This window comes from Nocardia sp. CA-129566 (genome assembly GCF_050956075.1).
GTDB lineage: Bacteria > Actinomycetota > Actinomycetes > Mycobacteriales > Mycobacteriaceae > Nocardia.
The window spans coordinates 3,098,297-3,213,639 of record NZ_CP192085.1 but is presented as its reverse complement, the minus strand read 5'-3'; the positions used below and the strand labels follow the sequence as shown (position 1 = coordinate 3,213,639).

At 66.1% G+C, this 115,343-nt stretch carries 49 protein-coding genes and 4 pseudogenes (2 of these 53 running past the window's edge); 23 read left to right on the top strand and 30 right to left on the bottom strand.

From position 1 onward, the window contains the following. A protein-coding gene (locus ACQP0C_RS13810) for a benzaldehyde dehydrogenase (protein WP_433733317.1) crosses the window boundary here: on the top strand, nt 1–390 show its 3' end. The gene continues 1,074 nt to the left of window position 1, outside the view; 390 of the gene's 1,464 nt are visible here — the last part of the coding sequence; its start codon lies off the left edge, out of view; its stop codon occupies nt 388–390. 21 nt (nt 391–411) lie between these two features. Here the strand turns inward: ACQP0C_RS13810 and ACQP0C_RS13805 are convergent, their stop codons facing one another. The 6 genes and pseudogenes from ACQP0C_RS13805 to ACQP0C_RS13780 all read right to left on the bottom strand — a co-directional run. Beyond that, nucleotides 412–2,061, bottom strand: a complete 1,650-nt coding sequence (locus ACQP0C_RS13805; protein WP_433733316.1) for a thiamine pyrophosphate-binding protein — start codon at nt 2,059–2,061, stop codon at nt 412–414. Further along, complete coding sequence (locus ACQP0C_RS13800; protein ID WP_433733315.1) at nt 2,058–3,080, bottom strand: alpha/beta fold hydrolase; 1,023 nt, start codon at nt 3,078–3,080, stop codon at nt 2,058–2,060. Before ACQP0C_RS13800 ends, ACQP0C_RS13805 begins: the two co-directional genes overlap by 4 nt. A gap of 107 nt (nt 3,081–3,187) precedes the next feature. Then, entirely contained in the window at nt 3,188–3,964 is a 777-nt protein-coding gene (locus tag ACQP0C_RS13795) for a thioesterase II family protein (RefSeq protein ID WP_433733314.1), read from the bottom strand. 63 nt (nt 3,965–4,027) lie between these two features. After that, a pseudogene (locus tag ACQP0C_RS13790) lies at nt 4,028–25,042 on the bottom strand (type I polyketide synthase); the annotation flags it as partial. Between the two features lie 24 nt (nt 25,043–25,066). Next, the gene (locus ACQP0C_RS13785) at nt 25,067–46,288 is read right to left on the bottom strand and encodes a type I polyketide synthase (protein WP_433733313.1); all 21,222 of its coding nucleotides are present in this window, start codon (nt 46,286–46,288) and stop codon (nt 25,067–25,069) included. Nucleotides 46,289–46,605: 317 nt separating this feature from the next. After that, nucleotides 46,606–69,750 (bottom strand): annotated as a pseudogene (locus ACQP0C_RS13780) (type I polyketide synthase); the annotation flags it as partial. A gap of 670 nt (nt 69,751–70,420) precedes the next feature. Between ACQP0C_RS13780 and dpgA the strand changes: the two are divergent. The 10 genes from dpgA to ACQP0C_RS13730 all read left to right on the top strand — a co-directional run bounded on the left by dpgA (nt 70,421) and on the right by ACQP0C_RS13730 (nt 79,974). Beyond that, complete coding sequence (dpgA, locus tag ACQP0C_RS13775) at nt 70,421–71,509, top strand: 3,5-dihydroxyphenylacetyl-CoA synthase DpgA (RefSeq protein ID WP_433733312.1); 1,089 nt, start codon at nt 70,421–70,423, stop codon at nt 71,507–71,509. A gap of 15 nt (nt 71,510–71,524) precedes the next feature. Then, nucleotides 71,525–72,283 (top strand): enoyl-CoA-hydratase DpgB, encoded by a 759-nt coding sequence (dpgB, locus tag ACQP0C_RS13770; RefSeq protein ID WP_433733311.1) that lies wholly within the window; start codon nt 71,525–71,527, stop codon nt 72,281–72,283. 76 nt (nt 72,284–72,359) lie between these two features. Then, on the top strand, nt 72,360–73,649 hold the full coding sequence (dpgC, locus tag ACQP0C_RS13765) for a (3,5-dihydroxyphenyl)acetyl-CoA 1,2-dioxygenase DpgC (protein ID WP_433733310.1): 1,290 nt from the start codon (nt 72,360–72,362) through the stop codon (nt 73,647–73,649). Next, nucleotides 73,646–74,446 carry an enoyl-CoA-hydratase DpgD gene (gene dpgD, locus ACQP0C_RS13760; protein WP_433733309.1) on the top strand — a complete coding sequence of 267 codons (801 nt, stop codon included), beginning with the start codon at nt 73,646–73,648 and terminating at the stop codon, nt 74,444–74,446. The genes dpgC and dpgD overlap by 4 nt, the downstream gene beginning before the upstream one ends. A gap of 5 nt (nt 74,447–74,451) precedes the next feature. Beyond that, nucleotides 74,452–75,306 (top strand): 3-hydroxyacyl-CoA dehydrogenase family protein, encoded by an 855-nt coding sequence (locus ACQP0C_RS13755; RefSeq protein ID WP_433733308.1) that lies wholly within the window; start codon nt 74,452–74,454, stop codon nt 75,304–75,306. After that, nucleotides 75,303–75,593 carry an acyl carrier protein gene (locus ACQP0C_RS13750; RefSeq protein WP_433733307.1) on the top strand — a complete coding sequence of 97 codons (291 nt, stop codon included), beginning with the start codon at nt 75,303–75,305 and terminating at the stop codon, nt 75,591–75,593. The genes ACQP0C_RS13755 and ACQP0C_RS13750 overlap by 4 nt, the downstream gene beginning before the upstream one ends. Continuing rightward, nucleotides 75,586–76,713 carry an acyl-CoA dehydrogenase family protein gene (locus tag ACQP0C_RS13745; protein WP_433733306.1) on the top strand — a complete coding sequence of 376 codons (1,128 nt, stop codon included), beginning with the start codon at nt 75,586–75,588 and terminating at the stop codon, nt 76,711–76,713. The genes ACQP0C_RS13750 and ACQP0C_RS13745 overlap by 8 nt, the downstream gene beginning before the upstream one ends. Further along, nucleotides 76,713–77,795 (top strand): HAD-IIIC family phosphatase, encoded by a 1,083-nt coding sequence (locus ACQP0C_RS13740; protein ID WP_433733305.1) that lies wholly within the window; start codon nt 76,713–76,715, stop codon nt 77,793–77,795. The genes ACQP0C_RS13745 and ACQP0C_RS13740 overlap by 1 nt, the downstream gene beginning before the upstream one ends. A 10-nt stretch (nt 77,796–77,805) precedes the next feature. Continuing rightward, the gene (locus ACQP0C_RS13735) at nt 77,806–78,669 is read left to right on the top strand and encodes a transposase (protein WP_433733304.1); all 864 of its coding nucleotides are present in this window, start codon (nt 77,806–77,808) and stop codon (nt 78,667–78,669) included. Between the two features lie 351 nt (nt 78,670–79,020). Then, complete coding sequence (locus ACQP0C_RS13730) at nt 79,021–79,974, top strand: NAD(P)-dependent alcohol dehydrogenase (RefSeq protein ID WP_433733303.1); 954 nt, start codon at nt 79,021–79,023, stop codon at nt 79,972–79,974. A 151-nt stretch (nt 79,975–80,125) separates the two neighbouring features. Here ACQP0C_RS13730 and ACQP0C_RS13725 read toward each other — a convergent pair whose 3' ends face one another. Continuing rightward, a complete protein-coding gene (locus ACQP0C_RS13725) occupies nt 80,126–81,139 on the bottom strand; it encodes an NADPH:quinone reductase (protein ID WP_433733302.1) in 1,014 nt (337 codons plus the stop codon). Then, nucleotides 81,136–82,077, bottom strand: coding sequence for an aldo/keto reductase (locus tag ACQP0C_RS13720; RefSeq protein ID WP_433733301.1), 942 nt, complete (start codon nt 82,075–82,077; stop codon nt 81,136–81,138). Before ACQP0C_RS13720 ends, ACQP0C_RS13725 begins: the two co-directional genes overlap by 4 nt. A 121-nt stretch (nt 82,078–82,198) precedes the next feature. Between ACQP0C_RS13720 and ACQP0C_RS13715 the strand changes: the two genes are divergently transcribed. The 3 genes from ACQP0C_RS13715 (at nt 82,199) to ACQP0C_RS13705 (ending at nt 84,212) form a co-directional block, all read left to right on the top strand. Further along, complete coding sequence (locus ACQP0C_RS13715; RefSeq protein ID WP_433733300.1) at nt 82,199–82,786, top strand: TetR family transcriptional regulator; 588 nt, start codon at nt 82,199–82,201, stop codon at nt 82,784–82,786. Between the two features lie 404 nt (nt 82,787–83,190). After that, on the top strand, nt 83,191–83,853 hold the full coding sequence (locus tag ACQP0C_RS13710; protein ID WP_433733299.1) for a tetratricopeptide repeat protein: 663 nt from the start codon (nt 83,191–83,193) through the stop codon (nt 83,851–83,853). A 47-nt stretch (nt 83,854–83,900) separates the two neighbouring features. Beyond that, complete coding sequence (locus tag ACQP0C_RS13705) at nt 83,901–84,212, top strand: hypothetical protein (RefSeq protein ID WP_433733298.1); 312 nt, start codon at nt 83,901–83,903, stop codon at nt 84,210–84,212. Between the two features lie 263 nt (nt 84,213–84,475). On the opposite strand, the gene ACQP0C_RS13700 is transcribed toward ACQP0C_RS13705, so the two are convergent. Next, nucleotides 84,476–85,381 (bottom strand): alpha/beta fold hydrolase, encoded by a 906-nt coding sequence (locus ACQP0C_RS13700; protein WP_433733297.1) that lies wholly within the window; start codon nt 85,379–85,381, stop codon nt 84,476–84,478. 832 nt (nt 85,382–86,213) lie between these two features. Between ACQP0C_RS13700 and ACQP0C_RS13695 the strand changes: the two genes are divergently transcribed. Then, on the top strand, nt 86,214–87,173 hold the full coding sequence (locus ACQP0C_RS13695) for a reverse transcriptase/maturase family protein (RefSeq protein ID WP_433733296.1): 960 nt from the start codon (nt 86,214–86,216) through the stop codon (nt 87,171–87,173). A 63-nt stretch (nt 87,174–87,236) separates the two neighbouring features. On the opposite strand, the gene ACQP0C_RS13690 is transcribed toward ACQP0C_RS13695, so the two are convergent. The 3 genes from ACQP0C_RS13690 to ACQP0C_RS13680 are packed head-to-tail and all read right to left on the bottom strand — an operon-like array spanning nt 87,237 to nt 90,057. Further along, nucleotides 87,237–88,226: a tyrosine-type recombinase/integrase gene (locus ACQP0C_RS13690; protein WP_433722439.1), complete on the bottom strand. Its 990-nt coding sequence runs from the start codon at nt 88,224–88,226 to the stop codon at nt 87,237–87,239. Continuing rightward, complete coding sequence (locus ACQP0C_RS13685) at nt 88,226–89,155, bottom strand: tyrosine-type recombinase/integrase (protein ID WP_433722437.1); 930 nt, start codon at nt 89,153–89,155, stop codon at nt 88,226–88,228. The genes ACQP0C_RS13690 and ACQP0C_RS13685 overlap by 1 nt, the downstream gene beginning before the upstream one ends. Next, nucleotides 89,152–90,057, bottom strand: coding sequence for a site-specific integrase (locus ACQP0C_RS13680; protein WP_433722436.1), 906 nt, complete (start codon nt 90,055–90,057; stop codon nt 89,152–89,154). The genes ACQP0C_RS13685 and ACQP0C_RS13680 overlap by 4 nt, the downstream gene beginning before the upstream one ends. A gap of 233 nt (nt 90,058–90,290) precedes the next feature. Between ACQP0C_RS13680 and ACQP0C_RS13675 the strand changes: the two genes are divergently transcribed. Then, nucleotides 90,291–91,097 (top strand): group II intron reverse transcriptase/maturase, encoded by an 807-nt coding sequence (locus ACQP0C_RS13675; RefSeq protein ID WP_433733295.1) that lies wholly within the window; start codon nt 90,291–90,293, stop codon nt 91,095–91,097. 264 nt (nt 91,098–91,361) lie between these two features. On the opposite strand, the gene ACQP0C_RS13670 is transcribed toward ACQP0C_RS13675, so the two are convergent. From ACQP0C_RS13670 to ACQP0C_RS13660, 3 genes are all read right to left on the bottom strand, one after another. Further along, on the bottom strand, nt 91,362–91,799 hold the full coding sequence (locus ACQP0C_RS13670) for a YdeI/OmpD-associated family protein (protein WP_433733294.1): 438 nt from the start codon (nt 91,797–91,799) through the stop codon (nt 91,362–91,364). A gap of 110 nt (nt 91,800–91,909) precedes the next feature. Then, on the bottom strand, nt 91,910–92,539 hold the full coding sequence (locus tag ACQP0C_RS13665; protein WP_433733293.1) for a glyoxalase: 630 nt from the start codon (nt 92,537–92,539) through the stop codon (nt 91,910–91,912). Nucleotides 92,540–93,021: 482 nt separating this feature from the next. Then, entirely contained in the window at nt 93,022–93,300 is a 279-nt protein-coding gene (locus ACQP0C_RS13660; protein ID WP_433733292.1) for a hypothetical protein, read from the bottom strand. A 327-nt stretch (nt 93,301–93,627) separates the two neighbouring features. Between ACQP0C_RS13660 and ACQP0C_RS13655 the strand changes: the two genes are divergently transcribed. Continuing rightward, nucleotides 93,628–94,089, top strand: coding sequence for a hypothetical protein (locus tag ACQP0C_RS13655; protein WP_433733291.1), 462 nt, complete (start codon nt 93,628–93,630; stop codon nt 94,087–94,089). 127 nt (nt 94,090–94,216) lie between these two features. On the opposite strand, the gene ACQP0C_RS13650 is transcribed toward ACQP0C_RS13655, so the two are convergent. The 8 genes from ACQP0C_RS13650 to ACQP0C_RS13615 form a co-directional block, all read right to left on the bottom strand. Beyond that, nucleotides 94,217–94,795, bottom strand: coding sequence for a CBS domain-containing protein (locus tag ACQP0C_RS13650; protein ID WP_433733290.1), 579 nt, complete (start codon nt 94,793–94,795; stop codon nt 94,217–94,219). A 15-nt stretch (nt 94,796–94,810) separates the two neighbouring features. Continuing rightward, complete coding sequence (locus tag ACQP0C_RS13645) at nt 94,811–95,335, bottom strand: GreA/GreB family elongation factor (protein WP_433733289.1); 525 nt, start codon at nt 95,333–95,335, stop codon at nt 94,811–94,813. Nucleotides 95,336–95,703: 368 nt separating this feature from the next. Continuing rightward, nucleotides 95,704–97,227, bottom strand: coding sequence for a PucR family transcriptional regulator (locus ACQP0C_RS13640; RefSeq protein ID WP_433733288.1), 1,524 nt, complete (start codon nt 97,225–97,227; stop codon nt 95,704–95,706). Nucleotides 97,228–97,481: 254 nt separating this feature from the next. Further along, nucleotides 97,482–97,865, bottom strand: a complete 384-nt coding sequence (locus ACQP0C_RS13635) for a DUF488 domain-containing protein (RefSeq protein ID WP_433733287.1) — start codon at nt 97,863–97,865, stop codon at nt 97,482–97,484. Nucleotides 97,866–97,880: 15 nt separating this feature from the next. Then, the gene (tal, locus tag ACQP0C_RS13630) at nt 97,881–98,993 is read right to left on the bottom strand and encodes a transaldolase (RefSeq protein ID WP_433733286.1); all 1,113 of its coding nucleotides are present in this window, start codon (nt 98,991–98,993) and stop codon (nt 97,881–97,883) included. Further along, a complete protein-coding gene (locus ACQP0C_RS13625) occupies nt 98,990–99,271 on the bottom strand; it encodes a hypothetical protein (RefSeq protein ID WP_433733285.1) in 282 nt (93 codons plus the stop codon). The genes tal and ACQP0C_RS13625 overlap by 4 nt, the downstream gene beginning before the upstream one ends. Before the next feature lie 673 nt (nt 99,272–99,944). Further along, complete coding sequence (locus ACQP0C_RS13620; protein WP_433733284.1) at nt 99,945–102,368, bottom strand: protein kinase domain-containing protein; 2,424 nt, start codon at nt 102,366–102,368, stop codon at nt 99,945–99,947. 597 nt (nt 102,369–102,965) lie between these two features. Continuing rightward, the gene (locus tag ACQP0C_RS13615; RefSeq protein ID WP_433733283.1) at nt 102,966–103,247 is read right to left on the bottom strand and encodes a hypothetical protein; all 282 of its coding nucleotides are present in this window, start codon (nt 103,245–103,247) and stop codon (nt 102,966–102,968) included. A 426-nt stretch (nt 103,248–103,673) separates the two neighbouring features. Between ACQP0C_RS13615 and ACQP0C_RS13610 the strand changes: the two genes are divergently transcribed. Continuing rightward, nucleotides 103,674–104,147 (top strand): hypothetical protein, encoded by a 474-nt coding sequence (locus ACQP0C_RS13610; RefSeq protein WP_433733282.1) that lies wholly within the window; start codon nt 103,674–103,676, stop codon nt 104,145–104,147. A gap of 265 nt (nt 104,148–104,412) precedes the next feature. On the opposite strand, the gene ACQP0C_RS13605 is transcribed toward ACQP0C_RS13610, so the two are convergent. Continuing rightward, complete coding sequence (locus tag ACQP0C_RS13605) at nt 104,413–104,874, bottom strand: hypothetical protein (protein ID WP_433733281.1); 462 nt, start codon at nt 104,872–104,874, stop codon at nt 104,413–104,415. Between ACQP0C_RS13605 and ACQP0C_RS13600 the strand changes: the two are divergent. The 3 genes and pseudogenes from ACQP0C_RS13600 to ACQP0C_RS13590 all read left to right on the top strand — a co-directional run. Continuing rightward, nucleotides 104,793–105,974 (top strand): annotated as a pseudogene (locus tag ACQP0C_RS13600) (Mu transposase domain-containing protein); the annotation flags it as partial. The gene ACQP0C_RS13605 and the pseudogene ACQP0C_RS13600 sit on opposite strands and share 82 nt — an antisense overlap. A gap of 1,051 nt (nt 105,975–107,025) precedes the next feature. Beyond that, nucleotides 107,026–107,802 carry an SDR family NAD(P)-dependent oxidoreductase gene (locus tag ACQP0C_RS13595; RefSeq protein WP_433733280.1) on the top strand — a complete coding sequence of 259 codons (777 nt, stop codon included), beginning with the start codon at nt 107,026–107,028 and terminating at the stop codon, nt 107,800–107,802. Nucleotides 107,803–107,866: 64 nt separating this feature from the next. Further along, a complete protein-coding gene (locus ACQP0C_RS13590) occupies nt 107,867–108,895 on the top strand; it encodes a GAF domain-containing protein (protein WP_433733279.1) in 1,029 nt (342 codons plus the stop codon). Between the two features lie 528 nt (nt 108,896–109,423). On the opposite strand, the gene ACQP0C_RS13585 is transcribed toward ACQP0C_RS13590, so the two are convergent. Continuing rightward, the gene (locus ACQP0C_RS13585; RefSeq protein ID WP_433733278.1) at nt 109,424–109,816 is read right to left on the bottom strand and encodes a recombinase family protein; all 393 of its coding nucleotides are present in this window, start codon (nt 109,814–109,816) and stop codon (nt 109,424–109,426) included. A 164-nt stretch (nt 109,817–109,980) separates the two neighbouring features. Beyond that, nucleotides 109,981–110,280 (bottom strand): hypothetical protein, encoded by a 300-nt coding sequence (locus ACQP0C_RS13580; RefSeq protein WP_433733277.1) that lies wholly within the window; start codon nt 110,278–110,280, stop codon nt 109,981–109,983. A 379-nt stretch (nt 110,281–110,659) separates the two neighbouring features. Here ACQP0C_RS13580 and ACQP0C_RS13575 point away from each other — a divergent pair. After that, nucleotides 110,660–111,043 (top strand): annotated as a pseudogene (locus ACQP0C_RS13575) (transposase domain-containing protein); the annotation flags it as partial. Nucleotides 111,044–111,075: 32 nt separating this feature from the next. On the opposite strand, the gene ACQP0C_RS13570 reads toward ACQP0C_RS13575, so the two are convergent. The 3 genes from ACQP0C_RS13570 to ACQP0C_RS13560 are packed head-to-tail and all read right to left on the bottom strand — an operon-like array spanning nt 111,076 to nt 113,758. After that, nucleotides 111,076–111,624, bottom strand: a complete 549-nt coding sequence (locus ACQP0C_RS13570) for a 3-isopropylmalate dehydratase (RefSeq protein WP_433734535.1) — start codon at nt 111,622–111,624, stop codon at nt 111,076–111,078. Between the two features lie 8 nt (nt 111,625–111,632). Beyond that, on the bottom strand, nt 111,633–112,880 hold the full coding sequence (locus ACQP0C_RS13565; RefSeq protein WP_433733276.1) for a 3-isopropylmalate dehydratase large subunit: 1,248 nt from the start codon (nt 112,878–112,880) through the stop codon (nt 111,633–111,635). Next, complete coding sequence (locus ACQP0C_RS13560) at nt 112,865–113,758, bottom strand: isocitrate lyase/PEP mutase family protein (RefSeq protein ID WP_433733275.1); 894 nt, start codon at nt 113,756–113,758, stop codon at nt 112,865–112,867. The genes ACQP0C_RS13565 and ACQP0C_RS13560 overlap by 16 nt, the downstream gene beginning before the upstream one ends. A 345-nt stretch (nt 113,759–114,103) precedes the next feature. Between ACQP0C_RS13560 and ACQP0C_RS13555 the strand changes: the two genes are divergently transcribed. Then, nucleotides 114,104–114,550, top strand: a complete 447-nt coding sequence (locus ACQP0C_RS13555) for a GlcG/HbpS family heme-binding protein (RefSeq protein WP_433733274.1) — start codon at nt 114,104–114,106, stop codon at nt 114,548–114,550. Nucleotides 114,551–115,030: 480 nt separating this feature from the next. On the opposite strand, the gene ACQP0C_RS13550 is transcribed toward ACQP0C_RS13555, so the two are convergent. After that, nucleotides 115,031–115,343: the final stretch of an FAD-dependent monooxygenase gene (locus ACQP0C_RS13550; RefSeq protein WP_433733273.1), read on the bottom strand. The gene runs 1,940 nt beyond the window's last position; only the last 313 of its 2,253 coding nucleotides appear in the window; the start codon falls outside the window, past its right edge; it ends in the stop codon at nt 115,031–115,033.

Sequence of the window (115,343 nt, the reverse complement as noted above, 5' to 3'; positions counted from 1 at the left end):
GACGGACTGTTCTACCGTCCCACGGTGCTCGCGGATGTGCCGCTCACCGCGCCCGTCTATTGCGAGGAGATCTTCGGCCCGGTCGCCCCGGTGGTGTCTTTCGACGACCTCGACCAGGCCGCGTCCTTGGCTTGCGACACTGCGTACGGACTGTCGCTCGGCATCATGTCCCGCGATGTGGCCAGGGCCATGACCCTGGCCGACCGCATTCCCAGCGGACTGGTCCACATCAACGACCAAACCGTGAACGACGAGCCCACGATCCCGTTCGGTGGTGTCGGCGATTCCGGCAACGGCTCCCGCCACGGCGGTCATTCGGCCAACCTCGAAGCCTTCACCGAGTCGCAGTGGGTCACCGTTCGAGGCGAGCTGCCGCAGTACCCCTTCTGAATCGACCGACCCTGCGCGGACCTAATCGACCTCGACCTGCAGAAGCACCGGCTGTCGGCATCCGCGCAGGGTCGGCACAATCTCGTTCAGCACGCGCGCCAGCTCGTCATGGGTTCGAATGGTCAGCGACGTGCAACCGAGACCTTTGGCGACACCGGCGACATCGACCGCCTCGAATGCCGGCCAGCAGCCGGCGCCGCCACGGGCGCGCGCCAGCTCGTCCATCACCGCGTAACGGCCGTTGGCCATCACGATCAGCAGCACACCGAGGTCGTAATGGGCCGCGGTCCACAATGCCTGGATCGTGTACATAGCCGAGCCGTCTCCCAGTACGGCCACGACCGGCCGATCGGGCAGCGCGAACCGCAGCCCGATCGCACCGGTCAAGCCGAATCCAAGTCCGCCGCCGCCGTTGGCGACAAACCCCAGTGGCGTACGGGCGGGCAGGTGGGCGAGTAGCTCCGGTCGACTGGATGGGGCCTCCTCCACCAGCACCACGTCATCGGGCAGCCGCGAGGCCAGCTCGGCGAACACCTGCCCTACCCGCAATGCGTCGGCAGGGCCGCTCACCTCGGGCACAGCGATCGGAGCGCGGGATGGAACCGACCCCTTGGCTCGGGCGGGCAGGCTCCGTGCCAGTGCCCCGCAGGCTTGCGCGACCGGAGCCACAACGGCCAACCGACAGGGGCTGCGATGCGCCTCGGCCGGATCCTCGGTGAGCACGGCGACCACAGTGCCCGGCTCCAGCAGGGCTATCTCCTCATCGAACAGGTAGGTGCGCAGTGCGCTGGTACCTACCGCCAGCACCAGATCATGTCCGGCCAAAGCCTCCCGCATCGCACGCCGCTTCCACGGCAGATGCCCCGCGAACAGCCTGTGGTCGTGCGGGAAGCCGGGGCGGCTGAAGAAGGGCTCCTGCCAGACCGGGCATTGCACCCGCTCGACCAACTCGATCAGCGCCTCCCATGCCTCGGGATTCGCCGTACCCGCCCCTACCACGATCGCGGGAGCCGACGACAAGACGAGCAATTCCGCCAGCGGGGCCAACTCCTCGGCGGCGATCGCCCTTGGGCGAACCACGACCTCGGGTGCACCAGCGGCCAGGCCATCGGCAGGCTCGTCCCAATCTCCCATCGGAGCCACGACCAACGCGGGGCCACGCCCGCCGCGGGCCTCGTGATAGGCACGCGCGATGGCACCCGGCAGATCTTGGGCTCGCGCCGGGAAATTCGCCCAGACCAGATAGTCCTCGGCCATTCGCTCCAGCCCGCGCCCGGCGAGGAAGGGCTCGAACGCGAGCTGACGGCGATCCTGCTGACCGACCACTATCACCAGCGGCACTCGACAGTCCCTGGCATTGGCGATCGCATTGACCGCATTGCCCAGACCGGCCGCGGTATGCAGATTCACCAGCGCGGGCTCGCCCCGGCCCATGGCATAGCCGGTCGCGATCCCCACCACCGATCCCTCGTGCAGGGCCAGTACATAGCGAAAATTGTCCGGAAAGTCGGTCAATAGCGGCACCTCGGTCGACCCCGGGTTGCCGAAGATCGTCGTGATGCCCAGCCGCCGCAATACCGCGAAAGTCGCGTCCCGGACCGTCGTGCGGTTCGCATCCGGCGGAGGTTCTTTCTCAGCCGAGAAAGAACCTCCGCCGGACCTGGTCGTCATGGATTGCACCCCACGGGTAGGCCCGCGACGGCAGGGCCTCCGAAGAACTGGCCCGCGCAGTCGGCCAGGAAACGCGGAGCCTCTTCCGGGACGAAGTGCCCCGCGTCGGGCGCGGCGGCTCCGCGGACATCGGCCGCGACACCGCGCCACAGGCCCGGCAAGTCGATGTTCTCGATTCCGTGATCGCCCGCCATGACCAGCACCGGAATCTTCAACTGCTTCGCGGCGGCATTGGCTTTATTGTCGGCCGCGTCGGCCGGGAACGCGCGGGTGTATTCGTAGCCCGCATGGCGTCGCTCCGGATCCTGGTAGGCATTTATGAAGTATTTCTTGTCCACGGCTTCGGGGTGCCAGGCGCCGCCTTCGAGAACCCATCCGTTGTAATATTCGGCGCTGTCATCGTTTATAATTTTCTCGGTCAATGGCGCCGGCATGCTGTTCAGCTGGGTAGGCCACATCATTCCCAAGGTCTGTTCCATACCGAAGCCCGGCAAAGGCATTTCGATGACGGTCATCCTGGTCACTTCGCTCGGAAAGTCGCGGGCATAGTCGTAAGCCACCGCGGCACCGAGATCATGCCCCATGATCTGCACCTGCTGATAGCCCAGTTTGCTAACGGCCTGGTGCACTCGCCGTGCCGTGGTGGCTTTGTCGTAGCCGTCCTTCGGCACGGTCGAGTCACCGAATCCGGGAAGGTCGATGGCGATTACGGTATGCGTTTTCGCCAGGTCGGGCATTACTTTGTGCCAGGTCCACCAGGTCTGCGGCCAGCCGTGCAGCAGCACAAGCGGCGCACCCGAGCCGCCTTTGACATAGTGGAGGACGGCGCCGTCCACGTCGACTTTTCCATGCGTGAAATTCTTATCGAATACCGCCGTCCCCTCGGTGGGCTCCGTCTCAGCACTGGCATCGGCACCACACCCGGCGGTGGTCATCAACAGGGCGACGGTACCGATTACGGCGCAGCCGACTTTTCCAATCTTTTTTCCAAGCGATCTTCTCATGCTCAGAGACAACATCTAGGAGTTATTCCTTCCCGTTTCCACGGCATTTCCGAAATTTGGGCATAATTCAATCGAACGCAGGAGATCCAACCATCCGTACCAGTGCGTTTTCGTTGCCGATTTCAGCAGCCGGAATCGGTCGTTTCGACGGCACGGTCGAGTATGTCCACAATGGCCTGGGTGAGCTCGGCGGCACGCGTGTTGAGATAGAAATGCCCGCCCGGGTGGGTACGCAAGCTGAACGGTCCGGTCGTGTGATTCGCCCAGTCTCGGACTTCGTCGATCGTCGCTTTGGGGTCACTGTCACCGACGTGGGCGTGGATCGGAGTTCGCAAGAGCGGTCCCGGAGTGTATCGATAGGTCTCGGCGGCCGTGTAGTCGATCCGTAACGCGGGCAAGATCATTCGCAGCAGTTCCTCGTCTCCGAAGAACTTCTCATCCGTGCCGCTGAGCGCTTTCACGGCGGCGAGCAGCCCATCGTCGTCTTCGAGGTGTGCGGTCTCGTCCCGCGTGCGGGTCGGCCCCACGCGACCGGAGACCACCAACGCCGTCGGGAAGACGCCGCCGCGTTCCAGTCGACGAACAACCTCGAAACCGAGCGTCGCTCCCATGCTGTGACCGAACACCACGGTCGGCCGGTCCAGCGATGACCGCAGCACGCTGGTCACCGCGTCGGCGAGCTCGGGAATGTTGTCGATTCCCTTTTCGGTCCTGCGGTCCTGGCGCCCCGGGTACTGGATCGCGAGGACCTCGGACTTCCCGGCGAGCGCCCGGGACAACGGGACGAAGTAGCTGGCCGCGCCACCCGCGTGCGGGAAACAGACAACTCGACTGGGAGCCGCGTCCCAGGGTTGGAATCGTCGAATCCACAGTCCGGTGTCGACGTCGTTTCGGGTCAACGAAAACCTCATTTCTCAGTCGTGTCAATGAATTCAGCGCAGATTCTCGAGCCACTCGCCGACGGCCCGCGCGGTCGTGTCCGCGTGGTCTTCCATCATGGTGAAGTGGTCGCCCGGCACATCCACCGCCGAAATCTCGCTGGAGAAAGGCCAGGAAATCTTCGCTTCCTCCGCGAAAGGCACGCCGGCCATGGACTCGCGGGACCGGACTACCAAGGTGGGAACGGAGGTCTTCGCCATCCGCCACCAGTCCAACGCCACGTAGTGCGCCATCGCGGTGAGCCAGGCATCGCCGGTGAATCCGAAAGCCCGGTTCCGGGCCAACACTCCTCGGAGCATGCTGGTCCGCGCCTCGCCGACAATGTCGGCATCGGCGTGGGTATAGGTGTCGATCAAAACGACCCCGGCCGGAGCTGGTCCGGCCTTCTCCAGTTGGGCAGCCACCGCGTGCGCCACCAGGCCACCCGAGGAATACCCGAGAAGCACATACGGCGCGCCGTCGGCGACGTTGCGCACGGCCTCCGCGTGCGCGCCGACCAGCGCGTCGATCGTCGCGGCCAACGGCTCCCGCTCGTCGAATCCTGGGGCGGTGATCACGGACAGATCGCGCATACCGCGGAAGCCACCGGCAAACCGGGTGTACTGGTGCGGTCCGGGCCGCCCCGCAAGGGAGGCGAAGCAGATCACCTTCGGCTCCCGGGCTCCGCGGGAAATGGAGACCGGATCCGGGATGTCCGCGAGCTCGGCCGCCCCGTCGAAGACCGGCCGGAACGGAACCAGGTTCTCGACCAGGGCCATGATCTCGTCGACTCGATCGCTATCGAGAGCGTGCTCCAGCATCTCCACAAGGGAAGACTGGTCTCGGGCCGCGGCCGCCGGAGCGGCCAGCGTCCACCGTTCCCGGCGGTCGTCGCGAGGCGACGCAACCGATCCGGACAGCTCCGAGCGCAGGTACCGCGCCATCGCTTCGGCCGTGTCGTGGTCGAAGACCGACGAAACCTCCAGCCGCACCGAGGTAGCGGCGGTGAGCCGGTTCCGCAGTTCGACAGCTGTCACCGAGTCGAATCCGAGCTCGAGGAAACTAGCCCCTGCCTCGACAGTGTCGGCCGATGTGTGCCCGAGAACGACGGCCACGTGACGCCGGACCAGATCCGTCAGGATCTCGTCCTGTTCCGCCGCCGAAAGCCCGGCGAGTCGCCGCACCAACTCCGAAGAACCCGAATCTGCTTCGTGGACCTGCCCAACGGCCAGGACTTCCCGCACCTCGGGTAGGTCGCTCAGCAGCGGGCTGGGCCGCGCCGCGGTGAACGCCGGCACGAACCGCGCCCAGTCCACATCGGCCACCACGGCCGACGCCGCACCACCGGCCGCCAACTCGCGCAACGCGGCCACCGCCGACTCCGGCGCCATCGGACGGACACCGCGACGACGCAGCTGGGCTCCGTTGTCACCTTCACCCATGCCCCCGCCGGCCCATAGTCCCCAGGCGATCGAGGTCGCGGCGAGACCACGGGCCCGCCGCTGCCTCGCCAATGCGTCCATGAAGGCGTTCGCCGCCGCGTAACCGCCCAGGCTGCCACCGCCCCAGACCGCCGCACTCGACGAGAACAGCACGAAGGCGTCCAGGTCCAGGCCACGGGTGAGCTCGTCCAGATGTGCGGCCGCAACCGCTTTGGCGGCCAGCATCGGGCCGATCCGCTCGGCGGTCAGGCTGTCGATCATCCCGTTGTCCAGCACGCCGGCGGCATGGACGATGGCGGTCAGCGCCGGCCCGTCCGCGGCGATTCGCGCCAGCAGGGCGGCCACCGCTCCCCGATCGACGACATCGCAGGCGGCGATGGTCACCCGGGCCCCGAGCTGCCCCAATTCGGCCGCGAGCTCGCGCGCCCCCGGGGCCTGCGGGCCGCGACGGCTGGTCAGCACCACATGCTCTGCTCCGTTGCCGGCAAGCCAGCGGGCCACGTGGGCCCCCAGCGCACCGGTACCGCCGGTGACCAGCACGGTGCCCCGCGGAGTCCACCCCGGGCCTTCCGAATCGGTCGCACGGGCCAGCCGACGGGCGTACACGCCGCCGGTCCGGATCGCCACCTGGTCCTCACCTCCGAGGGCGAGGACCCCGCACATCTGGGACCGGGCAGTCTCGTCGAGGACTGCGGGCAGGTCGATCAGACCGCCCCAGCGGGCGGGCAGTTCCAGACCCGCCGCCTGACCGAGGCCCCATACCGTTGCCTGTGCGGCGCTGGCCAGTTGGTCCTCAGGTCCGGTGGACACCGCGCCCCGAGTGGCCACCCATAGCCGTGCGGCCAGGTCCAGGTCGCCCAGAACCTGTGCCAGCACCAGCGTGCCGACCAGCCCCGCTGACGCCGCTGGCTCGGACGTGATCGGCGCATCGTTCAGTGCCAGCAACGACAGCACACCCGCGACGGAGTCCGCGGCCGACTCGTGCAGAGCGGTGCGCAGCCGGTCCGCGAGGACCTGCCGATCGAGGTCCGCGACGGCTACCTCGACCACCACGACCCGCGCACCGTGCTCGGCCAGAGCCTGCCGGCACTCGGCCACCGGACCGTGCTCGACCGGGGCGATGAGCAACCACGTCTCGGCCAGACGTGGGGTGTCCTCGACTGTGGCCGGCTTCCAGACAACCTGATACCGGCAGCCCTGGACGGCGGCCTTCTCCTGCTCTCGCCGACGCCACGAGGACAGCACCGGCAGAACGGATTCCAGTGGGGTGTGCGGCTCGATCTCGAGTGCCGCCGCCACAGCGGTGACATCGCCCTCATCGACCGCGGACCAGAAACGTGTCTCTGCGACGGAGCCCGCTGCGACGTGTGTGGTTGTGGGTTGTGGCCAGAATTTCTGGCGTTGGAAGGCATACGTTGGGAGGTCGACCTGCCGACCACCCCCGAGTTGCCGTTCCCAGGACACGGGTGTACCGCGGACGAATGCCCCACCCAGACCGATGGCCAGCGACTGTGGCTCGTCATGGTCGTTCGGTAGTAGTGGGATGAACACTGCTGGACGGTGTTCGGGCACGCAGCCTGGTCCCATCGCCGAGAGTGCCGCGCCCGGGCCAACCTCCACAAACACCCCACCACCATCAACGGCCAGGGTCGTTACCGCGTCATGGAAGCGCACCGCACCCCGCGCCTGATCCACCCAATACCGGGCATCACAGCCGGTAACAGGATTACCGGTCGCCGTCGAGATCCACGGGATCACCGGCTCGGCGAACGAAAGCCGTTCGGCCACCTCACCCAACTCGTCCAACACCGGATCCATCAACGGCGAATGGAACGCATGCGAAACCCGCAACCGCCGCACCCGACGACCACGACCCCGCCACACCTCAACAACCTCATCGATCTCTACCGACCGACCCGAAACCACCACCGCCGCAGGACCATTCACCCCAGCAACCACCACACCCGAAGCCGAATCCACCAGCCACGCCAACATCTCCGATTCCGATGCCTCGATCGCGGCCATACCCCCACCCACCGGCAGCGCCTGCATCACCCGCCCCCGAGCCGCCACCAGACGCACACCATCCCCCAGAGACAACACCCCCGCGGTCACCGCCGCAGCGATCTCACCCACCGAATGACCAGCCACCGCATCAGGGATCACACCCCACGACTCCAACAACCGCACCAACGCGATCTCCACCGCGAACAAACCCACCTGCGCATACAGGGTCTGATCCACCAAACCCGGATCAGCCAAACCCTCCCGCACCGGCAAACCCAGCTCAGCCTCCAACAGATCACACACCTCGGCGAACGCCTCAGCGAACACCGGGAACCCCGCACACAACTGCAGCCCCATACCGGCATACTGCGAACCCTGACCCGGAAACACGAACACAGTCCCCGAAGACCCCGAATCCGCAACACCCTGCACCACAACAGAACTCGGCTCACCAGCCGCAAGCGCCGCCAAACCAGCCAGCAACTGCTCACGGTCGCCGCCTACAACGACCGCACGGTGCTCGAACAGTGTCCGCGACGACACCAGGGAATGCCCGACATCCACCAGATCGAAATCGACCTTCGCAGTCGCGAATTCGCGCAACCGAGACGCCTGCGCCCGCAACCCGGCCACCGACTTCCCCGACACCACCCACGACACCACCGGTGACGCGGCGGCAGGCACGGCCGGGTCGACCCCCGGCTCCTCTTCCGAAGCCCCGCTACTCGACACGGGCGCTTCCTCGATGATGACGTGCGCATTGGTACCGCTGACACCGAAGGAGGACACACCCGCCCGACGCGGATGATCACCGGTCTCCCACGACATCGGCTCGGTCGCCAACCGCACCGCGCCCACCGACCAGTCCACATGCGGTGTCGGCTGATCGACATGCAATGTCGCGGGCAGCACCCGGTGCCGCATCGCCAGGATCATCTTCATGACACCGGCCACACCAGCAGCGGCCTGCGTATGCCCGATATTCGACTTGATCGAACCCAACCACAACGGACGATCCTCATCACGACCCTGCCCATAAGTAGCCAGCAGAGCCTGCGCCTCGATCGGATCACCCAACGTGGTACCCGTACCGTGCGCCTCCACCACATCAACACCAGTGGCAGCCACCCCGGCATTGGCCAGCGCCGCACGGATAACCCGCTGCTGCGACGGACCATTCGGCGCGGTCAACCCATTACTCGCACCATCCTGATTAACAGCACTACCACGAATCACCGCCAACACTTCATGACCATTGCGCCGCGCATCGGAAAGCCGTTCCAACACAAGCATTCCCGCACCCTCGGCCATACCAGTGCCGTCGGCCGCTGCCGCGAAAGCTTTGCATCGCCCGTCGGCGGCGAGGCCGCCGAGTTGGGAGAACCCGGCGAACGCCGCCGGAGTCGACATCACGGTGACACCACCCGCGAGCGCCATGGTGCACTCACCGGAGCGCAGCGCCTGCGATGCCAAATGCATGGCGACCAACGAGGACGAGCAGGCCGTATCCACCGTCACCGCCGGACCCTCGAACCCGAACACATAAGACAGGCGGCCCGACATCACGCTCAGCGCCGCACCGGTCAGGGAATACCCTTCGGCGCCCTCCATCAGACCATCGGCATACCCCTGCGGAGTGGTGCCCACGAAGACACCGGTCTGGCTGCCTCGCAACTCCGACGGATTCAGCCCCGCCCGCTCCAACGCTTCCCAGGACACCTCCAACAGCAACCGCTGCTGCGGGTCCATCGCCAGCGCCTCACGCGGACTGATCCCGAAGAACCCCGCGTCGAACATATCGGCATCGTGCAGGAACGCGGCCTCGGTCGGAACATTCCCGGATCTGAAGAGCCGATCGACATCCCAGCCGCGACCCGTGGGAAAGGCGGAAAGCGCGTCGACGCCATCGGCCAGCAGCGACCACAGCGCCTCCGGGCTGTCGGCACCACCGGGGAACCGGCAACCGATACCGACCACGGCGATCGGCTCGCCCGTCGCCTGGACGGCGATCGGGGTGAGTTCCCGTTCGTCATCGGCGCCGAGGATCTGCTCCCGGAGGTACCCGGCCAGCCGCCGGGGCGTCGGGTAGTCGAAGGCGAGGGTCGCGGGCAAGCGCAGACCGCTGGCCTGCCCGAGACGATCCCGTAGCTCGATCGAGGTGAGGGAGTCGAATCCCAGGTCGCGCAGGGCGCGTCCGGCGTCGACCTCCTGCGCCGAGTCGTGCCGCAGGACGGCTGCGATATGGCCGCAGACCAGGTCCAGCAGGAGTTCGTCCTGCTCCGCGGTGGACTTGCCGACGAGCTGCTGGGCCAGCGCCGAAGACTGATCGGCCTCAGCGGTCACGATGGCGCGCACCTCGGGTAGGTCGCCGATCAGCGGGCTCGGCCGCGTCATGGTGAGGGTGGGCGTGAACAGTTCCCAGTCGAAGTCGGCGATCACCGCATGCGCGGTCGGCAGGCCGCTCAGCTCGCGCAAGGCCGCGACCGCCGATTCGGGAATCATCAGCCGCAATCCGTGGCGACGGGCCCGCTCCTCCACGACCGCGTCCCGAGCCATACCGCCGCCGGCCCACGGACCCCACGAGACCGACAGACCCGCCAGACCACGATCTCGTCGCTGCCGCGCGAGCGCGTCCAGGAAGGCGTTCGCGGCCGCATAGTTGCCCTGCCCCAGGTTGCCGAGCACACCCGCCAGCGAGGAGAACAGCACGAAGGCGTCGAGCTCCAGGTCGCGGGTCAACTCATCGAGGTAGGCGGCCCCGGCCGCCTTGGCCGCCAGAACTCCGGCCAAACGCTGCGGCGTCATTGTGTCAAGCACACCGTCGTCGAGGAATCCGGCGGCGTGCACCACCGCGGTCAGCGGCGGCCCGTCGGCCGCGATCCGGTCCAGCAACTCACTCAGGGCAGCTCTGTCGGCAGTGTCGCAGGCCACGACCGTGACCTTGGCTCCATCGGCGTCCAATTCGGCGACGAGGTCGGCCGCTCCCGGGGCCAGCGGGCCGCGGCGGCTGGTCAGCACGACGTGCTCGGCGCCGTTGCGGGCAACCCAGCGGGCCACGTGCGCTCCCAAGGCGCCGGTGCCACCGGTGATCAATATGGTGCCCCTCGGAGTCCAGCCAGGGCCGCCGGCCGTGCCACCGGCACGGCCCAGCCGACGGGCGAATACACCGTCGGCCCGGATCGCGACCTGATCGTTGCCGCCCCTGTCGACCCTGCCGGCCAGCACCCCGCTCAGCCTCTCCTGGGCGCGCTCGTCCAGCACATCGGGAAGGTCGATCAGGCCGCCCCAGCGCGGCGACAACTCCAAACTCGCGACTTGGCCCAGGCCCCACGCCTGGGCCTGCACGGTGCTGAGCAGCTTCTCCTCGGGCCTGGTCGACACCGCGCCCCGAGTGGCCACCCACAGCGGCGCGCCCACCCCGAGGTCGCCGAGCGCCTGGGTCGCCACGGCGGTCAATGCCAGTCCCGTGGCGACCTCCGCATGGTCCGGCAGCGGGGTCTCCTCCAGCGCCAGCAAGGACAGCACACCGGCAACGGAATTCACGGTGGACGCGTCGAGGGCCTCGCTGATCCGCGCCCCGAGGGCCGACCGATCGGCCTGCGGCGCACCGACTTCCGCGATCACGACCTCGGCACCGTGCGCGGCGAGTGCCCGCACACAGCCGAGGACCAAGCCTTCTTCGGCTCTTCCCGCCGGGATCAGGACAAGCCAAGGTCCGTTCAGCGTGGCGCCACGGCCGGTCACGGGAGCCCAGGTGATCTCGTAGTGCCAGTCCTGGACGGCGGTGCGGTCGCGTTCCCGGGTCCGCCAGGAGGACAGCATCGGCAGCACCTCCGCGAGGGGAGAACGTGCTTGCTCGCCGAGGTCGAGGACGGCTGCCAGGCCGGTGAGGTCCTGCTCGTCGACCGCGCTCCAGAACCGCGCCTCCGCTCCGGACACGGCCACCGTCGCCTGGGTCCCGGCCGTGGGCTCGGGCCAGAACCGCTGGCGCTGGAAGGCATACGTCGGTAGCTCGACCCGTCTGCCGACGGCCAGCAGTCCGGCCCAGTCCACCGGCACTCCGTGGACGTGCACCTGCGCCAGCGACTCCTGCCAGCGGCGGCGATCTCCCTCCTCGCGCCGCAGCGTTCCGGCGACCACGACCGGGGTGTCCACCGACAGGTTGTCGATGGTTTCCCTGATCGCGGTCGTCAGCACGGGATGTGCGGAGACCTCGAGGAAGGTGCGGTGTCCCGCCTGGACGAGGTGTTCGAGGGCTTCTCGGAACCGGACGGTCTGCCGCAAGTTGGTGTACCAGTATTCGGCTCCCACAGCGGACCCGTCGACGAGACCGGGCTCCACCGTGGAGCACAACGGGATTCGGCCGACTCGGGGTGCGACAGGGGCCAGGACAGTGCGGAGTTCATCGCGCAACAACTCGACCTCCGCGGAGTGCGAGGCATAGTCCACGGCTATCCGCTGGACCCGAATACCCTGCGCCTCACATACCTGTTCCAGTTCGGTCAGTGCATCGACATCACCCGATACCACCGTCGCCGACGGACCATTCACCGCCGCCACCGACACCCGATCCCCGAACCGCCCCACGAGTCCACGAACCTGCTCCGCCGCAGCAGCCACCGACGTCATGCCACCACGACCCGCCACAGTGGCAATCGCCCGACTACGCAAAGCAACAACCCGAGCACCATCCTCGAGCGACAACGCCCCCGCCACCACCGCCGCAGCGATCTCACCCTGCGAATGACCCACCACCGCAGCAGGACTCACACCCACCGACTCCCACAACGCGGCCAGCGACACCATCACAGCCCACAACACCGGCTGAACAACATCAACCCGATCCAGACCCGGGGCATCGGACTCACCACGCACCACCGAAGACAACGACCACTCCACAAACGGCGCCAACGCTAGCTCACACGCGGCCATCGACTCCGCGAACACCGGCGAGGAATCCCACAACTCGGCACCCATGCCCAGCCACTGCGAACCCTGACCCGGAAACACGAACACCACACCGGATACATCACCCGTGGCCACACCCTCCACCGCACCGGCAGCAGGCTCCCCCGACGCGACCGCCGCCAGACCGGCCAGCAACTCCTCGCGATCGGATCCGGTCACGACCGCACGATGGTCGAACAGCGTCCGCGACGCCACCAGCGACGACCCGATATCGACCGGGGTCCGCGTCGGATCGCCGACGGCGAATTCATGTAGCCGCGCGGCCTGTTCCCGTAGCGCACCTTCGGATTTCGCGGACAGCACCCAGGAGACCACGCTCGCGGGCCCTTCGCGATCGTCCGAGGCCTGCGTCGTTACGGCCGGGGCCTCCTCGAGGATCGCATGGGCGTTGGTGCCGCTGATGCCGAAGGAGGACACGCCCGCGCGCCGCGGATGCCGTCCGTTCTCCCATGGCAGCTGCTCGGTCAGCAGCCGAACCGCTCCAGCGGACCAGTCCACGTGCGGCGTCGGCTCGTCCACGTGCAGCGTCGCGGGCATCATCCGATGCCCAAGGGAGAGAACCATTTTCATCACACCGGCCACCCCGGCCGCGGCCAAGGAGTGTCCGATGTTCGACTTCACCGACCCCAACCACAGTGGACGCTCGGGATCTCGGTCTCGGCCGTATGTCGCGAGCACCGCCTGCGCCTCGATCGGATCACCCAGGGTGGTGCCCGTGCCGTGCGCTTCCACCACATCCACCTGATCGGCCGCGACCCCGGCATTGGCCAGCGCCGCGCGGATAACCCGCTGCTGCGACGGACCATTCGGCGCGGTCAACCCATTACTCGCACCATCCTGATTAACAGCACTACCACGCACCACCGCCAACACCGGATGCCCCAACCGCTGCGCATCGGAAAGCCGTTCCAACACAAGCATTCCCGCACCCTCGGCGATTCCGAAGCCATCCGCTGTCGCCGCGAAGGCCTTGCACCGCCCATCGCGTGCCAAGCCGCGCAGTCGCGAGAACTCCACGAACGAAGCGGGCGAGGCCAGGATCGCGACGCCGCCGGCGAGCGCCATGGTGCACTCACCGGAGCGCAGCGCCTGCGACGCCAAATGCAAGGCGACCAACGAGGACGAGCAGGCCGTATCCACCGTCACCGCCGGACCCTCCAGCCCGAACACGTACGACAGCCGGCCCGACAGCACACTGGTGGACGAGCCCGTCACGGCGTATCCGTCCGCGCTACCGGCAACGTCGCCGAGGAGCGCGTCGAAGCCCTGATGTGAGGCTCCGACGAAGATGCCGGTTTGGCTGCCGCGCAGCGTGGTCGGGTCGATCCCGGCCCGCTCCAATGCCTCCCACGAGGTCTCCAGCAGCAACCGCTGCTGCGGGTCCATCGCCAATGCCTCGCGCGGGCTGATTCCGAAGAAGGTCGCGTCGAACAGGTCCGCATCGTGTACGAAACCACCGGTACGGACGTAGGACTTGCCTGGTTGGTCGGGGTTGGGGTCGTACAGCGCCTCGATATCCCAGCCTCGACCGGCCGGCCAGCCGGTCACCGCATCCTCGCCGCCCGACAGCATCGCCCACAGTGCTTCGGGGCTGTCCACTCCGCCCGGGAATCGGCAGCCCATCGCGACGATCGCGATCGGGTCGTCGACCGACACCGCGACCGGCGCCATCGCCACATCGTCGGCGGATCCCGAGCCCAGCAGCTCACCGGTCACGAATGCGGCCAGCTGCTCCGCGTTGGGGTAGTCGAACGCCAGTGTTGTCGGCAGTCGCAGCCCGGTCGCCGCATTGAGCCGGTTGCGCAACTCGACTGCGGTCAGCGAGTCGAATCCCATGTCTCGCAACGCTCGAGTCGGCTCCACCTCCTGGGCTGTGGCATGCCCCAGCACGGCCGCGATGTGGCCGCGCACCAGGTCCAGCATTGCCCGCGTCCGGTCCTGCGCCGACAGCCCGGCCAACCGTCGCGTCAGACCGGCATCGCCCTGCGCGCCCGCCCGCGCACTCGGCCGGGCCGGGCCGCGCACCAGACCACGCATCAGCGGCGGCACCTCACCCTGCGCCCCCAGACCCGTCAGCTCCAGCTGGGCAGGCACCAGATACGCCTCCGGCCGCCGCAGCACCGCATCGAACAGCGCCAAGCCCTCGGCAGTGGACATGGCGGTCAACCCGGCTCGGCCGAAACGGCCGAGGTCGGTCTGGTCGAGATGGCCGGTGAGACCGCTGGCATCGGCCCACAGACCCCACGCCAACGACACCGCCGCAAGACCCTCGGACTGACGATGCTGCGCCAACGCATCCATGAACGCGTTGGCCGCCGCATAGTTCGCTTGACCTGGACCACCGAAAGTCGCTGAGGCGCTGGAGAACAGCACGAACGCCGACAAATCCAACGCTCGGGTCAGCTCATGCAGATGCCATGCCGCATCGGCCTTCGGACGCATGACGGCGTCTACCCGCTCGGGCGACAGCGACCCGATCACACCATCATCGAGCACACCCGCCGCATGCACCACCGCCGTCAAACCCGTACCACGGTCACCAACCCGAGTCAGCAACCGGGCCACGGCATCTCGGTCAGCGATATCACAACGTTCGACCGCCACCGACACACCGACGGCCGCCAACTCCGCGACCAACTCCACCGCACCCGGAGCCTCCATGCCCCGGCGACTGGTCAACACCAAATGCCGAACACCATGCTCAGCAACCAGATGCCGCGCCAACAGACCACCCAAAGTGCCTGTCCCACCAGTAATCAACACAGTGCCATCCGGGTCAATCGAGCGCGGGATTCGCAACACGATCTTGCCGACATGCCGGGCCTGACTCATGAACCGGAACACCTCCGGAGCACGACGCACATCCCGCACCAACACCGGAGACTCCGCCAACACACCCTGATCCAGCAAGCCGACCACCTCGGCCAGCATCTCACCGATCCGTTCCGGCCCGGCCTCGGGCAAGTCGAACGCTCGGTAGGCCACGCCTGGGTACGTCCGGGCGATCTGTTCGGCGTCGCGGATGTCGGTCTTGCCCATCTCGATAAACCGGCCACCACGCGGCAACAACCGCAGGGACGCATCCACCAGATCACCGGCCAGACTGTCCAACACGATGTCCACACCCGCACCGCCGGTCGTGTTCAAAACGTGCTGCTCGAACTCCGCCGACCGAGAGGAGGCGATGTGATCGGCATCGAGCCCCATCCCCGAAAGCGCCGAATGCTTACCAGGCGAGGCGGTTCCGAACACCTCCAAACCCAAATACCGGGCAATAGCCACAGCCGCCATACCCACACCACCAGCCGCGGAATGAATCAACACCCGCTCACCCGGCTGCGCATCGGCCAAGTCGACCAGCGCGAACCACGCCGTCGCGAACGCCACCGGCACCGCCGCCGCCCGAGTAAATGACCAACCCACCGGCATTCGAACGAGATAGCGGTGATCCGAGACCGCGACCGGTCCGAATCCGCCTTCGAGCATGCCCATCACCCGGTCTCCGACGGCCAAACCCTCGACCCCGGAACCGATCTCCAGCACGGTCCCCGCACCCTCGATGCCCATCGCCAGGGTGCTGCTGGGAACAACATTCAGCGCGATCAGGACGTCCCGGAAGTTCAACCCGGTCGCGTGCACGGCCACCCGCACCTGGTGCGGCTCCAATGGAGCCGTTCCCTCCGGGTTGTCCACCAGTGCGAGATTCTCGAGCGTGCCGGTGCCGGCAGTGCCCAGCCGCCACGCGTCATTCTCGGCAGGAACAACCAGCGCGCCGGTAGCCGGACGCGTCAACCGCCGCCCCAGCATCCGGCCCGACCGCATCGCCAACTCCACCTCGCCGGCCGCGCCGGCCATGGCGATGAGATGCGCGTCGGCCACGGTCGACTCATCGACGTCGACCAGAACGATCCGGCCCGGATTCTCCGACTGCGCCGACCGCATCAAACCCCACACCGCGGCGGCGGCGAGATCCCGCACATCCTCGTCCGGCCCGGTCGCGACCGCACCCCGGGTCACCACCACCAACCGGGATTCCGCGAGATGCTCTTCGGCCAGCCACTGCTGTACCGAACGCAGTACGGCATTGGTCACGCCTCGGGCATGGGCGCCCTGATCATCGGTCTCTGGCGTCGCACAGCACACAGCGACCGCATCCGGAGTCGGTGCGCCGTTCGCCACGGCTGCCACCAGCGCTGCCATATCGGCATACCTGGACTCCGCCGGGCACTCGATCGAATTCGAAGCGTCGGCGCCGACCAGTACCCACGACATATTTCCGGCCGCTTCGGCGGGATCGGGCAATACGGTCCAGTCCACCGTGAACAGTGACTGCTGTCCGCTCCGAGAACCGTCGAGCTGGCCGGCCGACATAGGCCGCAGCACAAGAGAATCGACGGTGACCACCGGCGCACCGGTCTCATCGGCGGCCGTCAGGGTCAACGCGCCATCACCGGTCCGCCGCAACCGAACTCGCAGCGCGCGAGCACCGGCGGCGTGCATCGCCACACCGTTCCAGGCGAACGGAAGCAGCCCCCGGCCATCGCCGTCCGGTGCGGCGAACCCGCTGGCCTGCACCGCCGCGTCGAGCAACGCGGGATGCAATACGAATTCGCCGGCCTGCTCGGCCGCCTGCTCCGGCAGCCGGACCTCGGCGAATACCTCGTCACCGCGCCGCCAGACCGCCTGTAGACCTTGGAACACCGGGCCGTATTCGTAGCCGTGTTCGGCGAATCCGCTGTAGAGGCCGTCGATTTCGATGGGTTCCGCATCGACTGGTGGCCACGCGACAAACCCTGAGACATCCACGGACGACGGGTCGTCCAGAGCGACGGTACCGCTCGCGTTGCGAGTCCAGACCTGCTCGGTGTCCGCGGCTTCCGGCCGTGAGTACACGGTGATCGCTCGGCGCCCGGACTCGTCCGAACCGCCGACGGACACCTGCAGCAGCAGCGCACCGCGTTCGGGCAGCAGCAAGGGCTGTTCCAGTGCCAGGTCCTCGACTCGGCCACACCCCACCTGGTCCCCGGCCCGCACCGCAAGCTCCGCGAATGCCGTCCCGGGAACCAGCACCGTGCCCCGCACCGCGTGATCGGCCAGCCAAGGATGCGACCGCACGGACAAACGACTGGTGAACAGGAATCCCGCACCGTCGGCCAGCTCCACCGCCGCCCCCAGCAGCGGATGGCCGGCCGCGATCAAGCCCGCCGCCCCCACATCGCCGCGCACCAGCGAGGCCTGCGGCCAGAATCGTTGGTGTTGGAAGGCATACGTCGGCAATTCGATTCGGCGGCCACCGGCGAGCATCCCCGCCCAGTCCACCGAAACACCTTGCGCGAATACCTCAGCCGCTGAGAGCAGCCACCGGTGCAGACCACCCTCATCGCGGCGCAGCGTGCCCGCCGCAATCGCGCCCACGCCACCGTTTTCGACGGTTTCCTGGACCGCGGCAGTCAACACCGGATGCGCCGACACCTCCACGAACACCCGATAACCGGCATCGACCAAACCCTCCACGGCTTCCCGGAACCGCACCTCCCGCCGCAAATTCGCATACCAATAGGCGGCATCCATCCCGGAACCATCGATGAAGCCGGACTCGACAGTGGAAAACACCGGAACACGCCCAGCCTGAGTCGTGATCGGTGCCAGCGCATCCAGGATCTGGGGCCGGATCTGTTCCACCGCCGGCGAATGCGACGCGTAGTCCACCGGAATCCGCCGAGCCCGAACACCTTCGACCTCACACGCCCGTTCCAGCTCTGCCAACGCATCAACATCACCCGACACCACCACGGCGGACGGTCCGTTCACCGCCGCCACCGCAATCTCACCACCACAACGCGCCACCAACTCACGGACCCGCTCCGCCGCAGCAGCCACCGACGTCATGCCACCACGACCCGCCACAGTGGCAATCGCCCGACTACGCAAAGCAACAACCCGAGCACCATCCTCGAGCGACAACGCCCCCGACACCACCGCCGCAGCGATCTCACCCTGCGAATGACCCACCACCGCAGCAGGACTCACACCCACCGACTCCCACAACGCGGCCAGCGACACCATCACAGCCCACAACACCGGCTGAACAACATCAACCCGATCCAGACCCGGCGCATCGGACTCACCACGCACCACCGAAGACAACGACCACTCCACAAACGGCGCCAACGCTAGCTCACACGCGGCCATCGACTCCGCGAACACCGGCGAGGAATCCCACAACTCGGCACCCATGCCCAGCCACTGCGAACCCTGACCCGGAAACACGAACACCACATCCGAAGACCCGGGATCCACAACACCCTGTGCCACAACAGAACTCGGCTCACCCGCAGCCAACGCCGCCAAACCAGCCAGCAACTGCTCACGATCGGATCCCACGACAACCGCGCGATGCTCGAACAGCGTCCGCGACGACACCAACGACAACCCGACATCCACCGAGTCGAGATCCACACTGGCAGTAGCGAACTCGTACATCCTGTCCGCCTGCGCCCGCAACCCGGCCTCCGACTTCGCAGACACAACCCACGGCACCACAGGCGAACTCGCGCCCTCCGGCTCCCCGTCTGACACTTCGCTGTCGACCGCAGAAGCTTCCTCGACGATCACATGCGCATTCGTCCCACTGACACCGAAGGAGGACACACCCGCACGCCTCGGATGCCCGTTCGCTTCCCACGCCATCGGCTCGGTCAACAGCTTCACCGCACCCGTGGACCAATCCACATGCGGCGAGGGCTCATCCACATGCAACGTCGCCGGAAGCGTCCCATGCCGCATCGCCAGGATCATCTTCATCACCCCGGCCACACCAGCAGCAGCCTGCGTATGCCCGATATTCGACTTGATCGACCCCAACCACAACGGACGATCCTCGGGCCGATCCTGCCCATAAGTCGCAATCAGCGCCTGCGCCTCGATCGGATCACCCAACGTGGTACCCGTACCGTGCGCCTCGACCACATCGACCTCGCCCACCGATACCCCGGCATTGGCCAAGGCGGTCCGGATAACCCGCTGCTGCGACGGACCATTCGGCGCGGTCAACCCATTACTCGCACCATCCTGGTTCACCGCACTACCGCGAATCACCGCGAGCACACGATGACCGTGCCGCTGCGCATCGGAAAGCCGCTCCAGCACCAACATTCCGGCGCCCTCGGCCATACCGAAGCCATCAGCGGCAGCGGCAAAAGGTTTACACCGACCGTCGACGGAGAGCCCGCGTGCCCGGGAGTACGCGATGAACGCCGCGGGAGTCGACATCACCGTGACCCCGCCGGCCAGCGCCATAGAACATTCGCCGCCGCGCAGCGCCTGCACCGCGAGATGCAGGGCGACCAACGACGACGAGCACGCGGTGTCCACCGTCACCGCGGGGCCTTCCAACCCGAACACGTACGACAACCGACCCGACAGTACGCTCGGCGAGGCGCCCGTGAGGGCGAACCCCTCCGAGTTCTCGCCGAGATCCGCGCCGTAACCCTGGGGAGTAGCTCCGACGAACACACCAGTACTGCTGTTGGCCAGCCCGGCCGGGTCTATTCCGGCTCGCTCCAACGCCTCCCACGAGGTTTCCAACAACAAACGCTGCTGCGGATCCATTGCCAACGCCTCACGCGGACTGATCCCGAAGAATCCCGCGTCGAAGCCGGCCACATCCCGCATGAACCCACCCGCATCGGTGTAAGAGGTACCCGCGTGGGCCGGATCCGGATCGAACAGCCTGTCCAAGTCCCAGCCTCGGTCCTCGGGGAACTCCGATACCGCATCCGCACCGTTTGCGAGCAGCTCCCACAACGCTTCCGGGTCGTCCACCCCGCCGGGGAAGCGGCAGCCCATTCCGACCACCGCGATCGGTTCGTCGGTAGCCCGCATTGTCGCGACGGCCGCGTTGTCCCGCTCGTCGGCGTCCGCACCGAGCACCTCGGCGCGCAGGTATCTGGCCAGCGCCACCGGTGTCGGGTAGTCGAAAACCATTGTCGAGGGCAGCTGCAGGCCGGTGGCCGAACCGAGCCGGTTTCGCAGCTCGACCGCCGTCATGGAGTCCAGACCCAGTTTGGCGAAGGCCCGGGTCGGCTCGATGTCCTGAGCGGAGGCATGCCCGAGCACCGCAGCGACGTGCGCCCGGACCAGGTCCAGCAGCATCTTCTGCCCGTCGGCGGCGGAACGCCCGGCGAGTTGCTCGGCCAAGGCGGGCGTGCGCTCACGTGCGGCAAGGGCCGCCGCGACCTCCGGCAGATCGCCGAGCAGCGGGCTGGGCCGCGCAACGGTGAACGTGTCGGCGAACACGGACCAGTCGATATCGGCGATCACCGCGTGGGGATCGCCGGCGCCGACGATCCGGCGCATCGCGGCCACGGCGAGGTCCGGTGCGATCATGCGCACGCCACCGCGCCGAATCCGCTGCTCTACGAAGGCTTCTCGCCGCTGCCCCGCCCAGGGGCCCCATGCGATCGAGGTCGCGACCAGACCTTGTGCCCGCCGCTGCTGAGCCAAGGCGTCGAGGAAGGCGTCCGCCATCGCGTTGTTCGCCTGTCCCGCACCGGCGCCCCATACGCTCGCCGGCGAGGAGCACAGTACGAACGCGTCGAGGTCCAGATCGCGCGTCAGCTCATCCAGATTGGTGGCGGCCGTGGACTTCGCGGCGAGCACGCTTGCCACCCGATCGACGGTCAAGGCATCCAGTACGCCCTCATCCAGCACCCCGGCCGCGTGCACCACAGCAGTGAGCGCGGGCCCGTCCTCGGCGATCCGCGCCAGCAGCCGCACGACCGAATCCCGGTCGGCGATATCGCACGCGACGACCAGGACAGCGGCCCCGGCGGCTTCCAATTCGGCCGAAAGCTCCGCTGCCCCAGGCGCATCCGCGCCACGGCGGCTCGCCACGACCACCCGTTCGGCTCCCCGCGCCGCCAGCCACCGGGCCACATGTCCGCCGATGCTGCCGGTACCGCCGGTGACCAGCACGGTGCCCCGGGGTTCCCAAACCTCCCCGGGTTCGACGGCTTTCCGGATCAGCCGCCGGGTGAACAACCCGCCGGACCGGATCGCCACTTGGTCGTCGCCGCCAACCGCGGCCAACACCGCACGGACATGCGCGTGAGTCTGCTCGTCCATAACCTCGGGGAGATCGATCAGACCACCCCACCGTCCCGGCAGTTCCAGACCGGCCACCTGACCGAATCCCCAAACTTGGGCTTGCGCGAGACTGCGCACTTCATCGGTGGGTTCGGTGGATACCGCTCCCTTGGTCACCACCCACAACGGCGCGGCAATGCCCGCATCGCCCAGCGCCTGCGCCAGCATGAGGGTCGCCGCCAGCCCGGTCGGCACCTGCGGGTGTTGCGCGAGGGGTGTCTCGTCGAATGCGAGCAGCGACAGCACGCCGCTGAGGGGCTCGTCCGGCTGATCGGCAAGGACGGAGCCGAGGCGCTCGGCGATCGTCTCCCGACCGAGATATCCTGCCGCAGAGTCGATTACGACCATCCGCGCACTTTCCTTGGGAAGTGCGCTCAGCCAGCCCGTCACCGCTTCGCTGTCTTGCCAGCCCGTAGGAACGATCAGGAGCCAATGGCCGGTGAGGGTTGCGTCGGTCTTCGGAGGGGCGAGCTTCCATTTGATGCCGTACTGCCAATCCTGGACAGCCGCCCGCTCTCGTTCCCGTCGCCGCCAGGTCGACAGCGCGGGCAGCAATGCGTCCAGCGATTCCCGCTCAACCGCCAATTCGGCGGCCAGCAAAGCCGGATCGCCGCTGTCGACAGCGGCCCACAGCTTCGCCTCGGCTCCGGAGACGACGCCCTGCCGCGGCACGATCGACTCCGGCCAGAATCGTTGGCGCTGAAAGGCATACGTCGGCACATCGACCGGTCGGCCACCGGCGAGCATTCCCGCCCAGTCCACCGGAACGCCTTGCACGAACACCTCGGCCAGCGACAGCAGCCACCGGCTCGGACCCCCGTCGTCACGGCGCAGGGTGCCGGTTACCACCAATGTTTCGGCGAGCCCATCGATTTCGGCTCGGGTTCGCGACTGGAGTTCGGCGGTTTCCTGGACCGCGGCAGTCAACACCGGATGCGCCGACACCTCCACGAACACCCGATAACCGGCATCGACCAAACCCTCCACGGCTTCCCGGAACCGCACCTCCTGCCGCAAATTCGCATACCAGTAGGCGGCATCCATCCCGGAACCATCAACGAAGCCGGACTCGACAGTGGAAAACACCGGAACACGACCAACACGAGCCGAAACCGGCGCCAACGCCCCAAGAATGCGGTCTTCGATCTCTTCGACCGCCACCGAATGCGAGGCGTAATCAACTGGAATCCGCCGCGCCCGAATACCTTTCGCCTCGCACGCCTGTTCCAGTTCGGTCAACGCATCGACATCACCCGATACCACCGTCGCCGACGGACCATTCACCGCCGCCACCGACACCCGATCCCCGAACCGCCCCACGAGTCCACGAACCTGCTCCGCCGCAGCAGCCACCGACGTCATGCCACCACGACCCGCCACAGTGGCAATCGCCCGACTACGCAAAGCAACAACCCGAGCACCATCCTCGAGCGACAACGCCCCCGCCACCACCGCCGCAGCGATCTCACCCTGCGAATGACCCACCACCGCAGCAGGACTCACACCCACCGACTCCCACAACGCGGCCAGCGACACCATCACAGCCCACAAGACCGGCTGGACAACGTCGACCTGGTCAAGGCCCGGGGCATCGGACTCACCACGCACCACCGAAGACAACGACCACTCCACAAACGGCGCCAACGCTAGCTCACACGCGGCCATCGACTCCGCGAACACCGGCGAGGTCTCGAGCAGTTCCCGGCCCATACCGATCCACTGCGAACCCTGACCCGGAAACACGAACACCACACCCGACGACCCGGAATCCGCAACACCCTGCACCACAACCGAACTCGGCTCACCAGCCGCAAGCGCCGCCAAACCAGCCAGCAACTGCTCGCGGTCGGATCCCACGACAACCGCGCGATGCTCGAACAGTGTCCGCGACGACACCAACGACAACCCGACATCCACCGAGTCGAGACACACACTGGCAGTGGCGAATTCATGCAACCGAGCCGCCTGCGCCCGCAACCCGGCCACAGACTTCCCCGACACCACCCACGGCACCACCGCTGTCACTGGATCGAGATCGACATTCGCGGTGGCGAACTCACGCAACCGCGCAGCCTGCCCCCGCACAGGAGTCAAGGACTCGTTGTCGGGCTCTCCCTCCAGTACCTCGTCGTTGACCGTGGGAGCTTCCTCGACGATCACATGCGCATTCGTCCCACTGATCCCGAACGAGGACACACCCGCCCGACGCGGGCGCCCGTTCGCCTCCCACGCCACCGGCTCGGTCAACAGCTTCACCGCACCCGTGGACCAATCCACATGCGGCGAGGGCTCATCCACATGCAACGTCGCCGGAAGCGTCCCATGCCGCATCGCCAGGATCATCTTCATCACGCCCGCCACACCAGCAGCAGCCTGCGTATGCCCGATATTCGACTTGATCGACCCCAACCACAACGGACGATCCTCGGGCCGATCCTGCCCATAAGTCGCAATCAGCGCCTGCGCCTCGATCGGATCACCGAGCGCCGTCCCGGTGCCGTGCGCCTCCACAACATCTACCTGATCGAACGCAACCCGGGCATTGGCCAACGCCGCACGGATAACCCGCTGCTGCGACGGACCATTCGGCGCGGTCAACCCATTACTCGCACCATCCTGGTTGGTCGCACTACCGCGAATCACCGCCAACACGTGATGGCCCTGCCGTTGCGCGTCGGATAGCCGCTCGAGCACCAGGATTCCGACGCCTTCACCCCACCCGGTGCCATCGGCCGAAGCAGCGAACGCCTTACACCGACCATCAGCGGCAAGACCACCCTGCTGGGCGAATTCCCCGAATACGGCCGGTGTCGACATCACCGTCACACCACCGGCGAGCGCCATCGAGCACTCCCCGGAACGCAGCGCCTGCGCCGCGAGATGCAACGCCACCAACGACGAAGAACACGCGGTATCCACCGTCACCGCCGGACCCTCGAACCCGAACACATACGACACCCGACCCGATACCACGCTCGCGGCGTCGCCCGTCAAGCCGTAACCGTCGGTGCTGTCTGCCAGCCCCAGGGCGTAGTGCTGCCCGGCGGTGCCGACGAAGACGCCGGTGGAGCTCCCGTGCAGAGCCGATGGATCCAACCCCGCCCGCTCCAGCGCCTCCCACGAGACCTCCAGTAGCAATCGCTGCTGCGGATCCATCGCCAATGCCTCACGCGGACTGATCCCGAAGAACCCCGCGTCGAACTCCGCCACATCGCGAACGAAACCGCCTGTGCGTGAATAGGAATCCGCGCCCGCGTCGTGCGTGCTCCAGCCGCGGTCATCGGGGAATCCCGAAATGGCGTCCACCCCCCCGGCGAGCATTGCCCACAGCTCCTCGGGGCTGGTCACACCGCCGGGGTAACGGCAGCCCATGCCGACGACAGCGATCGGCTCAGACGCTTCAGCGATCAGCTGCCGGTTCCGTTGCCGCAGCCGTTCGGTTTCCTTGAGTGATGCGCGAAGCGCTTCGAGCATCTTGTCAGCAGACGTAGTCATGAGAACCCCTCAGTACAACCGTGATCAAAGTTCTTCGGTGGTGTCGAATGCCATGCGCATGAGGCTTTCGGCGTCCATCTCGTCGATGGCGTCGTCCTGATCACGCGTGTCGAACGCGACCGTGCCGCGATCGAAGTCCGCCAGCTGCAGCAAGGCATCCATCAACCCGGCGTCCCGGATTCTGGACAGTGGAATGGAGGTCAGGACCTTCCTGAGTTCGAACTCGTTCGGGTCGGCCCCGGTGTCGGCCGCGGGAGCGAGCGCCTTGCGCAGATAGGCGACGAGCCGTTCCGGCGTCGGATAGTCGAAGGCCAGCGTGGCCGGTAGCCGCAGCCCCGTTACCGCACCGAGCCGGTTGCGCAGTTCGACGGCGGTCAGCGAGTCGAGACCCATGTCCCGCAACGCCCGAGCCGCCCCGATCTCCTGCATCGAGGAGTGGCCGAGGACGGTGGCGATGTGGCGACGCACCAGGTCCAGCAGGAAGGTCTCCTGGTCCGGTATCGACAGCATGGCGAGCCGCTCGCTGATCGCGGCCATGGAATCCGGCGCGGAAGCGCCGACCCTCGGCCGGGCTGAACCGCGGACCAGACCCTGTAGCAATGGCGGCACCTCACCCTGCGCCCGCCCGGACAGGTCGAGTCGGGTCGGCACCAGGAGGGACTCCGGCCGCAGCAGCGCCGCATCGAACAATGCCAACGCCTCATGGGTTGGCAGAGCGGACATTCCGCCTCGGCCCGCCCGGGCCAGGTCGGTCTGGTCCAGGTGTTCGGTCAGGCCGCTGGCATCGGCCCACAAACCCCACGCCAACGACACCGCCGCAAGACCCTCGCACTGACGATGCTGCGCCAACGCATCCAAAAACGCATTACCCGCCGCATAATTACCCTGCCCGGGACTACCGAAAGTCGCCGAAGCACTCGAGAACAACACGAACGCCGACAAATCCAACGCCTCGGTCAACTCGTGCAAAAGCCACGCCGCATCGGCCTTAGGACGCATCACCGCATCAACCCGCTCCGGCGACAGCGACCCGATCACACCGTCATCGAGCACACCCGCCGCATGCACCACCGCCGTCAACGGACGCTCCGATGAGATCCCCGCCAACAGCTCAGCAACGCCGTCACGATCGGCAATGTCACAAGACTCGACCGCCACCTCAGCGCCAACGGCTCGCAAATCCGCGACCAACTCCGCCGCACCTGGAGCCTCCATGCCCCGGCGACTGGTCAACACCAAGCTCCGAACACCATGCTCAGCAACCAAATGCCGCGCCAACAAGCCACCCAAAGTGCCTGTCCCACCAGTAATCAACACAGTGCCATCCGGGTCAATCGAGCGCGGGATTCGCAACACGATCTTGCCGACATGCCGGGCCTGACTCATGAACCGGAACACCTCCGGAGCACGACGCACATCCCGCACCAACACCGGAGACTCCGCCAACACACCCTGATCCAGCAAGCCGACCACCTCGGCCAGCAACTCACCGATCCGCTGCGGACCCGCGTCTACGAGATCGAATGCCCGATACGCCACGCCCGCATAGGTTTCGGCGATCTGTTCGGCGTCGCGGATGTCGGTCTTGCCCATCTCCAGGAATCGCCCGCCTCGTGGCAGTAGCCGCAGGGACGCATCCACCAGATCACCGGCCAGACTGTCCAACACGATGTCCACACCCGCACCGCCGGTCGTGTTCAAAACGTGCTGCTCGAACTCCGCCGACCGCGACGAGGCAACGTGTCCGGCATCGAGCCCCATCCCCAACAACACCGAATGTTTTCCGGGCGAAGCGGTTCCGAACACCTCCAAACCCAAATACCGGGCAATGGCAACGGCCGCCATTCCGACACCACCAGCGGAAGAGTGGATCAGCACCCGCTCTCCGGGCTGCGCATCGGCCAGATCGACCAGCGCATACCACGCGGTCGCGAACGCCACCGGCACCGCCGCGGCCCTGGTGAACGACCAGCCTTCAGGCATGATCACCAGCAGCCGGTGATCGGTCACGGCCACGGGCCCGAATCCGCCGTCGAGCATGCCCATCACCCGGTCACCGACGGCGAAGCCCTCGACCCCCGGACCGATCTCGACAACCACACCGGCGCCTTCGCCACCCAAATTCGCCGCACCGGGGTACATACCCAAGCCGATCAGGACATCCCGGAAATTCAGTCCAGCCGCGCGCACGGCAACCCGAACCTGCCCCGGCTCCAACGGAGCCGAGATATCCGGGTTGTCCAACAACGCAAGGTTTTCCAGTGTGCCAGCGGCAGTTGTCCCCAAGTGCCATATGCCATTCGCGGCGGGGATCGGCAGCACGCCCTCGGTGGCGGGCCGCATCAACCGCCGCACCAGCACCTGATCACCGCGCATCGCCAATTCCGGCTCGTCCCCGAGGCCTGCGGGCAGCATCGAATCACCCTGCGCCGCTTCGAGATCGAGCAACACCAGACGCCCCGGGTTCTCGATTTGCGCCGAACGCACCAGACCCCATACGGCCGCGCCGGTGAGGTCCCGGACATCTTCGTCCGGCGCGACCGATATCGCGCCGCGGGTCACCACTACCAGCCGGGAATCGGCGAGGCGCTCCTCGGACAGCCATTCCTGGACCACGCGCAACATCTGGCTCACCGCAGCGCGCGAGGCCGCGGCCGAGTCGGCTGTATCCGCCTGTGGCACAGCGACCGCGATCAGATCCGGAGCCGGGGCCCCTGCGGCGATGGCCTCGGTCAACTCCGCCAGATCCGAGTGCGCGGTCGCATCGGAGCCCACCGCCGTGCGGGCAGCGTCGCGGCCCACGATTGCCCACCGCTGGGCCGGTATATCGTCCACGGCCACGGTCCAGTCCACTGCGAACAGGGAGTCCCGGTGTCCGGTGGAGGCGGCCCCGAACTGATCGGGCGAGATCGGTCGAAGGGCAAGTGATTCGACAGTGATTACGGGGGTGCCGTTCTCGTCGGCCGCAGTCAGGGTCAGTGTTTCCTCAGCGGTCCGCCGCAACCGCACTCGCAACGCCCTCGCGCCCGAGGCATGCAGCGACACTCCGGTCCATGCGAACGGCAAACCCTGTGCCTCGCCGCGGCTTTCGTCCGTCGTGAAGCTGGCCGCGTGTAGCGCGGCGTCCAGCAGAGCGGGGTGCAGCCCGAACTCCCCGGCCTGCTCGGCGGCTTCCTCCGGCAAGCGAACTTCGGCGAACGTCTCCGCACCGCGCCGCCACACCGACCGCAGACCCCGAAACACCGGACCATAGCCATAGCCACGCTCGAACAGGTCGTCGTACAACCCATCAACGGATACCGGTTCGCCACCGGACGGTGGCCATGCCACGAGTTCCGAATCGGCGCGGGCCGTATCGGTGGGAGCGATCGTGCCGCTGGCGTACCGGACCCACTCGCGGTCCGCCGACGCTTCGGTCTGCCGGGAGTAGATGGTGATGGCGCAGTGGCCGTCCGCCTCGGCCGCGCCGACCAGTACCTGAAGCTGCACTGCCCCGCGCTCGGGTAGCACCAACGGTCGTTCCAGCGCGAGGTCCGCGAGCCGACCACATCCGACGTGGTCGCCGGCCTGTACCGCCAACTCCGCGAATGCCGTGCCGGGAACCAGGATTGTGCCTTGGATCGTGTGATCGGCCAGCCAGGGGTGGGTCTGCGCCGACAATCTGCTCGTGAACAACAAGCCCTCGGCACCGGCGAGATCCACTGCCGCACCCAGCAAGGGATGCTCGGCCGCGGTCAGTCCGACCGAGGCCACATCCCCGACCTTGGCGGATGGCCGCGGCCAGTGGCGCTGGCGTTGGAAGGCATAGGTAGGCAAAGCAATCCGCCGACTCGTGGGCAGTAGCCGCTGCCAGGACACGTGAACTCCACGAGTGAACATCTGCCCCAGCCCGGTGACGACGGCTCGCGGTTCATCACCCGCACCGGCCATCAACGGCACGAACACCGCGCGACTGTCGTCCGTTACGCAGCCCGGTCCCATCGCCGACAACGCCGCGCCCGGACCGACCTCCACAAACACCGACCCACCATCAGCAGCCAGGTTGGTGACCGCGTCATGGAAGCGCACCGCACCCCGCGCCTGATCCACCCAATACCGGGCATCACAGTCGGTGACAGGATTACCGGTCGCCGTCGAGATCCACGGGATCACCGGCTCAGCGAACGAAAGCCGTTCGGCCACCTCACCCAACTCGTCCAACACCGGATCCATCAACGGCGAATGGAACGCATGCGAAACCCGCAACCGCCGCACCCGACGACCACGACCCCGCCACACCTCAACAACCTCATCGATCTCTACCGACCGACCCGAAACCACCACCGCCGCAGGACCATTCACCCCAGCAACCACCACACCCGAAGCCGAATCCGCCAGCCACGCAACCATTTCCGCCTCGGATGCCTCGATCGCGGCCATACCCCCACCGGCAGGTAGCGCCTGCATCACCCGGCCACGCGCCGCCACCAGACGCACACCATCCTCGAGGGACAACACCCCCGCCGTCACCGCGGCAGCGATCTCACCGACCGAATGACCAGCCACCGCATCAGGGATCACACCCCACGACTCCAGCAACCGCACCAACGCGATCTCCACCGCGAACAAACCCACCTGCGCGTACAGGGTTTGATCTACCAAGTCCGGATCACCGGCGATCACGTCCCGCACCGGCAGACTCAGCTCGGCCTCCAACAGATCACACACCTGCGCGAACGCCTCAGCGAACACCGGGAACGCCGCACACAACTCAGCGCCCATGCCCAACCGCTGCGAACCTTGTCCCGGGAACACGAACACGGTCCCCGAAGACCCCGAATCCGCAACACCCTGCACCACAACAGAACTCGGCTCACCAGCGGCTAGCGCAGCCAAACCAGCCAGCAACTCTTCACGATCGCCGCCAACAACAACCGCACGGTGGTCGAACAGCGAACGCGACGACACCAGGGAATGCCCGACATCCACCAGATCGAAATCGACCTTCGCAGTGGCGAATTCGCGCAACCGAGACGCCTGCGCCCGCAGCCCGGCCTCGGATTTCGCCGACACCACCCATGGCACCACCGTCGACGGTGCCGCAACACTGTCAGCCCTGCCACCGTCGACCTCGCCGCCGCCTATGTCGCCGCCGCCTACAGGCACCTCATTCACCGCCGGTGCCTCCTCGACGACGATGTGCGCGTTGGTGCCACTGACACCGAACGAGGACACACCCGCGCGCCTCGGATGCCCGTTCGCCTCCCACGCCACCGCGTCGGTCAACAACCGCACCGCACCCGCGGACCAATCCACATGCGGCGACGGCTCATCCACATGCAACGTCGCCGGAAGCGTCCCATGCCGCATCGCCAGGATCATCTTCATCACGCCCGCCACACCGGCAGCGGCCTGCGTATGCCCGATATTCGACTTGATCGAACCCAACCACAACGGACGATCCTCATCACGACCCTGGCCGTAGGTCGCGATCAGTGCTTGCGCCTCGATCGGATCACCCAACGTGGTACCCGTGCCGTGCGCCTCAACAGCATCCACCTGATCGAACCCAACCCCGGCGTTCGCCAACGCCGCACGGATCACCCGCTGCTGCGATGGACCATTCGGCGCGGTCAACCCATTACTCGCACCATCCTGGTTGATCGCACTACCGCGAATCACCGCCAACACTTCATGACCATTGCGCCGCGCCTCAGAAAGCCGCTCCAACACAAGAATTCCGGCACCCTCACCCCACCCGGTGCCATCAGCCGAAGCAGCGAACGCCTTACACCGACCATCGGTCGACAACCCGCGCTGACGCGAAAACTCCACGAACGCAAGAGGACTCGACATCACCGTCACACCACCGGCGAGCGCCATCGAGCACTCGCCGGAGCGCAGCGCTTGCGCCGCGAGATGCAACGCCACCGAGGATGAAGAGCACGCGGTGTCCACGCTGACCGCCGGACCTTCCAGCCCGAACACATATGACACCCGGCCCGAAACCACACTGGCCGCACCACCCGTCACGGCATAGCCCTCGGTGCTGTCCGCGCTTGCCGACATGATCGCCCCGTAGTCCTGCCCATTGGTGCCCACGAATACACCCGTGGGGCTCCCCCGCAAGGCCGACGCGTCAATCCCGGCCCGCTCCAAGGCCTCCCAGCACACCTCGAGCAGCAGCCGCTGCTGCGGGTCCATCGCCAAGGCCTCACGCGGGCTGATCCCGAAGAATCCGGCATCGAATCCGGCCACATCCCGGACGAATCCGCCCGCCCGGACGTAGGACGTCCCGTTGTGGTTGGGGTCGGGGTGATAGAGATCGTCGAGATCCCAGCCGCGGTCGCCCGGGAATTCGGTGACCGCGTCGATGCCGTCGATCAGCAATTCCCACAACGATTCCGGACTGTCCACCCCGCCCGGGAACCGACAACCCATGCCCACCACGGCGATCGGCTCGTCGGCGGGCGCGGCCGTCGCCAGCGCAGCCGTCGATATCTCGGCGCCGGTCCCCAACAATTCCGCCCGCAGATGGGCTGCCAAACGCTCCGGTGTCGGGTAGTCGAAAACCAGCGTCGCCGGAAGACCGAGCCCGGTCGACGCGGTGAGCCGGTTGCGCAGTTCCACCGCGGTCAAGGAGTCGAAACCCAGGTCCTTCAGGGCTCGGGCCGATTCGATCTCCTGCGGAGCGGAGTGACCGAGTACCGCCGCGATATGGCCACGAACCAGATTCAGCAGGGTCTTGTCCTGTTCGGCGGCCGTCAGCCCGGCCAACTGCCGAGCGAATTCCGACGAGCCCGCTTCCGGCGGGACATCCGCCGCGGCGAGGGCCTGCTGGACTTCCGGCAGGTCGCCCAGCAGCGGGCTGCGGCGCGTCATGGTGAAGGCGGGCGCGAACCGCGCCCAATCCACATCGGCGACCACGGCCGATGCCACGCCCTGCCCCACCAACTCCCGCAGTGCGGCCACCGCCGATCTCGGTGCCATCGCGCGCATTCCGCGACGGCGCAACTGCTCGCCGGCCGCACCCTCCCCCATGCCGCCATCGGCCCACATACCCCACGCGATCGAGGTGCCCGCGAGGCCATGGGCGTGCCGCCGCAGCGCCAACGCGTCCAAGAACGCATTCGCTGCCGCGTAAGCGCCCAGTGTGCCGCCGCCCCAGATCGCCGCGACCGACGAGAACAGCACGAAGGCATCCAGATCCAGATCCCGGGTCAGCTCGTCCAAGACAGACGCGCCGATGACCTTGCCGGTCAGCATCGAGGCCAGCCCGGTGGTATCGAGATCGGCCAACTCCGCCGCATCGCCGACACCCGCCGCATGGACCACAGCGGTCAGTGCCGGGCCATCGGCCGCGATCTGTTCGAGCAAGCCGGCCATCGCCTCCCGGTCGGCGACATCGCAGGCCGCGACGGTGACGGCGATGCCGGTCGCCGTCAACTCCGCTGCCAGGTCCGCGATTCCGGGAGCCGCCGGTCCGCGGCGGCTGACCAGCACCAGACGCTCGGCGCCATTACCGGCCAGCCAGCGGGCCACCTGCATCCCGAGACCACCTGTGCCACCGGTGATCAGCACAGTGCCCCGCGGTGTCCACTCGGCGCCGACAGGGGTGACGGCTCGCGTTACCCGACGGGCGAAGAGACCGGACCGCCGGATCGCGACCTGGTCGTTTCCGCCCGCGTCGATCTCGGTGGCCAGCACGCCGCACAACCGCGTCAGGGCAGCTTCGTCGAAGGCGGTGGGCAGGTCGATCAACCCACCCCACCGGGCGGGCAGTTCCAGGCTCGCGGTCTGTCCCAGACCCCACACCTGTGCCTGCACCGCGCTCGTCAACACATCCTGCGGGCCTGTGGATACGGCACTCCGAGTGACCACCCACAACGGCGCGGCACAACCCAGCTCGCCCAGGGCTTGCACCAGCATCAGCGTCTGCGCCAGACCATACGAAACGGCAGAATCCGCAGGCACGGGAGTCTCGTCCAGGGCCAGCAGCGACAGCACGCCCTGCACACCGTCCAGCCCCTGCTCGCCCAACGCGGCGTGCACGGCGGCGGCCATGGCCTGCCGGTCGAGATCGCTCGAATCGGCCTGCACCACAACGACTTCGGCACCGTGCGCGGCCAGTGCTCCAGCACAATCCGCGACCGGGTCGTTCTCGCCGCGCCCGGCCGAAGCGACCAGCAACCAGGTGCCCGCCAGTTCGGGGCTCGCCCCGACCGCGATCGGCTTCCAGACGACCTGGTACCGCCAATCCCGAACCGTGTCCTTCTCTTGCTCGCGCCGACGCCACGACGACAATGCCGGTAACACCGCCTCCAACGAGCCCGGCTCGAGCGCCAACTCCGTGGCCAGCTCGGCCACATCGCCTTCGTCGATCGCAGCCCAAAGACGCGACTCCACACCAGAATTCGCATCCACCGCTGCCGAAGCAGCAGGTTGCGGCCAGTAGCGCTGGCGTTGGAAAGCGTAGGTAGGCAGAGCAATCCGCCGACCTTCAGGCAACAATCGCTCCCACGACACCGGAACACCACCGGCGAACACCTGCCCCAGCCCGGTGACGACCGCTCGCGGTTCGTCACCCTCACCGGCCATCAACGGCACGAACACCGCGCGACTGTCGTCCGTTACGCAGCCCGGTCCCATCGCCGACAACGCCGCGCCCGGACCGACCTCCACAAACACCCCACCACCATCAACGGCCAGGGTCGTTACCGCGTCATGGAAGCGCACCGCACCCCGCGCCTGATCCACCCAATACCGGGCATCACAGCCGGTAACAGGATTACCGGTCGCCGTCGAGATCCACGGGATCACCGGCTCGGCGAACGAAAGCCGTTCGGCCACCTCACCCAACTCGTCCAACACCGGATCCATCAACGGCGAATGGAACGCATGCGAAACCCGCAACCGCCGCACCCGACGACCACGACCCCGCCACACCTCAACAACCTCATCGATCTCTACCGACCGACCCGAAACCACCACCGCCGCAGGACCATTCACCCCAGCAACCACCACACCCGAAGCCGAATCCACCAGCCACGCCAACATCTCCGATTCCGATGCCTCGATCGCGGCCATACCCCCACCCACCGGCAGCGCCTGCATCACCCGCCCCCGAGCCGCCACCAGACGCACACCATCCCCCAGAGACAACACCCCCGCGGTCACCGCCGCAGCGATCTCACCCACCGAATGACCAGCCACCGCATCAGGGATCACACCCCACGACTCCAACAACCGCACCAACGCGATCTCCACCGCGAACAAACCCACCTGCGCATACAGGGTCTGATCCACCAAACCCGGATCAGCCAAACCCTCCCGCACCGGCAAACCCAGCTCAGCCTCCAACAGATCACACACCTCGGCGAACGCCTCAGCGAACACCGGGAACCCCGCACACAACTGCAGCCCCATACCGGCATACTGCGAACCCTGACCCGGAAACACGAACACAGTCCCCGAAGACCCCGAATCCGCAACACCCTGCACCACAACAGAACTCGGCTCACCAGCAGCTAGCGCCGCCAAACCAGCCAGCAACTGCTCACGGTCGCCGCCTACAACGACCGCACGGTGGTCGAACAGTGTCCGCGACGACACCAGGGAATGCCCGACATCCACTAGATCGAAATCGACCTTCGCAGTCGCGAATTCGTGCAACCGAGACGCCTGCGCCCGCAACCCGGCCACAGACTTCCCCGACACCACCCAAGGCACCACCGAATCTTCGGCAGCCCCACCGTCAACTACGGACGGCTCGACAACGACAGAAGATTCTTCCAAGACCAAGTGGGCGTTGGTGCCGCTGAGACCGAACGAAGACACACCCGCCCGACGCGGATGCCCGTTCGCTTCCCACGACATCGGCTCGGTCAACAGCCTTACCGCACCAGCAGACCAATCCACATGCGGCGAGGGCTCATCCACATGCAACGTCGCGGGAAGAACCCCGTGCCGCATCGCCAGGATCATCTTCATCACCCCGGCCACACCAGCAGCGGCCTGCGTATGCCCGATATTCGACTTGATCGACCCCAACCACAACGGACGATCCTCATCACGGCTTTGGCCGTAAGTGGCGATCAGCGCCTGCGCCTCGATCGGATCACCCAGCGCCGTCCCGGTACCGTGCGCCTCCACAACATCTACCTGATCGAACGCAACCCGGGCATCGGCCAACGCCGCACGGATAACCCGCTGCTGCGACGGACCATTCGGCGCGGTCAACCCATTACTCGCACCATCCTGGTTGGTCGCACTACCGCGAATCACCGCCAGCACGTGATGGCCCTGCCGTCGCGCATCGGAAAGCCGCTCCAACACCAACATCCCGACGCCCTCGGACATACCGATCCCGTCCGCTTCGGCGGAGAACGCCTTGCACCGACCATTCCGCCCGAGCCCACCCTGCCGGGCGAATTCGACGATCGGCAGCGGACTCGACATCACCGTGACGCCACCGGCCAGTGCCATCGAGCACTCCCCGGAACGCAGCGCCTGCGCCGCGAGATGCATCGCCACCAACGACGAAGAACACGCGGTATCCACCGTCACCGCCGGACCCTCGAACCCGAACACATACGACACCCGACCCGACAGCACGCTCGATGTCGTGCCGGTCAGGACATAGCCATCGGCGGATTCCCCTCCGTTAGCCAGCTCGGTCTCGTAACCCTGATGCGTGGCACCAATGAAGACCCCGGTGAGGCTGCCCCGCAGGGCGGATGCGGCGATCCCGCTCCGTTCCAACGCCTCCCACGAGGTTTCCAGCAGCAGCCGTTGCTGAGGGTCCATCGACAGTGCCTCACGCGGGCTGATTCCGAAGAAGCCCGCGTCGAACAGCTCCGCATCGCGGATGAAGCCGCCCTCGTGCCGGAAACCATCGAGGCCGGAACCAACGACCCAGCCACGGCCCTCCGGAAAACCGGACACCGCGTCGACACCGCCGGACAGCAGCTCCCACAACGCTTCCGGGCTGTCCACCCCACCGGGGAACCGGCAACCCATGCCCACGATGGCAATCGGCTCATCGACAGGCGCGGATGCCCTCGGCGCAACCGCCGACGCATCGGATTCGGTCCCTGCCAACACCGCGCCGAGATAGGCGGCGAGCCGCTCCGGCGTCGGGTAGTCGAAGGCCAGGGTCGTCGGCAGCCGCAGCTCGGTCGCGGCGGTGAGCCGGTTGCGCAGCTCCACCGCGGTCACCGAGTCGAAACCCATATCCCGCAACGCCCGCGTCGGCTCCACCTCGGCGAGCGAGGTATGGCCGAGAGTCGCGGCGATGTGGCCGCGCACGAAGTCGAGCAATACCGCCGTCTGCTCCGCAGGCGACAGACCCGCGACCTGTTCGGCCAATCCCGCCGAATCCTGTGCCGCCGCGCGGGCCATCGGCCGAACGCGCCGCACCGGACGGCGCACCGGCGCAGGCTCACCCTGTTCCGTTTCCCCGGAATCCGTCGATATCGACCGCAGCACAAGGGAATCCACCGTAATGACCGGCGCACCGGTCACGTCCGTCGCGACCAGCGAAAGCAACTCATCGCCGGTCCTGCGCAGGTGGACCCGCAGGACACCCGCGCCCGCCGCATGCAGCGACACTCCACCCCATGCGAACGGCACCGAGTCCCGGCTGCCACCGTCCGGCGAGACGAAGAAGAATCTGGCATGCAGGGCCGCGTCCAGCAGGGCCGGGTGCAAACCGAATTCGCTCGCCTGCTCGACCGCGTCCTGCGGCAGCTGGACTTCGGCGAACACCTCGTCACCGCGCCGCCACACCGCCCGCAAGCCCTGAAATACCGGACCGTACTCGTGGTCTCGCTCGGCGAGCGCGGAGTAGAGGCCGCCCGCCTCGAGTGGCTCGGCGTCTACCGGTGGCCAAACCTCCTGTCCCGCAACCTCGACGGGCGCCGCCCCGTCAGGGGCGAGGGTGCCGCTGGCATGCCGCAGCCACCCGTACTCCTCGGACGCGTCCTCCGGCTGCGAGTACACACTCACCTCGCGACGCCCGTGGCGATCCGGCGCACCGATCAGGACCTGCAGTTGCACGGCTCCGCGCTCGGACAGCACCAACGGCTGCTCCAGGGCCAGATCCTCGACCCGGCCGCACCCGACCTGATCACCGCCGCGCACCGCCAGCTCGACGAAGGCGGGGCCGGGAAGTATGGCGGCGCCGCGAACCACGTTGTCGGCCAACCACGGATGCGACCGCAGCGACAACCTGCTGGTGAACAGGAAACCCGCGCCGTCGGCCAGTTCCGCCGCGGCGCTGAGGAGCGGATGCCCGGCGGCGGCCAATCCCGCCGACCGCACATCGTCCGCGGCCCGCATGGTCTTCGGCCAGAAGCGTTGCCGCTGAAAGGCATACGTCGGCAGATCCACCTGTCGGCCACCGACCACGACACTCGCCCAGTCCACCGGGGCTCCCCGGACGAACGCCTCGCCGAGGGACTGGCACCACCGATACGCACCGCCGTCATCGCGCCGCAGTGTCCCGACCGCGGCACCGCTGACAGCGGACGTTTCCAGGATTTCCTGGATCGCGCCGGTCAGCACCGGATGCGGGGACACCTCGACGAACATGCGATGACCAGCGTCCGCGAGACCTTCGACGGCCTCGCGGAATCGGACCGTCCGCCGCAGGTTCGCGTACCAGTAGTCGACGTCCATCGTGGACCCGTCCAGCGGGCCCGGCTCCACCGTGGAGTACACCGGAATTCGGCCCGCCCGAGGTGCGACCGGCGCCAGCGCCGCCCGAATCTCCTCGCGAAGCGCCTCGACTGCCGGCGCGTGCGCGGTGAAGTCCACTCCCGGGATCCACCAGCGCAGCGCGGCCATCGACGACAGTTTCGTTTCGACCTCTGTCAGTGCTTCCCGGTCGCCCGAGAGCACCACCGCCGCAGGGCCGTTCACCGCGGCGATCGCCACCCGGTCCGCCCACGGCTCGATGAGCTGTGCGACCTGCTCCAAAGGGCGCACGACGGAGAGCATTCCCCCTCGGCCGGATAGCCGGACCAATGCCCGGCTGCGCAGGGCGACGATGCGGGCGCCATCGTCGAGGGACAGCGCGCCCGCCACACATGCCGCGGCGATCTCGCCCTGCGAATGGCCGACCACCGCCGCCGGAGACACACCCGCGGACTCCCACAGCGCGGCCAGCGAAACCATCATCGCCCACAACACCGGTTGGACCACGTCCACTCGATCCATCTCCGGAGCGCCCGTCTCGCCCCGGATCACCGCTGACGGCGACCAGTCCACGAATTGGGCCAGTGCCCGCTCGCATTCGGCGAATCGCTGCGCGAACGCGGGGAAGCCCTCGAGCAGTTCCCGGCCCATGCCGATCCACTGCGAGCCCTGGCCGGGGAAAACGAACACCACACCGGACGCCTCGGATCCCGCCGCACCGTCGACCACACCGGACGCGGGCTCCCCCGCCGCCAGTGCGGCCGTGCCGGCCAGCAACGCTTCGCGGCTCGTGCCGACGACAACGGCGCGGCGCTCGAACACCGTCCGCCCGGACAACAACGACCATCCGATGTCCATCGGCTCGAAATCGACGGTGGTGGTGGCGAATTCGTGCAGCCGAGCGGCCTGCGCCCGCAGCGCGGCCGCCGACCTCGCCGAAATCACCCACGGCACCGCCGCGGCCGGGGGCGCCGCACTGCTCGCACTCGCCCCGGTCGGCGGCGCTTCCTCGATGATCACGTGCGCGTTGGTGCCGCTGATCCCGAACGAGGACACACCGGCCCGCCGCGGGCGACCGTCCGCCTGCCATGCCCTCGGCTCGGTCAGCAGCTGGATGGTCCCGGCGGACCAATCGATATGCGGCGACGGTTCGTCCACATGCAGTGTCACCGGAAGCATTCCGTGCCGCAGTGCCATGACCATCTTCAGCACACCCGCCAGACCCGAAGCCGCTTGGGTATGCCCGATATTCGACTTGATCGACCCCAACCACAGCGGACTGTCGTCGGGCCTGTCGTGTCCGTAGGTGGCGATGAGGGCCTGTGCCTCGATCGGATCGCCCAGTTCGGTGCCCGTACCGTGCGCCTCCACCACGTCGACCTCGGTGGCCGGCACCCCGGCATCGGCCAGCGCCGCGCGGATGACGCGCTGTTGCGACGGACCATTCGGCGCGGTCAATCCATTGCTGGCACCATCCTGGTTCACCGCACTGCCGCGAACCACCGCCAATACCCGGTGCCCCAGACGCTCAGCGTCCGAGAGTCGCTCGACGAAGAGCACCGCGGCGCCCTCACCCATGCCGAAACCCGCGGCGGAGGCGGCGAAGGATTTGCACCGGCCGTCGGCGGCCAGCCCGCCCTGGCGAGCAAGTCCGGTGAACGCGGTCGAGGACGAGAGCACGGTGACGCCGCCGACGAGGGCCGCCGTGCACTCACCCGAGCGAATCGCCTGCGCCGCGAGATGCAATGCCACCAACGACGACGAACACGCGGTGTCCACCGTCACCGCCGGACCCTCGAATCCGAACACATACGAGAGCCGGCCCGATGCAACGCTGGTCGACGTGCCGGTCACGCCGTACCCCTCGGAACCTTCCTCGAGGCCGGGCTCGTAGCCCTGACCGAACGTCCCGATGAAGACCCCGGTTCGACTGCCCCGCAGTGCGGACGGGGCGATTCCGGCCCGCTCCAATGCTTCCCACGAGGTCTCCAGCAGCAATCGCTGCTGCGGATCCATCGCCAGCGCCTCACGCGGATTGATCCCGAAGAATCCGGCATCGAATCCGGCCACATCCCGGACGAAGCCGCCCTCGGGCCGGAACGCGTCGAGGCCAGGGCCGAACAACCGCGTGAGATCCCAGCCCCGGTCCTCGGGGATTCCGGATACCGCGTCGACACCGTTGGCGAGCAGTTCCCACAGCGACTCCGGGCTGTCCACCCCGCCAGGGAACCGACACCCCATGCCCACGATGGCAATCGGCTCGTCCACCGCTCGGGTCGGAGCCTGCGGTGGCGTCACGGCGGCCTCGGAACCGAGGACTTCCTCCTCGAGGTAGGTGGCGAGCCGTTCCGCGCTGGGGTAGTCGAAGGCCAGGGTCGCCGGTAGCCGCAGCCCGGTCGCCGCATTGAGCCGGTTGCGCAGCTCGACCGCGGTCAGTGAATCGAAACCCATGTCCCGCAACGCCCGAGCCGGCTCGACCTCTTCCGGCGACGAGTGGCCGAGGACGGTGGCGATGTGGCGGCGGACCAGGTCCAGCAGCAGCTTGCGCCGATCCGGAATCGATAGGCCCGCGAGTTCGGCGGCCAGCCCTGATACGGAATCCCTTGCGGCCGTGCGGGCGACCGGCCGAACCGGGCCGCGCACCAGACCACGCATCAGCGGCGGCACCTCACCCCGCGCACCCAGACCCGTCAGCTCCAACCGGGCAGGCACCAGATACGCCTCCGGCCGCCGCAACGCCGCATCGAACAGCGCCAACCCTTCGGCGGTGGACATGGCGGTCAACCCGCCTCGGCCCGCCCGGGCCAAGTCGGTCTGGTCGAGATGCCCGGTGAGACCACTGGCATCGGCCCACAGACCCCATGCCAGCGAAATCGCTGGAAGACCTTCGGATTGGCGGTGCTGCGCCAACGCATCCATGAACGCGTTGGCCGCGGCATAGTTGCCTTGTCCCAGGCCACCGAAAGTTGCTGAGGCACTGGAGAACAGCACGAACGCCGACAGATCCAACCCCTCGGTCAACTCGTGCAGATGCCACGCCGCATCGGCCTTCGGACGCATCACGGCGTCTACCCGCTCCGGCGACAACGACCCGATCACACCGTCATCGAGCACACCAGCCGCATGCACCACCGCCGTCAACGGATGCTCCACCGACACTCCCGCCAACAGCCGGGTCATCGCATCACGGTCGGCGGTATCGCACGCTTCGACTACCACCTCAGCACCAGCGGTCTCCAGCTCCGCGACCAACTCGCCCGCGCCCGGCGCCTCCACACCACGACGGCTGGTCAACACCAAATGCCGAACACCGTGCTCAGCAACGAGATGCCGCGCCAACAAGCCACCCAAAGTGCCTGTCCCACCAGTGATAAGGACAGTGCCATTCGGGTCAATGGCGCGCGGGATCCGCAACACGATCTTGCCGACATGCCGAGCCTGACTCATGAACCGGAACACCTCCGGAGCCCGACGCACATCCCGCACCAACACCGGAGACTCCGCCAACACACCCTGATCCAGCAGACCGACCACCTCGGCCAGCATCTCGCCGATCCGCTCCGGGCCTGCGTCTCCCAATTCGAATGCCTGGTAAACAACTCCGGGATAGTCGTCGAAAACCCGACCAGCATCGCGGATGTCGGTCTTGCCCATCTCGATAAACCGACCACCCCGTGGCAACAGCCGCAGAGAGGCGTCGACCAGATCTCCGGCCAGGCTGTCCAACACGATGTCCACACCCGCACCGTCGGTGGTGTTCAAAATATGTTGCTCGAACTGCGCCGACCGAGAGGAGGCAATATGTCCGGCATCGAGCCCCATCCCCGAAAGCACCGAATGCTTACCAGGCGAAGCGGTTCCGAACACCTCCAAACCCAAATACCGGGCAATAGCAACAGCAGCCATACCCACACCACCAGCGGCCGAATGAATCAACACCCGCTCGCCCGGCTGCGCGTCGGCCAAGTCGACCAGCGCATACCACGCTGTCGCGAACGCCACCGGCACCGCCGCCGCCCGAGTAAACGACCAGCCTTCCGGCATCGGCACCAGCAGCCGGTGATCGATCACCGCCACGGGACCGAAACCACCCTCGGCCAAACCCATTACGCGATCACCCACAGCGAGAGACCCGACCCCAGGGCCGACCTCCACCACCACACCGGCGACCTCCGCACCCAGCAGCGCGACATCGGGGTACATACCCAAGGCGATCAGGACATCCCGGAAATTCAACCCCACCCCGCGCACGGCAACCCGAATCTGCCCCGGCCCCAGCGGAACCGCGTTTTCCGAACTGTCTACGAACGCGAGATTCTCCAGCGTGCCCCCGGCACCGGGAGCCAACCGCCAAGAACCTGCCGGAACCGACAGCACGCCATCGGATACCGGCCGCGCCAACCGGCGCACCAACACCCGATCACCACGCACCACCAACTCCGGCTCATCAACCGCACCAATGGCGACGAGATCCACACTGTACGAAGCAGATTCGTCGATATCGACAAGCACGATCCGACCGGGATTCTCCGACTGCGCGGACCGCACCAGACCGCACACCGCAGCGGCAGCCAAATCCCGGATTCCCTCATCCGGAACCGCCGCAACAGCGCCCCGAGTCACCACCATCAACCGCGAGTCAGCGAACCGTTCCTCGGCCAACCACTGCTGCACAACACCCAACACACGCCCAGCCATCGCACGGGCAGCCACGGCCGGATCACCGGCCACAGACGAGGCACACGTCACCACAGCGACGTCCGGAATTGAAGTCCCAGTCGCCAACTCGGAGAGGTCGTCGTAGATCGATACTCCAGCAATGGAATTCAGACCGATCTCATCCGAACCAACCAGCGCCCAAGGCAATTCGTCAGTTGTAGGCACCGACATCGGAATCCACTCCACCGCGAACAACAACTGCTGCAGTGCGTTCGGGGCCTCCAACAACCCCTGCTGCATCGGACGTAGCACCAGCGACTCGACACCGACCACAGGCGCACCGGTCTCATCAACCGCCGCCAACGTCAGCACACCTTCACCCGACTGCCGCAACCACACCCGCAGGCCACGCGCCCCCGAGGCATACAGCGACACACCACTCCAGGCGAATGGAAGCAGAACCTGTGTCCCCGTTTCGTTTTCAGGGATGACGAACCGAACGGCGTGCAAAGCAGCGTCGAGCAGCGCGGGGTGCAATCCGAATTCACCGGCCTGCTCGGCAGCCTCCTCCGGCAGCCGAACCTCGGCGAATACCTCGCCACCACGCCGCCATACCGACCGCAGACCCCGGAACACCGGGCCGTAGCCATAACCGCGCTCGAGCAGGTCGTCGTACAGCCCATCGACGGATACCGGCTCCGCACCGACAGGCGGCCATGCCACAAGTTCCGCGACATCGATGGACGCTGTGTTGTCAGGGGCGATGGTGCCGCTGACATTGCGGCTCCACGGTTGATCGGCGGGCGCGTCCTCCGGCCGCGAATACACCGTCACCTCGCGACGTCCGGCGGGGTCCGGGCTGCCGACCAGTACCTGCAACCGGACCGCACCGCGGTCGGGCAGCACGAGCGGCTGCTCCAGGGCCAAATCCTCGATTCGGCCGCATCCCACCTGGTCTCCAGCGCGCACCGCCAACTCGGCGAACGCCGTTCCGGGAACCAGCGCGGTCCCCTGGACGCTGTGGTCGGCGAGCCAGGGATGCGAACGCAGCGACAGCCTGCTGGTGAACAGGAAACCCTCGCCGTCGGCCAGCTGCACTTCGGCACCCAGCAACGGATGCCCAGCGGTGACCAATCCCACCGAGCCCACATCACCGGCACTCGACTCCGGCCGTACCCAGAACCGCTGATGCTGGAATGCGTAGGTGGGCAATTCGACCCGGCGACCGCCACCCAGCACGCGCGCCCATTCCACCGGAACGCCCTGCACGAATACCTCGGCCAGCGACTGCAACCACCGGTCCAGGCCACCCTCATCCCGGCGTAGCGTCCCCGCCACGATCGCACTCTCGCCATCGTTTTCGAGGGTCTCCTGCACCGCCGCGATCAGCACCGGATGCGCCGACACCTCCACGAACGCCCGATAGTCGGCGGCGGCCAAACCCTCGACAGCCTCTTGGAACCGCACCTCCCGGCGCAGATTGGCGTACCAGTACTCCGCGTCCATACCGGATCCGTCGATGAAACCGGGCAGCATCGTGGAGTACAGCCGGACCCGGCCCGCCCGCGGAGCCACCGGGGCCAGCGCATCCAGGATCTCGCGCCGAATCTGTTCCACCGCAGGCGAATGCGACGCGTAGTCCACCGGGATTCGCCGAGCCCGGATACCTTCCACCTCGCATGTCCGTTCCAGTTCGGCCAGCGCGCCGACCTCTCCGGATACCACCACGGCGGACGGTCCGTTCACCGCCGCCACCGCAATGTCACCACCACAACGCGCCACTAGCTCACGGACCTGCTCCGCGGGGGCAGCCACCGACGTCATGCCACCACGACCCGCCACACCAGCAATCGCCCTACTACGCAAGGCAACAACCCGGGCACCGTCCTCGAGCGACAACGCCCCCGCCACGACCGCAGCAGCAATCTCACCCTGCGAATGACCAACCACCGCAGCAGGATTCACACCCACCGACTCCCACAATGCCGCCAGCGAAACCATCACGGCCCACAAGACCGGCTGGACAACGTCGACTCGGTCCAGGCTCGGGGCATCCGACTCACCACGCACCACCGACGACAGAGACCAATCCACGAACGGCGCCAGCGCACGCTCACACGCCGCTATCCGCTCCGCGAACACCGGCGAGGTCTCGAGCAGTTCCCGGCCCATACCGATCCACTGCGAACCCTGCCCCGGAAACACGAACACCACACCGGAGGACTCCGCACCTGCACCGGCCACACCCTCGACCGCACCGGCGGCAACGCCACCGGCGGCCAATGACGAAAGACCGGCCAGCAACTCCTCGCGGTCGGATCCCACCACGACCGCACGATGGTCGAACACCGACCGCGACGACACCAAGGAGTACCCGACATCCAGCTGCTCGAAATCAACGTTCGCAGCGGCGAACTCGCGCAATCGTGCCGCCTGCGCCCGCAATCCGGCCTCGGACTTCGCCGACAACACCCACGGAATCACCGATGGCACAGCAACATCCGGCTCGCCATCCGATTCCGCATCGGGTGCCGCGCTCGGGGCTTCCTCCATGATCACGTGGACGTTGGTGCCGCTGACGCCGAACGAGGACACGCCCGCGCGCCGCGGATGCTCGCCGCCCTCCCAGGGCATCGCCTCCGTCAACAGCCGCACGGTCCCGGCGGACCAATCCACGTGTGGCGTCGGCTCGTCCGCGTGCAAGCTGGCCGGCAGTACCCGATTGCGCAGCGCCATCACCATTTTGATCACGCTGGCCACGCCGCCCGCGCACTGGGCGTGCCCGATATTCGACTTGATCGAACCCAACCACAGCGGACGCTCTTCGGCACGCTCCTGCCCATAGGTCGCGATCAATGCCTGAGCTTCGATCGGGTCACCCAAGGTCGTTCCCGTGCCGTGCGCCTCCACCACGTCGACCTCCGCGGCCGGCACCCCGGCATTTGCCAATGCCGCCCGGATCACCCGCTGCTGTGACGGACCATTCGGCGCGGTCAACCCGTTGCTCGCACCGTCCTGGTTGATCGCGCTGCCGCGAATGACCGCGAGCACCTCATGGCCCTGGCGCTGTGCGTCGGAAAGCCGCTCCAGCACGAGGATTCCCGCACCCTCACCCCAACCGGTACCGTCGGCGGCCGCCGCGAACGGCTTGCACCGGCCATCGGCGGCCAGACCGCGCTGCCGTGAAAACTCCACGAACGCAAGCGGACTCGACATCACCGTCACACCACCGGCCAAAGCCATGGTGCAGTCACCGGACCGCAGCGCCTGGACCGCCAAGTGCAACGCCACCAGCGATGAGGAGCACGCGGTATCCACGCTGACCGACGGCCCCTCCAACCCGAGCACATACGACAACCGGCCGGAGACCACACTTGGCGCGCCCCCGGTCAGCGCGAAGCCTTCCAGGCTCCCCTCCATGCCCGTGCCGTACCCGTGCGGTGTCACCCCGACGAAGACTCCGGCCTTGTTTCCCCGCACCGACGACGGAGCGATCCCGGCCCGCTCCAGCGCCTCCCAGGAGATCTCCAGCAACAGCCGCTGCTGAGGGTCCATGGCCAATGCCTCACGCGGGCTGATTCCGAAGAATCCCGCGTCGAATCCGGCCACATCCCGCACGAATCCACCGGTCCGCACATACGACGTCCCCGAACTCGCGGGATCGGCACTGTACAGCTTTTCCAGATCCCAGCCGCGATCCTCGGGAAACTCCGATGTGGTGTCCACACCGTTGGCCACCACGTCCCAGAGCTCTTCCGGGCTATCGGCATCCCCGGGGAACCGGCAACCCATGCCCACCACCGCGATCGGCTCCTGTGCACGCTCTTCCAGGTCGCGAAGGCGCGCTCGGGTCTCGTGCAGGCTGGCGGTCGTCCACTTCAGGTAATCGCGCAGCTTCTCTTCGTTAGCCATATCTCATATCCCCTGGAAAGGCCTGAAAAATCGAAAGGTCCGGCGACTCAAGACTTTCTGAGTTCCTCATCAATGAATTTCAATAGCTCGTCGTCGTTCGCGGAATTGATCTTCTGCGTGACCTGCTGGTGTTCCGGCTGAATGCTCGGATCACCCCATTTGGCCAGGATTTCCCGCAGCCGGATGGTGGCTTGCCTGTGTGTCTCGTCCGCCGCGGGCACCGCCGAGAGCAGAGATTCGATCTTGTCGAGCTCAGCGGAGAGCGAGTCGGAAGTCGGAACCTCGTCCCGGAGGATTTCGGTCCGCAGATACGCGACCAGATCCGCGGGTGTCGGATAGTCGAAGGCGAGAGTGGCGGGCAGTCGCAGCCCGCTCGCCGATCCGAGTCGGTTACGCAACTCGACCGCGGTCAGGGAGTCGAATCCCAGATCACGCAGTGCTCGGCCGGGATCGATGTCCTGCGGTGACGTGTGACCGAGAACGGCGGCGATATTGCCGCGGACCAGGTTCAGAAGCATGCGATTCTGTTCCGCGACAGGGATTCCGACGAGTTGCTGAACCATTCCACGATCGGTCTCTGCCGCGGTATGGGCCGTGCGACGGACGGGCCTGCGGACCAGGCCGCGCAACAGTGCGGGCACCTCGACCGACCCGGTGCGAAGTTCGTTCAGGTCGAGGCAGGTGGGGACCAGCAGTGCGTCGGTCCGCCGCAGCGCCGCATCGAACAGGCTCAGCGCCTCCGCCGTCGTCATCGACGCCAATCCGCTGCGATTCAGTCGGCCAAGGTCGGTCTGGTCGAGATGGCCGGTGAGACCACTGGCATCGGCCCACAGACCCCACGCCAAAGACACCGCCGGAAGACCCTCGGACTGACGTTGCTGCGCCAACGCATCCAAAAACGCATTACCCGCCGCATAGTTGCCCTGCCCGGGACTACCGAAAGTTGCCGAGGCACTGGAGAACAACACGAACGCCGACAGATCCAACGCCTCGGTCAACTCGTGCAAATGCCATGCCGCATCGGCCTTCGGACGCATCACAGCATCGACCCGCTCCGGCGACAACGACCCGATCACACCGTCATCGAGCACACCAGCGGCATGCACCACCGCCGTCAAACCCGGACCACGATCACCAACCCGAGTCAGCAACCGGGCCACGGCATCCCGGTCAGCGATATCGCACGCCTCGACCGCCACCTCAGCGCCAGCGGCCTCCAACTCCGCGACCAACGCGCCCGCGCCCGGAGCCTCCACACCACGACGACTGGTCAACACCAAATGCCGAACCCCGTGCTCAGCAACCAAATGCCGCGCCAACAAGCCACCCAAAGTGCCTGTCCCACCAGTGATCACGACAGTGCCGTCGGCGTCAATCGGGCGCGGGATCCGCAACACGATCTTGCCGACATGCCGGGCCTGACTCATGAACCGGAACACCTCCGGAGCACGACGCACATCCCGCACCAACACCGGAGACTCGACCAACACACCCTGATCCAGCAGACCGACCACCTCGGCCAGCATCTCGCCGATCCGCTCCGGACCGGCCTCGGGCAAGTCGAACGCTCGGTAGGCCACGCCCGCATAGGTTTCGGCGATCTGTTCGGCGTCGCGGATGTCGGTCTTGCCCATCTCCAGGAATCGCCCGCCTCGTGGCAGTAGCCGCAGGGACGCATCCACCAGATCACCGGCCAGACTGTCCAACACGATGTCCACACCCGCACCGCCGGTCGTGTTCAAAACGTGCTGCTCGAACTCCGCCGACCGCGACGAGGCAACGTGTCCGGCATCGAGCCCCATCCCCAACAACACCGAATGTTTTCCGGGCGAAGCGGTTCCGAACACCTCCAAACCCAAATACCGAGCAATAGCAACAGCAGCCATACCCACACCACCAGCAGCCGAATGAATCAACACCCGCTCACCCGGCCGCGCATCGGCCAGATCGACCAGCGCATACCACGCGGTAGCGAATGCCACCGGCACCGCCGCGGCCTTGGTAAACGACCAGTCTTCCGGCATCGGCACCAACAGCCGGTGATCGATCACCGCCTCCGGCCCGAAACCACCCTCGGCCATACCCAGTACGCGATCACCCACAGCGAGAGACCCGACCCCCGGGCCGACCTCCACCACCACACCGGCAATCTCGCTTCCCATAGCCAGGGCTCCGGCTTGGACAACATTCAGCGCGATCAGAACGTCCCGGAAGTTCACTCCGGTCGCACGCACGGCCACGCGCACCTCACCCAGCCCCAGTGGATCCGACATCTCCTGGCATTGGGTCAAAGCCAGGTTTTCCAACGTCCCCCCTGCACCGGGAGCCAACCGCCAGGAACCTGCCGGAACCGACAGCACACCGTCGGATACCGACCGCGCCAACCGCCGCACCAACACCCGATCACCACGCACCACCAGCTCCGGCTCACCGGACACTCCAGCCAACGCCGCCACATCCACAGTCGACTCATCGATATCGACCAGAACGATCCGGCCCGGATTCTCCGACTGCGCCGACCGCACCAAGCCCCACACCGCAGCAGCAGCAAGATCCCGAACACTCTCCCCCGGAACCACCGGGACAGCGCCCCGAGTCACCACCAACAACCGCGAATCAGCGAACCGCCTCTCGGTCAACCACTCCTGCACCACACCCAGTACATGGCCAGCCATCGCACGGGCAGCCATAGCCGGATCACCGGACTCCGCGGAAACACATGTCACGACGGCAACATCCGGAATCGAAGTCCCAGTCGCCAACTCGGCCAGCCCCTCGTAAACCGGCACTCCAGCAACGGAGTTCAGGCCCAGTTCATCCGACCCAACCAGCGCCCAAGACAATTCGGCACTCTCCGGCACCGACACAGGAACCCAGTCCACCGCGAACAACGACTGCTGTTGTGCGTTCGGAGCGATGTCCACATGGGCGGATGAGAACGGTCGCAGCGTCAAAGATCCGACGGTCGCCACCGGAGCGCCCGTGTCATCGGCCGCGAGTATGGACAGTGCGCCGCCAGAGGTTTGCGACAACCGGACTCGCAAAGCCCGCGCATCGGCGGCGTGCAGCGACACCCCGCCCCACGCGAACGGCAGCAGTGCCTGCCCGCTGTCGGAAGAGGTGAATCCAGCGGCGTGCAGGGCGGCGTCCAGCAATGCCGGGTGCAGTCCGAAGCCGCCGACCTGTTCATCGGTCTCCCCCGGCAGGCGGACCTCGGCGAACACCTCGTCGCCGCGCCGCCAAACTGCCCGCAGGCCACGGAATGTCGGACCGTAGTCGTAACCGCGATCGGCGAGTTCGTCGTAGTGACCGTCGATGCTGATCGGTGTGGCCTCGGCCGGCGGCCACACCCGCAGGTCGGCGGTTTCCGCGTCGACATTCCCGCCAGGGGCCAGGGTTCCGCTGGCGTGGCGAACCCATGCCGCATCCGCGGCGGCGTCCGATGGCCGCGAGTGCGTGCTCACCGTCCGGCGCCCCGCCTCGTCCGCGCCGCCGACCATGACCTGAAGTTGCACCGCGCCGCGCTCGGGCAGTACCAGAGGTTGCTCCAATGCCAGATCCTCGACCGATCCACACCCGCAGCGGTCGCCCGCCTGCACCGCGAGTTCTAGGAATGCGGTGCCCGGCAACAGAACCGAGCCCTGTACCGCGTGATCACCGAGCCACGGGTAGGACTGCAGCGAGAGGCGACTGGTGAACACGAGCCCCGCATCACCGGCCAAATCCACTGCGGCGCTGAGCATCGGATGCTCCACCGCGCTCAATCCCACCGAAGTCACATCACCACGCAGCGAGGCTCCCGGAATCCGGGTCGGCCAAAATCGCTGTCGCTGAAAGGCATACGTCGGAAGATCGACCCGTCGGCCACCACCGAGGGCAGCGGCCCAATCCACGGATACACCCCGCACGAACACCTCGGCCAACGACTGTTGCCAGCGGCGCAGGCCGCCCTCGTCGCGGCGCAGTGTCCCGGCGACCACCGCCGTATCGGCGGGCAATCCGGTATCGGCCTCGGCTCCCGCCCGGTTCTCCAGGGATTCCTGAATGGCGGAGACCAGCACCGGGTGCGCGGAGATCTCGATGAACGCGTGATGACCGGATTCGGCCAAACCTGTGACGGCCTCCTGGAATCGGACGGTCTGTCGCAGGTTGGCGAACCAGTACGCGGCGTCCATCCCGGCCCCATCGATGAAGCCGGGCTGCACGGTGGAATACAGGGGAATCCGCCCGGCCCGAGGAGCGACAGGCGCCAGCGCGCGCAGGATCTCCTGCTGTATCTCGTCGACGGCCGCCGAGTGCGAGGCGTAGTCCACCGGGATCCGGCGCACCCGGACACCCTGCACTTCACACAGTCCTTCGAGTTCGTCCAGCGCGTCGACATTCCCCGACACCACGGTCGCGGCTGGGCCGTTGATCGCCGCGACCGACGCACGGCCCCGGCAGCGGTCGACCATTTCGCGGACCAACTCGACCGGGGCAGCGACCGACACCATGCCCCCGAGCCCGGCCAATTCCGCCAAGGCCTGACTGCGCAAAGCGACAACCCGGGCGCCGTCCTCGAGCGACAACCCACCCGACACCACTGCCGCGGCAATCTCACCTTGCGAATGCCCAACCGCCGCAACAGGACTCACACCTACTGACTCCCACAGTGCGGCTAGCGAGACCATCACCGCCCACAGGACCGGCTGGACGACATCGACCCGATCCGGGCTCGGCGCACCCTCCGCACCGCGCACGACCGACGACAACGACCAATCCACGAAAGGAGCCAGCGCCCGCTCACACGCGGCCATCGACTCCGCGAATACCGTCGAGGAATCCCACAACTCGGCACCCATGCCCAGCCACTGCGAACCCTGACCCGGGAACACGAACACCACACCCGAAGACCTGATACCCGAGACGCCTTCGGCCACACCCGCGGCGGGCTCGCCCGCGGCCAGTGCCATGAGACCGGCCAGCAGTTCATCCCGGTCAGCGCCGGTCACCACCCCGCGGTGCTCGAACACCGACCGCGACGACACCAATGACAATCCGATATCCACCGAGTCGAGATCCACACTGGCGGTGACGAATTCGTGCAGGCGAGCGGCCTGCGCCCGCAACCCCGCCTCGGACTTCGCCGACACCGGCCACGACACCGTCTCCGGCGCCGGGACCGCCGCAGGACCGTCGGCCGACGGTTCGCTGGTGGGTGCCTCCTCGACGATGATGTGCGCATTCGTCCCACTGACACCGAACGACGACACACCCGCACGCCTCGGATGCCCATTCGCCTCCCACGCCATTGGTTGGGTCAGCAGCTTTACCGCACCCGCAGACCAATCCACATGCGGCGACGGCTCATCCACATGCAACGTCGCCGGAAGCGTCCCATGCCGCATCGCCAGGATCATCTTCATCACCCCGGCCACACCAGCAGCAGCCTGCGTATGCCCGATATTCGACTTGATCGAACCCAACCACAACGGACGATCCTCATCACGACCCTGCCCATAAGTAGCCAGCAGAGCCTGCGCCTCGATCGGATCACCCAACGTGGTACCCGTACCGTGCGCCTCCACCACATCAACACCAGTGGCAGCCACCCCGGCATTGGCCAGCGCCGCACGGATAACCCGCTGCTGCGACGGACCATTCGGCGCGGTCAACCCATTACTCGCACCATCCTGATTAACAGCACTACCACGAATCACCGCCAACACTTCATGACCATTGCGCCGCGCATCGGAAAGCCGCTCCAGCACCAAGATTCCGGCACCCTCACCCCACCCGGTGCCATCAGCCGAAGCAGCGAACGCCTTACATCGACCATCTCGTGCCAGCCCACCCTGTCGGGCAAACCCACCGAAAGCAACGGGAGTGGACATCACGGTGACACCACCGGCCAGGGCCATGGTGCATTCCCCGGAGCGCAACGCCTGCGCCGCAAGGTGCAACGCCACCAACGACGATGAGCACGCGGTATCCACGCTGACCGCCGGACCCTCGAACCCGAACACGTACGACACCCGACCCGACACGACGCTGGCCGCAGCACCCGTAGGGCCGAATCCGCCGTCGTTGTCGGCAGTTTCGGCCAGCAACGTCCCATAGTCCTGCCCGTTGGTGCCCACGAACACACCGGTGGGGCTCCCCCGCATGGCCGACGCATCAATCCCGGCCCGCTCCAACGCCTCCCACGAGATTTCCAGCAGCAGCCGCTGCTGCGGGTCCATCGCCACCGCCTCACGCGGGCTGATCCCGAAGAACCCGGCGTCGAACTCCGCCGCACCCTCGATGAACGCACCCTGTGCCCGGTAGATCTCCGCAAGATCGGCGCCGAACACCGCATCGCCGTCCCAGCCTCGGTCGTCCGGGAAGTCGGCGACCGCGTCGATACCTCCAGAGAGCAAGTCCCACAACGCTTCTGGGCTGTCTATCGCATTAGGGAACCGGCAACCCATGCCTACCACCGCAATCGGTTCATCCGATGCGGCCGCCGCGGGAGCCACCGCCGCCGCAACGTCGCTGTCCGCGCCCAGCACCCGAGCCTGCAGGTACTTGGCCACTGCGACCGGGGTCGGATAGTCGAACACCAGCGTCGCCGGCAGCTGCAAGCCGGTCGCCGAACCGAGCCGGTTGCGCAGTTCCACCGCGGTCATCGAATCGAATCCCATGTCCTGCAACGCCTGTCCGACTTCGATGTCGGTTGACGAGCCGTGGCCCAGTACGGCGGCGACATGGTCGCAGACCAGGTCCAGCACCACGCGGTACTGCTCCGCCTCGGACCGGTTGGCCAGCCGTTGCCCCAGCGGAGATTCGTGGCGCGTGGATTCCCTTGGCGCTGCGAGGATTCCGCTGACTTCCGGCAGGTCGCCGAGTAAGGGGGCGGTTCGCGTCGCGGTGAAGACCGGAACGAACCGTGCCCAGTCGACATCGGCGACGATTGTCACGGCGTCGTCCGCGACCGCGAGTTCTCGCATGGCCGACACCGCCAGCTCGGGAGCAAGCGGACGGAATCCGTGCCGTCGCGCCTGATCTGCCGCCGTCGCGTGCCGAGCCATGCCGTCGCCCGCCCACGGACCCCATGCGATCGAGGTACCGACGAGCCCGCGAGCGCGGCGCTGCTGTGCCAGTGCATCCAGGAAAGCGTTGGCCGCAGCGTAATTCGCTTGTCCGAGGTTACCGATGACCCCGGCCAGCGAGGAGAAGAGCACGAACGCGTCCAAGTCCAGTGGACGGGTGAGCTCGTCGAGATTCACCGCGGCCACCGCCTTGGCCGCCAGCACGGCGGCGAAACGCTCGGGGGTCGAGGTCTCCAGCATGCCGTCGTCGAGCACACCTGCCGTATGGACGACGGCCGTTATTCCGGAAATGGTCTCCAGCAAGCTCGCCAGGGCGTCGCGATCGGCCACGTCGCAAGCCGCCGTAATCACTTCGGCCTCAAGCTTTTCCAGCTCGGCAACCAATTCCGTGGCGCCCGGCGCGTCCATGCCGCGCCGACTGGCCAACACCACACGCTCGGCGCCATTGGCGGCCAACCATCGAGCCACATGACCACCCAGGGCTCCGGTGCCGCCGGTTACCAGCACGGTGCCCCTCGGCGACCAGCCGGAGCCGCTCGCCGACGACCTTGCTCGGTCCAGTCGACGCGCGAACACTCCGGCTCCGCGAATGGCCACCTGATCCTCGGCACCGGCGGCGAGCACACCGCCCAGCCGTGACCAGACACGCTCATCGACGATTTCCGGCAGATCGATCAGGCCACCCCACCGAGTACCCAGCTCCAGCGCGGCCACCTGGCCGAGGCCCCACACCGATGCCTGTCCCGGGTCGAAGAAGTCGTCGCCGATGCCCGTTGCCACCGCGCCCCGGGTCAGCACCCACATGGGCGCGCTCACACCGGCATCGCCCAACGCCTGGGCCGCCACCGCCGTCGACACCACGCCGGAATCCCAAGCGATCACCAGCACTCCGGTGACCGGGTCGGCGGTTGCGTTACGCAGCCGATCGGCCAACGCCTCGCGATCGGCATCCACCGCTACGACCACCGACGAGGCTCCCTGACCGGTCAGCGCCGTGACACACGCGATGAGCGCACCGTCCTCGGCGGACTCGGTCGGAGCCAATACCAACCAGGTACCCGAAACCAGCCCGGTCGTGGGAGCGACCGGACGCCACACAACCCGGTACCGCAGATTGTCTACTGCGCTCTTCTCCTGCTCGCGCCGTCGCCACGAGGACAATGCAGGCAGCACGGCGCCCAGCGGGGTATCGAGCCGCAGGTCGGCCTCGAGTGCCGTCGCCATCGCGGAAACATCGCCTGTGTCGATCGCGGCCCAAAGACCCGACTCCGCAACCGATCCCATTGCAGCCCGTGCAGTGGCGGTGGGTTGCGGCCAGTGGCGCTGGCGTTGGAAAGCGTAGGTAGGCAGAGCAATCCGCCGACCTTCAGGCAACAATCGCTCCCACGACACCGGAACACCACCGGCGAACACCTGCCCCAACCCCGTGACGACCGCTCGCGGTTCGTCACCCTCACCGGCCATCAACGGCACGAACACCGCGCGACTGTCGTCCGTTACGCAGCCCGGTCCCATCGCCGACAACGCCGCGCCCGGACCGACCTCCACAAACACCCCACCATCAACGGCCAGGGTCGTTACCGCGTCATGGAAGCGCACCGCACCCCGCGCCTGATCCACCCAATACCGGGCATCACAGCCGGTAACAGGATTACCGGTCGCCGTCGAGATCCACGGGATCACCGGCTCAGCGAACGAAAGCCGTTCGGCCACCTCACCCAACTCGTCCAACACCGGATCCATCAACGGCGAATGGAACGCATGCGAAACCCGCAACCGCCGCACCCGACGACCACGACCCCGCCACACCTCAACAACCTCATCGATCTCTACCGACCGACCCGAAACCACCACCGCCGCAGGACCATTCACCCCAGCAACCACCACACCCGAAGCCGAATCCACCAGCCACGCCAACATCTCCGATTCCGATGCCTCGATCGCGGCCATACCCCCACCCACCGGCAGCGCCTGCATCACCCGCCCCCGAGCCGCCACCAGACGCACACCATCCCCCAGAGACAACACCCCCGCGGTCACCGCCGCAGCGATCTCACCCACCGAATGACCAGCCACCGCATCAGGGATCACACCCCACGACTCCAACAACCGCACCAACGCGATCTCCACCGCGAACAAACCCACCTGCGCATACAGGGTCTGATCCACCAAACCCGGATCAGCCAAACCCTCCCGCACCGGCAAACCCAGCTCAGCCTCCAACAGATCACACACCTCGGCGAACGCCTCAGCGAACACCGGGAACCCCGCACACAACTGCAGCCCCATACCGGCATACTGCGAACCCTGACCCGGAAACACGAACACAGTCCCCGAAGACCCCGAATCCGCAACACCCTGCACCACAACAGAACTCGGCTCACCAGCCGCAAGCGCCGCCAAACCAGCCAGCAACTCTTCACGGTCGCCGCCTACAACGACCGCACGGTGCTCGAACAGCGAACGCGACGACACCAGGGAATGCCCGACATCCACCAGATCGAAATCGACCTTCGCAGTCGCGAATTCGTGCAACCGAGACGCCTGCGCCCGCAGCCCGGCCTCGGACTTCCCCGACACCACCCACGGCACCACCGCTGTCACTGGATCGAGATCGACGTTCGCGGTGGCGAACTCACGCAACCGCGCAGCCTGCCCCCGCACTGGCGTCAAGGACTCGTTGTCGGGCTCTCCCTCCGACTCCTCGGCGTCGACCGTGGGCGCTTCCTCGACGATCACATGCGCATTCGTCCCACTGATCCCGAACGAGGACACCCCCGCCCGACGCGGACGTCCGTTCGCCTCCCACGCGATCGGGTCGGTCAGCAGCTTCACCGCACCGGTGGACCAATCCACATGCGGCGAGGGCTCATCCACATGCAAGGTCGCCGGAAGCGTCCCATGCCGCATCGCCAGGATCATCTTCATCACCCCGGCCACACCAGCAGCAGCCTGCGTATGCCCGATATTCGACTTGATCGACCCCAACCACAACGGACGCTCTTCATCACGGCTCTGGCCGTAGGTCGCAATCAGTGCTTGTGCCTCGATCGGATCACCCAACGTGGTACCCGTACCGTGCGCCTCAACAGCATCCACCTGATCGGCAATTATCCCGGCATTCGCCAGCGCCGCGCGGATAACCCGCTGCTGCGACGGACCATTCGGCGCGGTCAACCCATTACTCGCACCATCCTGGTTGATCGCGCTACCGCGAATCACCGCCAACACTTCATGACCATTACGCCGCGCATCGGAAAGCCGCTCCAGCACCAAGATTCCGGCACCCTCACCCCACCCGGTGCCATCAGCCGAAGCAGCGAACGCCTTACACCGACCATCAGCCGCAAGACCACCGTGCCGAGCGAACTCCACGAACGCGAATTCGCTCGACATAACGGTGACACCACCGGCCAGGGCCATGGTGCATTCCCCGGAGCGCAACGCCTGCGCCGCAAGGTGCAACGCCACCAACGACGATGAGCACGCGGTATCCACCGTCACCGCCGGACCCTCGAACCCGAACACATACGACACTCGCCCGGAGGCCACACTCGTCGAGGTACCGGTGACACCGTAACCCTCGGCGCCTTCTTCGTGGCCGGTCTCATAGCCCTGATGGAAGGTACCGGCGAAGACCCCGATCGGACTGCCCTTCAGCGCCGACGGATCCAGTCCGGCCCGCTCCAACGCTTCCCACGAGGTCTCCAGCAGCAATCGCTGCTGCGGGTCCATCGCCAATGCCTCACGCGGACTGATCCCGAAGAATGCGGCATCGAACATATCCGCGTCGTGCAGGAAAGCACCTGCCCGCGCGTAGGACGCGCCGGTGCGACCGGACTCGGCATCGTACGGTGAGCGAGCATCCCAGCCGCGATTCTCCGGGAAACCGGATACCGCGTCGACACCTCCGGTCAGCAACTCCCACAACGCTTCTGGACTGTCCACACCGCCCGGGAATCGGCAGCCCATACCCACGACAGCGATCGGCTCGTCCCTCGGCGCGGCCACCGCCGGAACAGGAGCCGATACTTCGGGTTCGGCGTCCACCAACTCGGATCGCAGGTGGGCGACCAGCCGCTCCGGCGTCGGGTAATCGAAGGCCAGGGTAGCGGGCAGATGCAGTCCGGTGGCCTTCGTCAGCCGGTTGCGCAGCTCCACGGCGGTCAACGAGTCGAAACCCATATCGCGCAGGGCGCGGTCGGAGTCGACGTTCTGCGGTGAGGCGTGCCCGAGCACTGCCGCAATATGTCTGCGAACGATATCGAGGAGTCGTGACTGCTGTTCGAGAACCGACAGGCCCGTAAGCTGCGCCGCCAGCCCCGACGCGGAATCCCTTGCGGCCGTGCGGGCAACCGGCCGAACCGGGCCGCGCACCAGAGCACGCATCAGCGGCGGCACCTCACCCCGCGCACCCAGACCCGTCAGCTCCAGCCGAGCCGGCATCAGGTGTGGCTCCGGCCGCCGCAGCGCCGCATCGAACAGCGCCAAGCCCTCGGCGGTCGACAGCGCGCCCACTCCGGCCCGACCGAAACGGCCGAGGTCGGCCTGGTCGAGGTGACCGGTGAGACCACTGGCCTCGGCCCACAGACCCCACGACAGCGATGTCGCCGGTAAGCCCTCGGACTGGCGGTGCTGCGCCAACGCATCGACGAAGGCGTTTGCCGCCGCATAGTTGCCCTGACCCGGACCACCGAGAACCGCTGCGGCACTGGAGAACAACACGAACGCCGACAGATCCGAAGCCCGGGTCAGCTCGTGCAGATGCCATGCCGCGTCGGCCTTCGGACGCATGACAGCATCGACCCGTTCCGGCGACAGCGATCCGATCACACCGTCATCGGTCACGCCAGCGACATGCACCACCGCCGTCAACGGATGCTCCGGCGAAATCCCCGCCAGCAGCTCGGCGACGGCGTCCTGCTCGGCAATGTCACATGCGACCACCGCCACCGACGCACCGGCGGTCTCCAGCTCCGCGACCAACTCGCCCGCACCCGGCGCATCCAAGCCCCGGCGGCTGGTCAACACCAAATGCCGAATCCCGTGCTCAGCGACCAAGTGCCGCGCCAACAAGCCACCTAAAGTGCCTGTCCCACCAGTGATCAACACCGTGCCGCCCACATCAATAGCACGCGGGATCCGCAACACGATCTTGCCGACATGCCGAGCCTGACTCATGAACCGGAACACCTCCGGAGCACGACGCACATCCCGCACCACCACCGGAAGCGGAGCCAACGCTTCGCGCTCGAGCAGGCCGATCACCTCGGCGATGATCCGGCCGATCCGTTCCGGGCTTGCCTCCCCCAACTCGAATGCCCGGTAAACAACCCCCGGATAGTCTTCGAAAACCCGACCAGCATCGCGGATGTCGGTCTTACCCATCTCCACAAACCGGCCACCACGCGGCAACAGCCGCAGGGACGCATCCACCAGATCACCGGCCAGACTGTCCAACACGATGTCCACACCCGCACCGTTCGTGGTATCGAGCACATGCTGCTCGAATTCCGCCGACCGCGACGACGCAATATGTCCGGCATCCAAACCCAAACCCACAAGCACCGAATGCTTACCAGGCGAGGCGGTTCCGAACACCTCCAAACCCAAATACCGGGCAATAGCAACAGCCGCCATACCCACACCACCAGCCGCCGAATGAATCAACACCCGCTCACCCGGCTGCGCATCGGCCAGATCGACCAGCGCATACCACGCGGTCGCGAACGCCACCGGCACCGCCGCCGCCCTGGTAAACGACCAACTCTCGGGTATGGCCACCAGCAACCGGTGATCCGTCACCGCCACCGGCCCGAACCCGCCGTCGAGCATGCCAACTACCCGGTCACCGACAGCGAAGCCCTCGACGCCCGGACCGACCTCCAGCACTACACCGGCACCCTCGGCACCCAGCAGCGCGACATCGGGGTACATACCCAAGGCGATGAGCACATCCCGGAAATTCAATCCCGCCGCGCGCACGGCAACCCGAACCTGCCCCGGCCCCAACGGAACCGCGCCTTCCGGGCTGTCCACGAACGCGAGGTTCTCGAGTGTGCCGGCCTCGGCGGTCTCCAGCCGCCAGGCACCGCCCCCGGCAGGGACAGCAAGCACACCATCGGACACCGGCCGCGCCAACCGCCGCGCCAACACCCGCCCCGACCGCACTACCAACTCCGGCTCATCAACCGCACCAACGGCAATGAGATCCACACTGTCCGAGCCCGATTCGTCGATATCTACCAAAACGATCCGACCCGGATCCTCCGACTGCGCCGACCGCACCAAACCCCACACCGCAGCAGAAGCCAAATCCCGAACACTCTCACCCGGAACCACCGCAACAGCGCCCCGAGTCACCACCAACAACCGCGAATCAGCAAACCGATCCTCGGCCAACCACTCCTGCACCACACCCAACACACGCCCAGCCACCACATGGGCAGCCACAGCGGGATCGACGGACTGCACGGGAGCGCATGCCAACACAGCGATATCCGGAATCGACGTCCCAGTTGCCAATTCAGTCAGATCAGAGCAGACCGATACTCCAACAGCGGAATTCAGACCAAGCGAATCTGAACCCACCAGTGCACAGGACAATTCGGTGCTCTCCGGCACCGACACCGGAACCCACTCCACCGCGAACAGCGAATCCCGCCCGACCCGCGAAGCCTCCAACGAACCTTGTTGCATCGGACGCAGCACCAGCGACTCGACACCGATCACAGGCGCACCGGTCTCATCAACCGCCGCCAACGTCAGCACACCGTCACCGGACTGCCGCAACCACACCCGCAACCCACGCGCACCAGAAGCGTGCAGCGACACACCACTCCACGCGAACGGAAGAAGGCCGCGGCGGGCGATGTCACCGCCCGGTGTCGTATCGCTTTCGGCACCGGTGAACGAGGCGGCGTGCAGGGCCGCGTCGAGCAAGGCGGGGTGCAATCCGAATTCACCGGCCTGCTCGGCAGCCTCCTCCGGCAGCCGGACCTCGGCGAATACCTCGCCACCACGCCGCCACACCGACCGCAGACCCTGGAACAACGGGCCGTATTCGTAGCCGTGGTCGGCCAGCCCTTCATAGAGACCGTCGACGGGAATCGGCGCGGCATCCTCGAGTGGCCATGTCTCCCAAGGGATCTCGCTGACAGGTCCGCTGTCGGCCGGGGCGAGGGTGCCGCTGGCATGACGGGTCCAACGCTGATCAGTGGACGCGTCCGCCGGACGTGAGTACATGTCGACAGGGCGTCGGCCCGATTCGTCGGCCGCGCCCATCAAGATTTGCATCTGCACTGCGCCGTCGGCGGGCAGCACCAGCGGTTGTTCCAGCGCCAGGTCCACGACCCGGCCGCACGCGGCCTGGTCTCCTACCCGTACCGCCAGCTCCACGAAGGCGGTGCCGGGGACAAGCACCGTCCCTCGAACGGCGTGATCGGCCAGCCAGGGATGCGAACGCAGCGACAGCCTGCTGGTGAACAGGAAACCCTCGCCGTCGGCCAGTTCGACCGCGGCACCCAGCATCGGATGCCCGGCACCTGCCGAGCCGGCATCGGCTGCCGTCGGCACCGCCTTCGACCAAAACCGTTGCCGCTGAAACGCATACGTCGGCAGCCCAACCGGCTCTCCGCCGCCGAGCACGCACGACCAGTCGACGTCGACGCCGCAGACATACAGCTGAGCCAGGGATTGCTGCCACCGGTGCGCTCCACCCTCGTCGCGACGCAACGTTGCGCCCACGATCCCGGGCACGCCGACACCGTCGAGGATGTCCTGGATCGCCGTGGTGAGCACCGGGTGCGCGGAAATCTCCACGAACACCTGGTTCCCGGCCACGGCCGAACCCTCGACGGCCTCCTGGAATCGCACGGTCTGCCGCAGGTTGGTGTACCAGTACTCCCCGTCCATACCGGACCCGTCGATGAAGCCGGGCTCAACGGTGGAATAGATCGGCAACCGCCCCGCCCGGGGCTCGACCGCGGCCAAGGTGTCGAGGATCTGTTCCCTGATGGCCTCGATCGTCGCCGAATGCGAGGCGTAGTCCACGGCAATCCGGCGAACCCGCACTCCGTCCGCGGCGCACAGATTCTCCAACTCGTCCAACGCGTCGACATCGCCGGACACGACGACGGTATTCGGGCCGTTGACGGCGGCGACCGACACCGGGCCCCGACAACGTTTCAACAACCGGGCCACCACATCACCCGGCGCAGCAACCGATGTCATCCCGCCCTGCCCGGCCAGCCCCGCCAGCGCCCGGCTTCGCAGGGCGACAACGCGGGCACCGTCCTCCAATGACAAGGCACCCGCCACCACAGCGGCGGCGATCTCACCCTGCGAATGACCCACCACCGCAGCAGGACTCACACCCACCGACTCCCACAACGCGGCCAGCGACACCATCACAGCCCACAACACCGGCTGAACAACATCAACCCGATCCAGACCCGGCGCATCGGACTCACCACGCACCACCGAAGACAACGACCACTCCACAAACGGCGCCAACGCTAGCTCACACGCGGCCATCGACTCCGCGAACACCGGCGAGGAATCCCACAACTCGGCACCCATCCCCAGCCACTGCGAACCCTGACCCGGAAACACGAACACCACACCGGAGGACTCCACGCCGACACCGGCCACACCCTCGACCACACCAGCAGCAGGCTCCCCCGACGCCACCGCCGCCAGACCGGCCAACAGCTCCTCACGATCGGATCCCGTGACCACAGCCCGGTGCTCGAACGTCACCCGCGTGGACACCAGGGAAAGCGCGACGTCCGACAAGGACAGTCCCGGCTCGGCGGCGATCGCCGCACCCAATCGAAGAGCCTGCGCCCGCAAAGCCTTATCCGACTTGGCCGAAACCATCAGGGACACAGCACCATCGACCAGTGGCGTGGCGCCATCGACAACCGTGTCGGCAGCGACGGCTTCCTCGATGATCACGTGCGCGTTGGTGCCGCTGACGCCGAACGAGGACACACCGGCCCGGCGGAGCCGATCACCGTCCGGCCAAGGCACCGGCTCGGTCGCCAGCCGGACTGCACCCGCCGACCAATCCACATGTGGCGAGGGTTCGTCCACGTGCAATGTGGCGGGCAACATCCCGTGCCGCATCGCCAAGACCATCTTGATCACACCCGCGACGCCGGCGGCCGCCAGGGTATGTCCGATATTCGATTTCACCGATCCCAGCCACACTGGCTGGTCCTCGCGCCGGTCCTGCCCATAAGTCGCGATCACGGCTTGGGCCTCGATCGGGTCACCGAGGGTGGTGCCGGTGCCGTGTGCCTCCACGACATCCACATCGGCGGCGGACATTCCCGCATTGGCCAGAGCCGCCCGGATCACCCGCTGCTGCGACGGACCGTTCGGCGCGGTCAACCCGTTGCTCGCACCGTCCTGATTCACGGCGCTGCCACGGACCACTGCCAGCACCCGGTGTCCCTGTCGCCGCGCGTCGGAAAGCCGTTCCAGCACAAGGATTCCGGCGCCCTCGGCGATTCCGAAGCCATCCGCCGTCGCTCCGAACGCCTTGCACCGCCCATCGCGGGACAACCCGCGCAGTCGCGAGAACTCCACGAACGATGAAGGGGACGACAAAACGGTGACACCGCCGGCCAGCGCCATCGTGCAATCACCGGCTCGCAGCGCCTGACACGCCAGATGCAAGGCGACCAACGAAGACGAGCACGCGGTGTCCACGGTTACCGCCGGCCCCTCCAGCCCGAGGGCGTACGCCACCCGGCCGGAGAGGACGCTGGCCGAATTGCCTGTCAGCGTATAGCCTTCCGCATCCTCGGACAGGCTCTCGCCGTAGTCCTGATGGGAGGCGCCCACGAATACGCCCGCCCGGCTGCCGCGCAACATCGTCGCGTCGATCCCGGCCCGCTCCAGCGCCTCCCAGGACACCTCCAGCAGCAGCCGCTGCTGCGGATCCATTGCCAGCGCTTCACGCGGACTTATGCCGAAGAACCCGGCGTCGAACATATCCGCGTCGTGTAGGAAACCGCCTTGGCGCACATACGATTTGCCAGGTCGGTCGGGGTTCTCATCGAAGAACTCTTCGATATCCCAACCACGTCCGTCCGGGAATCCGGTGATCGCGTCCCCACCCTCGGCCAGCAAGGTCCACAGCTCCTCGGGGCTGGTCACCCCGCCGGGGAATCGGCAGCCGATACCGACCACCGCGATGGGCTCGTCCACGGCCCGCACGGTCGCGGGACTCGGTTCCTGTGCGCCGATTCCGAAGAACCGGTCCCGCAGGTGCTCGGCGACTCGCGTCGACGTCGGGAAATCGAAAGCCAGTGTGGTGGGCAACTCCAGCCCGGTCGCCACCGCCAACCGGTTACGCAGCTCCACGGCGGTCACCGAAGTGAGGCCGAGTTCGCGCAGTGCCCGCTTCGGATCGATGTCTCCGGCCGACGCGTATCCGAGGACCACCGCCACATGGCCGCGGACCAGATCCGCCAGCCCCCGAACTTGTTCGGCCTCGGATCGTCCGGTCAGTCGCTGAGCCAATGGCGATTCGTCTACCCCGGATTGTCCGGCGGCATCGGTGATTTCCGCTGCCCCGGACTCGGCTCGGGGGATGACGCCCTGCCATCGTGTGGCCGACTCCGGCCAGAATCGTTGGTGCTGGAAGGCATACGTCGGCAATTCGATTCGGCGGCCACCGGCGAGCATCCCCGCCCAGTCCACCGAAACACCTTGCGCGAACACCTCAGCCGCTGAGAGCAGCCACCGGTCCAGACCACCCTCATCCCGGCGCAGCGTGCCCGCCACAATCGCGCCCACGCCACCGTTTTCGGCGGTTTCCTGGACCGCGGCAGTCAACACCGGATGCGCCGACACCTCCACGAACACCCGATAACCGGCATCGACCAAACCCTCCACGGCTTCCCGGAACCGCACCTCCTGCCGCAAATTCGCATACCAGTAGGCGGCATCCATCCCGGAACCATCAACGAAGCCGGACTCGACAGTGGAAAACACCGGAACACGACCAACACGAGCCGAAACCGGCGCCAACGCCCCAAGAATGCGGTCTTCGATCTCTTCGACCGCCACCGAATGCGAGGCGTAATCAACTGGAATCCGCCGCGCCCGAATACCTTTCGCCTCGCACGCCTGTTCCAGTTCGGTCAACGCATCGACATCACCCGATACCACCGTCGCCGACGGACCATTCACCGCCGCCACCGACACCCGATCCCCGAACCGCCCCACGAGTCCACGAACCTGCTCCGCCGCAGCAGCCACCGACGTCATGCCACCACGACCCGCCACAGTGGCAATCGCCCGACTACGCAAAGCAACAACCCGAGCACCATCCTCGAGCGACAACGCCCCCGCCACCACCGCCGCAGCGATCTCACCCTGCGAATGACCCACCACCGCAGCAGGACTCACACCCACCGACTCCCACAACGCGGCCAGCGACACCATCACAGCCCACAAGACCGGCTGGACAACGTCGACCTGGTCAAGGCCCGGGGCATCGGACTCACCACGCACCACCGAAGACAACGACCACTCCACAAACGGCGCCAACGCTAGCTCACACGCGGCCATCGACTCCGCGAACACCGGCGAGGTCTCGAGCAGTTCCCGGCCCATACCGATCCACTGCGAACCCTGACCCGGGAACACGAACACCACACCCGAGCCGGAATCCGCAACACCCTGCACCACAACCGAACTCGGCTCACCAGCCACGACCGCGGCCAGACCAGCGAGCAACGCCTCGCGGTCGGATCCCACCACGACCGCACGATGGTCGAACAGCGAACGCGACGACACCAACGACCATCCGATATCGACCATATCGAGATCCGCTGTGGCAGTGGTGAATTCATGCAAACGGGCTGCCTGCGCCCGCAACCCGCCCGCAGACTTCCCCGACACCACCCACGACACCACAGGCGAATTCACGCCGTCCGGCTCTGCCTCAAACGTCGCACCGTCGACCGCGGGCGCTTCCTCGACGATCACATGCGCATTCGTCCCACTGATCCCGAACGAGGACACCCCCGCCCGACGCGGACGTCCGTTCGCCTCCCACGCGATCGGGTCGGTCAGCAGCTTCACCGCACCGGTGGACCAATCCACATGCGGCGAGGGCTCATCCACATGCAAGGTCGCCGGAAGCGTCCCATGCCGCATCGCCAGGATCATCTTCATCACCCCGGCCACACCAGCAGCGGCCTGCGTATGCCCGATATTCGACTTGATCGACCCCAACCACAACGGACGATCCTCATCACGACCTCGGCCATAGGTCGCGATCAACGCCTCGGCTTCGATCGGATCACCCAGCGCTGTCCCGGTACCATGCGCCTCCACGGCATCCACCTCGGCCGCCGATACCCCAGCATTGGCCAAGGCGGTCCGGATAACCCGCTGCTGCGACGGACCATTCGGCGCGGTCAACCCATTACTCGCACCATCCTGGTTCACCGCGCTACCGCGAATCACCGCCAGGACTTCATGACCGTTGCGCCGCGCATCGGAAAGCCGCTCCAACACAAGAATTCCGACACCTTCACCCCACCCGGTGCCATCGGCCGAAGCAGCGAACGCCTTACACCGACCATCAGCGGCAAGACCACCCTGCTGGGCGAACCCGCTGAACGCACCCGGTGTCGACATCACCGTCACACCACCGGCGAGCGCCATCGAGCACTCCCCGGAACGCAGCGCCTGCGCCGCGAGATGCAACGCCACCAACGACGAAGAACACGCGGTATCCACCGTCACCGCCGGACCCTCGAACCCGAACACATACGACACCCGACCCGATACCACGCTCGCGGCGGTCCCCGGATCAACGAATCCCTGCACCGTGCCCGGCACATCCGCCAACCGCAGCGCGTAATCGTGGTACATCAGCCCGGCGAATACACCCGTCTGGGTGCCGCGCAGCGACGACGGGTCGATACCGGCCTGCTCCAGCGCCGACCAGGACACCTCCAGCAACAACCGTTGCTGCGGGTCCATGGTCAGCGCCTCACGCGGGCTGATACCGAAGAACCCCGCGTCGAATTGGTCCGCGTCGTATACGAAACCGCCCACCGGCTGGAACCCATCCAGCCCCGGGCCGAATATCTTCTCGGCATCCCAGCCGCGGTTCTCCGGGAATCCGGAAACGGCGTCCACGCCGCCTTCCAGCAGAGCCCACAGGGCCTCCGGGTTGTCCACCCCGCCCGGGAACCGGCAGCCCATGCCCACGATGGCAATCGGCTCATCCGAGGCAACCGCCCCGGTCGGACCGTCGAGCGGCTGCTGGATCCCGAGCAAACGCTCGCGAAGATGGCCCGCCAGCGCATCGGGGCTCGGGTAGTCAAAAGACACCGCAGTCGACAGCCGTAGGCCGGTCGCCGCGCTCAGCCGGTTGCGCAGTTGCACCGCCGTCACCGAATCCAAACCGAGGTCGCGGAAGGCGGTGCCAGACCCGGCACGGACCACCGGCGCCGTGCCGATCACCTCGACGATCTCGGTCCGGATCAGGTCCGTCAGCAGTCGCCGCTGTTCGGGTTCGACCAACCCGCGTAGCCGTTGCGCCAGCGCGGAGCCGCCGTCGTTATCGGGTCCGGCGAGCCCGCGCAGCAGCGCCGGAACCTCGACGTGATTGCCCGTTATATCCAACCGCACCGGCACCAACGCCGGTGCCTCCGAATATGTCGCCCGGTCCAGTACCGACAGCGCCTGCGCGTGCGACAGCGGCAAGCTCACGCGGGCAAGACGACGCCGATCAGTCTCCCCCAGCCGTCCACATGGACCGAACTTTCCTTCCAAGTGCCCCCAAGCCAGTGACGTCGCCGGTAGACCCCTGCTGCGCCGCCAGTGTGCGAGACCATCGACAAAGGAGTGTCCAGCAGCTCCGCCCGGCCGACCTACAGCGCCGAGGATCCCGGCAGCACTCGAGAACAATATGAACGCGGTGACCGGGAGGCCAGCGGTCAGCTCATGCAGATACCAAGCCGCGTCTGCCTGCGGAGCCCATGCCGTGTCGAGTTCGTCATCCGCGGCAGCATGGATCACACCGGTCAGTGGACGGTCGGCTGGTATCCGAACGAGGGCCGCCGCCAAGGCATCCCGATCGGCCACAGCACAGGCCAAGATCTCCACCTGTGCGCCGAGCTCGACAAGCTCGGCCGCGAGCTCGTCGGCACCGGGCGCATCGGGTCCCGAGGGCGAAAGAAGGAGCAGGTGCCGGACCCCCTGGCTGGCCAGGTGTCGGGCGGCAGAAGCGCCGAGGCCGTCGGTTCCACCGGTGACCAGCACGGTGCCGGTCGAGTCCCATACCGCGCCCGCTGCCGCCGGTTCCTGCGCCCTGGCCAGCCGCGCATGGAAAACCTGCCCGGACCGAACCGCCAACTGAGGCTCGTCCCCCCGCACCGCCGCGCCCAGTGCCTGCGCGGGGACCGAGGAGCCGTCGACATCGACGAGGACGAACCGCCCGGGGTGCTCGGCCTGCGCCGCGCGCACCAGACCCCACAGCGCCGCGCCCGCCAAATCGGTGACCGCCTCACCCGGGACGGTCGCCATCGCGCCGGAGGTGAGCACAACCAGCCTGCCCCGGTCCACTGCCGACCATTCCCGGAGCACATTCGCGGCACGCTCCACCGCCTGGCGGACCACCTGCGCAGTGTCGGCCTCGTCCACGGCCACGGGCTCGGGGCAATACGCCACCACCGCATCGCCGTCGACCGGCGTCGGCTCCGCTGACCGCACGACGACATCGCCACCGCCCAACAGACCGGCCACATTGCGCGCGCCATCGCCCGACAACACCCAGCGAACCGGACCATCGACCACGGTGACCTCGCCAGGCGCCCAATTCATCTGGAACAGCACGTCACCCCGCGCACCGAGCAGGCGAGCAGGGCGTTCCAGCAACGTGCGCCGCCTGATCTTCCCGGAGCCCGTGCGCGGGATCCGCGATACCTCGTACAGCTCCTCGGGAACCTTGAAATACACCAGGCGCTGGCGGCAGGCGGAGAACACCGCCTCGCCATCGAGTCCACCGGTCTCGGTGAGTACGAGATAGGCAACCGGGACCTCGCCGAGGACCTCATGCGGCTTCCCGACCACCGCGACCTCGGCAATGCCCTCGACAGACCGCAGCACATCCTCCACTTCGGCGGGGTGCACGTTCTCCCCACCGCGAATGATCAGCTCCTTCAGCCTGCCGCTGATCGTGAGATATCCGCGTTCGTCACGCCGCGCGAGATCACCCGTGCGATACCACCCATCGACCAGCGCCGCCGCGGTCGCCTCTGGGGCATTGTGGTAGCCCAGCATGAGACTCGGCCCGTTGACCCAGACCTCACCCTCGTGGCCGATCGGCACATCTCGGTGTGTTTCCGGGTCGACGACCCGCATGCCCAGACCCGGAATCGCCAGTCCGCACGAGCCCTCCACTCGCTCCCCACCAGGCCGGTTCATGGTGATCGCGCCACAGGTCTCGGTGCTGCCGTAGCTGTCGACCAGCGGCACACCCAGAACCTCGTCGAACTCCGCACAGAGGGACGCGGTCGCCACCGCGCCGGTCACCAGGCAGGCTCGCAGCGACCGCATCGGGCTGCCGTGCTCGCGAGCTGCGCGCAGCAGGTAGTGGTATGTGGTCGGGACACCGACCATAAGCGTGTAGTCGTCCGAGCGGGCGAGTTCGAGAGTCTCTTCGGGAGAAGGACTTTCGGTCAGTCGTGCCATCGCACCCACGGCGACCACCCCCTGCACGCAGAGGATGTGCGCAAGGCTGTGGAACAGTGGCAGCGGCCAGAGCACCCGGTCGCTGGAAGACAGTCCGAGTATCGGGATGTAGCACTCGGCCACCGACCACAGGCAGCTCCGCAGCGTCGACAGGACACCCTTCGGCCGCCCAGTTGTCCCCGATGTATAGAGCATCCACGCGACATCGTCCAAGCCGAGTCCGTCCGGAGCAGGCTGCGCCGGGTCGGAATCGACCAGTTCAGTGAACGATACGGCGGTGAACGGCGTGCCCTCGAGCTCCTCCGGAGTCGCTACGACGACAGCGGTTACATCCGAGCGCCCTGCCAAGACCCGACCGAGCTGGCTCAGGTGCCGGTCATCGGTGATCAACACCTTCGCGCCGCTGTCCGCGAGCAGGTAGGCCAGCTCGGCGTCGGACGACCGCGGATCGAGGGGTACGGCCACACCTTCGGCGCGATTGATCGCGAAGTAGCTCTCCACCATCTCGACGCAGTTGTGCAGGAGAAGAGCCGCCCGATCGCCGCGAGCCAGCCCGAGTCCCGCCAAGTGTCCCCCCAACCGCCGAGTCCGCCGCTCGAGTTGGGTGTAGTCGACCGCTCGCCGGTCATCGACGAAGGCAATCTTGGATGAATTTCGCGCCGCTTGTCGGCGGAGCATTTCTGGCAGCGCTAAGACAACATCAGCTTGAATAGACAAGCCATTCTCCCCGCAACAGATACGTCGGAGCCGAAGAACAGCTTCGATTCCAAACAGCAACAATGCACCTAATTCGACCGTACACGACGACCCATACCCGGGCAATCAATTACGCATCGAGGACGCTTCCGCGCGCCCGCGACATATACAGCAATTTGCCAGGATTGGGCAAGACGCCAAAACCGGTTCATCGGACGGCCCACCAAGGCGGGGTGACGCGAGGCATCCCGACCGGTCCGTTGACACAGAAGATTCCAAACGGCACAATCTGAAACGTAGGCGTACAGTCCAGATCTGTTGCGCCACTTGTTCACTAGAGTCATCGGGAGGGAGGCAACGTCAGCCAAATTCCACGCTCGATCGCCGCGATACCCCTTTCAAGGATCGCAGACAACCAATAATTCAGTGACGGTGGTCACACGAGATAACTCCCCCGAATGCGTGGGATCGACGGGGGTTCGAAGGCGCAAGTTCGACAGATCCCAGAAATGTATGGGGTTGACAGGCATCCCCCGAGAAGTATGGTATCAGTGGCGATATTTTCCGCATCTGCTGAAGTTGCCCATTAAATTATCTGGGGGAATAACATGATTTTCATGGAACCCGGGGCGGTGGTATGACAATTCGCCACCGCGGCTTAATCGAACCCACACCGGAATCACCCCGAATTGTCAACGTGAGTTCTGCTGTGCCCGAAAACTCCTATTCGCAAGAAGAAATACTGGAGCTGTTCGAAATCGAAGATCCGCGGGTTCGATCTGTGTTTCACAACAGTGCGATCGAGCGGCGCTTCCTAACCCTGCCTCCCGTCGGCCCGGACGGTACCCGGCGCATGGAGACGCAGGGCGAGCTGTTGGAGAAGCATCGTGCCCAGTGTCTGGACATGGGATCTCGGGCGCTCGAGGAGTGTCTCAAACAACTCAGCGCCAGCCTGTCCGATGTCCGATACCTGTGCTGTGTGACCTCGACCGGCTTCCTGACCCCCGGGATCAGCGCGCTGCTGATCCGCGAGATGAACCTGAGTCCCGATTGCGCCCGGCTGGATGTGGTCGGGATGGGCTGCAACGCGGGTCTCAACGGTCTAGCGGCCACCGCGAACTGGGCCAAGGCGCATCCCGGTGAACTCGCCATCCTGATGTGTGTTGAGGCATGCTCGGCCGCCTACGTGTTCGACGGCACAATGCGCACGTCGGTGGTGAACAGCCTGTTCGGGGACGGCGCCGCGGCCGCGGCGGTGGTGTCCGGATACGAGGACCCGGACGCGGGTCCCGCGTTGCTCAAGTTCTCCAGCCTGGTCATCCCCGAGGCGATCGACGCCATGCGGTACGACTGGGACGACGACCAGGGCAAGTTCAGTTTCTTCCTCGACCGCGATGTGCCGTACGTAGTCGGAGCCAACGCCGAGACAGCCTTGGGCCGGCTCCTCGAGGCCACCGGCCTCGGCCTACGCGACATCACACACTGGCTCGTGCATTCCGGGGGCAAGAAGGTCATCGACTCCGTCAGCATCAACTTGGCGCTCACCCGTCATGACGTGCGACACACCACAGGTGTCCTTCGGGACTACGGAAACCTGTCGAGCGGCTCGTTCCTGTTCTCGTACATACGGCTGCTCGAGGAGGGCACAGCCCAACCGGGCGATTACGGCGCACTCATGACGATGGGTCCCGGCTCGACGATCGAAGCCGCACTCGCGCGTTGGTAGCAGCAGTTATCGAAGATGGAGTTTGGCAGCAACATGCCCGCAGACGAAACCACCTCCCCGTTAGACGACCTCGTCAACCATTGCCTCACGATCGACTGCACAGCCCCACTGTCTTTCTCGCTCGTGACTCAGCTGAACCAGTTCTGCGCGTCGGCGGAAGGATCGGGCGCACCGCTGGTGTGCCTGATCCGCCTCGAGGGGGCGGACGAAGCGACGGTCGATCCGTGGCCTGCGCACGTCGAGATCCACTTGGTGAACAAGTGGGAGGTCGCGTTGCGCCGCCTGGAGCGGCTCGACGCGGTGACCGTCGCCTCGATCGAGGGGAACTGCGCGGGTCCGGCGTTCGATGTCCTGCTCGCCGCCGATTATCGGATCGCCGCCGCCGATGCCCGATTGCGCCCCCCGCTGCACACCGGCGAAGTCTGGCCGGGCATGGCGCTCTACCGGCTGGCCAATCAGTTCGGCGTGGCGGCGGCCCGCAGGCTGCTGCTGTTCGCCGAGGAAATGACCGCGGCGGACGCGGAGCGCTTCGGCCTGATCGACGAGACCGGCGATCCGGTCGACATTCTCGAGGCGCGGGTACCTACCCTGCGCGCACGGGTCGGCTCCGAGCTGGCCATCCGGCGACGGCTATTGCTCGACGCGACGACGGTCAGCTTCGAGGACGCCCTCGGATCCCATCTGGCCGCCTGCTCCCGAGCATTGACACGTTGGTCCGGCACCTCGAGTGCGCTGTTTTCCCCATCAGCCGGTGAACCGGCCGTCGCAGGTTAGACGTCCGGTATCGGAAGCAAGGAACTCACCAATGACAACTGGGAAGATCGGTCGCTCCGACGTCGAGCGGCACACGGTGGCCACCTTCACCGGGGATTTCGAGACCGACACCGCGGCCATCGGCACGATCGCCAGGGATGCCGATGCGCGGCTCGGTCAGCTGCCCGGCAAACCTCTACGCACGCCCGAGGAACAACACACGGCCGAGGCCGTGCACCGGTCGGCCCGACTGGCCCGGTCGGACTTCCTCGCGCTGCACGCCGCAAAGGTCTATCGGCACCTGACCGAGGGAAATAGCGTCTGGCTCCGGCTGTCCGAGCTGGTGGCCAGGGCAGCCGAGGAGTTCCCCGGCCTCGTCCCCGACGAGGAGCAGATGCGCGCCGAGCAGGCCAAGACTCAACGCGACAAGGAGGGCCGGGAGATCGATCAGGCGATATTCTTCCGCTCGGTCCTCACTTCTCCCGAGGCCGGGCCGCACCTCATGGATGCCATGCTGCGCCCGACCGACCGCGCGCTCGGGTTGGCATCAGAGTTCCGGCGCGTCGGAAAGGTGGACCTAGGCGCGGTCCGGCTGGAACGCATCGGTGCCGTCGCCTACCTGACAATCCGCAATCTCCACTGTCTCAACGCCGAGGACACCCCGTCCGTCGCGGATATGGAGACCGCGGTCGACCTCGCTCTCCTCGACGACCAGGTCCGGGTCGGTGTGCTGCGCGGCGACGTGATGACGCACCCGAAATACCAAGGCAGACGCGTGTTCAGCGCAGGCATCAACCTTCGCGATTTGAACGCGGGGCGCATCTCGTTCGTCGATTTCCTGCTCGGCCGTGAAATCGGCTACATCAACAAGATCTTCCGCGGCACCCTGTTCGACAGCACAGCGAATTGGCCGGATCGCACCGTGCAAAAGCCCTGGCTGGCGGCCGTGGACACATTCGCCATCGGCGGCGGCATGCAGCTGGCGCTCGCCGCGGACTGCATCATCGTCGCCTCGGACGCCTACTTCAGCCTGCCTGCTGCGAAGGAGGGGATCATCCCCGGCCTGGGCAATTTACGCCTCGGCAGGCTGCTGGGTGCTCGGCTGTCGCGCCAGGTCATTCTGTCCGGACGGCGGATCCATGCGCGTGACCCCGAGGCGAAGCTGCTCTGTGACGACGTCGTGGAGCCCGAGGCGATGGACGCCGCCGTGCTCGCGGCCGCCGAGCGCCTGACCGAGCCCGCGGTGCTCGCTAACCGTAGGATGCTCAACCTCGCCGACGAACCGGCGGAGCACTTCCTCGGTTATCTGGGCGAGTTCGCTTTGGCCCAGGCACTGCGCATCTACAGCTCTGATGTCCTCGACAAAGTCGGGGGTTCCGCCGCGTGAGAACCGAACCTCGCGTCCGGTACGAAAAACGCGATCACGTCGCGTACGTGACGCTCAACCGGCCGGATGTGCTCAACGCGATGGATCTCGGGATGCATGAAGAACTGGCCGAGATCTGGGACGACTTCGAGGCCGACGACAACCTGTGGCTCGGTGTGCTGACCGGAGCAGGCGAGCGCGCCTTCTCGGTTGGTCAGGACCTCAAGGAACTCGACCGCCGCAACAGAACCGAGGAGGTGCCGAGCACATTCGGTAGCCGGGGCAAGCCGGGGTGGCCGCGGCTGACCGAGCGGTTCACGCTGACCAAACCGCTGCTGGCCCGGGTCAACGGCTACGCGCTCGGCGGGGGCTTCGAACTCGTCCTCGCCTGCGACATAGTCATCGCCGCCGACAACGCCGTGTTCGGACTGCCCGAAGCGCGCCTCGGACTGGTGCCCGGGGCTGGTGGCGTATTCCGGTTGGTACGGCAGATACCGGCGCGCCAGGCACTCGGCCACCTACTCACCGGGCGACAGATGACGGCAGCGCAAGCAAGGGATATGGGCCTGATCAACGAAGTCGTGCCCGCCGATCAACTGGACGCCTGTGTCGAGGGCTGGGTGCGGGACATCTCGAGCTGCGCCCCGCTGGCGGTCCGCGCGATCAAGGAGGCCGCGCTCGCCTCTGCACACCTTTCGCTGGAGGAGGCGTTCGCCCATGAATACGTGTGGGAGGAACGACGCCGGTACAGCCGAGATGCCAAAGAAGGTCCGGCGGCATTCGCCGAGAAGCGCCCGCCCCGATGGCAAGGAGTCTGACCGAAATGCCAGTAACGCACCGCTTGGCCGTCTTGGGTGCCGGGGTCATGGGGACGGGCATCGCGACGCTCGCCCTGGGTCACGGTCTGCCGGTGACCCTGGTGGACATCGACGAGTCCGTGCTCGAGCAGGCGCGGCGCAGCATCGCCCTCGATATGCGACACGCCCGATTGATGGGCGCAGCGCCGGATACGGCGCCGGGAGAACTGGTCACCACCACCTCGATCGCGGACGCGGCGCAGGCCACGGTCGTCATCGAGGCGGTGACCGAGTTGCCCGGGTCGAAGGCTGCCGCGCTGGCCGAGGTGGCGGCAGTTGTCGCCCCCGGAACTCCGCTGATATCCAACACCTCCGGCATCCCGATCGATGAGATGGCCGACTGGGTGCCACGCAGTGCCGAGCTCATCGGGACGCACTTCATGAACCCCGCCTACCTGATAAAGATGGTCGAGGTGATCCGCGGGCCCCGCACCGGCGCGGGCACAGTGGCGGCTGTCGTCGACCTGCTCACCGTGCTCGGCAAGCAGCACGTCGTCGTCCAAGACGCGCCGGGCTTCGTTACCAGCAGGCTGCTGCACCCGATGATCAATCGCGCCGCCGCGATCGTGGGGGAGGGAACGGCGAGTGTCGAGGCGGTCGATGCTCTCATGGAGGGCTGCCTCGGGCATCCGACCGGACCATTGCGCACCGCCGACCTCATCGGACTGGACAACCTCGTCGACTCACTCAACGCGCTTTACGAGCGAACAGGCGATGAAAGCTGCCGACCCTGCGCGCTGATGCAGGACAAGGTCGAAGCGGGCGACCTCGGCCGCAAAAGCGGGCGGGGCTTCTACAGCTATAGGAAGAACCCATCATGACTGCTGACCAAACATCCACCACGACGCCGGTCACCGCTAGCGAGATCGAGAGCGCCCTGATACGTCACCTCGAGGAGCGAGTCAAGACCACGGTGGCCCCGGATCACGATATCTTCGCGTCCGGATTGGCCTCGTCGATGTTCGCCATGGAACTGGTCGTCCACCTGGAACAGTCATATGGCATCTCCATCGTCGGCCCCGACCTCAAGCTGGACAACTTCCGAACCGCCCGATCGATGACCGGCCTCGTCCTGCGGCTCCGTGCGGACCAGTCCGGCGATGTCTGAATCGCTCGGCCCACTCGCGGAGCACCGGGCGAAGCTGGGAACACTCGTCGGCGACAACGCCGAACGGTGGGATCTCACGGGAGAGCTGCCCATCGAACTGCTCCGCACCCTCGGGTCCGCGGGGGTTCTCTGCGCGCAGGTCCCCGCCGACCATGGCGGTCTAGGAGCCAGCAGTTCGCAGAACGGTGAGTTCACCGCCTATGCGGGAAGCCTGTGCAGTTCCCTGCGCAGCATCATGACCTCGCAAGGGATGGCCACCTGGACGGTCCAGCGGCTCGGCGATCGCGACCAGCGCCGCGCATACCTCGAGGCCCTCACCACCGGCCAGCTCGCGGCGGTCGGGTTCAGCGAACCGGAAGCCGGTAGCGATCTGTCCGCCATCGGTACCGAGATCCGGCCCGACGGCGACTCAGTGGTCCTCGAAGGCCAGAAGAAGTGGGTCACCGGGGCACGGTATGCCGACCTGCTGGTGATCTTCGGACGTCACCGCGAGGAGGCCGCCGCCGTGGTGGTCCCAGCTGACACACCGGGCGTGCTCATCCAGCCGGTCGAGGCTCCCCTCGGCTGTCGCGCGGCAGGCCACGCGAACATCCACCTCGACGCGGTACGACTTCCCGCCACGGCGGTGCTCGGCGGGGGCGGCCAGTCCCTGTCGCTGCTCTTCACCACGGCACTCACCTACGGGCGGATGTCCGTGGCTTGGGGTTGCGTCGGCATTCTGCGCGCCTGCCTGGCCGCCGCAACCGACCATGCCCGCGGCCGCGAGCAGTCCGGAAAGCCGTTGGCGCAGCATCAGCTCATCGCACGACACCTCGCCGACCTCTTCGCCGCCGAACAGACCTCGACCAGGATCTGCGAGCACGGCAGCCGCTGTTGGGACGACGGCTCCCCGGATCTTTTCGCCGCCGCAGTGCTCGCCAAACACGTCAGCGCGGGCAACGCGGCGCGAGCCGCGACCTCGGCGGTCCAGGTGCTGGCCTCGGCGGGCGCCGTGGATGGCCATGTGGTCGCCCGGGCTTATCGGGACGCGAAATTGATGGAAATCATCGAGGGCAGCAACGAGATCTGCCAGTTGATCCTGGCCCAGCAAGCGCTGGCGGTTTCCCACGGAGGAGCATGATGTCCGGCAACCCCACCCTGGTGAAGTGCGTCGTCTGGGACCTCGACAACACGTTGTGGCACGGCACGCTGCTGGAAGACGAGGACGTCCGCCTATCCGACGAGATGCGGAAGGTGATCACCGAACTCGACTCGCGTGGGATCCTGCAGTCGGTTGCGAGCAAGAACGACCACGATCACGCGTGGCGGCGACTGCAGGAGTTCGGCGTCGCCGAGTACTTCGTAGTCCCCCAGATCGGGTGGGGCCCCAAATCGGACTCGATCATCAAGATCGCCGAGGAGTTGAACTTCGCCCACGCCGCGATCGCCTTCATCGACGATTTGCCGAGCGAGCGAGCAGAAGTCACCTTCCACGCGCCCGACGTGCGCTGTTACCCGGCCGAGCAGGCACCGTCGCTGGCGGAGTTCGCGGAATTCAGCCCGAAGACGGTGACGGTCGACGCCCGGCGGCGCAGGCAGATGTACCAGGCGAGCTTTCGCCGGGAGACCGAAAAGCAATCCTTCAAAGGTCCTGACGAGGACTTCCTGAAATCCCTCGATCTAGTGCTCAGCATCACCCGGGCGACCGAGGAGGACTTGTCCCGCGTCGAGGAACTCACCCTGCGGACCAGCCAGATGAACGCCACCGGCGTCCACTACCCCGACGACGTGCTACGCGACCTGCTGACCGACGACAAGCACGAAGTACTGACCATGAGCCTCACCGACCGCTTCGGACCGCACGGCGCGGTGGGGGTGATGCTGCTGGAGCGTCATCCGGCCGCGTGGCATCTCAAACTGGTCGCAACCTCGTGCCGCGTCGTGTCGTTCGGAGCCGGAGCGGTGATCCTCAACTGGCTGATCGACCAGGCGGCGCAGGCGGGAGTCCATCTGGTAGCGGACTTCCGACCCACCGAGCGCAACCGGATGATGGACATCGCCTACCGCTTCGCCGGGTTCACCGACCAGTCCTGTCAGTGCGTCCATCACACATCGGTGAAGCCCGGCGAAGAGAAAATCCAGCGCCTGCACATGGTCCCCGAACGACGCCCCGCACCAACAACTATGCGCGTCGTCTCCCCCGAATTGACCGACAGGGCCTAAAGAAAGCGTAGTGGTCAAGTCCCCCTCCGGACACTTAACTGTGGCATTTATGCCGGCGAAACTGTCGGCGCAGGTGCGGGTCTTCGCCACCGGCAACGGCCGCAAAACCGACCCGGTCGACGCCCATTCGGTCGCTCTCGCCGCCCTGCATGCTCCGAACCTGCGGCGCGTCCAGCTCGATCCGGAACTGGTCGTGATGGGCCTGCTCGCCGATCGCCGCGACGAACTCGGCCGCGCCCGCACCGAAACCCTCAACCGTATCCACCGGATCCTGCTCGACCTGATCCCCGGCGGCGCCAAGAAATTCCTTACTGCACCTCAGGCCCGCGACCTGATCGCGGACCTGCGCCCCCGCGATCCGGTCGGCCGGGTCCAGCTGCGGCTGGTCATCGAACTGATCGAGGAACTCGAAACCATCGACCGCAAAACCAAGGCCCCCGACAAAGAGCTGCGGCAGCTCGTCGCCGACCGCGGCTCCACACTCATGGATCTGCACGGCATCGGACCCTCCAGCGCAGCAAGGCTTTTGGCCGACACCGGCGATATCCACCGATTCGCCGCCCGCGACCGGTTCGCGTCCTGGAACGGCACCGCGCCCCTGGACGCGTCCTCCGGCGATCAGCAACGTCATCGGCTATCCCGCGCCGGCAACCGCCGAATCAACCGTGTCCTGCACATCATGGCCGTCGTTCAACTGCGCCACCCCACCGCCGGCCGCGTCTACTACGACGCCCGCAGAGTGGGCGGGAAAACCTCGATGGAAGCGATGCGCGCTCAAACGCCGACTCTCCAACACCGTCTACACGCGGATACTCCACGACCAACGAAAACGCGAATTGGCAGGCCCGGGAGGGCAATCGGGAACAACTACTGACTCCAGCGCGACCGGCTCCAACCCGCATACCGGTCCTTCGGACAAGCCACAACCCGGACCTACCTCCACACAGCCTAACGCCGAACTGACCACCGCCTCTTGACATAATGGGGAGCCATTTCAGTGCGTTGGTGGATGTCGAGATAGTCTCGGCCCGTCAATCTTTGGGGTGTTCCGCGTGGCCTGTCGGACCCGCGCGTCACGCGGTAATACAGGACGTTGCTGGTGTGCGGGAGAGGGTTCGGCGAGTCGCGCCGAATGCCGACGCACAGTTCGCCGGTCGCGGGGCGGCCCGCCGACTAGAGTTTGTCGTGTGTCAGGCTGTCGCTCGATCCTCCATGCTGGAATTGCATGAGGGCCGTCGTGTATGACCGCTACGGCGGCCCCGAGGTGCTGTCGATCGCGGAGGTCCCAGCGCCCTCCCCAGGGCCGAAACAGGTGCTCGTCCAGGTGCACGCGACGTCGATCAACCTCTCCGACTGGGAGACGCTGCGGGGGACGCCGCTGTATTCGCGCATCGGCGGGCTCCGGGCACCCAGACGCCCGGTTCTCGGATCCGATATCGCCGGACGGGTCGAAGCCGTCGGCTCCGAGGTCACACTGTTCGCACCGGGTGACGAGGTCTACGGCGACAATCTCATGCTCAAGGGCGGGTTCGCGGAATATGCCGTGGTTCCTGAATCGGCGCTGGCCCACAAACCGGCGTCGCTGAGCTTCGCCGAGGCGTCGACCCTGCCACAGGCGGGGGCGATAGCACTGCAGGGCACGGCCGGCATCGCAGCCGGTATGTCGGTGTTGATCAACGGAGCGGGCGGCGGGTCCGGAGCGTTTGCGATCCAGTTGGCCAAGAGTGCCGGGGCTCATGTGACCGGGGTGGACAACGCCGCCAAACTGGCGTTCATGCGCATGCTCGGCGCCGACGAGGTCATCGACTATCTCGCTGAGGACTTCACCCGAACCGGACCGTACGACCGGGTACTCGACCTCGTCGCCCACCGGTCGGTCTTCGCCTATCGCAGGTCGGTCGCGCGTGGCGGCCGATACCGCTGCGTCGGCGGCACCACGCGCGCGTTGCTGCGGTTGACGACGGTCGGAGTGGTCGCCGGAATGGTGACCGGCCGCGGGCTCGGGGTCCTCGCGGTGAAGGAAGGGCCCGCGCACTTCACACCTCTCGCGGAGTCGTGTGTCGCGGGACGGATCGGTATCCACATCGACCGCAGTTTCCCCCTCGACGAGACCGCGAACGCGCTGGCCCACGTCGGCGCGGGACGCGCCCTGGGCAAAGTGGTGGTCGAGATCCGCTGATCGGCACCACCGGATGTTCTGAGCCGCAACCGGTCTGGCCCGCCGGCTACCACGACGTGGCCGCTTCGCTCAGCGCGGTAGGCGGCATACCGGGCGTCGCGAACAAGGTAGATCACTTCGTCACGATCATTGGTCGCGGGCTGGCGGGCCGTCACGACATGACGTCGACCAGGACCTTGCCGACCGTGCCGCTCTCGACTGCCCGGTGCGCATCCGCGGTGCGGTGTAGCGGGAAGCGGACCAGCGGCAGGCCGTGTTCCTCGCCGACCGGGAGGGCGTCGTCGCCGAGGGCGGCGGCGACGTCTGCGACGGCCGCAGCACGAACGTCGGGACCGGCGGTGTAGAGCACTATGAACTGCAGGCGGGTGTTGCGCACCATGTGCTGCAACACGTTCAATTCGACCTGATGACCACCGTCGTTGGCGTAGGTCGAGATGGTGCCGCGCGGCCGCAGCACGGCCAGGTCCAGGGCCAGGTTCACGCCGAGCGCTACCTCGGTGACGATGTCCACGCCGTCAGCCGCGATCGCGCGGATCTCGGCGGCTGGGTCGCCCTCGCGGTAGTTGACCACGTGGTGAGCGCCGGCGGCGGTGGCCAGCCGGGCCTTCTCTGGGCTGCTGACCGTGCTGATCACGGTGGCACCGGCCCAGCGGGCGAGCTGGATCACCGCGTGCCCGACCGCCCCGGCCCCGCCCGCGGCGAGTACCACTTTGTCCGTGAGCGCGCCTGGCCGCAGCCGGCGTGGACCGTCCTCGGCGACGGTGAGTGCACGGTGTGCGGTGAGCGCGGGGACACCGAGGGCGGCGCCGACATCGAAACCGGCCTCGTCCGGCAGCGGCACGGCCTGCCCGGCCGGCACGACGGTGAACTCGGCGGCGGTGCCGGTGGCCCGGCCCGCGGCGGCCATGAACAGCCACACCCGCTGGCCGACCCGGCTCCGATCGACCCCCGCGCCGACGGCGTCGATCACACCGGCACCGTCCAGATGCGGTGTGATCTCCGGAAACGCCATGGCTTGGGCGGCGCGGGCCTGCCAGTCGGTGGGGTTGACCCCGGACACGGCCACCCGGACGCGGACCTCGCCGGGCGCAGGCACGGGCGGTTCGCGGTCGACCAGCCGGAGAATGTCGGGTCCGCCATTGTCGCGGTAGACGACGGCCTTCACGACGCCGCGCCGATCGCGACGTTGTTGGAGCGGGACTCGACGGCGTCGAGAGTGGCCAGCGCGTCCGTGTCGAAGGCGATCTCGCCAACCGCCATATTGACCTCCAGGTGGGTGGGGTCGCCGGTGCCGGGGATGAGCAGGATATTCGGCGCGTGGTGCAGCAGCCAGGCCAGGGCGACCTGGGACGGGGTCACATTCAGGGACTCGGCCACGGCGTGCACGGACGGTTCGTCGATGACCTTGGGCAGGCTCGGGAATCCTCCGCCGAGCGGGAAGAACGGCACCCACGCGATGCCCTCGGCCGTGCACAGCCGCAGCGTGTCCTCGTCGTCGCGGGAGACGAGGCTGTAGGCGTTCTGCACGCAGACGATGCCGGCAGGCAATGCGCGGCGCAGGACATCGAGGGTGACGCTACTCAGGCCGATGGCGCCGATCTTGCCCTCGTCACGCAGGGCGGTCATGGTCGCCAGTTGGTCATCGAGGTCGATCACCTGGTCGCCCTCGGGACGCAATCCGGGGCCGGTGTCCAGGCGTCGGAGGTTGACCACGGGGAGCTGTTCGACGCCGAGGCTGCGCAGGTTGTGCTCGACGCTGGCCCGCAGCTGTTCGGGCCGTTGCGCGATCCGCAGCGGCACTCGCCCGCCCGGGTTGGGGTCGGCGCCGACCTTGGTGACGACCAAGACGCCGTCTTCGGGGCGCAGGGTCTGGCGGATCACGGTGTTGGCGAAGCCGAAGCCATAGAACTCGGCGGTGTCGATGTGGTCGACGCCCAGCTCAACGGCACGCCGGAGCAGGGCGACGGCCTCGTCGTGGCGGTCGTGCAACCGCGGCAATTGGGCCGCGCCGTAGCCGATCCGGGACACCGAGCGGCCGGCAAGGGAAGCGGTGGAGATATTGATGACGAGTCTCCTCGGTCGATGGTCGAGCGATGAAGCCACTTTATATAGATTGACTGACAGATTTCAATAGTTGTCAGTCGGTTGGCGAGGTTTGACCGCTGACTCGGTGGCGACATAGGTTCACGAGGCTGATGACGTGACCAGCAAGCAAGGAGGCCCGATGCGCGGAGAGCCGCTCGACGCGGAGACGATCGTGTCGGCCACCGAGGAGATCCTGCGCCGTCACGGTCCAGACAAGACGACGGTGCTCGACGTCGCACGGCAGCTGGGCGTGAGCCACGGCAGCGTGTACCGACACTTCGCGTCCAAGGCCGCGCTCCGCGAGGCCGTGATCCGGCGCTGGCTCGACCAGGTGCGCAACGAACTCACCACCGCGGCGCACAACTCCGAACTGCCCCCGGCCGAGCGGCTGCGGGCACTGCTCACCACCATGTTCGCCATCAAATGGGCGAAAGCCAGGCAGGACCCGGAGCTGTTCGCGACTTTCCGAGTGCTCGCGGCCGAGCACAGCCGCGTGTCCTCCGACCATGTCGGCTTCCTGCTCGCCCAGGTCCGGGACATCATCACCGCCGGTATCGCCACCGGCGACTTCGCCGACGGCAAGCCGGAACTGATCGCACGAGCCATCCTGAACGCGACGAGCCGCTTTCACGACCCCACCCACGCCGCGCAATGGCACTCCCCCGAGACCGAAGCGGACTCCACGGCAGTCGTCTCGCTCATCCTCGATGGTCTCCGGGCCCGCTGACCTCCGGGTGACGTTAGTCCGCGGTGACCAGCGGCGCTGCACTGAACTACAGCGCAGACCATCCTGTAATCGGCATTTCCGCATGTTCCGGATGGCAGCATCGGTGTCGCTTCGTGACCTGGTACCGCTCTCCTCCAATGAGTGAGGCTGCCGCCGCCTCAGTTCCGTGGGCCTGCCGCACCGAGCGTCGGAGAAGCATCGACCCGTTGTCTTCGTGGGTCCCGTGACTTCGAGTGAGATAGATTTTCTGACTGGAGCGGTGGGGTTCCCGCTTGCCAGTTGGACCAGGAGGGGACAGCGTGTTGGAACCGATCAAACGGGCAGCGGCCGCTCTGAGTCGGCGCTTGAGGGGCACGGCGAGAGGGACCGCGGCCACTTCTGGTGAGGCCGATCCCGTCTCGCTGATGGAAGAGCTTCTGCCACTGCAGGAGCAATGCCTCGGCCACGACCACCCGGACACCAACGAGACGCGTGATCGTCTCGCCGACGCTTATCATCGGGCAGGGCGGGGGGATGACGAAGTTCCGCTTTTGAAGCAGCTTCTGGCGTACCGGGAGCAGGTCCTCGGTCACGATCACCACGACACCAACGCCGTACACAATCGACTCGGCGGTACCTATATGTCGCTGAGTCGATGGGACGACGCCATTCCGCACTTCGAACAACTTCTCGCGTATCGCGAGAAAATGTTCGGACCCCAGGTGTATTCCGTCGTTGGCGCTCGCCGCGTGCTTGGCGTGGCGTGCTACCGGGCGTGCCGATATGCCGAGGCCGTCGCGTTGTTCGAACGGAACCTGACGTGCGTCGAGGGAAGCGGCGCCGACACCTACGAAGATCGCTGCAATCTCGCTGCCGCCTATGAGGCTGCGGGTCGCTGGGATCAGGCGATCCCGTTGTATGAAGAGCTCCTGACTTACCGGGAACAGCTTGTCGGGCACAATGATCCCTTCGCACAGCGCGCCCGCGACGACCTCGTTCGCGTGTACCGGTCGGCGGGCCGACCCGACGAGGCTGCTGCCCTGTCCGAAGCAGGACCGCGCCGCCCGCCCTCGTCGACACAGGAGTGACGGCATCTCGAACTTGCACGGGCGGTGCGGCACGTCGAGACTTTCACTTGAATTTGTCGATCCCCGACGCTGTGGACGCACTCGAGATCAGCCTGTCTCCGCTGAATCCGGCACTCGGCATCAGCTTGTCGGTCCGCGATGTCCACTACCTCGCCATTCATCGAATGCCACGCTCCGACATCTCATTGCTCGACTTCACAGCTCAGACGCTGCTTCCGTCCGCACCATGGCCACCAGAACTCCCAACCCAGTTCATCACCCCCGATCCCGCACCACCTCTGTTGTGGCTACACGGTGTCGGCGCGGCAACCTTCGACGTCGTCGCAGCGAAAGTGGTTGTGCTCGCACAAGCTGACTAAGAACGTCGTCCCATCGCCATCGGCTCTCCCGCGCAGGGAACCGCAGGATCAACCGAGTCCTGCACACCATGGCGACAAGTCCAGCTGTAATCCCAGCGCGGGGCGCACCTATTACGACGGCCGGTCCTTCGGACAAGCCACAACCCGGACCTATCACCAAACAGACCAACCCCGGCCTGCGGACCATGTCTTGACACGAGAGGGGAGCCATGAGCGGACGTCCGGAACCCGAGTTGGCTTGCCCCTTAGGGCCATCGGAGGTCTTATGTCATACCGCGGCGGCGTATTTCATCCTCGAACACATTGTGGATCTCGCGGGCGATCAGGAACCCCTCGGTGAGCGGGATTTCGTGGCCGGACCGTTCGGCGATGACGTGACGTCCGCGTGGTGATCGCGCAGCGCGGTGCGCGTGCGCGGCGTTGGTTTCGGCGCGCACCGTGGCGTAGATGCCATTGCCGCCGAGTCCGCCGGAGATCGCGGTGATCGGGATGGACCCTAGGTCGGGCGGAGCGGTCCGCCAAGTGGCGAGCTCGTCGAAGTAGGTGCGGGACTGTTGCCGCCGCGTGCGGATCACGCTGGGGGTGAATCCTTCTCGCTTCAGCTCGCGGCGCACGTCGGTCGGCAGGTCGCGCCATTGCCAGCGAAACACCAACGCAAGCAAGCGAAGCCGGGCGAGGACCCCGGCTGCACCGGCAAAGATGCGCTCGGTTCGGCGCAAGCGCGGGTCGAAAATCACCTCGGCGGCTTCGTCGGTAGCGTCGACCAGCACGATGCCCGTGATCCGTTGCGGCTTGCGCGCGGCCGCGAGTCTCACGATGGGACCGCCCGTGCCGTGGCCGACGAGAATGAACGGTCCTGGCCCGAAATGGTCGAGTACCTCGTTCAGGTCCTCGGCCATGCGATCGAGGGAGCGGTCGGCTGGGTCGGGTGCGCTGCGGCCGAGACCGGAGCGGTCATAGACAATCGCTCGCATGAGCGCCGCGACGATAGGTTGCACCCGGGCCCAGGACACTCGGTTACCTGTTGCGTCTGCCTCGAATACGACAGTCGGGCCTGATGTTCCGGCGACGTAGGTTGGCCCAGGCAACACCTTCGCATGTAGCCGCCGCCCGTCCCGTGTTGTAACCCACTCCGAGATGCCCTGCGTATGTCGTTCGGTATCGGTCATCGTTTGTCACTCCCTCACGCCCATCGAACGATCGTCGCACGCATTGCGGGGACTTGTTGTTGTCCTTCGTGTGCGTGGCACGGCCGACTCAGGTTAATCCGGTGTCCTAGAGGGGTTTTCGGAGTAGGCCGCCCGGCTGACCGCAGGTCGGACCGCCCGAAACCCGACCCAAGCACACCCCAGCCCGCAGTCAAGGTCCTGGGCTAGGGATATCGGCCAGCTCCCGCTCGTCGGCATAGGATGTCATGAGCCGCAGTGGATCTCATCCGCTGACCGCGCGCTCCGCGGCATGTCAGTGGTGCGCCGCGAGGCGCTTCGTCATATCCCCGGCGCAGCCGGGAAGGATTGGAAGGAGATCCTTGGGTCTGATGACTTACCCGGCGCCGAAAGGTTAACGGGGACAAGAGCATGTCAGGAAACCGGCGACCGAACCCAGGTATCGGGGACGGTGCGTCGGGAGACCCGCGCGATAGGGCGAAAGCTGGATTGCCTGAAGCCCGATCTCCAGACGGTGCAAATGCCCGCCCGTCGGAAATGATGCCTGATCACCGACGCCGTGTCCCGAGCCGGTCCCGCACTCTGGCCGGCTCGCCTTCCGGATGCGGAGCGATGTCCAGTGAGGACATTCAAGGAGATGAGTGGGCCGCCTACGTCGCGCTCGATACGTATGACGAAGACGAACGCGGGATCGCCTAAAGGACGCGAGTCCCATGGCGACGGAGTTCTCGTAGTAGTCGCCGGAGTCACGCCCGGCCAAGGAGGGCGGGAAAGCCGTCTACAGGGCGAAGGGGAACAGGTGACCGGGAGATTCCACGGCTGAGAGGTATGCGAAATGCAGAGTGCCGAAACGGTTTTGGGTGTCCTGAGTGAGCGCGGCAGCAAGGGGCTGCCGCTGGATGAGTTGTATCGACAGTTGTTCAATCCGCAGTTGTATCTGCTGGCCTACGGACGCATCTATGCCAACAAGGGAGCGATGACGCCCGGGGCCACCGCGGAAACCGTGGACGGCATGTCGCTGAACCGGATCGACCGCATCATCGATGCGGTGCGCCACGAGCGCTACCGGTTCAGCCCCGCGCGGCGGGTCTGGATTCCCAAACGCAATGGGAAACTGCGCCCGCTGGGACTGCCGACCTGGTCGGACAAGCTGCTCGGTGAGGTGATCCGGCTGCTGCTGGAAACCTATTACGAGCCGCAGTTTTCCGGCCGTTCCCACGGGTTCCGGCCCGGCCGGGGCTGCCACACCGCTTTGAGCGAGGTGGCCGACACCTGGACCGGGACAACCTGGTTCGTCGAAGGCGATGTCGCCGACTGCTTCGGATCGCTGGATCATCAAGTGCTCCTTGCGATTCTGGCGGAAAAGATCCACGACAACCGGTTCCTGCGGCTGATGCAGAACATGCTGAAGGCCGGATACCTCGAGGAATGGACATGGAACGCCACCTTGTCGGGTGCACCGCAAGGGGGCGTGGTTTCGCCGATCCTGTGCAACATCTACCTGCACAAACTCGACGAATTCGTCGAGCACACGCTCATCCCTGAATACACAAGGGGGACAAGGCGAATGCGCAACTCCGAATACGAGCGGATCCGCCATCGGCTGGCGCGGGCCCGCAAACGTGGTGACCGAGATACAGTGCGGCAGCTACGCGCACAGCAGGCCCGCCTGCCCAGCGTCGACTGCCGAGATCCCAGCTACCGCCGATTGCGATACGTCCGCTACGCCGACTTATGCCGACGTCGGCATAAGTCGACTTATGGGGACCGGTGGGTTATGCCGACCGTGGCGTGAGGGTGCTGGATAGGCGAGGTGGTGGGGCTGGTTGGTCGGCATAACCCGGCCCTTGTGATCGGGTCAGAGGTTGTCGAGGAATTCGAGCAGGGTGTCGGTGGCGTGGTAGCGGCCGGGGCTGGTGTTGGGTGGTGTGAGGCGGGCGAGGGCTTTCTCCTTGATGGTCATGTCGGCGTGCAGGTAGGTGTGGGTGGATCCGGGGTCTTCGTGGCCGAGCCAAAGCGCGATGACTGAGGTGTCGACCCCGGCGTGCAGCAGCGCCATGGCCGCGGAATGTCGCAGGGTGTGCGGGGTGACGGTCTTGCTGGTCAGGCTTGGGCAGCGGGCTGTGGCGCGGCGGGTGTGTTTGGTGACCAGCTTGGCTACTGCATCTCGCGAAAGCGGTCGGCCCTCGCGGGTGGTGAACAGCGGATCGGTGGGTGCGCCGTGGTGGTCGGCGAGCCAATCGTGCAGGGCGGCGATGGTGTGGCGGGTCAGCGGGGTGGCGCGGTCCTTGCGGCCTTTGCCATGGCAGCGGACATGAGCACCGTGGTTGAGGTGAATGTCGTTGCGTGTCAACCCGATCAGTTCGGAAACGCGTAGCCCGGTCTGGCAGGCCAGCACCAGCAAGGCGTGATCGCGGCGCCCGAGCGAGGTGTTGCGGTCGGGTGCGGCGATCAGGGCGTCGATCTCGTCGGTGGTGAGGTAGCAGAGGATGGGCCGGTCACGACGTTTGGGTGGGATGGCCAGCACTCGGGCGATGTCGGCGGCGTGTTCGGGCGCGTGCAAGGCGGCGTAACGGAATAGCGACCGGATCGCGGCCAGCCGTGTGTTGCGGGTCGCGGTGCTGTTGGACCGCTCCGTTTCGAGATGGGTCAGGAAAGCGGTGACCAGCGTGGCATCGAGCTGGCCCAGGTCCAGGCCGCTGGGTGCGGTTGCTGTTGCGCGGGAAGCGAATTGCAGCAACAGCCGCCATGCGTCGCGGTAGGCGGCGATGGTGTTTGGTCCGGCGCGGCGCTGCCGCAGGAGTTTGTCGGTGAAAAATGCTTGCAGGATCGGAGCCAGCGCGGTCATCACCGTTCATCCCCAACGGTTTCCAGGCGTTGCGCGGCCAGGGTGAGTAGTTCGGGTATCTGCTGCTGATACCAATAGGTCGATTTCGGGTCGACGTGGCCGAGCCAGGTCGACAGGATCGGCAACCGTGCTTGAACGTCGCCGCCGGCGCGGTAGAAACCGATCATCGTGGCGACGGTGAACGTGTGTCTCAGGTCGTGCAGCCGGGGCCGTCGCCCTCCGGGTGGCGCCGTGATGCCGGCTGCGTCGATCAGGCCGGTGAAGGTGCTGGGGATATTGTCGGCATCCAGGCGAGTGCCACGGGTGGACACGAAAAAGCAGGGGCCGGACCGGTTCGGGCACCACCGCTCGCGCTGCTGTCGGTAGTCCCGCAAAGCAATGACGGTGGAGTCGTGCAGGAACAGGCGCCGGGACTTGCCGAACTTGGAATCCAGGATCACCAATGCCGCTCGATCGAGGTCGACGTGTTCGTCGTCGAGGCGGCAGGCTTCGCGTTTGCGCATGCCGGTCACCGCGAGCAGGCCGATCAGTGTCTGCCAGGTCGCCGCGCGCAGCGGTGGCCGCAACTGCCCGGCGGCGTCGATGAGGGCTGCGATCTCAGCGGGTGAATACAGATACGGTGCAATCCGGCATTTGTGGTGCGGCAGAGCATCTTCGGGTGGGACCTCGCTGTCTGGGTCGAGGGTCTGGTAGTGGCGGGCGAAGATCCGCACCGTCATCAACCGGCGTGCCAGGTAGGCGTCGTGGCAGCTGCCGCTGCCGGTCGTGGTCGCCCATTCCAGCGCCAGCTCGCTGGTGATGCGATCACTTCCGGCCGACTCGCAGTAGCCGATGAACGACATCAATTGCACCGCTTGAGTTGTCAGCTTGAACCCCAGCGCCCGTCGCATGGCTAGATAGTCCTCGGCGGCTCGGCGCAACACGCTCATGACCGCACCTGGATCGGCCAGGGCTGCGCCAGCGGGCGCAGCGCATTCTCGTCGACCTTCGCGTAAATCGCCGTGGACAGGTCACTTCGGTGCCGCAGAACCTGCCCGACTTCCGGCAGCGACGCTCCCGCCCGGAGCATGTCGCTGGCCAGCGAATGACGCAGACGGTGCGCACCCACCCGCGCCATGCCCGCGTGCGCGCAGGCACGACCCATGATCGCCCGCACCGCCGCCGCGTTCAACGGCCGATAGGGTCTGCGGATCGTGCAAAACACCGTCGCCACCGCGCAGGCCGGTCGGCCGTCGGTCAGATACGCCACGATCGCCTCACCGACATCGACCGGCAAAGGCAGCCGGTCGATCCGGTTGCCCTTGCCACGGATGGTGACTTCTCCACTGCGCCAGTCGATATCGTCCAACTCCAAACCGGCGGCCTCGACCCCACGCAACCCCAACCGGGCCAGCATCGTCAAGATTGCGCGATCGCGTCGGCCCACCACCGTCGCCCGGTCACATCCGTCCAGCAACCGCGCCACCACCGGCGCGTCCAGACCGCGCGGCAGCGACGCCAACCGCCAGCCCGCCACCCCCGGAACCGCGCCCACCAGCGGCGCCGGGATCCGTCCGGACACGTGCAGGAACCGCAGCAGAGCGCGCAGCGAGGTCACCATCGCCTTCGCCGACCAGGTGTTGCAGTCGCGGCAATAATCGACCATAAATGTGGTGATCCGACCCGAATCCAGCTGCCGCACAGCAGCATCCACTGGCCCAGGCAAACCGGCCAGGAACTTACCCGCCTGAGTCCCATAACAACGGACCGACTCCCGCGACAGCCCCCGGTCCACCGCCAGCCACGAACGGAACTCCGCTACCAGCACATCCACCGACATCTCGGCACCCATGTGATCTCTCCCGTCTCGAGTGGTTGTCCTCCTCCAACCACTCGAAACCCGCCACCATCACGATCACAAGGCCCAGATTATGCCGACCAACCAGCCCCACCACCTCGCCTATCCAGCACCCTCACGCCACGGTCGGCATAACCCACCGGTCCCCATAAGCCGACGACGTTCTGCTCGGATTCGCCGGACCGAAACACGAGGCCGAGGACATCAAACAGCGACTGACCGGATTCATGCGCGACGAACTGCGCTTGGACCTGTCACAGCAGAAAACGCTGATCACGCACGCGCGCACCCACGCGGCACGTTTCCTCGGATACGAGATCACCACCCAAACCGGCACCGGCGGCCGCAAAACCGCCGAAGGCTCCATCCGACTGCGGGTGCCGATCCCGGTGGTCAAATCCTCGTGCGCGACCTACCTGCGCGGCGGCAAACCCGCCGCGCAGCGCGCCCTGCAGAACAGGCACGATCACGACATCGTCGCCGCGTTCGGGACGCGATACAGGGGCATCGTCAACTATTACCTGCTCGCCGCAGACGTCTACCGTCTGGAACGGGTGAGGTGGACGATGCAAACCTCGATGCTGAAAACGCTTGCAGGCAAGCATAAATCGTCAGTGGCCAAGATGGCGGTCCGCTACCGGGCCACCATCGAAACCCCCGACGGGACGCGCACCTGCTTCGAAGCTGCACGGCACCGCGGCAACCGCAAACCCCAGGTCGCACGGTTCGGAGGCATTCCCCTCTCCCGGCGAAAGACCGCGATCCTCACCGATCGCGTTCCCAGCCGAAATCCATTGCCCCGCAAGGAAATCATCACCCAGCTCCAGCGGAGCACTTGCGAACTCTGCGGAATCCACGGCGAAGTGCACGCGCACCACGTCGCGAAACTGTCCGAGCTCGCTCCACCCGGCCAGCACCAACCGGAATGGGCCAGACTCATGGCATCCCGGCGCCGCAAGACCCTCGTCGTCTGCCCGCCCTGCCACGAGCTGATCCACACCGACCCGGCGCAGGTCACACCCCTCACAACATAGGTCACTGGAGAGCCGGATGCCGGGAAAGCTGGCACGTCCGGTTCGGCGGGAGGCCGTGAAGAAAAGGACCCGCCCAACGCGGGCACCTCGCTACACGGCCTACCCAACCGTTTGTGTCGCGTGCTTCGAGGGCATCAGCGAGCTCGCGCGCGGCACACTTGTCCAGCGGCTCCGAGACAGCACTGCGCCGCGCTGAATATCGTGTCGCCGGGTCAGGACTCTGCGCGGCGATTTCATAGCCGGCGGAGTCTCGTTTCTCGGGTTTCAGCCCCGCAGGGTGGCGATGGCCTTGTCGATGCGCCGTTGGCGTGTGTCAGGCTTCTTCGCGCTCTCGATGGCGTGCACGTGCTCGCGCTTGCGGCTGAAGGCGAGGTTGTCGTAGGCGGTGCGGGCGACGGGGTCGTCGTCCAGGGCTCGGGCGAAGTCCGGGGGCTCGACGACGATGCGCGGCTGGGTGTCGACCTCGACCTCGACCTCGACCTCGTCGCCGATCGCGACACCCGCGGCCTGCCGGTTGGCGTTGCTGAGGCCGAGCAGATAGCGGCCGCGCATGAGGGCGACCCGGCTGTTCCAGGAATGCCCGTTGACCGTGATCGTCACTGGCGGCCGCGCGCCCTCGCCGAGCGCCGCCACCACCTCGGGCGGAACTTCCAGGCCCCGCATGGGCTCGGGTGGCTCGACGTGGGTCCAAAACTTCATCATCCTTCTCCTGTCGTTCTGCTAGCTCACCGCGGATCCGGCCCGCCCACCGCCCCTATCAGGGCACCAAAAGTCTGACCCTCGCCGCCAATGACGGAGCCTGATCGCCCAGCTCAGGCCGTTGCCTCCCACGCGAACCCGTCCGGGTCGATGAACGAACCGATGCCGCTGTCCATGACGATGCGGTGCGATCCTGTGCCTTCCTGGGCGACCCCCGCCTCCTTGGCGGCAGCCTTGCGTGGGTACAACGCCAGGGTGACCGACGAGCCCGAGTTCGCGAACTCGGCGTACTTGCCACCGAAGCTCTTCGACACCGTCAAGCCGCGATCGACATAGAACTGCTTGCTGGCCTTCACATCCGTCACGCCCATCAGCAACACCAGCTCGTCGATCTCGCGGGTGAATGGGCCCACATCCTTCTTCTTCGAGGTGGCGACCTTCCAAATCGTCCCCTCCGGCGCCTGAACCACCGCGCTGTAACCCCACAGGCTCTTCTTCGCGGGCTTGAGGACGACGAACCCGGCGTCGACCGCGGTGTCGACGAGGCTGTCGACGGTGGAGGGCTGCGACACCACCAGAGACAAGATGAATCCACGGAAACCGGTCGTCGGCGCCGGCGAAGCCCGGAACCCGAGCCGGTCACCCAGTCCGAACGCCGCGTCGTAGATCGCGGCGGCGGCCTGGGGATCGGCCACCTCGAGGTGAACGTTGATGTCGGTGCTGATGTTCGCGTTGATTTCCATGCTCACAACGCTAGACACGGGCCGCCTCCGTCACATCCGTGCCGACCACGGAACACACCACTGAGCCGAGACTGTGGGAGTACGGGCAAACCCGCCGCCCCGACCGTCGAGCGACATCGGCCCCGGACCCGATGAACCATGCCGTTTCAACATTGTGCGACAGGGCTCACTGCTGAACTCGGCTCGCCGACGCGGCAGACAACCGAGCCCGTAATCGAGACGGCCTGGGAACTGCCGGAAGTGGTCATCTGCATCAGCCCCCCTGACCGGGGCAGTCGATCTCGTTTTCAAAAACCGTTGTATCAGCAGTGGCTGGATCAATTGTCGATGTAGCGGCCGCGCCATGAGGGAGCGGCACACCGCGCTCAACTCGGCATTACGGGGCGATCGACGGGGGTCACTCACGGCCGCTATCGCATCGCCGACCAAGGTGGTGCCGAGATTCGCGACTGGAACCAATCGATCATCGCGCTACCGTTTGTTCATACTCGCGAACAGTTCCCGTTGGCTGCGCGCGCCGCCGCGAGGTCTTGATCGCGTTCTTCGAGCTGGGTTCGCAGGTCGATCAACTGCTGGTTCAACGATGCGATATGGCGTTGGAGCTGGTCGACGTCGGCCGGAGCGCCGAGGCCGGACTCGCGCCATGCCTGCTCGCCCAACATCTCGGAGAGCTTCCTCTCCAGCTGCTTGTTGTGACCGGCGAGGCGACCGATCCGGGCGTTGGCGTTGGCGAGGTCGGCCTTCAGCGATGCGGTGGTCACCGCGGCTGCGGTGGTGCGCAGGTGCTGGCTGGCTCGGTTTGTGCGCAGTGGCGACCGCCGAATCCTCGGCGGCGGTGAACGCTCCGCGCAGGCGTTCGCGGCTACGCAGCAGGTCGGCCAAATATGCTTCCAGGTCGGGCAGATACGACACGTCGGTGGAGAAATGCGCGCAGCCGACACAGCGGAACCGGACCGGGCAGTCCCCGCCGCCCGCAGCGACATTGCTCGGTTCGCTGCATGTGCCGTAGGGAACCGCGACCGAGCCGACTGAGCGGCGCAGATGCTCGGCGTCGAGCAGGACCTTGGCGTGATGCCAGACCCGTTGCCGTGCCGATCGAACTGCATCGTGGTGACCCGCTCGACCGCGTCACGGCGCCGCACCTCGCCGACGCGGTAATAGCCCTGCGTCGTGATGAGCTGGCGGTGGTCCATCAACTCGCGCAGTACATCGACGGGGACACCAGCGTCGGCGTGCCGTTGTACGTAGGTGTGGCGGTAGGCGTAGAGAAAGATCTTCGAGGTGTCGAACGGCACCAGCGTTGTCCCGGGCGCGCCGTCGACGGTGACCACCAGGGCGACGGTGATGTCGGGAAGGATCATCATCCAGTCGCGATGCCGGTTCGACAGTGCGGACTCGTTGATGGAGCGGCGGCCCCACCCTCAACTCTCATAAAGGCGGTCTACGACCAGGGGGCCACATCAAGCCCTATCACCACATTCATGGATTTGTTGATGATCTCGTATGTGCCGTCGGTCAACTCAGCCATGGTCTGGTCCTCACAGTTGTGAGCACACCACCTCCGAGCTTCGAACCGCCAGTGACCTGCGCTGATCTCGCGGGCGTCGTCCAGGGCGAATCTCCAAGATCAAGTAGATCAGGACCACCACACCGGACCGCTCTGCCGCCTCACCGGCGTCAGTGCACGGCTGCGGCCGGTGTGGTCGCGATGGTCACGGTGCGGATACCGGGCACTGTGCGGGTGAGGGCGATGGCGATGCGCCGTTCGGATTCGTCGGCGAACCGGCCGGAGATGGTGGCCTCGCCTTCATCGGCGGTGACATGCCAGCGCCGTGCTCCGGTGTATTGATCGAGGAGGTTCTGTGCATCGGCGGCGAGTGCGTCGTCGGGGGTGAGCATGATTCGCAACACGTCGTTGCGGCTGAACATGCCGATCACGCGGCCGTCGGCGTTGACGACCGGCAGACTGCGCAGTCCGTGCGTTACCAGCCTGCTCATGACCTCGGCCAATGCCGCATTGTCGGGGACCGAGACCGCCGGAGTGGTCATCACCGCACTGACCGGGTCGTTGAGTTCGCCTGCCCGCAAGAGGTCACCGCTGGTGAGGACTCCGATGAGGCGATCGTCTTGGTCGAGAACCGGCAATGCCGCGTAGCCCAGCTCGGCGAGCATCAGCGCCGCCTCCCGTGCCGTGTTGTTGTGCCGCACCGCGATGATCGGTCGTTGCATGACCTCGCATACCCGCATGTTCTTCATTCCCTTCAACTCCGTTCAGCTAGTTACCGGCTGGGCACGACAGGGCAGAGCCTTCGCTGAACTGTCCTGGTGTTTTCCCGGGTCCGTCAGCGCGTAGGGGACCGCTTGTAGCAGCGTCACTGCCATGATCGCGCCGCTGGGTGTGTGGTAGATACGGCGTTCGCCGGGTCGCGCGCCGGTGATGGCGCTGCCCAGTGGCGATTGCATGGAGTAGACCTCCATCTGATTGTCTTCGGCTTCGGGTGCTGCGAGCAGGAACGTCTCGACCTGTTTGGTGTCGTCGTAGCGGACGGTCAAGACCATGCCGGGCTCAGCGATTCCGTCGTCGGGCGGGTTCTGGCCGATGAGGGCGTTGCTGAGCAGATGGTGGATCCTGCGGAGACGTTCCTGGCGCGCGGAATGCAGAGCCTGGTTACCTGCGTAGTCGTCACTGTCCTCATCGGGCATTTCGATGTGGCGTTGCGCGAGCAGTTCCTGCAATTCGGTCTGAAGCCGATCATGGGCTTGTGATGTCATCCAGATGCCTGCGGTGCTGGTCATGCTTTTGTGTCCTTCCTGTGAGGCTGGGGTGGAGATTGCCGTCCGGGGCGGGCCAAGGCGGCGGTGCCGCCCCTGACAACGCGCAAGCCCCTGATGTCGGGCCAGGTCTGAGTCGCTGGGACCCACGGGTATCGCGGGTGCTCCTGCCGAATCGGATTGGATTCGCGCGGCGCGTCAGGTCCGTGGCTGGCGCGGTCTTCAGCAGCACTGGCGGGCTATGGTCGGTGGTCGGGCCGATCGATACTCACCATTTCGCTCCTGCCACCTGCGGCGTTCTTGTCAACTCCATAATGGCTGGCTGTCGAGGCGATTAGTTGCGCTGATCCGACAATCGAGGCGTCGAGATTTGTGGCGATGGCACAACACAATCAGTCGTTGTCGGTGACGGCGAGTTCGATCATCATGGCCAGCCGTTTACGGGAGTCGTCCAAGCCGAGGTTGGTCACCTCTGCCATCTTGCGCAGCCGGTTGCGGATGGTGTTCTCGTGCACGCCGAGCTGTGCGCCTGCCTCGGCGGGGTCGCCTTGGGCCTGCAACCAGGCACGCAGCGTCGCCACGTAATGAGTAGAGTTCGCGCGGTCGTGGCGTCGCAACGCCGACACCGGGCCCCGTGCGGGGATGCGTCCGGAAAGCCCTGCGGTACGCAACCGTTGCAGCAGGATCTCGTCCCACGACTCGTCATAGGCGGGGGGCGCCGCATTCGCTGAGCGGGTCTCGTGCAGGGCTAGGCATTCGTCGGCTTCTCGGCGCGCCAACGCCAATTCCGTGGCCTGGGCAACACCGCTGATCCCGGCCAACACCGTCATCTGGGCCGGCAAAGCTGCCTGTAGCTCGGTTATCCAGCGACGTGCCGTCGTTGCCTGATCGGCCGGGAGCACGGTGTAAATGGTGTCGCCGACCAGGGCGCTGCGGCTCGAACGGGACCAGCCGAATCCGGTTGTCGCTCGCTCGAAGACCTGCAGCAGCGCGGCGTGCGGCTCGTCGGCGATCCGTGCGCGCAGCGCGATCGCCCGCAAACTCTGCAGCGCCAAACCGAGCCTGCTGGCCACCGTCGCCGCGTCCACGGCGCCCTCCAACAAACCGATCACCAGTTCGGATTCCACCTGACGTTCCAGATCCGCGCTGGCCCTCGACCGCAACAGATGCAGGGCCACAGTGCGCGCGCCGTCGGCCAAGGCCACGCGTTGAGCCCCCTGCAGCGGTGCCGGGCACGATACCCACACCGAGCCCAGCAGTTGCCGGCCCACCCGTATGGCCACCACCATCCGTCCCGTCACACCAGGTTCTCCCCCCGCGGGAACGAACAACGGCTCATCCGAGGCGGCCAAATGTGCGAAGACACCGCGCGCATCGAACACATCCCGCAACCACTGCGGCATCTCCCGGCCCAGGATCGTCTCGACCCGTGCGGGGTCGAGGTGCTGCTGGGGCCTCGAATACGCCAGCACCCGCGACCGGCGGTCCTCGATCGTCACCGCACCCCCGACCGCGTCGGCCAGACTATCGGCCAAGGCGAACAAGTCGGTCGGGCCGCGACCGGCCTCGGTCTCGCGTCCTTCCAGCACCAAGCCGTAGACCACTGCGGCCACCTCGCTCCAGGCCACCACAGGGTCGACCACCATCACCGCCACACCCTCGATCTCCGGCTCGTCCGCGGTCTCCTCGCCCCCACGGATGAGCGCGACAACAGCCCGCGCCGACGCCGCCCAGTCCACCAGCTCCGACACCGAGCGTGCCCCGATGCCCAGTAGCACGTCACCGATTTCCGTGGGGTCCTGATCTGCCGCGTGGATCACCACACTGCGCAATTCCGCGGACCGGGGTACCGACCCCAACCGCACACGGACCCCATAGCCAGCCAGTACGTTCGCCAACCGATCCAACGTCACCATCAGCCGCTCCTGTGCCGATCCGAAGGTGCAGTGCAATCAGGCGGCCGACAGAAGTTCGCGGACAAGGAAGTCGGACCATTTCGTCGAGCGGTCCATCGGGATGAACACCAGCGCGAGCCAGCGACCCGCGTCGCGTCGACGAGATGAGATTTCCAGTGCCGCGTCCCGTGCGACATAGCCTCTGCCCGTAGAGGTTGGCGATGCGTTTGGCGCGGCGGCGTCTCCGCAGCCAACCTGTGTCGCGTCGTTGCCTGTCACTTTCTGGGGGATCTGCCCGATCGTGCGACGACATCGGCAAGTACGGCGGCTTCGCTGATGTCGGTGTTCTTGGTGCCGGTGAGCAGTGTGAGTTTGTTCTGGTCTGCCAGTGCGCGCAGGTGGGCGAGCGCTTCGACGCGCTCGGGTTCGGTCAGTTCGTCGCGGTAGCGGCGGGCGAATTCATCGAAGAGTTCCGGGTCGTGGCCGTACCATCTGCGCAGTTCGGTGGATGGAGCGATCTGTTTGCACCATTCATCGAGGTGGGCTCTGGTTTTGCTGACGCCGCGGGGCCAGAGCCGGTCCACCAGGACACGGGTACCGTCATGCGGGGTCGGGTCGTCATAGATTCTGCGGATTTGCACAGTGCGTCGAGTCGTCATCATCGATCCCCGGCTTTATCGCTGCTCGAGTTGACGGGTTTTGGTGTGCAGTGCGGTCAGCACATCGGCGAAGGAGGCGTGGAAGCTGGCGACTCCTTCGGCTTCGAGGGCGCGGCCGACGTCGTCCATGTCGACTCCGACGGCGGCAAGCTCGCGCATGACCCCGGCGGCTGTGTGAGGTGCGCCTTCGGTGTCAATGCTGCGGGTGAGCGTGCCGTGGTCCTGGAAGGCCGCGATGGTGGTTTCGGTCAGTGTGTTGATGGTGTCGGGGCCGATGAGGCGGTCGACGTATTTCGTGTCGGGGTAGGCGGGATTCTTGGTGGATGTCGAGGCCCACAACGGCTTCTGCGGGTGCGCGCCGTGGGCGGCAAGGTAGTCCCATCGTGGGCCGGTGAAGCTGTCGCGGAAGATCTGGTAGGCGAGTTGGGCTTGCGCGATCGCGGCTCGCCCCCGCAGCGAGAGCGCGTCGGTGGTGCCGACGTGTTCGAGTCGGTGGTCGACTTCGGTGTCGACGCGGCTGACGAAGAACGACGCGACGCTGTGGACGGTGGCGGGTTCGCCGCCGCGTGCGGTGAACGTCTCTAGACCTTGCAGGTAGGCCTCGATCACCTGCTGGTAGCGGGCCAGTGAGAAGATCAGGGTGATGTTGATGCCGACGCCTTCGGCGATCATCGCCGTGATCGCCGGTATTCCTGCGGCCGTGGCCGGGATTTTCACGAACACGTTCGGGCGGGCGACCCGCTGGTGCAGCATGCGCGCCGCAGCGATCGTTGCGTGGGTGTCATCAGCCAGTTCCGGTGCGACCTCGACAGAGACATATCCGTCGGTTCCGCTGGAGTCGTCGTAGGTCGGTCGCAGGACCGTCGCTGCATCGAGGACGTCATCGACGACCAATTCCCAATAGGCGTCTTTGACGGTGGAGTCCGCGGCGATGAGGGCGGCGAACTGGTCGTCGTAGGCGTCGGAGGCTTCGATGGCGCGAGCGAAGATCGTCGGGTTGGCCGTCACGCCGCGGATCCCGTCGGCCACCATTGCCGCGAGAACACCGTCGCGCAGGTAGGGGCGGGTGAGGTTGTCCAGCCACGGGCTTTGACCGTGTTCGGTGTAGAGCCGAGCCAATCTGTTCATCGCTGCTGCTCCTGCCCGGAAGAAATGTGGAGTCCGCAAGGGGGCCGAGCGGGGGGCTGGTCGCCGTACCGCAACCCGGGACTCCCGAGTTCCGCACGCAGCAACAACGCCATCAATCCGCTGCCGAAGAAAAACGAAAACGGCGTGAACAGATACACGATCCCCAACTGCTTGGGATCGGTCGTCGTGACGAACTTGGCGATGTAGGAGCTCTTGAGGCCGACCCTGCGCGGATACGACCTCGTCGCGACCAGACCATCAGTCTCGACTGACGTCATAAGACCTCCAGCGGTTGTTCATCTCATCGATTGCACCTGTGGAGTCTCAGCGGGGACAGCCCCGCGGCCGGGCCGCACGCCCGCTGCCGAGGACCGGTCACTTGGGCCGGTCCGGGCCCTTGCCACACATCGAACGGTACGCGCCCGACCGACCAAACTTTTACGATTTGCGTTGGGCGAGCACACATCATGGGTGCAGGCGGTTTCTGCAGGCCCAGGACGGCAGCGGGCGCTCGACGTCACGATCTCCGGCAGCGTGTCGATCAAACTGCACAGCACGTAGGGTGTCGTGACACGTAGGGACCTAACCATTGCGGGCTGCCGCGTGGGCTCCTTCGTGAATGATGTGCAGTCGGCGCCGATGCTGACCCTGTCGGCGAGGGTGACCTTAGCGCCATGTCGTGGCGCGACGAGCTCAGCATGCCGTGGAAGGTACGTTGAGCGTTGGGCGGGTGAGGATTTCGCGATCATGGAAATCCTGTCCTCAACTTCTTTCCGGCGATCACATCGACTGGATCGCGGCGTAGGCCGGAATCGGCTCACTGCGATCAGCCCGAAGTCCCGAACACACCTGCAACACCGCGCAGCATCGACACCGGCGACGAGGTAGATCAGACCAGCTGGGAGCGGCTCAGCCCCGGATTCCGTTCGCTTGCACCAAGGTCCTGGGCACTCATAACCGACTGGCACCAGCCTGTTCCCGCTGTCCGCCGATGGGATCCACCACACGACTCAACGCCCCCAGATCGGCCTCGATCGCCCGGAACAGCACATAGACGACGATGAATGCAATGATCCCGCCGAAGCACAACACCCGCACGGCCGGGAGTACCAATGGAATGTCGTCCGGCGGTTGCAAGGTCACTCCAGCGATCGCCAATAGTGGCACCGACGCCGCCACGGTGAGATACACGGTGCAGCGTCGGTCGAGTCTGCGCAGGTGCAGCGCATCGACTGCCGTGATGTCGCCGTGTGGGAGGAACATCGGATAGATACAGCGCACCATGTAGAACGTCACCGGGAAGAATGGGTAGGCCACCGCGATCGCACCGCAGACCAGCACTCCGCCCAGGTAGTGCTGCAGCGCCTGCCCGGTGAGCTCTTTGGTCGTGAAGTAGATTACGAGCGGGAAAATGATCGTCGCCAGGCTCCACAGCGAAAACGACACCAACACAGCACGATCGCCGAACCGCAGGGCATCCGATCGGGCCCGGGCCAGCATCTGCGGGTCGTATTCCCGGCCCCGGCGCAGGCCGCGCGAGACGATGAGCAGATACCGCGACATGTACAGCACCAACCCGATGCCCAACGGGAAGAACACCGCGTTCACCAGGACTGCGGCGATCCACCACGCGTGCTGCGCCGGAAGGCTCAGCCGGTCGACGATCAGCGTCGCGCTGTACTCGATGTTGTACGCCGCTGCGAGCGCGTTCGGGGTGCCCATGGCCAGTGCCACCACTGGTACCAGCCAGGGCCGTAGTCGTAGCCGCCAGCTGGACGAGGGCGGGTCGACCAGGCCGCGGGCGCGCTCGTCCAGGCACACTTCCAGTTGCTGGGCCAGTTCCGCACCACCGGCCCATCGCTGGTCCCGCTCGGACGACAGGCACATCAGCAGCACCCGGCGCAGTGCGGCTGGGCAGTCGCGCGGAATCCGTTCGAGCGCGCCCGGATCCACCCCTGCGCGACGGCGCTTCAGCATGGCCGCCAACGTGGCGGCATCGCTGCACTCACCCGCAGGGGTGTCGTCGAACGGCTTGGCGCTGGTGAGCAGCTCCCACAGCACCACACCGAGGGAGTAGATGTCGGCACGGGTGTCCAGATCATCAGCGGTTCGGTCGTAGCCGGGGTGGCATGCCTCCAGCTGTTCCGGCGACATGTACGACAGCGATCCGCCGAAATAGGCGACCGGATCGGCGCCGACCACTCCCCGGCTGAAACTGATGTTGAAATCGGCGAGCTTCGGCACGGCCTCGGCGGTGAGCAGCACATTGGCCGGTTTGACGTCGCGGTGCAGCACGCCGCGCGTGTCCGCGTAGGCCAGCGCCTCGGCGAGCCGGCGCCCCAGCCAGGCGACGGTCTCCGGCCACGACAGCGCCGCGATCTCCGCGCGCACACTGGAATCGGTCGGACGGATCTCGCCCTTGCCCCCCATCGCCGCGTCCACCACGTCCAGCAGTAGCTGCCCGCGGCGCTGCGGCGGCGGGGTGACCCGCATCCAGCGCAGCACGCCCAGCAGGGTGCCGCCGGGCAGGTACTGCATGTAGAGCATCCGCAGCCGATGCCCACCGGGCTCGATTTCCAGGCCCGGATCGTCGAGCAGCCGCTGATCGAAGACCCGCACGATGTAGTCGTGGTCGAGCTGTGCCAGCGTCTGCGGTTCGGTGCCGCGGTCGGCGGAGATCTTTACCGCCACCAGCCGCTGCAGCGACCGCTGCCTTGCCAGGAATACCCGCGCGAATGCACCGTTGCCCAGTGCCGTGAGCAGGTCGAAATCATCGATCCGATCGCCGATCGCGATGCGGTCCAAGCCGGTGGCCCGCGTCCCGGTGGTGTCCTGGACGGTGGGGAGGTCGTTGGCGGTGCGGGTCGCATTCCCCGACGAGGTGATCGAGTCGGCGGAGGTCGCGGCGGCAAGGTCCAGGCTGCCACGCCGGGTGCTCTGATCCTCGTCGTCGGCGTTGAGCAGCTCGCGCAGCTGCGCCGCCTGCTCGGGATATTCTTGCAGGTAGTCGCGCGGATCCACTTGTTCGCCACTCTGGCGGCGCATCACGAACTCTTCGTACACCAGACTGGCCGGTATTTGCTCTGGCGTGAGCTCGGGAAATTCGGAACAGTATTCGCGCAGCCGCTTGTGCCCGGGTGCGGCTGCGACAGGTTCGTCGGGGCGAGTCCCTGCCGGTGGGCGCAGCCACCGATGCCGAAGGTCGATCCGGATCAGTTCGATCAGCGCACCCAGACGTGCGCCCGGCAGGTAGTCGGCGATGACCGGCGGTAGGGCGTCGGCTTCCCACGCAGCAGCGAAAGCGGCTACGGCGCCGAATCCCATTCCGGCCGTCGGTCGCCTGACTCCATCCCGTGAGTCGGAACTGTCGCTCATATCTGCACCTCCGGAAACCCATCAGTGGCGCCTGCGGGTGTTGGCGTGAAGAATGGCCTGGCAGAGACCGCACACCTGATCGTGGCTACCCGCCGTGCCGCTCGGTCCCGGCCTGTTCACTGTTCCGCTTCTGATCGATAAGCCCCCATTATCGGACAGAACCGGCGGCGGAGGAGTCGGTGTTGCGTTCGGGTCGACGCGGGTGAAGTACTCGTCGTCGACGAAGCTGCGCGCATCTGCGAGATTGGCTGCTCTGCTCGCCGGCTGAGCGCGGGCTATACAGATGTCCGACATCAGCTACCGCGACTTGACACGATCATTGAGATCGGGTCACAGAATCCAGCAGAACGATTAGCGAGTACCTGAGTCTGGTGAATTCCTCGACATGACGAAGGACCGCCAGGCGCCGGCGCACCTCACGGCCATTACAGGCTCATTCACCCGAATCTACTTAGAGCTCAAGGGATCCGAGTGTCAAGTCTCTCCGTCAGTTCTGTACGACAGTTTTGCCCGGATCAGCCGCACTGCACGACCGGATGGACGACCTGTTGCCCGTACACCAAGATCCGCGAGATGGGGCGACGTAGGCCGCCCTCGTCATCGGGTCAGTGACCTGCCGAAACGAATTCCCAAAGGCTGCGATAAGGCCACAACGACGGCGCGCCGCGCGGGCATGCGGGCGCCGACACCCAGGGCATCAAGGCCGATACCGACAATGGGCACACAGGACAGGGCGAGGTCAACAAGGACCAGAATCAAGGCCAGCGCCGCAGCGGCGACGAGGCCGATCGTTAGTATCAGCCTCTGGGCGCGACGAGTTCGATCATCATCGTCGAGAATCCAGCAGATCTGCGAACGACCCGGACGCCGCTCCCCCAAGCGCCCGAACTATGACCGGCGCGCCTAGTTTGTCAGCGGAAGTGGTCATCCGGAACCAGGATTGCAGGATGCAACGGTAGGATCACCCCGCCGAGGTCTGGCGCCGAACCCTGCCTTGGTTCACCCGTGACCAGACGAACCAAGGCAATGATCAAATCCACATTCGGGGACCACTATCCTCAACTGAACGATCTCGTCCGGGTTGTGATGCGAATCAGTTCCGCTGTCCCGGACCCCACGCCCACGATCTTCAAGGAAGCTGCAGGTCAGCCGCATAAACAAGGTTGGGGATATGGGTCAGTTCCCCCTCCGGACACAAATCTGGGGCATCTGTATCCCCTTCGAGGTGTCAAGTCAGCACCCTGACACCCGATCCTTTTCCTCCGTGCATGACCAGCGCTTTTGCGCCCTTCAGGGGCGTGGGCTGTGACCGATACCACACTCTCGCTGGTCATTCCGGGCAGCGCCACACTCGCCGCAGCAGGCCGCTTGCGCGCCGTGGTACCGCCACTGACCCATCGGCTGGCTCAACGCTTGGAGCAGCCGAAATACCTTGTGGCCGTCCGTTCGGCAATCCAGGAAGTACATGGTCATGCCTACGACGTCCGATGGGTCGATAGAGCGCCGCGCGAAGCCAAGAACGAGATGGAAGCAGCTCAAAATAGGCAGCGTCTCCGCATCCGAGTTGGTCATGTACAGGATTTCGACACTGTCTTCGACCTGCTCCGGATGGCGGGTGCCCGGTATATCGGCGATGACCGCGAGTTCGTTATCGAGGGCTCCACATTCACCTTCCAGCAGGTCTGCGCGCTACTGGAACTCATCCGACATCCTGAACAGCCACAGGTGGAATCTCTGTGGCAACCGGACCCACCACACGAACCGACCTCACCCGAGTGAGGACTTGATCGGCGCCCGTGCGCACGCGAAGAAGCAGTCGCATGAGCTGGCCGAGGGGCTCGCCGAAACCAGAGGCTACGAGCATAATTGGCGAGTAGCGGAGGATCGACATCACCGAACTACAACAGCTGCGAGACCAGTACGCAGTACAGGTCACCAGCGAGCTGGGCTGCTGGACGGCCTGCGCACGCAGGTGATCAACACTTGAGAAGAGTCGGTGCTGCGGCGCGCGGGATTCGGCGTCGGCACGGGTTCGCGGCGGGGGCTAGTATTTCTTGCCGTCCGTGGTGCGAACGGCAGTAGGGGTGGTTGGGCCGCGTTTGCAGTGGTGACGGTACTGGAGGGAGTGGAGCAGCGGTGAGTTCGGGAACTGAGGTGCGGCTCCGCGAGATTCGAGCAAGGTGAGGCGATCGGCTCCGACGATGTCCGTCTTCCAGCCCGCGACGGCGTCGTCCCAGCGATCCTGGTCGGACTTGGACTTAGCCGACGCACCGTCGGTGAAATCGTAGGGAACGACGAAGGTGAGACGAGTCATCTGTGAGCGCTTCGTCGCGACCGCTTTTACCGATTCCCGCATCCCGCCAAGAGCATCCGCGAGGTTCGCGTTGAACTTGGCTTGGAAACCCTCTTGGTGGCCGTCGTCGTACAACTCATACCACTCCACCCCGCCATCGAGCGCCCGCGTCTTGCGGGTCTCGACATGGCCGTGACCCGCGAGCGGCCGCAACTGGTAGACGAGTTCCTCCCAGGCGCGCGCTTGATCACCCTCGTGGGATCTGGTCGCCGAACGTGTTGCCAAGTCGAAGGGCCGGATCTCGGCCAAGCGACTGTTGCCGGCGGCGCGGGCTGCCGGTTACGGAGGGTCACCACGGAATTTCCGTCGGCTGGTTGCCGAGCAGAAAGCGTTGTGGCGCACCGATAATCACCGAGGCCGTCGTCCGGCAGTGTGGCCGCCGGGTGAGTATCTGGTGATCGATTGGGCCGAGGCCGCGCCCGGGTTGCAGCTGTTTTGTGCGGTGCTGGCGTTCTCGCGGTGGCGGTTTGTCGCGTTCGCTGCCGATCAGCGCCAGTCGACGACGCTGGCGTTGATCGCCGAGGCGTTCGCCATGATCGGCGGGGTTCCCGCGAGGGCGCTGGCCGATCGGATGGGCTGCCTGAAAGGTGGGGTGGTCGCGAACGTAGTTGTCCCGACTGCCGAATATGTCAGGTTCGCAACGCAATACCGGATTGGTGTCATGCCAACGATCCGCAGTCCAAGTGCATCGTGGAGAACCTGTGCGGCTATGCGCAGCGGGATCTGGCGGTGCCATTGCTGACCGAGGCTGCGATGACCGGGCGGGCGGTTAGCTTGCGGGAGGCCAACACGGCGGCGAAAGCGTGGTGCGCGGAGGTGAATTCACTGGTGCATTCAGAGATCTGCGCGATCCCGGACGAACGCCTGGCCCTCGAGCGGGAGTTGTTGGCGCCGTTGCCGTCGCTGCGGCTCGAGATCGGCGCACCGGCGGTGACCCGCACCGTCGACCGGCTCTCGTGTGTTCGCTACGAGTCGGCCCGCTACTCGGTGCCGACCCGGCTGATCGGCGAAAAAGTCGCGGTCATCATCGATGTCGGTGCGCTGCTGGTGCTCGAACCGGCCACCGGGGTGATCGTGGCCGAGCGCGAACTCGTTGCTCCCTGTGAGGCGTCGATCCTCGATGACCACTACGACGGACCGCGTCCGGCGGTGGTCCGCGTCCGAAAACTACTGTCGAGCAACAGTTCTGCGCGCTCGGCGACGATGCCGAGGCGTTCTTGGTCGGTGCGGCCGCGATCGGGAACACCCGCCTGGGCGCGACCTGAAAGTGGCCATTGACAGCTACGCAGACGCTCATGTACCGAATGATGCTGATCGGACGGCGTCATGTGGACCGCGAGATTACTCAGTTCGTTGGGCGGCCGAATGCTCGCGGTTCGGTGGGCTGGCTACATTTGCGTCCGCAGGTGGCTGATCTTGCGCGGTAAAGGGAGGCTACGAGATCGGATCCGATCACTGCGTGTGTCCTTCAGATTGCTCTGTCCGGTCTCGTCGGGTTTGTCGGAGTTCGCGCTCGATGACGGTGGCGGCGTGGTGCCGCCCGGAGGCCCGCAGGACTGCGATGCGAGTTTCGATGGCGTGCATTCCGTAGGTGGCGACGATGTCGGTGATGCTGATTCGAGGCCTCAGGGCGCGGCTGGGCTGGACGCGAGTGGGGTTCATCGTGGTCATGGGGTGGTCTCTTCGGTTGCGCTGGGGCTGTTGGCTCCCAGGGGCGAGTGCGTTCTTTCGAGCTGATGCGAAATACCTTCCAAGGGGAGGGCCGACCCGTCCCCTCCTGATTTCGGGTCGGCCCACCGCTGGAAAGGTCTTGTCGGAGCGAGAGATTGAGTAGCAGTCGTTGTGGGGGCACAGGTCAAGGTCCACCGTTTGGGCGTGTGTCTGCTCTGCAACGGATTCGGCTCGATTCTGGGCAGCGGTGATCGTCGATTTCACACGTGTTGTGTGACTTCGCTGCCATGCGAGGCCATATCGAAAGGACGCTCGCCGGAAGCCCGTTGGTGACGGGCGCGCGTGCCGCCGATGGTAGCCGAAAGACGCGATGAGGATCAATCGGCAACGACTCGTGTCGTCATGTAATCCATTGCTTTGCAGGAAAGTTCGTGGACAGAGGGTTGACGGTGCCGGATCGGTAGTACTTTCGGACGTTGGCCACGATCGGTCAGGACCGGCGCTGCGGCAATGGGTTTCGCATCGTAGGCTCCAGTCATGTGTACTTGCGCTGTCTCGGGCGGTTCGGTCATCCGGCGACTGATTGCTTCGAAGTCCAGGCGATCTTGCTTCTATCGCGGAGCGGTGGTCGCCGTGACCGGAGCGGGTTCCGGGATCGGGCGGGCGCTGACGGTCGAGCTGAGCCGTTGCGGCGCGGTGTTGTCGCTGGCGGATCGTGACGAAATCGGTGTTGCGGGAACGCGGGAACTCTGTGACGCGACGACGCAGATCATGGCGACGCGGCTGGACGTGGGCGATCGTGTCGCGGTCAGCGACTTTGCCGCGTCCACCGCCGACCGGTTCGGCCGAGTGGACATGGTTGTCAACTGCGCCGGCATCCTGCACGTGGGCTCGGTCGCGTCGTCGCCGGATGAGCATTTCGACGCGGTAATGCGGACGAACTTCTGGGGAGTTGTCCACGGCACCAAGGCGTTTCTGCCCCATCTGGTGCAGGCCGGGCCGCACGCACGGATTGTGAACGTGTCCTCGGCGCTGGGCCTGGTGGGGGTCGCGGGACATGGGCCCTACGTCTCGGCGAAGTTCGCGGTGCGCGGATTCACCGAGTCCCTGCGCGCCGATCTGGCCGAAACGGACGTGAAGGTCACCTGCGTCTATCCAGGAGCGATCCGCACACCGATCGCACGCAGCGCGTTGCTGGCCCCGGGTGTGGATCCGGCGCGGACGGTCACGCGGTTCGAGCAGCGCCTGGCCAGAACCGACGTCGACGCGGCCGCCCGGACGATTCTCGCCGGCGCCGAACGCGGCAAGCCGCGGGTTCTCATCGGTGCGGACGCGTGGCTCGCCGAAGCGGCCGCAAGGGTGGCCGGCCCGCACTATGCGCGAGTGCTCGAGATGTTCGCCAAGCTGTGACAACCCGAGCGGGTTGAGGATTAGATCACCAGGTAGACAAGGAAATACGAGGGGGGTACGGATCGTGGCTGCGGTCAAATGGTTGCTGATCGAACTGTTCGGGGGCAAAGGGGGAAAACCGATGTCGGTGATCGGGTGGGGGCGCACTCCGAAGAATTTCGTCCCGCTCGATCAAATACTGCGCCACCGCACGACACTGGCGCAGGCACGGGACGCCATCGCGGACGCGATCACCGGCCACGGGCGGATCGACCGCGTCTCGGCGGACGGAAGCCGCCGCACAATCGCTGTGCCGCTGGCGATCTCGCCGGACCGGTTGCACGGGGTGATGCTGTGGTGCGGCGACCCTCGCGATCAGGTGCCGCCGCGTGATCCGGCGGGAGCCTGGTATTTCAACTACACCGAAGGAACCAGCACGCGTAGCGACGACCTGCTGGATCTGTACGGCATCACCCGTGAGGGGCGCTCGGACATATACCGGCATTCCATTGCCGACGTGTTCACCCAGGTGCACGCCAACCTCACCGATCAAAGCGAGGCGTTGGCGCGTATCGTGCGCGAAGAGATCGGAACCGAGACTCAGCAGATCTGGACCGTTCGGCGTGACGACGGCGAACTCCGGGCGGCGCATTTCTCCTGCCGTCTGCTGGAGGAGCTCAGCACCGCCGGCGAGCGGCAGGTGGTCCTGCGCGGCATCACCCACGACATCGGGCCCGCGGACGACATCCCCGCGGCCCCGCCTCCAACCATCCTCGAGCATCGAGTCCTGGAGGCCGCGGCCGAGGAGGGCGAATACCGCGGCATCGTGAACCTGCGCACGCTGCGACTGCTCCGCTGGATGGGCACTCCCGCACCGGGAATCGCCTGGCAGGGCTTGACCGGTCAGCCCGCACCCGCCATCCATCCCGACGACCTCCCCACAGCGACGGCCATGGCAACGGGACTGCGCCACGGACGTACCAGCGGGGAAGTCCGTGTCCGCACCCTCGACGGCGGCTGGACCCGCCTGCACATCAAGGCCGCCCTCATGATGCTCGACGAATCCACCACCGCCGCATTGGTTACCGTCCGGCTACCGGAATCAGCGCTTTGACCGGAACCGACCCTGCACTCGGCGACTTCCTCTCGAAGGACACGAACCGCAGCATCCGAATCACCCTTGCCGACGCGATCTCCATCCCGCCGCTCGATGAAACGCTCAACACACTCCGAGAAAGACTGCGGCAAGACATCAGCGCCCAGGTCAGGCGCGCAGTAGGAATCGACACAGCTGTCGACAGCGCGTAAAGAACGCACATATTGCTGGCAAGGAGACGCTATTCCGACTTCAAGTAGCCGAATCCCGCTTCACTCGTCAACGTTCCCCAGGAAAACCACCGTTCAGCGCCGGGCATCGCGATACCGTCACGCCACAGCTATTTGCCGATGACCAGCAGTTTTCGGTGTTGCAGCAGGTTGGCGTACTGGTCGATACCCCCTCCGGACACGTACCATAACCCCAACTGTGCGGGTCGAGAGCCGTCTCGACCCGCATGAGTCGTTTTGCGGGGTGGTAGGTCATCGCGCGTTCGAATGTGTCGGTGTCGATGATCGGCTCGTGCACCGGGTGATCGGAGAAGACCTACTGGTCACGGTCGTTCCATCGCATCCGGGTCTCATGCCTCAAAGCGATGTCATCGACATCGATGAGGATTTCGTCTTTGCGTTGTTTGTTCCACACCTGCCGCCCGGTGTAGCGGGGGTTGGACAGGATCACCCGAATCGCGCCCTTGGACCAGGCCACCCCGGGGCGGTGTCGGTTTCGTGCGGGGTCGTAGGCCGACGGCGAGGGGACATCGTCGCGGGTCAGCACCTCCGCGATCGCTAAAATCCCTCGACCACCGAGATATTCGGCAAAGATCCGTTGCACGACCGGTGCGGTCACCGGATCGGTTTCCAACCGATGCAACCGCTTCCCGTCGGCGGCATTGGCCAGATTCGGATGCGGCCCCGCGTCGGCCAACCCGGTACCCATACGGAGGCCGCCCGCCCAGGAAGCGGCCCTCGACACTGGCTTGGGCGGCCATCGCCGCACGAACCCGTATCTTGATCCGGTTGCGCTCGCCCTTGCTCATACCCCCGAACACCGACACCACCAAGTCGTGGGCCTCGGAGTCCGGATCGACGGCACCGCCGACCTCAGGCTACCCATAACTGCAGTCCATAGTGGGTGAGGACCGGGAAGGTCAGGCCGTACTGGTTGCCGTAGAACGCTCGCTGCGGCTCGCCGATCACCACCGCGTCGAAACCACGATCCGGGTCCCGCATCGCCTCCAGCAGCCGCGTCGCTTGCGGTCGACGTTTCCACGGAATCGACCGAGACTGACCGACATCGAAGAATTCGGCCACAATCTCGCCATACCGATCGGTCAACGCCCGCGCCCGCGCCCGCTGCCAATTCCGGGACGCCTCCGGATCCTGCTGATCCTCGGTCGACACTCGCCCATAGAACGCGAACCTCACCACTACGCCGCCCTCCGCTCATCGCGGAACTCGCTGTGTCGCTGGGCTGGTTCTCCAGACTTGTCCCGCCCCGCGTGTTCTGTGGTCATTTGCCATCTCCTATTCCCTCGACAGGTGCGCGGCACGACGCTGAGCACGGCACTCCCGGACCTGGGGAATTATCTGACCGTCGACAGTTCGAACGGGCCGTGCCGGTTGACGACTTCTGTCTTGAACAAGCAATGCCACGTAGTTAAGCCTTTGGGAGGCAGGACAACTCGGGCATTTCCGAGGTGCGTGTCGGGGAGGTGTGGCAACGGGACCTCTGCTATTACAGAGAAGCCGTCCAAGGTCTTCCCGCATCCGAGAGGTCCTGTTGCCCTCCCCGTCTGTCACTACGACGCTCACCCGCACGATCACTGTGGCCGGAGGAATCTTCGCGCCTGGTCACCTCGGGGAGTTGACGCAGTATCTGCCATTCGGGTTGATCGATGACGTGCTTGCCCGGACCCGGGCGGTGCAGCGTCGTACCCGCCTGCTGCCCTCGCGTGTGGGCATGTATTTCGTTCTGGCCCTGGCTGTTTCCCGAGTCTGGGTTATGAGCGGGTCTGGGACAAGCTGATCGCCGGGCTGGGATCGTTACTCCCGCATAGGCCCTCGAGAGAAGGGGCTGCGGGATCTTCGCAGACGCTTGGGAGCAGCACCATTGAAGGCGCTGTTCGAGGTTGTGGCCGGCCCGCTGGCGCAACCGGCCACCCCGGTATGCACGAATGGAAGAGGGCTCGACCACGATCAGGGAGGACTTCCGAAGCGGTTGGTCCGCACGGCATCCGAGCGCAGCAGATCCCCGGTTTCCGAGGGCAAGTACCCCTGCTCGACCAGCCGGGGCAGCACGCCGCCGCCAGAGACGATTTCGAGGATCAGATCTGGCAGCCTCGGAACGGTTCCCGACTCGCTGCTGGTCTCATTGCACCAGATACCCTCGGTGAGGTCGAAGGTGCCGGTGTCACCGTCACCGAACAACGATGTCGCATCGGGCACCGTCATCGCAGGCAACCCCGCGTTGACCGCATTGCGGAAGAACAGCGAGTTGAACTCCTCGGCCACCAGCCCGGCGACACCGAGCTCGCGGAACAGCGCCGCGACCGGCCGCGACGAACCGATCCCGAAGTTCTTGCCCGCCACGACGATATCACCGGCCGATACCTGATCCGTCCATCCGGGCCGCACCTCGTAAAAGATGTGTTTGGCAGCCTCGGATGGGTCCATCTTCATCGCAAACGCCGGATACATCGCGTCGGTGTTGAGGTTGTCGCCGAACACCCATACGCGGCCGCTGATCCGCAAGATCATGCGGTCACACTCCTGGGGTCGGTGATGTATCCGGCGATGGCCGAAGCCGCTACGGTAGCGGGCGATGCCATGAAGATATCCGCTTCGGTGCTTCCCATCCGCCCGGTGAAGTTGCGAGTACTCGACGTAATGCACACTTCACCAGGGCCGACCACGCCCATGTGATAACCGAAGCATGCACCACAGGTTGAGTTCGTGACGACAGCGCCCGCGTCGGCGATGTCCTGAAGATAGCCGCGCCGCATCGCCTCGCGATATACGGCCTGGGAAGCCGGTGTCACCAGTAGCCGCACCCCTGGGGCAACCGTTCGACCGCGCAATACTTCCGCGGCGATCTCCAGATCCTCCAGCTGCCCGTTGGCGCACGAACCGATGAAGGCTTGATCGATCTTCTGTCGTTCCAGCAGCCTAACCGGCAGCCCATTGCGGCTTACCGTACCGGGCCGTGCGACATACGGTTCCAATGCGCCGAGGTCGACCTTGCGTATCTTCAGGTAGTTGGCGTCCGAATCCGGCTGGGCGGCAACATAGCCCGCGACTTGGCGCGTGTCGAGATAATCGCGCAGCGTGTCGTCGAACTCGAACGTGCTGAAGTCGGCCGACACCTCCGCACCCTGAGTAGCGATGGTGCGACGGTCGTGCATCGGGATGGTACCGAGCCCAGGCCCGCCGTACTCGAGGTTCAGGTTGGCGGCGTCACCGTATGCGTTGGCGATATGGAGGAAGATGTCCTTGCCACTGACCTCCTTGGGCTTGATCCCCACGAATTCGTAGCGGATCGTCGGTGCAACCTGGAACCAGGTGCAGCCCGTGCACATGATCGCGACCACCTCGGCCGGGCCGAGGCCGCGAGCCGCGGTATTGAAGGCACCCGCGGCGCAGGTGTGGGAGTCCGTGCACGCCAGTATCTCTCCGGGCCGAGCCAACCCGGCCTCGGCGATCACCTGGTGGCAGATCCCATGCCTGCCGACGTCATAGAAGCGTGTGATTCCGAACTCTGCGGCGAACTTGCGTGCCTTGGACCCTCCCATGGCATCCTTTGTCGACGGCGCAGGCACAGCGTGATCCATCACGATCGCGAGCTTGTCCGGATCGTGGATGCGGTTGGGCTGCAACCACATCATGGTGAATTGCAGATCGATGAGCACAGTCATGTCGACGTCGACCACAATCGTGTCACCAACAGCGACCGTAGGTAGGCCGGCCTTCCTCGCCAGGATCTTTTCGATCATCGTCGAGCCCACGGAACTGCCTCCCGGTTGGCGTAGCGCTGATCTATTTCGGCCCATTCGGCCATACCGACCAGATTGAAGAAGTCGGCAGGCGCATTCGGCGAGTGGTCGGCAGAATTGCCGTCGGTCAGCTCACACATAGCCTCGACGATGCCCACGGTCGCCCGCATCAGCGCGTCGGCAGGGTGGATCGCGATGGCATAGCCAAGTGCCTGGAGCCGAGAGTGGGACTCGAGCGGCGTCACGCCGCCGAGAACGAGGTTGATCAGGAGCGGAGCATCGACCTCGTGAGCGATGCGTTCGACCTCGTCGAGGCCCTGCGGGGCTTCGACGAAGACGACGTCGGCGCCGGCTCGCGCATATCTGTTCGCCCGCTCGATTGCCGCGTCGAGCCCAAGTGGCGCGCGTGCGTCGGTGCGAGCGATCACCGACAGCTTGTCATCCGAGCGCGAGTCTAGAGCTGCGGCGAGTGTCCGCTCGAAGACCGCAGCGTCGACGACCTCTTTACCCGACAGATGCCCGCAACGCTTCGGGAACGCCTGGTCCTCGAGTTGGATGGCGGCGACACCCGCTGCCTCGTACTGCCGAACAGTGCGCACGACGTTGATCGGCGCGCCATAGCCGGTGTCCGCGTCGGCGATCAGCGGCACGTCTCCGAGCACGCCGACCACCATGCGGGCTCGCTCGACCATCTCGGTCTGGGTGACCAGCCCGACGTCGGGTAGCCCGAACCCGGACGCCGCCACACCTGCGCCGGTCAGATAAGCCGCAGCCTGACCGGTGCGCCGAGCGACATGTGCCGAGATGCCGTCGAACACACCGACCGCTACAACGAACTCCCGCCTATCAAGCTGATCGCGTAGCGCCCGGCGGGCAGACGTGGTGGTCATGCGTGGCCTTCTATCGTGCGTGTCCGGTAGGTCCCCACGCGACGGCACACCTGCATCGGCAGCACATATGCAAGGCCCATCTGCCCGGAGAACGGCGTAAACCACGATTCGGACGTCCACCAACCGCGTCCATAGACCGTCATTGCTCTGTCCTGTCATGCGTCGGAAGAATCCCCCAACCCAGCGTATTCTATCATTCTGACTTGACTCCAAGTCAAGTCCTAACCTTATTGACTTGGAGTCAAGTCAGATCGTACGGTTGAAGCAGGCAAGGCTCAGCCCTTCGACATCTCGCCGTCCTCCCCTTGCCTCAATGCCCAAATCAACTCGCCCAAGGAGAATTTCGTGAGTACCGATGCGACTCTGGCGAAATCGACGCCCGCGCCCTCTATTACTCGGGCCGCGGCCGGTTCGCTGATCACCGCAGTCCGTGCAGCAGCCGCCGAGCATGGACTCGAAGTGGCCGTGGCCGTGACCGACGTGGGCGGTCACCTGAAGGCCTTCGAACGCACCGATGCGGCACCGTTCTTGTCGGTCGATGTAGCCATCGACAAGGCGTGGACCGCCGCCTCGTTCCGCATCCCGACCCACGTCTGGAACGACTACGTCGCGATCCCACAATTCGCGCCGTTGGCTCACCATCCGCACTTGATGGCAGTCGGCGGTGGCTACCCGATTACCGAGAACGGTAACTGCATCGGCGGTCTCGGCATCTCCGGCGGCACCGCAGAGCAAGACCGGGAGGTCGCCGCAGCGGCGCTGACCGCCCTCGGTTTCGACCTACCCGACTGAAGCCTGGGTCGATCAGCTCTCGCGACCGACGACATCGGCCTGCGAGGCATCATTCAGTCGAGCAGCTGCGGTCGCCGCGGGATTCGACACCATCACTCCCGCGGCGACTTCGCTCGTCGAGACCACCGCAGCGGTGCGCTTCCGATCCGTTGCGGCCAGGTAGCGAGGATCGCTGGCCACCAGTAAGTCGCAGCCGACCAAGAGGTCGACTTCGCCCTGCGCCGCTTTGCCTCAGGCAGGCGGTTTCGCGAGATCTTCACGTCGGAGACCACCGCACCGCCCTTCTGCGCCAACCCGGTCTGATCGAAATACGGTTGCCAGGTCAATATCGAGAGTTCGATTCGAGTCCTCACGGCCTGTCCAGCGCTCAGCCACTGCTCAACCGAAGGGAAATGACCGAGCCGCAGAAGGCTCGCGGACAGCGCGACCGCGATCCGGCCCAACGCTGGATTCGAACGCTGCCCGCCGTCGACGCATTCGCTATATCGAGTTCAGTTTGCCGAGTTTTCGAGTCCCGACATCGGCCCGCTTCAGAAGCTCCGCCGCCGGCACGCCACTGTGGAATCGCTGTGTGAGCTCCTCGGCGTCCACGTCGACACCGATGGGGTTCTTGGGGAACTCGGCCACCAAGAAGGCGTTGACCTCCTCCGTGGTCGCGAAGACGTCCACTTGCAACTCGATCTGGTTGCTATCGGGGTCGCGGTAATAGAAGGACAACGTGGGACCGTGATTGATGGTCCGGTAGGGATGGATATCGAGTCGCCGCAACCGCTCGTAGGTGGAGATCAAGTCT

Bases quoted from the DNA above. Each gene is read 5' to 3' on its own strand.
- ACQP0C_RS13805 (WP_433733316.1), bottom strand. From the start codon at position 2,061: ATGACGACCAGGTCCGGCGGAGGTTCTTTCTCGGCTGAGAAAGAACCT.
- ACQP0C_RS13800 (WP_433733315.1), bottom strand. From the start codon at position 3,080: ATGTTGTCTCTGAGCATGAGAAGATCGCTTGGAAAAAAGATTGGAAAA.
- ACQP0C_RS13785 (WP_433733313.1), bottom strand. From the start codon at position 46,288: ATGGCTAACGAAGAGAAGCTGCGCGATTACCTGAAGTGGACGACCGCC.
- dpgA (WP_433733312.1), top strand. From the start codon at position 70,421: ATGACAATTCGCCACCGCGGCTTAATCGAACCCACACCGGAATCACCC.
- dpgB (WP_433733311.1), top strand. From the start codon at position 71,525: ATGGAGTTTGGCAGCAACATGCCCGCAGACGAAACCACCTCCCCGTTA.
- ACQP0C_RS13755 (WP_433733308.1), top strand. From the start codon at position 74,452: ATGCCAGTAACGCACCGCTTGGCCGTCTTGGGTGCCGGGGTCATGGGG.
- ACQP0C_RS13750 (WP_433733307.1), top strand. From the start codon at position 75,303: ATGACTGCTGACCAAACATCCACCACGACGCCGGTCACCGCTAGCGAG.
- ACQP0C_RS13745 (WP_433733306.1), top strand. From the start codon at position 75,586: ATGTCTGAATCGCTCGGCCCACTCGCGGAGCACCGGGCGAAGCTGGGA.
- ACQP0C_RS13740 (WP_433733305.1), top strand. From the start codon at position 76,713: ATGTCCGGCAACCCCACCCTGGTGAAGTGCGTCGTCTGGGACCTCGAC.
- ACQP0C_RS13730 (WP_433733303.1), top strand. From the start codon at position 79,021: ATGAGGGCCGTCGTGTATGACCGCTACGGCGGCCCCGAGGTGCTGTCG.
- ACQP0C_RS13715 (WP_433733300.1), top strand. From the start codon at position 82,199: ATGCGCGGAGAGCCGCTCGACGCGGAGACGATCGTGTCGGCCACCGAG.
- ACQP0C_RS13710 (WP_433733299.1), top strand. From the start codon at position 83,191: ATGGAAGAGCTTCTGCCACTGCAGGAGCAATGCCTCGGCCACGACCAC.
- ACQP0C_RS13700 (WP_433733297.1), bottom strand. From the start codon at position 85,381: ATGACCGATACCGAACGACATACGCAGGGCATCTCGGAGTGGGTTACA.
- ACQP0C_RS13695 (WP_433733296.1), top strand. From the start codon at position 86,214: ATGCAGAGTGCCGAAACGGTTTTGGGTGTCCTGAGTGAGCGCGGCAGC.
- ACQP0C_RS13690 (WP_433722439.1), bottom strand. From the start codon at position 88,226: ATGACCGCGCTGGCTCCGATCCTGCAAGCATTTTTCACCGACAAACTC.
- ACQP0C_RS13685 (WP_433722437.1), bottom strand. From the start codon at position 89,155: ATGAGCGTGTTGCGCCGAGCCGCCGAGGACTATCTAGCCATGCGACGG.
- ACQP0C_RS13680 (WP_433722436.1), bottom strand. From the start codon at position 90,057: ATGGGTGCCGAGATGTCGGTGGATGTGCTGGTAGCGGAGTTCCGTTCG.
- ACQP0C_RS13675 (WP_433733295.1), top strand. From the start codon at position 90,291: ATGCGCGACGAACTGCGCTTGGACCTGTCACAGCAGAAAACGCTGATC.
- ACQP0C_RS13670 (WP_433733294.1), bottom strand. From the start codon at position 91,799: ATGATGAAGTTTTGGACCCACGTCGAGCCACCCGAGCCCATGCGGGGC.
- ACQP0C_RS13665 (WP_433733293.1), bottom strand. From the start codon at position 92,539: ATGGAAATCAACGCGAACATCAGCACCGACATCAACGTTCACCTCGAG.
- ACQP0C_RS13650 (WP_433733290.1), bottom strand. From the start codon at position 94,795: ATGAAGAACATGCGGGTATGCGAGGTCATGCAACGACCGATCATCGCG.
- ACQP0C_RS13645 (WP_433733289.1), bottom strand. From the start codon at position 95,335: ATGACCAGCACCGCAGGCATCTGGATGACATCACAAGCCCATGATCGG.
- ACQP0C_RS13640 (WP_433733288.1), bottom strand. From the start codon at position 97,227: ATGGTGACGTTGGATCGGTTGGCGAACGTACTGGCTGGCTATGGGGTC.
- ACQP0C_RS13635 (WP_433733287.1), bottom strand. From the start codon at position 97,865: ATGACGACTCGACGCACTGTGCAAATCCGCAGAATCTATGACGACCCG.
- tal (WP_433733286.1), bottom strand. From the start codon at position 98,993: ATGAACAGATTGGCTCGGCTCTACACCGAACACGGTCAAAGCCCGTGG.
- ACQP0C_RS13625 (WP_433733285.1), bottom strand. From the start codon at position 99,271: ATGACGTCAGTCGAGACTGATGGTCTGGTCGCGACGAGGTCGTATCCG.
- ACQP0C_RS13620 (WP_433733284.1), bottom strand. From the start codon at position 102,368: ATGAGCGACAGTTCCGACTCACGGGATGGAGTCAGGCGACCGACGGCC.
- ACQP0C_RS13585 (WP_433733278.1), bottom strand. From the start codon at position 109,816: ATGGGTACCGGGTTGGCCGACGCGGGGCCGCATCCGAATCTGGCCAAT.
- ACQP0C_RS13560 (WP_433733275.1), bottom strand. From the start codon at position 113,758: ATGACCACCACGTCTGCCCGCCGGGCGCTACGCGATCAGCTTGATAGG.